Origin of the sequence: Janthinobacterium sp. 78, assembly GCF_003096775.1 — a bacterium.
Lineage (GTDB): Bacteria > Pseudomonadota > Gammaproteobacteria > Burkholderiales > Burkholderiaceae_D > Janthinobacterium > Janthinobacterium tructae.
The window spans coordinates 689,265-804,607 of sequence record NZ_QENT01000001.1 but is presented as its reverse complement, the minus strand read 5'-3'; the positions used below and the strand labels follow the sequence as shown (position 1 = coordinate 804,607).

The window sequence follows — 115,343 nt, the reverse complement described above, 5'->3', positions numbered from 1 at the left end:
CACGTCGGCGCCGATCAGGTAAGACTCGTACCAGCGCACCAGCATGCCCGTCAGGCCCAGCACCACGCCGGCCCAGCACAGCAGGGAACCGACCGACGAGCCGAATTCCGAGCGCGCCACCAGGCCGATCCAGTAGAACAGGGTCGACAGCACGAAAAGCGTGCCCATCCACAGAATGGCGGACTGGCTCGACAAGATGTATTTGAGGAAGAATTTCTGGTTCGCCATCTCAAGGTGGCCCGCGTACAGCTCGATGGCGAACAGCGACAGCACGGCCGCCACGGGGATCAGCCAGCGCACGGGCTTCCAGTACCAGCCCAGCCACGCGAACGTGGGCGCCGCTGCCAGCAGGATAGCCTTTTCATAGATATCCATGAAGGCGCCAAAGCGCATCAGGCCGAACAGGGAGGCGGCCAGCAAGCCGGCGCCATACAGCCAATCGATCAGGCTCAGGCGCTTGAAAAATCCTGGTTCCTGCGTATATATTTGCTTGTTTGCCAATTCCATCATTTTCTCCATTCCCGGCGACGCGCAAGCGTCCCGAAACTCAACCAATCCAACTCAGCGCAGCTTACGCCGATTGCGGCAGCTTTGCCTTCAAAGTCTCAAATTCTTTTTCAAAATCCAAGGTCTTGCGCTGCGTGCTCATGGCCATCAGCGCTTCGCTGCCGCCTTCGCCATCCTTGATCCACACCCACAGGCGGCGCTCGCGGATATAAAACATGGAAAACACGCCGATCACGAGGAACAGGCAACCGAGGTACACCACGCTCTTGCCCGGCGAACGCGTCACCTGCAGCACGGACGCCTTGATCTCCGTGAACTCGTCGAGCTGCAGATACACGGGCGCGCCATAGAAGAAGCTGTCGGACAGCGCATTCGTGGCCAGTTGCAGGAAGCGGCCGTGCTTGTCATCGGCCTCGATGGCTTTCAAGCCATCCTGGGCGCGCGCAGCCTGCCACAAGTCCCACAGGCTGCCGTTGAGAATTTTCATGAAGATATCGGCCGCTTTTTCTTGCTCGGCCGCAGGAACTTTTTCCAGGAAACGCGAAATGGCGAGGAAACCACCCTCTTGCCCATTGCCGGCAAAGATGCCCAGGCTTTTCGCCGCCGATTCCTGCAACTGGCCGCGCAGGGCTTCCGCGTTCGCCTGCGGCATGGCGCGCGCCGCATAGCGCGCGGCAGCCTGCTGGCGCAGCGCCGGATCTTGCAGCGCGGCACGCAAACGCATCCATTCCGTCACGCTGTAATTGTCATCGACGGGAATGCGCAGATAGCTGAACGGGTCGCTGGGGTTGACGCGCATGCCGGCCAGAAACACCGTCGTGCCATCCACGGTGACGGGCTGCATGTAATTCTGGTACTCGCGCGCCTGGCCCGTCTTGTCGCGCAATTTGTATTGCACCGAGGGGCCCACATTCTTGAGATCCTTGTTGTTCGCATTTTTCGCGGCCGAACCGAGGCGCTTGTCGAGGCCGACGGCAAATTTATCGTTGAAACTTTCCGCCTTGCTGACAGCGCGCACATCCTGGCCGGCGCTGAGGTTTTCCACGTTGAAGGGGCGGAAACCCGACCATTCCACCGTGTAGGAATTGCCATCGCTGCGCTCGAGCGGCGTGCTGCCGCCCACTTCGCCGCCGATATCGAAGCGTTTCGTCGTCTTGCCCGTCATGGGAAAACCCGTCAACTTGAGCTTGCTGCCGCCATCCTCAAAGCTGGACTGGTACAGGGCCAGGCCCTTGTACAGCAGCGGCTGGTTGACTTTGATGGTTGCCGGGAAACTTTCACCCGTGACATGGTCGGTGATGACGACATCGCTGGCAAACAGCTTGGGCATGCCGGTGCTGTAGAAATCGATGTGGAATTTTTTCAGCAAAATCGTGATCGGCAGATCCTGGATCAGCACGCCATCGGCCTGGGGAATGATGGCCGTGTTGCTCGACGAGCCTTCCGGGATCATGGTGTTGCCACGGAAAGTAGGATTTGACAGGCTCAAACGGTGCTGGGCGGGAATGTCGGCAATCACGCCGCTGCCGGAAAATGGCGTCTTGCCAAAAAACCATTGCTGTACGCGGATCGGCATTTCCGAGTCGAGCAAGCCGCCCACGCAGATGATGACGATGGCGCCGTGGGCAAAGATATAGCCCCATTTATTGGCCGCGCCGCGCTTGGCCGCCACCAGGGTGGCGTTGTCCTTCTCGACCACCTTGGCCGCATAGCCGCTGTCTTTCAGGCGCATCACCATCTGCTGCGCCAGCACGGCGCGCGGCAGCGGCGCCTGCCATTCCATCTTGTGATGGAAATTGCGCAACGATTGCTCGCGCACATTGTCGCGCCAGCTGCGCATATCCTTGAGCATCTTCGGCGCATTGCGCACGATGCACAGCGAGGTCGAGGCGACGAGGAAACCCATGATCACCAGGAACCACCAGGCCGAATACACGGAATACAGGCTCAGCTTGTCGAAGACGGCGAACCAGAACGGACCGAACTGGTTCACATAATTGGGCATGGGCTCGTTCTGCTTGAGCACGGTGCCGATGATGGACGCGACGGCGATCAGGGTCAGCAGGCTGATGGCAAAGCGCATCGACGAGACCAGCTCGACGAATTCAGCCAGGCTGCGGCGTTGGGTCTTTAACTCGATTCCGGTCGTGCCTGTGCTCATACGTGGATACTCATACGGGATATGCAATCTTCAAGAAAATGTGGCATGGAGCAGAGTGTTTCTGCGCGCAAGGCGGCAGCATACTCCAGTTTTGGCCCCTGCCATAAAAAAGGGCAGCCTGTTGAGACGGCCGCCCTAGTTCATGCGCGATGGTACGCCTGGCAATCTCTTGCCACTATGAAAACTTACTTCAGGCCGGCGATGTAATCGGCCACGGCGGCAATCTCGTCATCCGACATGCGGGCGGCGATGGTGTGCATTTGCGCGCTGTTCTTGCGGGCATCAGCCTTGGTGCTGCGGAACATCGTCAGCTGGGCCACCGTGTAGTCCTGGTGCTGGCCGGCGATGCGCGGATACTGGACGGGCATGCCATTGCCCGTCGCGCCATGACAGCTGGCACAGGCAGCAACTTGCTTGGAAGCAATACCGCCACGGTAAATTTTCTTGCCCAGGTCAATCGTATCCTTGTTTTTCGCGGCGCCCGGCTTGGACAGCTGCGCGCCCAGGTAGGCGGCGATATTCTTCTTGTCGGCGTCGCTGAGCATCTTCGCGTACGTCGTCATGACGGGCTGGTTGCGCTCCGGCGTGGTGAAGTCAACCAATTGCTTGTAGATATAGCTTTCATGCTGGCCGGCCAGCTTCGGGTTGACCGTGATGGTCGAGTTGCCGGCCGCACCATGGCAGGACACGCAGGCAGGCAAGCCGCGCGCCGCATCGCCATCGGCGTACAGGGTAGCGCCCTTGGCGGCATCGGCCTTGACGGCCGGTTTCGGTGCTTCGACCGCGGAAGCAGTTGCCGATACAGCCAGCAAAGCGAGCAGCATGGATTTGAACAACGGTGAAAACGCACGATTCATTCAGGCACCCTGAGACAGTGAGAAATTAGTGGTGGACATTGCCGCGCTCCTGAGATTTTTGATTTATTTTCAGGGCCGCAAGCCGCATCGCTGCTACGCCGGCAACAATTAACAATCCCTTATTGTACAATAGCTTCTTGGCGTTATCGCTCCCTTATCGCTCCATTTTGTTGCTTTACTACTCCCATGTCAAAACTCTGGCAAGCCCGCTTCTTTACGACCGTCAACCAATTGCGTGACCTGCCCGATACCACGGTGCCGGAAATCGCTTTTGCCGGCCGCTCCAATGCCGGTAAATCGACCGCCATCAACATCTTGTGTAATCAGAAAGGCTTGGCGTTCGCCTCCAAGACACCTGGCCGTACCCAGCACATCAACTACTTCTCCATCGGCGGCGCCCACGTGGCGCAGCACCGCAAGGATGCCACCATCGTCGAAGAGATCGAATGCCTGCTGGTCGACTTGCCCGGCTACGGCTACGCGGAAGTGTCGGGCTCGGCCAAACTGCACTGGCAACGCCTGCTGGGCGACTACGTGCAGCGCCGCGAGCAATTGGCGGGCCTGGTCCTGATCATGGATTCGCGCCGTCCGTTCACCGACCTGGACGTCCAGATGCTGGAATGGTTCGCCCCGACGGGTAAACCAATTCACTGCATCCTGACCAAAGTCGATAAGCTGAACCGCAATGAATCCGTGAATGCCTTGCGTCAGGCGAAAGCCAAGCTCGACAGCTATGTGGACGAAGACGGCATCGGCTTCCCGTTCACCGTGCAACTGTTCTCGGCCTTGAAACGTGTCGGCATCGACGAAGCCAATGACAAGATCATGGAACTGGCCGGCATCAGCGAAGATGGCGCGGCCCAGATGGTCGAGCTGATCGAGATGGAAGACGACGTGGAAGCGGCGCCGGGCACCGAGTCGGATAAACCGGCCTGAGCATCATCAGCGCCGTATGACAAAAAGGCTGCCCGGTCACACCGCGCAGCCTTTTTAATTTTTAGCGCCGTCCCGGGCGCTTCTCGGAAAAGAATTCCTGGCGCAGGAAGGCAGTCAGCTCAGCCGTGTCTTCCACGCGGGCGCTGAGGTTGACGTTACGCCCCAGGCGCCGCGATTCCCACACGAAGTCGCCCGGCTTTTCGGCACGGATCAACTGGATCATCTTCTTGATGATGGCCGATTCGATATCGGGTTCATTGCCCAGTTCCACTTTTTCCTGCTTCAGCCAATTGCGCTTGAAGTTGCCATTCCAGCCCTTGAACTTGACTTCGGCACTGAACGAAGTCTGGTTGACGATGGAAAACACGCCGCCCGAATCCTCGCGGTCGCTGCCCGAATTGCGCCCCTGTGCGCCGGCGATATTCGCCTTGGCCACGCGCATGGCGCGGTCGTTCTCGCTTTCTTCGGCCGGCGGCGTGGGGTTCTGCGCCTGACGCTGCTTGCGGCGCTGCTCGATCATCGAGCTCATGTCTTCAGCTGGCGGCGGCGGCAACGGCACTTTCGATACCAGCGGCGGCGTGAAGGTTTCCAGTTTCGGCTTGTCGCGCGGCACGTCCTTGGTCACCACGCGCTTGCTCGGCGCCGGCGGCGGTTTCACCTTGGCCACTTTCGTGTCCTTCGGCTTGGGCGTGGGTTTCGGTTGCGGCTTCGGTTGCGGCTTGTCCTTCAGGGGCGCGATGTAGACCATCGCGCTTTCCTTCTTCGGCGGCGGGATCTTTTCGATCGTGTCGCTGCGCAACAGGACATACGCCGCCAGCAGCACGTGCAGCAAGACGGACACGCCGAGCACAACCTTGCGCGTGGTGCTGGTCCTGGACCCGTAGGCCGGCAGTGGCTGGATCACTTGCCCGCAGGTGGGGCAAACATCGGAATCGGCAGCCAGCAAATGGGTCGTGTCATGCAAAATGAATCGTGCTTTCTGTGTAGCGAAGAAATAACATTACAGGGCAGCCATAGTGCCAGAGTCCCTTGCTTTTGGGAACACTTCCTCGGCCTTTCCAACCCGAAGCGTACAGGATAGCGACATTCCTTGCAGCGCTGACCAGAGTACCCGAGCCGTCCCTTGATGGTTGTTACCGTATGTATCACGGCCCATACAAAACCGGCGCCCCATTCACGCAGGAATGGGGCGCCGGTCACGGGTCAACGGCTCAAAGGGCAACGGGCAACGCAAGCGCTCAAGCCTTGTTGTCGAGTGCCACCAGTTGCTCGTCCGTCACCGGCCCCGTGCCGCTGTACTTGTCCAGGAACAAATAGATGACGGGGGTGATGAACAGGGTAATCACTTGCGAAAACAGCAATCCACCGACCACGGCCAGGCCCAGCGGCTGGCGCAGCTCGGCGCCGGCGCCCAGGCCCAGGGCGATGGGCAAGGCGCCCATCAGGGCCGCCGCCGATGTCATCATGATGGGGCGGAAACGCAGGATGCACGCCTGGCGGATGGCTTCAGGCGGGCTCATGCCCTCATTGCGCTGCGCATGCAGGGCAAAGTCGATCATCATGATGGCGTTTTTCTTGACGATACCGATCAGCATCAAGATGCCGATGATGGCGATCATCGTCAGGTCCATGCCGAACAGGCGCAGGGTCAACAGCGCGCCCACGGCTGCCGACGGCAAGCCGGCCAGGATGGTCAGCGGGTGGATATAGCTTTCATACAGCACGCCGAGCAGCACATAGATCACGGCCAGCGCGGCGATGATGAGGATGATCTGGCTGGACTGCGAATCCTGGAACACGGCCGCATCGCCACCGTAGCGCGTGATGATGGAGGCCGGCAAGCTCATGTCCTTGCCCATCACGTCGATCTTGCCCGTGGCGACACCCAGCGGCACGTCCGGCGCCAGGTTGAAGGAGATCGTTACGGCCTGCAACTGCCCCTGGTGATTCACGGACGTGGGGCCAATCGTGCGTTCCACGTAGGCAATACTCGACAGCTTCACCAGTTCGCCCGACTTGCTGCGCACGGACACGCGCGTGAGCGCATCGTCATACTGGCGATCCGCCGTGGCCGCTTCCAGGATCACGTAATAGCTCGCTGCCGAAGAATAGATAGTCGACACTTGCCGCTCGCCAAAGGCGCTGTACAGGGCCGTGCGGATATCGGACATTTGCACGCCCAGCAGATTGGCCTTGTCGCGGTCGATCCGCAGGGACGCCTGCAAGCCCTTGATCTGCGAATCGCTGGTGACGTCGCGGAACGCGGGATCGGTGCGCATGCCAGCAATAAACTTCTCCGCCCAGTCATTCAAGGCATCGGGACTGACGCTTTGCAAGGTGTACTGGTAGCGGCTCTTGCTCTGGCGTCCGCCCAGTTGCAAGTTTTGCACGGGACGGAAATACACGGCCATGCCGGGCACGGTACTCGTCGCGCGGCGCAGGTTTTCCAGCACCACCGGCATCTTCGGCCGTTCGCTGCGCGGTTTCAGCACCATGAACATGCGGCCCGTGTTGCCGCCACCGACGAACGAGGTCACATCCTGCACGCTGGGGTCCGCCTTGAGCACGGCCGCCACGCGCGCTTGCAAGTCCTGCAATGCCGCCGAAGAAATATCCTCCGACGCTTCCGTATTCACCTGGATCTGGCCCAGGTCTTCCTCGGGGAAGAAACCCTTCGGAATGGTCGCGTACAGCAGCACCGTCAGCGCAAAGGTACACACGGCAACAAACAGCACCACGTTGCGGTGCGCCAGGGCCTTGTCGAGCAGATGCACATAGCCGTTGCGCAACTTCGTGAACCCCGCCTCGAAGTGGCGGCCGATGAAGGACTTTTCGCCATGCGTGGGATCGCTGTCATTGTGTTCGCGCGAGTCGGCCGGCAGGAAGCGGCTGGCCAGCATCGGCACCAGGGTCAGCGACACGATGGCCGAGACGAGGATGGACAGCGAGACGACGACGGCAAACTCATGGAACAGCAAGCCGATCACGCCCGGCATGAAGAAGATGGGGATGAACACGGCCACCAGCGAGACAGAAATCGAAATAATGGTGAAACCCATTTCCTTGGCGCCCACGAGGGCCGCCTGGATCGGTTTCTTGCCCATCTCGATATGGCGCACGATGTTTTCCAGCACCACGATGGCATCGTCGACCACCAGGCCCACGGCCAGGGTGATGCCCAGCAGGGAGATATTGTCGAGGCTGTAGCCAAGCCAGTACAGCAGTGCCAGCGCACCGAGCAGGGAAATCGGCATGGTGACGGCGGGAATGAAAGTGGCGGCCGCGCGGTGCAGGAACAAAAAGATCACCAGCACCACCAGGATCACCGTCAGGGCCAGGGTCAGATTGACGTCGTGGATCGCTTCGCGGATCGAGACGGAACGGTCATTGACCAGGCTGATCTGAATGGAAGCAGGCAATTGCGCCTTGAAACCGGGCAAGAGTTTGCGCACGGCATCGACCACTTGCACCGTGTTCGCATCCGGTTGGCGCTGCACCAGCAAGGTGATCGAGCGCTCGCCATTGAAACTGCCGGCCGTCTTGGTTGACTGGAAACTGTCTTCCACTTCGGCCACTTCCTTCAGCCGCACGGGCTGGCCATTGCGCGTGGCGACGATGAGTTCGGCAAAATCGGCCGCCTTCATCATCTGCGGGTTGCCCTGGATGGTCAAGGTCTGGCTGGGGCCGTCGAGGATGCCCAGCGGCGAATTCGTGTTCGAAGCGCGCAGGGCCTGGGCCAGCTCGTCCATCGTCAGGTTGCGCGCATTCATCAGGTCGGCACGGGCACGCACGCGCACGGCGAAGCGTTTCTGTCCATTCACGCTGACCTGGGCCACGCCGGGCAAGGTCGACAGGCTGGGCGCAATCAGGTTTTCCGCATAATCATTCAGATCCGACAAGTTCAGCGATGGCGACGTCATCTGGATGAACAGCACGGGCGCATCGGCCGGATTGACTTTGCGGTAGGACGGCAAGTCCGTCATTTCCGTCGGCAACTGGCGCTGCGCGCGCAGCAGTGCCGCCTGCACATCGACGGCGGCCTCGTTGACATTGATGCTGGCGTCAAACTCCAGGGTCAGCGACGTACTGCCCAGGGTACTCGTCGAGGTGATCAGGCTCAGGCCGGCAATCGTGGAAAACTGCTTTTCCAGCGGCAAGGCCACGGAAGACGCCATGGTCTCGGGGCTGGCGCCGGCCAGGTCGGCGCTGACGTTGATGACGGGCGTGTTATAGCTCGGCAAGGCCGCCACGGGAATGTGGCCATACGCCAGCACGCCGGCCAGGATAATGGAGAGGGACAACAGCACCACCATGACGGGGCGGCGGATGCTCAGTTCGGACAGGTTCATGCTGGCTTGCCCTGCGCTGCGGCGGCGCCATCGGCGGCCTTGTGTTTTTCCGCCAGGCGCACCTTGCCACCCGGACGCAGGTTCTGCTTGCCGTCGACGATGACTTTTTCGTCGCCGGTCAATCCGGTGACGACGGCATTCGGGCCGAACGCATACACGCGGGCAATCTTGCGCACCTTGGCCGTATGATCGGCTTCCATCGAATACACGAAGATGCCCGTGGTATTGGTGATGATGGCGTTTTGCGGGATGACCAGCGCATCTTTCAAGGTGCGCACCGTCAGCTGCGTATTCACATACTGGCCAGGCCACAGGTCGGTAGCGCCATTATTGAAACGGGCCTTGACCTTGATCACGCCCGTGGCGGGATCGACGGCATTGTCGATGAAACTCAGTTTGCCGTCGAGCTGCTTGCCGCCCGCATCGGCCAGCAGCGCCTTGACCGCCACCTCGCCCGCCTTCTGCGCCGCCAGCAAGCCCGACAGACTGCTTTCCGGCAAGGTGAAGACCACATCGATCGGGTCGAGCTGGGTGATGCTGGTGAGCGAAGTAGTCGGCTGCACCAGGCTGCCCGCGTACACATTGATGGCGCCCACGCGGCCCCCCTGCGGCGCGCGCAGGACGGTGTAGCTGGAATCGACCTGGGCGGCGCGCAAGGCTGCCTGGTCGGCGGCCAGCAAGGCGCGTGCCGCGTCGAGCTGGCTTTGCAGGGTATCCACGGCGCCCTGGGCGATGAAGTTCTTGCTCAGCAAATCCTGGCTGCGCTTGAGCTGGCGTTCGAGGTCCAGCACCGAGGCGCGGTCACGCAATACTTGCGCCTGCGCCTTGTCGACATTCGCGTGCTCGCTGCGCGCGTCCAGCGTAAACATCAGTTCGCCCTGTTTGACGAACTGGCCCTCGCGGATGTGCACCTTGGTGATCGTACTGGTCGTCTGCGGATGCAGGTCGACGCTGCTGATGGGCGTCACGCTGCCATTGGCTTGCAGCAGCATCGGCACATCCTGTCGCAGCGGCGCGACCACGCTCACCGTGGTCGGCCCCTGTCCGCCCTTGCCCCCTTTGCTATCCTGCCCACCGGCCGCTTTGCCCGACTGATGATTGAAATACCAGATGCCGCCACCGATACACAGGGCCGCACCCACGAGGATTGCCAGGCTAGTCTTTTTCATTGTTCTGTCACGCTGTTGCAGCGCAGGGCCGCAGGTTGAATGTAGTTGCCAGGGGGCATAAAGCACAATATTGTCGCACGGAAATGCTCACTTTCCAGCGTAATACTCTGGCACGATCAGGGTGACTTCCAGTCCACCGTCGACATGATTGAGCAGTGAAACCGTGGCGCCATGCTGCTCGGCGATGTTGCGCGCGATGGTCAGGCCCAGGCCCGTACCACCCGATTCGCGCGAACGCGAGGTCTCGATACGATAAAACGGTTCGAACACTTTGGCCAGCTGATCTGGCGCAATACCCGGCCCGCCGTCGCGGATGCGGATGCGCGCCGCGCCAGCGATGCGCTCGACCGTCACCTGCGCGTACTGGCCATATTTGACGGCATTGTCGATCAAGTTCACCAGGCAACGCCGCATGGCGATGGGCCGGGCCATCAAGGCCATGCTGGCCTGCCCGGCCAGGGTCACGTTCTGACCGGCATCGGCCGCATCCGAGCAGACGCTATCTAACAGGGAATCGAGATCGAGCGCCTGCATCGCTTCCGTGCTATCCATCGAACGGGCCAGGTCCAGCCCTTCCTTGACCATGCTCTGCATGGCCGACAGGTCGCCCACCAGGCGCTCATACAATTCCGTATCGGCCACCTTTTCCAGGCGCAGGCGCAGGCGCGTCAGCGGCGTTTGCAAGTCGTGCGTGATGGCCGCCAGCATTTGTGTACGCTGGGAAATATGCTGGCGTATGCGCGCCTGCATGGCATTGAAGGCGGCGCTGGCCTGGCGGATTTCGCTGGCCCCGGACAGGGTCAGCGGCGGATGGTTGATGTCGTTGCCCAGGTCTTTCGCCGCCTGCGCCAGCTGCTTGAGCGGACGCATGGTCATGCGCGTGACCAGGTAAGCGAGGATGGCGATGCTGATCAGGAAAGGCAGCAGAGTCATCCAGTCATTATGTTCATTGAACGGTGGCTGCTGGCGCGGCGGCAAGACCATCAGGCGCAGCACGTGGCCATCCTGCATGCGCACGTCGAGGTTTTCGCAGGTGCCGCCCCAAGGCTTGGCGCCGAACATGCCCGGCGACTGGCGTGGCTTGACGCAGGCTTCCGGGCGGTCGGCCAGCGCGCTGACCTTGAAACCCTCGCCCAGCTTGGCTTGCAGGGCGCTGGAAAATTCCGTCGGCGTACCGGGCTTATGCTCCGTATCGGGGCGCAGTTCCAGGCGCACGCTGCCCTTGTTGGCGACCTTCAGGTAGGCGGCGCGCGAGGCCAGCGGCACCACGTCGGCCGCCATCACCAGCTGCTCGGCCCGCTCGACGGCGTGGTAGTCGCGGTATTGCTCGATGGCGCGCTGGCGTTCGCCCACGGCCAGCCACTGCGTCAGTGCAGCCGAAGCGACGATGCCGATCAGCAGAAACATGAAGACTCTGCCCGTCATCGACCCCAGGAAGGCCTTCACGCGTGCGGCTCCACGTTGACTTGCCCGGCCAGCACGTAGCCGCCGTTGCGCACGGTCTTGATGATTTGCGGCAAACGGGCATCTTCACCGAGTTTTTGCCGCAGGCGGCTGATCTGGATATCGATCGAGCGGTCGAACGGGTCGGCGTCGCGCCCCTGCGTCAGGTTCAGCAACTGGTCGCGGTTGAGCACGCGGTTCGGGTGTTCCAGGAACACGCGCAGCAAGCGGAACTCGGCGCCCGACAGCATGATCACCAGGCCCGTGGGATTGAGCAGGTGGCGCGCCGTGAGGTCCAGGGTCCAGCCGGAAAAACGGATTTGCTGCGCCTTGTCAGACGGCACGTTCGACGGCATGGCATGGCTGCGGCGCAGCACGCTGCGTATGCGCGCCAGCAATTCACGGGGTTCGAACGGTTTCGGCAAATAATCGTCGGCGCCCATTTCCAGGCCCAGGATACGGTCCAGCGGCTCATTGCGCGCCGTCAACATGATTACCGGCACGGTCGATTGGGCACGCAGCTTGCGGCACAAGGTCAGGCCGTCGTCGCCAGGCAGGTTCAAATCGAGCACGATCAGGTCGGGCCGCGTTTCATCGAGAATCTTCCACATGGCCGTGCCATCTGCCGCACCCAGGGTGCGGTAGGCGTTCGTTTCCAGGTAGTCCGCCAGCAAGCTGCGGATGTCGCGGTCATCGTCGACGATGAGAATTGTAGAAGTGGGTTCCATGGTACGAATTATCCCCACTTCCCCCGCCCTTGCACAGCGCATTTGTATCGTCTTGTATATAGGAGACCCGAAGAAACATATAGATACAAACTGTCTGGCAGCGGACACTTCGGGGAAACATGGAGCGTCCACCATGGATTCATGTGCAGCAACATGTACATCCCTCATCTTTTACAAAGGAATCCAGATGAACGCCTCAATGACAACCTTGCGCAAGAATTTGATCATCGCCATGAGCGTACTCGGCATGGGTGCGGCATCGCTGACCGTCCACGCCCAGGAAGCGGCCGCCAGCGCGCCTGCCGCCAGCACCAAGATGCAACATGATGGCCAGCGCGGCCAGCACCGCGCAGGCAACCCGGCCGAGCGCATGGCCAAGTACCAGGCCCGCCTGCACGACAAGCTGAAGCTGACAGCCGCGCAGGAACCTGCCTGGACCACCTTCACGGCCGCCAATGCGCCGAAAAAACCGATGGGCGACTGGAAAGCCAGGCATGCAGCGATGGCCAAGCTGTCGGCGCCGGAACGCATGGAACAATGGATCGCCATGTCGAAGGAACGCATCGCCAGCCAGGAAAGTCGCCTTGCCTCGCTGAAAACCTTCTATGCCGTGCTGACGCCGGAGCAAAAGAAAGTGTTTGATGACAGCGTGCCTGGCGGCAAAGATGGAGAAATGCGCGGCCACCACCGTGGTCATGGCGCGCACCATAAAGCAGGCTGAACGTAGGTCGGATTAGCGGCGGAACGCCGCGTAATCCGACAACATTGTTGGCGCTGAACGTGGTGGTGTCGGATTACGGCCCGAAGGGCCTAATCCGACCTACTCGTCAAGCTTGCGCAGAGAGGTCAGGAAAGTGGCAGCATTCTGGAAACCGATCACGCGCGACTGGGCGATCTCCTGCCCCTGTGGGTTGAACATGATGATGCCAGGCGGGCCGAACAGCTGAAAACGTTTCAGCATGGCTTTGTCGTCCGCATCATTGGCCGTGACATCCACTTGCAGCAGCACGGCTTGCCCCATTTTCTCGCGCACGGCAGGGTCGACGAAGGTCAGCTTTTCCATCTCGATGCACGACACGCACCAGTCGGCATAAAAGTCCAGCAAGGCCGGCTTGCCACCCAGCTGAGCCAGCGCCGCATCGAGCTGCGCCACGGTCTTTACGCGCGTAAATGGTTGCGCGTGCACCTGGCCACCGCCTAGGTGCGCCAGCGGCGCCAGCGGGTCGCGGCCACCGCTGGCCACGCCCACCAGTTGCATCGCACCCAGCACGGCAAACACCAGGCCGAAGGCCTTGGCCACCCAGGCGTTCTTCGCGCCGCTTTTACCCACCAGCAAATACATGCCGTAACCGACGAACAGCACCGTCCAGCCCAGCATCTGCACGGCGCCCGGCAGCACGGGCGAGACCAGCCACCAGGCCACACCCAGCTGCAGCATGCCAAAGAAGCGCTTGACGGCATCCATCCAGGCGCCGGCGCGCGGCAGCAAGGTGCCGGCCGAGACACCGACCAACAGCAACGGCACGCTCATGCCCACCGCCATGGCAAATAAAGCGCTGCCGCCGATGACGACGTCGCGCGTCTGGCTGATATACAGCAAGGCGCCGGCCAGCGGCGCGGCCACGCATGGCCCCACGATCAGGGCGGAAATGGCGCCCATGACGAAGACCCCCGCCAGGCGGCCCGACGATTGCTGGTTCGACACGGACGTCAGCTTGCCTTGCAGGAAAGCCGGCACTTGCAGCTCATAAAAACCGAACATCGACAGCGCCAGGCCCGCCATCAGCAAGGCGAAAACGCCCAGCACCCACGGATTTTGCAGCTTGGCCGCCAGGCCTTCGCCCGCCAGGCCCGCCGCCACGCCCAGCGCCGTGTAGACGATGGCCATGCCCAGCGCGTACGTCAGCGACAGCAGCAAGCCACGCGAGCGGCTGACCTTGGCACCATCGCCAATGATGATCGACGACAAAATCGGCACCATCGGCAGCACGCACGGGGTGAACGCCAGCCCCAGGCCCAGCAACATGAACAGGGGCACGATGACGAGCAGCTTGCCGCCCTTCAGCGCCGATTCGATCTTGCCCAGCTCGTTTTGCGCGGGCGCCGGGCTTGCTGCCACAGGAACCGCCGCTACCGGCTCGGGCGTGGCAGTGATTTCGGGATTGGCGATGCTCAGCACGGACACGCCAGGCGACGCTTGCGCCTGTGGCCCGTTGACGGCTGCCGTGTCGACTGCCGGCGCGCCCGGCAGGGCGAATTTCGACGGCAGGCCCGTGCCGGGCGCCACGCTCTGGCCGCCGCCACCGCCCACCAGCTGGGCCATGGCATCCTGCGGCGCATAGCACAGGCCCTTGTCGGAGCAGCCCTGCCCCGTCGCTTTCAGGGTGAACGCGCCAGCGGCCTGCACGGGAATCGTGATGGTGAGCGTCTTGCGGAACGTTTCCACGTTCTTCTGGAAAGTGTCGTCAAACTTGACCTTGCCAGCCGGATACACGGGCGTGCCCAGCTTGGCGCCCACGGCGTCGAACTTGAAGCGCTCGTGATACATATAGTAACCATCGGCAATCACATAGGTGACGGCGATGGTAGACGGGTCCTGCATGCGGGCGGAAAATTTGAAAGCCAGCTCGGGATCGAGGAACTCATCGTCAGCACGGGCATGGTCGGCGCCAAAAACGGCGATCAACAGGAAGCAACAGGCAGCAAACCAGGTGAGCAAAGGATGGCGTGGCGCGGCGCGCGCAGTGGCGCTGGAGAGGAAACGGGACATGAACTACCTTTTCGACCATTCGACAGAGGACGCGCGGAGCAGGCAGCGCATGTGCCGGGCCGGCGCGAAAGGAGAATAGTACACTGCGGTAAGAATGACTGCAGCAGAAAACAAAAAAGCCAGGCTAGGCCTGGCTTTCTCAGATACAACCGGCGGGATTACTCGCCAGCGATTTCAACTGCTTCGGTCGTGTCTGGACGATCCATCAGTTCGACGAACGCCATAGGAGCGTTATCGCCTACGCGGAAACCCATTTTCAGGATGCGCACATAGCCGCCGTTACGGTTGGCGTAACGTGGGCCCAGTTCAGCGAACAGCTTCAGGACCATTTCACGATCGCGCAGGCGGTTGAAGGCCAGACGCTTGTTTGCCAGGCAGTCAGTTTTGCCCAAGGTCAGAATTGGCTCGACAACGCGGCGCAGTTCTTTTGCTTTTGGCAGGGTGGTTTTGATCGCTTCGTGACGCAGCAGCGATACTGTCATGTTGCGCAGCATTGCCAGACGGTGGGACGAGGTACGATTCAGTTTACGGAGGCCGTGACCGTGACGCATGATAAATCCTTTCGGTGAGTGTTTAAATTCCAGCTCTTCGATCGATGAAGCTAGTGCAACATCGCGGGCCGGTTTGGTGCTTCAAAATAAAAGCCTGGGACACCTGTCCCAGGCAGTTTGCTACAACTACGAATTACTTTTCCAGGCCTGCAGGCGGCCAGTTTTCCAGCTTCATGCCCAAGGTCAAGCCGCGCGATGCCAGCACTTCCTTGATTTCGTTCAGGGACTTGCGGCCCAGATTTGGCGTTTTCAGCAGTTCGTTTTCCGAACGTTGGATCAGGTCGCCGATGTAGTAGATGTTTTCCGCTTTCAGGCAGTTCGCCGAACGCACGGTCAACTCCAGGTCGTCGACTGGACGCAACAGGATAGGATCGACCAGCGGAGCGCGCGATGGCGCTTCGGCGGCAGCTTCCGTGCCTTCCAGGGCAGCGAACACATTCAACTGGTCCACCAGGACGCGGGCCGACTGGCGGATCGCTTCTTCCGGCGAGATCACGCCGTTGGTTTCGATGTTGATGATCAGCTTGTCCAGGTCGGTACGCTGTTCAACGCGAGCCGATTCAACGAAGTACGATACACGGCGCACTGGCGAGAACGACGCATCGAGAATGATGCGGCCGATGGTCTTGTTCGTGTCTTCCGACAGGCGACGCACGTTACCAGGAACGTAGCCGCGGCCTTTTTCAACCTTGATCTGCATGTCCAGCTTGCCACCAGCGGTCAGGTGGGCGATCACGTGGTCAGGGTTGATCAGTTCGACGTCATGCGGCAGGTCGATGTCGGAGGCCAGGATCGCGCCTTCGCCTTCTTTTTTCAGGGTCAGGGTTACCGAATCGCGGTTGTGGACTTTGAAAACCACACCCTTCAAGTTCAGCAACAGATCGACGACGTCTTCTTGCACGCCATCGAGGGAGGAATATTCGTGGACGACGCCGGCGATCGTCACTTCGGTCGGCGCGTAGCCTACCATCGACGACAGCAGAACGCGGCGCAACGCGTTACCCAATGTGTGGCCATAGCCGCGCTCGAACGGTTCCATCACGACTTTGGCGTGACCTGCACCGAGAGCTTCAACATCGATAATACGTGGCTTCAACAAACTGTTTTGCATGAAATGTCCTTTTCAATACCCTCGGCTCATTACACCGATAAGGCTGATGGCATTAGTGAAACGCCCACTTCACAAAAGCAAAGTGGGCGGAGATCTTGCTACTGACTACTATTAACGCGAGTACAGCTCGACGATCAGCGATTCGTTGACGTCGTTAGCGATTTCGTTACGCTCTGGCAGGGACTTGAAGGTACCTTCCATTTTCTTGGCATCAACCGAAACCCAGCTAGGCATACCAACTTGTTCAGCCAGCGACAGTGCTTCAACGATACGCACTTGCTTTTTCGATTTTTCACGAACAGCAACGATGTCGCCAACTTTGACTGCGTACGAAGCGATGTTCACAACGATACCGTTCACGGTGAACGCTTTGTGGCTGACCAATTGACGCGCTTCAGCGCGGGTCGAACCAAAGCCCATGCGGTAGCAAACGTTGTCCAGACGCGTTTCCAGCAACTTCAACAGCGTTTCGCCGGTGTTGCCTTTACGACGGTCTGCTTCAGCGAAGTAGCGGCGGAATTGACGTTCCAGCACGCCGTACATGCGTTTTACTTTTTGCTTTTCGCGCAGTTGGTTACCGTAGTCCGAGGTGCGGGCGCCGGATTTGACACCGTGCTGGCCTGGTTTGACGTCCAGTTTGCACTTGCTGTCGAGCGAGCGACGTGCGCTCTTCAGGAACAGGTCAGTACCTTCACGGCGGGAGAGTTTTGCTTTAGGTCCGATATAACGTGCCACGATGCTTCCTTTTATTAATGATAACGCCCCAGCCACATGCATGATCAAACACGCTGCTGCGGTTAGGCGCTAGTCTGACTCAGCTTCAATCAGACGGTGGCTGAAAACGAAAAACCCGCCAAATGGAATTTGACAGGCAAGAACAGCCGGGCAGTATAACCGTTTCCGGCTCCCTGCTCCAGCAATTTCACACAACTGTACTAATACAACAGATAGAAAAGCAGCTGGCGCCGAAGCGCCCTCTGCAACACTATCTTAGATACGACGGCGTTTCGGTGGACGGCAACCGTTGTGCGGTACCGGCGTCACGTCCTGGATCTCGGTGATCTTGATGCCCAGGTTGTTCAGCGCGCGAACGGCGGATTCACGACCAGGACCTGGGCCCTTGATACGTACTTCCAGGTTCTTGACGCCACACTCAACAGCCACTTTACCAGCGGCTTCCGCGGCGACCTGCGCTGCGAACGGGGTCGATTTACGCGAACCCTTGAAGCCTGCACCGCCGGAGGTAGCCCACGACAAGGCATTGCCTTGACGATCGGTGATGGTAATGATGGTGTTATTGAACGAAGCGTGGACATGTGCAATGCCTTCAGCGACGTTCTTTTTAACCTTTTTACGCACGCGTGCTGATGCGGCGTTATTTTGCGACTTAGCCATAATTATTCCCTAGCGGATTATTTTTTCAGCGATTGAGCGGCTTTACGCGGTCCCTTGCGGGTACGTGCGTTCGTACGCGTACGCTGGCCACGGCAAGGCAGACCCTTACGATGACGCATGCCGCGGTAGCAACCCAGATCCATCAAACGCTTGATGTTCATGGACAGTTCACGACGCAGATCGCCTTCGACGATGAATTTACCTACTTCATCGCGCAGTTTTTCCAGTTCGCTGTCATCCAGATCTTTGATCTTTTTGTTGGTTGCTACACCGGTCGATGCACAGATTTTCTCTGCGCGTGGACGGCCCACACCGTAGATGGCTGTCAGGCCGATAACGGTATGCTGATGATTTGGGATATTAACCCCTGCAATACGTGCCATTTGTTATTCCTCGATTAACCTTGACGCTGCTTGTGACGTGGTTCCACGCAGATTACGCGGACTACGCCTTTGCGCTTGATGATCTTGCAGTTGCGGCAGATCCGCTTGACTGATGCGAGAACTTTCATTTTTGGGCTCTTTCTTTCGCTTCTTTGGTTTGATTCAGTGTGTTACTTGGTACGGAACACAATGCGGGCTCGGCTCAAGTCGTACGGCGTTAACTCCACCGTCACCTTGTCTCCAGGGAGAATGCGAATATAGTTCATCCGCATTTTACCTGAAATATGCCCGAGCACCACGTGTCCGTTCTCCAGCTTCACTCGAAATGTTGCATTTGGGAGATTCTCAAGAATCTCGCCCTGCATCTGTATGACGTCGTCTTTTGCCATTCGGTATGTTTACCGCGCTTAACGCGTCGGAATTCCGCCCTTGAAATTTGCTTTGCGCAGCAGCGAATCATATTGCTGCGACATCACGTAGTTCTGTACTTGCGCCATGAAATCCATGGTGACAACTACAATAATCAATAAAGAAGTACCGCCGAAATAGAATGGTACTTTCCACTGGGCTTGCATAAATTCCGGCAATAAACACACCAGGGTGATGTAGACTGCGCCGGCAAGTGTCAAGCGTGTCAGGATCTTGTCGATGTAACGGGCTGTCTGCTCGCCTGGACGAATCCCGGGAATGAACGCACCGCTTTTCTTCAAGTTATCTGCTGTTTCCTTGCTGTTAAACACCAGCGCTGTATAGAAGAAACAGAAAAACACGATCGCCACTGCGTACAACAGCGCATGGATAGGCTCACCAGGCCCCATCGATGCTGCCAAATCTTTCAAGAACCGCACCGCAGGGTTAGCGTTGTCGGCGCCCTTTGAAAACCAGTCCACGATAGTGGCCGGAAACAAGATGATCGAAGAAGCAAAGATCGGCGGGATCACGCCGGCCATGTTCAGCTTCAACGGCAAATGGCTGGTTTGACCGCCATAAATCTTGTTGCCTACCTGGCGCTTCGCGTAATTGACCAATATTTTGCGCTGACCACGTTCGACGAATACAACGAAGTACGTTACCAGTGCTACCAGGATCACGATGAAAATCGCGCTGAAGCTGCCGATCGAACCATTCGACACCTGAGTGAACAAGCCACCCAACGCCGACGGCAGACCTGCTGCAATCCCGGCAAAAATGATGATCGAGATGCCATTCCCCAAGCCGCGCTCGGTAATTTGCTCACCCAACCACATCAAAAACATTGTTCCGGTCAACAAAGTGACGACCGTCACGAAGCGGAATGCAAGACCAGGTTCCAACACCAGACCAGCTTGCGACTCCAGTGCGACTGCAATGCCTAACGCTTGAAACAGTGCCAGGGCAACCGTGAAATACCGGGTGTACTGGGTGATCTTGCGACGACCTGCTTCGCCTTCTTTTTTCAACGCTTCCATCTGCGGTGACACGATCGACAGCAATTGCATGATGATCGAGGCCGAGATATAAGGCATGATACCCAGCGCAAACACTGTAAAACGAGACAAGGCACCGCCCGAGAACATGTTGAACATGCCCAGGACGCCGCCTTCGTGCTCCTTGAACAGCGAGGCTAATTGTGTCGGGTCAATCCCGGGAACCGGGACGTGAGCACCGATACGATAAACCACCAATGCGCCAAGCAAAAACCAGAGCCGTCCCCAAGGGAAACCGGCCGCTGCACTTTTAGCAAGTTGTGGATTAGTCGCCAATTTTCGCTCCGATCAAGCTGTTAGCGGTCAACTCAGGCTACCGAGCCGCCGGCTGCTTCGATGGCGGCTTTCGCGCCAGCGGACACTTTCAAGCCCTTCAAATTCACCGCTTTGGTGATTTCGCCGGACAAGATCACGCGCACGTCACGGGCCAACACGCCCAGAACGCCAGCTTGCTTCAAGACCAGAATGTCGACATCGCCAACAGCCAGGTTGTTCAGATCGGACAGGCGCACTTCAGCTTTGAAGGTTGCGTGCATCGATTTGAAACCGCGCTTAGGCAGACGGCGTTGCAGAGGCATCTGACCGCCTTCGAAACCGACTTTATGAAAGCCGCCCGAACGCGATTTTTGACCTTTGTGACCACGACCCGAGGTTTTACCCAGGCCGGAGCCGATACCGCGACCGACGCGACGCTTGTAGTGCTTAGCGCCTTCGGCTGGTGCAATAGTATTCAATTCCATGATTTGCTCCGTTCGTGTAAGCCCGAAGGCTTACCCGACAACTTTAACGAGATACGATACTTTATTGATCATGCCGCGTACGGATGGGGTGTCTTGCAATTCGGAAACCGAATTTACACGACGCAGACCCAGACCGCGCACGGTAGCGCGATGCGATTCGCGCGTACCGATCAAGCCCTTGACCAATTGCACTTTGACTGTGTTTGTCATTTTGTCCACCTTAAGCCAGAATGTCTTCAACCGACTTGCCGCGTTTGGCAGCGATATCGGAAGCAGTGCTCATTTTCGACAGGCCGTCCAGCGTAGCGCGTACCAGGTTGTATGGGTTGTTCGAACCGGTGGATTTCGCCACCACGTCCGTCACGCCCATCACTTCGAAGATAGCGCGCATGGCGCCACCAGCGATCACGCCAGTACCAGGCTTAGCTGGGTTCATCAGGACCTTGGAGGCGCCGTGACGACCAACAACCGTGTGATGCAAGGTACCGTTTTTGAGCGGTACTTTGATCAGGTTGCGACGGGCTTCTTCCATTGCCTTCTGCACGCCAACTGGCACTTCTTTCGATTTGCCCTTGCCCATGCCGACGCGGCCATCGCCATCACCAACTACGGTCAGCGCGGCGAAACCCATGATACGACCACCCTTGACCACTTTGGTCACGCGGTTGATCGCGATCATTTTTTCGCGCATGCCATCATCCGGCTTGTCGCTTTGCATTTTTGCTTGCATTTTTGCCATGATTGATCCTTAGAACTTCAGACCGGCTTCGCGTGCGGCTTCTGCCAACGCTTTCACACGGCCGTGGTAACGGAAACCGGAGCGGTCAAACGCAACTTCGGTAATCCCTGCTTTCAACGCTTTTTCAGCGACGCGCTTGCCGATCAAGGCTGCAGCAGCGGCATTGCCGCCTTTGCCGGATTGGCCTGCCAGTTCAGCGCGAACTTCCGCTTCAGCCGTCGAGGCCGAAACCAGGATTTTTGCATCCGGGCTGATCAGGTTGGCGTAAATGTGCAGGTTGGTGCGATGCACCGACAAGCGATTTACTTTCAATTCCGCAATCTTGATGCGGGTTTGGCGTCCGCGGCGAAGCCGTGATTCTTTCTTATCCATCGTCAGCCCCTAATTACTTCTTCTTGGTTTCTTTAAGCTTAACCACTTCGTCCGCATAGCGAACGCCCTTGCCTTTATAAGGCTCAGGAGCGCGGTAAGCACGAACTTCAGCGGCTACCTGGCCAACCTGTTGACGGTCGATACCTTTAATCAGGATCTCGGTCGGGGTTGGTGTTGCGCAGGTAACGCCAGCTGGCATGTCATGCACTACAGGGTGCGAGAAACCCAGGGACAGATTCAACTTGTCGCCTTGAGCTTGCGCCTTGTAACCCACGCCTACCAGGTTCAGCTTTTTCTCGAAACCCTTGGTGACGCCAACAACCATGTTGTTGACCAGTGCGCGCAGCGTGCCGGACATGGCATTGGCTTCGCGGCTGTCGTTCGCCACGTCGAAACTCAGGGTTCCTGCATTGTTTTCCACTTTGACCTGGCCGGTGAGGGCCTGGGAAAGTACGCCCAGCGGGCCTTTTACGGTGATCGCTTGTGCGGAGATGGCGACTTCTGCGCCAGCTGGCACTACGATAGGCATTTTAGCTACTCGAGACATGTGTAACTCCTTAAGCCACGTAGCAAATAACTTCGCCGCCGACACCGGTAGCGCGTGCTTTGCGGTCAGTCATGACGCCTTGCGGAGTCGACACGATCGCCACACCCAAGCCATTCATCACAACAGGGATCTCGTCTTTACCCTTGTAGACGCGCAGACCCGGACGGGACACGCGCTCCAAGCGCTCAATAACGGGACGGCCAACATAATACTTCAAACCGATTTTCAGTTCCGCTTTGCCACCAGCTTCGGTAACAGCGAAATCTTCAATGTAACCCTCGTCCTTCAGGACGCTGGCAATCGCAATTTTGACTTTCGACGATGGCATGGCCACGGTCGTCTTTTGCACGCCTTGTGCATTGCGAATGCGGGTCAGCATATCGGCGATAGGATCGCTCATACTCATTGCATATTCTCCTATTACCAGCTTGCTTTTGTCATACCCGGAATTTCACCACGCATGGCGAATTCACGGAGCTTGATACGACCCAGACCGAATTTACGGAATGTGCCGCGCGGACGACCAGTGATGGCGCAACGGTTACGTTGACGCGTCGGGTTCGAGTTACGTGGCAGCGCCTGCAATTTCAGGCGAGCTTCGTAGCGCTCTTCTTCCGATTTCGATTGGTCATCGACGATGGCCTTGAGAGCTTCGCGCTTAGGGGCGAATTTCGCCACCAGGTCAGCACGCTTGATCTCACGATTAATCAGTGACAGTTTGGCCATGATCAGTTCCTGAAAGGGAATTTAAAGGCGGCGAGCAAAGCTTTGGCTTCGTCATCGGTCTTAGCGGTTGTCGTGATGCTGATATTCATACCGCGCAACGCGTCAATCTTGTCGTATTCGATTTCAGGGAAAATGATCTGTTCCTTGACACCGATGTTGTAGTTACCACGACCATCAAATGCACGGCCGTTCACACCACGGAAATCGCGTACGCGCGGCAGAGCCACGGTAATGAAGCGATCCAGGAACTCGTACATGCGAGCGCCGCGCAGGGTGACCATCGTACCGATCGGGTAACCTTCACGGATTTTGAAGCCTGCGATCGCTTTGCGGGACTTGGTGGTCACTGGCTTCTGGCCGGCGATCTTGGTCAAGTCAGCAACTGCGTGCTCGAGAACTTTTTTATCCGCGATAGCCTCACCAACACCCATGTTCAGGGTGATCTTGGTCAGGCGTGGAACTTCCATTACCGACTTGTAACCAAACTTGCTGGTCAGGTCGGCAACGACTTTTTCTTTATAGAATTCTTGGAGACGTGCCATGATTTCTTAAGCCTTCACTACTTCGCCGGAGGATTTAAAGATGCGAACTTTCTTGCCGTCCACTTCTTTGAAACCCACGCGATCTGCCTTGCCAGTCGCTGCATTAAACAATGCAACGTTGGACACGTGAATTGGCATGGTCTTATCGACGATACCACCAGTTACGCCAGTCATCGGGTTTGGCTTAGTCGCTTTTTTAGCGATGTTAATGCCGTCAACCACGATATGTTCAGCATCGATACGCTGCTGTACCACACCACGTTTGCCCTTGTCTTTCCCGGTCAGAACGATGACTTCGTCGTTTTTACGAATCTTATCCATTACGACTCCTTACAGGACTTCCGGTGCCAGGGACACGATTTTCATGAACTTCTCAGTACGCAGTTCGCGTGTGACAGGTCCAAAAATACGGGTACCGATCGGTTCCAGCTTGGCGTTCAACAGAACGGCGGCATTGCCGTCGAACTTCACCAGGGAACCGTCTTGGCGGCGAACACCTTTAGCGGTGCGCACAACCACGGCGTTATAAATTTCACCTTTTTTGACACGGCCACGTGGCGCAGCAACCTTAACGGTTACCTTGATCACATCGCCAATGCCAGCATAACGGCGCTTGGAGCCGCCCAATACCTTGATGCACATTACTTCTTTGGCACCGGTATTGTCAGCCACTTCGAGCCGGCTTTCAGTTTGAATCATAGTATTCTCTTTCCCAACTTAAGCCGAAGAATCCACACAATGTAGACCCACGGTCAGTCTTGGTCCCGCCAGAGCCGCCCTGCTGGGCTTCACTGTTTGGGTGCATGACCTTCATACATTAACTGACCGCGAATGCTACTGTCTGTGACCAGACACTTTGCGGCGTTACATGAACGAAGCCCGCAAGTATTACATACAATTTGCGGGCCTGCAAGTACTAATTAAAAGCCACCGCCGAAACGGTGGTTTTTATTTAAACGGTTGGTGCGGCTTGAACCACACGTGTCACCGTCCATGCCTTCGTTTTGGAGATCGGGCGACCTTCCTGGATCTCGACCGTATCACCGGCCTTGACTTGGTTGGTCTCGTCATGCGCGTGATACTTGTTCGAGCGCATGATGATCTTGCCATACAAAGGATGTTTTACGTGGCGCTCGATCAGAACGGTAACGGTCTTGTCCATCTTGTCCGAAACCACTTTACCGATCAGCGTGCGCTTGAGCGACTGTTTCACTGGTTCGTTCATTTGGCTTCCTTCAGATTCATTACCGTCTTCACACGCGCGATATCGCGGCGTACCTTCTTGAGCTGCGAAGTGTTGCTCAGCTGCTGCGTAGCGATTTGCATACGCAGGCCGAACTGTGCCTTCAACAAGTCATTCAGCTCTTTTTGCAGAGCTGGCTGGTCTTTGCCGCGGAGTTCAGATGCTTTCATATACAACTCCAATTATTGGCCGACTTGGCGGATGACAAACGTCGTCGCCAGTGGCAGTTTAGAGGCGGCAAGACGGAAAGCTTCCCGTGCCAGCGCTTCATCAACGCCATCCATTTCGTACAGTACTTTACCTGGCTGAATTTCAGCGACGTAGTACTCAGGATTACCCTTACCGTTACCCATACGGACTTCAGCCGGTTTGTTCGAAATCGGTTTGTCCGGGAAAATACGGATCCAGATACGGCCACCGCGCTTGATGTGACGCGTCATTGCACGACGCGCCGCTTCAATTTGACGCGCAGTGATACGACCGCGCGCAACTGCCTTCAGACCGAATTCGCCAAACGACACGGCGGTGCCGCGGCTGTGCGAAATACCGGTATTACGGCCTTTCTGCTCTTTACGATACTTTCTGCGTGCTGGTTGCAGCATGATTATTCTCCTGCTTTCTCAGCTGGTGCTGCTGCGGCGGCCGGTTTAGCGGCGGTACGCACACGTGCACCTGGTGCTGTGGATGGTTTCGCACCGGCACCGGCTGGACGTGGACGGCCAGCTGGCTTGCCATCGTCACGGCGTGGGCCGCGGCTTTTCTTCTCGTCAGCTGGGGTATCGATGACTGGTGCATCGCCGTTAGGCGCGCGGTCACCTTTGTATACCCACACCTTGACACCGATGATGCCGTAGGTGGTCGACGCTTCGCTGGTACCGTAGTCGATATCGGCGCGCAGGGTATGCAGAGGCACGCGGCCTTCGCGGTACCACTCTTTACGCGCGATTTCGATACCGTTCAGACGGCCGGACGACATGATCTTGATACCGAGAGCACCCAGGCGCATTGCATTTTGCATTGCACGCTTCATAGCGCGGCGGAACATGATCCGTTTTTCCAGCTGCTGAGCGATCGAATCGGCGATCAGTTGCGAGTCGATTTCTGGCTTGCGAATTTCTTCGATGTTCACGTGAACAGGTACGCCCATGATCTTGGTCAGCGCGGACTTCAGTACTTCGATGTCTTCGCCTTTTTTACCAATGACCACGCCTGGACGCGAGCTGTAGATCGTGAAGCGCGCGTTCTTGGCTGGGCGCTCGATAACGATGCGACCAACGGATGCGTTCTTCAGTTTCTTTTTCAGGTAAGCACGTGCTTTCAAGTCTTCGTTCAGCATGGCAGCGAAATTACCGTTGCCTGCATACCAGCGCGAAGCCCAGTTACGGGTGACCGCCAGACGGAAACCGGTTGGATGAATTTTCTGACCCATCGTGGCTCCTTAGTTACCGACAGTCACGTAAACGTGACAGGATTGTTTCGAAATACGGTCGCCACGGCCTTTTGCACGCGCGGTGAAGCGCTTCAGGACGGGGCCCTTTTCGACGTAGATCGTTTTCACGAACAATTCGTCGATGTCCGCACCATCATTGTGCTCGGCATTCGCAATAGCGGATTCCAGAACACGTTTGATGATCGCAGCACCTTTTTTCGGGCTGAATTGCAAGATGTTGAGTGCAGCGTCAACTTTCTTGCCACGGATCAGGTCAGCAACCAGGCGGCCCTTTTGGTCCGACAGGCGCACACCTTTGAGGATAGCTTTAGTTTCCATTATTTCTTAGCCTTTTTGTCAGCTGCATGGCCCTTGAACGTACGGGTCAGTGCGAATTCGCCGAGCTTGTGACCAACCATGTTTTCGGAAACATAAACCGGCACGTGCAGCTTGCCGTTATGAACCGCGATCGTCAGGCCGATAAAGTCAGGCATGATTGTCGAACGACGCGACCAGGTTTTGATTGGCTTTTTGTCTTTGGCTGCTTGCGCGGCTTCAACTTTTTTCACCAGGTGGGCGTCACAGAACGGCCCTTTTTTCAATGAACGTGTCATGTGCTACCCCTTATTTCTTGCCGCGGCGCGAGACGATCATGGAAGTCGTACGCTTGTTGCTGCGTGTTTTCTTACCCTTGGTCTGTTGGCCCCATGGCGAAACTGGATGACGACCAGCTGCTGTTTTACCTTCACCACCACCGTGCGGGTGATCGACCGGGTTCATGACCACACCGCGAACGGTAGGACGAACACCGCGCCAGCGCATCGCGCCAGCTTTACCGATTTTACGCAGGCTGTGCTCGGCATTACCGACTTCACCAACCGTTGCACGGCACTCGATGTGCACGCGACGTACTTCACCCGAGCGCAGACGCACTTGAGCATAGGTACCTTCACGTGCCATCAGCACAACGCCAGCGCCAGCGGTACGTGCCATTTGGGCACCTTTACCTGGCAGCATTTCGACGCAATGCATCACGGTACCGACTGGGATGTTACGGATTGGCAAGCAGTTACCCGATTTGATCGGTGCTTCCGAACCGTTCATCACGCTGTCGCCAACGGCCATGCCTTTGGTTGCGATGATGTAGTGACGTTCGCCGTCGGCGTAGCACAACAGAGCGATATTCGCGGTGCGGTTTGGATCGTATTCGATACGTTCCACTTTCGCTGGAATACCATCTTTGGTGCGCTTGAAGTCGATCAAGCGATAGTGTTGCTTATGACCACCACCGATATGACGGGTGGTGATGTGACCGTTGTTGTTACGACCAGCGGTCTTGGATTTCTTTTCAACCAGGGCAGCGAACGGACGACCTTTGTACAGGTCTGGGTTCACCACCTTTACCATGCCGCGACGGCCTGGCGAGGTTGGTTTCATCTTAACGAGTGCCATTATGCAGCCTCCTCGGAGAAGTTGATTTCCTGGCCAGGCTTCAGGCACACGAAAGCACGCTTGGTATGGTTACGACGACCGTTGAACTTGCCGGTGCGTTTCTGCTTACCTTCGCGGTTTGCAGTTTGCACGGACAGGACTTCAACCTTGAACAGCAGTTCGACCGCTGCCTTGATTTCAGGCTTGGTTGCATCCGGCAGTACGCGGAATACAATTTGCTCGTTCTTTTCCGCGACCATGGTGGCCTTTTCGGAAATCACGGGCGCCAACAGCACCTTCATCAAGCGTTCTTCGCTATGTTTCAAAATCGCGCTCATGCCAGCATCTCCTCAATCTTGGCCAATGCAGCTTTGGTGACCAGGATCTTCTTGTAGAACACCAGGGACATCGGGTCTGCGTGACGTGGCTCAACGACGAGTACGTTAGGCAGGTTGCGCGATGCCAGTTCCAGGTTTTCGTTCAGAACGTCGGTGATGATCAGAACCGAATCAAAGCCCAGGCCGTTCAATTTTTGCGACAACAGCTTGGTCTTTGGCGCGTCGATCGTCAGATCGTCGATGACGATCAGGCGCTCTTCGCGAGCCAGCTGCGACAGAATCGAGCAGATACCTGCGCGATACATCTTTTTATTCACTTTGTGGGTGAAGTTTTCGTCAGGCGAGTTCGGGAAAATCCGACCACCGCCGCGCCACAGTGGCGAGGACGACATACCAGCACGAGCGCGGCCGGTACCTTTTTGGCGCCATGGCTTTTTCGTCGTGTGGTGAACTTCTTCACGGTCTTTTTGCTTGCGGTTACCACTACGTGCATTCGCTTGATACGCGATGACGACTTGGTGGATCAGCGCTTCATTGTAGTCACGGCCGAAAATCGTATCGGCTGCAGCAACGTTCGAGGCGGCTTGACCTTGCGCATTCAGAAGCTTGAGTTCCATCGTTTAAGCTCCCTTCTTGGCTTTGGTTTTGATGGCTGGCGAGACAACTACCTGGCCATTTTTCGCACCTGGAATCGCGCCTTTGACCAGCAACAGCTGACGGTCGGCATCGATACGGGCGATCACGAGGTTCTGGATCGTACGGTTAACGTCACCCAGATGACCGGTCATGCGCTTACCAGGGAAAACGCGACCTGGATCTTGTGCCATACCGATGGAACCTGGAACGTTGTGCGAACGCGAGTTACCGTGCGTTGCACGGCCAGAAGAGAAGTGATAACGTTTGATAACGCCTGCATAGCCTTTACCAATGGTAACGCCTTGCACGTCGATCTTTTGACCGACTTCGAACAGGGAAGCAGCGACAACATCGCCAGCTTTCAGTTCAGCGGCTTTAGCAGCATCGACACGGAACTCTTTCAACAGAGTACCGGCTTCAACGCCAGCTTTAGCGTGATGACCAGCAACAGCTTTGGTCACGCGGGAAGCGCGACGTTGACCGAATGCGACCTGAACAGCGGAGTAGCCATCTGTTTCAGGGGTTTTGATTTGCGCAACACGGTTGTTCGATACGTCCAACACGGTGACCGGGATCGAATCCCCTTCATCCGTGAAAATGCGCATCATACCAACCTTGCGACCGAGAAGGCCTAGGCTCATTTTTTCTCCATTCCCACCTGCGATTGGGCGGGGCTTGTTTAACTACAAAGTAACGTAGGATCCAAAAAAGACGAATCCATACCGAAGCCGGCTAGTATATAGCACAAAAACCCTTGACGCAACAAGTTAACACGAGGTATGTCAAAGTGTTGCGCGATGCCCCTGCGACAGTTGTCAGGGGCGCTGCAAAGGTCGGCTAATGTAGCACACATCGCCTATTCATGCGGCTCTGCAGCGGGTGCCACTGCGCCCTTGCCCACTTGATACCAGTCAACTTTGCGTGTCGCCACCATGATGGCGGCCAGCACGGCGAACAACAGGATGCTGCCCATCACCAGCGCATTGTTTTCCGAGCTCAGCAAGCCATACAGGGCGCCATACAGCGCCGTCAGCGCCATGCCGAAGCCGATGCCGCGCCAGGCATTGTGCAGCACGTGCGCCAGGTAAAAGCTGGTCAGCGCGATACAGGCGGCGCTGGCGATCAGGTAGGCGGCGAGGAAGGCGATGTGCTCGGCCAGGCCCACCAGCAGCAGGAAGAAGATCACCAGCGACAGGCCCACCAGCAAGTACTGCACCGGGTGGATCGGCAGGCTTTTCAGGATTTCAAAGATGAAGAAGGCGGCAAAGGTCAGTGCCACGAACAGCAAGCCATACTTGGTGGCACGGTCCGATTGCGAATACACGTTCACCGGCTCGATGAAGCCCACGCTGAAGCGGTCCACCTGGCCCAGCGGCGCACTGTCGGGCACCTTGAATTCCCCCTCGATCGTGCTCAGCTGCGTTTGCGCATTGGTCGCCAGCGAGGAGATGCTCCACTCGACCTGAAAGCCATCGGCGTTGATCTGGCGGTGTTTCGGCGACGGCAGGAAGCGCCCGCCAAACTGCGGATGGGGCCAGTTCGACTTGATGCTGATCTGGCTGTTTTTCGCCACCGGCACGAAATGCTGGCGTTCGATGCCGTCCAGGCCCAGGTCAAAGCTGAATTTCACCTGCTGCGCTTGCGCCAGCGGCATGGCGCCCAGCGGCGCGTGCAGGCCGCTGCGGAAGGCAAACAGGTCGGTGCCCTGCTCGAACTCGATCTTCTGGCCGCCCCAGTCGATTTTCGGGATATTGCGGATGCCGCGCACGTCCTCGATGGATAGCGCGACGAAAGGCGTGCCCAGGGTCACGCGCGAGTCCGGCGACTTGCGCGGCAACTGCGTGCTGGCCGGTACCGTAAAATCTCCCTTGAAGGCATGCTGACCGCTGTACACCAGCACCTGGTGGATACCACGGTAGCGGCGGTCAGTCTCGATGGTGCCCTCCTGCAGCAAAAAGTTCGGGTACACCAGCAAGCGGCGCTGCACCGTGCGGTGCAGCAACTCCGTGCGCACAGGCGCTTTCGCTTCCCTGTCATCGCCTTTGGCCACTTCCACGCGCTCTTCATATTGCTCCGTGTAGGGGATCACCAGGATAGGACCGATGATGGTTTGTTCGCGCACCGAATCGGCGGCGATGCTATTGACGGCTTCCTGGCGGAATTCCATCCGCTCCTTGATCGTTTCCTGAATCATCAGCAGAGGCAGGCCGATCAGCAACATCAGGCCGAACACGATCAACGCTTTGACTAACAGAGTTTTTTGCATGGCGCATCCTTGAAGTAAGGCGGCCAGTGTAGAAAAAACATGTGCGCTGATGATGCGTTGCGTGTGAAGTCAAAAAATACACTCAGGCCAGCGGCAGGCACAGGCGGGCGCAGGCGCCGCCATCGGGATGATTGAGCACTTCGGCCGTGCCGCCATGCAGGGAAGCGACCTCGCGCACGAAGGGCAGGCCCAGGCCCGTGCTCTTGCCAGCAGTCGGGCGCGGCAGGGAATAGAAGCGCTCAAAGACGCGTTCCAGCGCATACGCGGGGATGCCCTCGCCCCGGTCGCGCACGGCGATTTCCACCTGGCTGCCGTGGCGCTGCGCCGTCAGCTCGATGCAGCTGCCCGGTGGCGCGAAGCCGGCCGCGTTGTCGAGCAGGTTGCCCAGCGCCTGGCGCAGCAGCAGGGCGTCGCCCGCCACACTCCCCTCTTCCGCCTGCACCTGCAGGCGCACGCCGCGCGCCGCCAGGGTGGCCGCGCCATCCTGCGCCACTTGCGCCAGCAGCGGCCCCAGCGCGATGCGCTCGGGCTTATCCAAGCGCTGCTGCTTTTCCACGCGCACCAGGGCCAGCAGCTTGTCGATCAGCTGCCGCTGGCGCGCATTCTGTTCCAGGATACTGGCGAGGAACTGGCGCCGCTCGGCCGGCGGCATGTCTTCCTGCAGCAGCTCGGCCGATGCCTGGATGGCGGCGATCGGGCTTTTCAATTCATGCGCCAGGGTGTGCATCAGCTGCTCCACGTATTCCTTGCCTTCCAGGCGCGTGCGCATCGCCTCCAGCGCCCGCCCCAGGGTGCCGATCTCGTTGTTGCCCAGCGCCGGCAGCGCCACCTTGCGCCCTGCTTCCACGTCGCCGATGTAATGCATCAGCTTGCCCAGCGCATGGTGCAGCCACCAGGCGAATGCCAGACCGATCAGCAACGACAGCAGCAACAGGATGGCGCCGCGCTGCAATATCTTGCGCTGGCTGCGCTCGACAAAGGCTTGCACGCTGGCATTCGGTTTGGCCACCGTCAGCACGCCGATCACTGCATTGCCGTCGCGGATCGGTGCGGCCACGTGCATCACCGTCGACATCTCGTCGTCGGGCCGGCTGCGCGTGCTGCGCGCGCCATACTTGCCCTGCAAGGTGAGATATACGTCATTCCAGCGCGAATAGTCGCGCCCCACGTCGCGGCCGCTGGAATCGAACAGCACGATGCCGTGCCGGTCCGTGATGGTGATACGGTAGTCGAGCGTGCGCTTGCGCACGCCATTGATATTGACGTCCACGCCATGGCGCGCATAGTCCTGCATGCGCTCGGCCACGGGCGACTGTGCCAGCGTGCCCGCCTTCAAGTCGGGCGCCACCAGGCCGGCCAGCAGTTGCGAGGTATCGACCAAGGTGTCTTCCAGGGTTGAGCGCACACCCGGCTTGACCTGCTCCATGAAGACGTTCAGCAAGAACCACGCGGCCAGGCCGACGATCAGGAAGTAGCCGAGCAGGATGCGCAGGCCGATCTTCATGCGCCGGCCAGGCTGTAGCCGAGGCCACGGTGGGTGTGGATGGGGTCGGCCTGCGCATCGATGGCGCGCAGCTTGGCACGCAGCGATTTGACGTGCGCGTCGACGGTACGCTCGAGCGTGTCGGGCGCTGCGCTCCACACACGCGCCATCAGTTGCGCGCGCGACAGCACGTGGCCGGGATGCTCGAGCAGGGTTTTCAACAACAGGTATTCATAGCGGGTCAGGTCCAGCGGCTGGCCGTGAAACAGTACTCTCGCCTCCAGCGCGCGCAATTCGAAGCGCGCCGGCGCCGGCGCTGGCGCGGCGCCTGCGCCTGCGCCTGCGCGGCGCAGGATGACGCGGATGCGCGCCACCAGTTCGCGCGGCGAGAACGGCTTGGTGACGTAATCATCGGCGCCGATTTCCAGGCCGACGATACGGTCGATTTCATCGCTGCGGGCCGTCAGGAAAATCACCGGCACCTCGGAAAACTGGCGCAGCCGGCGGCATACTTCCAGCCCGCTCATGTCGGGCAAGCCGATATCGAGCACCACCAGTTGCGGTGCGGCCTCACTGCGCAGCACGGCAAGCGCCTGCTCACCCAAGGTCACATGGCGCGGCGTAAAGCCGTCCGTGCGCAAGGCATAGGCGATGCTGTCGGCGATCGCCTGTTCATCTTCCACGATCAGAACAGTCTTGGACATGGCGGCGGCACACATTAATGGACAAGTCCGGAGTATCCCTGAAGCGGGCAAGCGGCGTCAATCGCGCGCCTTGTCGTGCGCGGGCAAAAAGCCGCCCGAGCTAAGGCTGGGCGACGTGGATGCTGGCCTTGATGTGCTTGAGGTGGGCCACGATAGTGAACGTCATCACCACCAGCAGCGACCATGAACTCCATTTGCTGACATGCACCACCGACCAGGCGCCAAGCTGGTTCGGATAACGCCACACGCCCCAGAAAGTGCTGATGTTTTCGGCCAGCCAGATAAAGAAGCCGACCAGCACAAAACCGAGCAGCAAGGGCATGCTGCGGTCGCGGTCGAGCGGACGGAACACCACGCTGGTGCGCGCGTACAAGCCCAGCGCACAGGCGGCCAGATACCAGCGGTAGTCGCCGATGTAGTGATAGGTGAAGAAGTTGGCGTAGATGAGCAGCGCGATCAGCACCGCCATCCAGTACGGCGGATGGTGGCGGATCCGCATGTCGAGCAGGCGCCAGGTCTGGATGATGTAGCTGCCGACGGCCGCATACATGAAGCCGGAAAACAGGGGCACGCCGAACACCTTGGTATAGGCGAAGTCGGGATAGCTCCAGGACTGGATCGTCCCCGAAACCTTGAACACTTCCAGCGCGAAGCCGACCGCATGAAACAGGCAGATGGCTTTCAACTCATCCCACGTTTCCAGCCCGCTCCATACCATTGCAACCTGGATCGCCAGCGCGACCAGCAGCAGCACGTCATAGCGCGGCAAGCCGAACAGGCCGGCGCGCGGCACCAGGAACACGGCAGCAAAAAACAGCCCGACGAACAGGCACGCCCTCGCCTCCTTGATGCCGAAATACAGGAATTCGGTCAGGAAGCGCGACCAGCCGCGCAAGCGCAGACGTGGAGTCGCATTTAACAGGTGGGTATCGAGGGCATTGAGCATGCGGCAACTTTATCGTCCAGCCTCAGCACTGTAAAGCGATATCCCCCCATGCATCGATGGCAGGGCAAAAAAAAACCAGGCACGAGGCCTGGTTTTTGACACGCCCGGCATTGGCACCGGGCGGTGGGGTATCAACTGACGATGATCAGAGGAAGGTGTAGCTGGCCGTTACGCCGATACGACGCATCTGGAACGATTCAGCGTAGCCTCTGCGCCATTGCACCGGTCCAGCCTTGTCGAACAGATTGTCAATGAACAGGCTCAGACGCGTGTTCTTGATGCCGCCGTACGACAGGTTGTAGTCGACCGTGGTGTTGCTGCCGACGCGCGAGCAAACACCCATGTTCTCAGCCGAAACCTTGTTGGTGACGCAGTAGGTCGGCGAAGTCTGATTGTCGTTGCTAAAACCGCTGGCGTAGTTCAGGGTCATGCCGTGGTCGAACGAGCCGGCCTTCAGGCTGGCGCGCAACTTGGTTTTCAGACGCGAACCCAGGTCATAGTTACCTGCCAGGTTGGTGTCATAGGCATTGTCGGTCACGCTGAACTCCTGGTATTTCCACAGGTAGCTACCTTCCAGTTTCAGGCGAACCTGGCCGATACTGGTGTTGAAACGGCCACCCGCATCAAAGTCGAAGCCCGAAGCACGGGTCTTGCCGCTGTTGACGTATGGGTTGTACAGCAGGCCGATCACGCCAACGCCGCCGAAGTTGGTCGTATTGCCTGGTGCGTACTTCTTCACCAGTGCCAGGAATTGCGCATCGGAAGCCGAGTTATCAACACGCACCAGCTGTCCGGCTGGCAGACCAGCTTCGCCGCGCAGAATGTCAGCCACGCCACGGGTACCGATTTCGTCCTTGCGTTCGATATGGTAGTAGTCCAGTGCCACGGTCCAGTTCTTGACCGGCTCAAAGACGAAACCAGCGGTGATCGAACGCGAGGTTTCCGGTTTCAAGTCCTTGTTCGCCGACACGAAGCTAGGAACGCCGCCTTTGCAATCACTGTTCTGGAAGGTGTTGCCCTGCGCTTTGTCAGCGGGGGTGACGGCTGGATTGTCTTGTACCAGTTTGTTCAAGGCACTGGCGGTTGCGCAGCGGCGTGGATCGCTGACATCGGTGGCAAACGAGCTGCGGCCCAGACCGTTACCGGTTTCAACGATGTTAGGCGCGCGGAAGCCGCCAGCGGCCGTGGCACGCAGCAACAGGGTATCGGTCGCGTTGACGCGCAAGCCCAGCTTCGGCGAGAAGTGCACATCGCTGTTGGTGGACTTGTCGGCACGTACCGCGGCGCTCACTTCCACACGCTTGACCACCGGAATGGTCGCTTCCGCGAACAACGCGTAGTGATCCATGGTGTCCTTGACCTGCAGGCCGGCGATGCCGACCAGGTCACCACGCAGCACATTGTCCGAGCTGGCCATCTCATACTTTTCGCGGCGGATATCGGTACCGAATGCCACGCTCAAAGGACCGGCAGGCAGTTGCGCCACTTCACCGGACACGGTTGCGTCGACGAAGGTGATTTTCGACTCGCCCTTGGTGGTACGTACAGGGAACATCGATTCCAGCAGCGCGGTATCGTTTTGCTGGCCGAACTTGTAAGTGCCGTTGACGATGGCATTGTTGTAGCCGGTGGCGCTCACGGCACGGGTGGCCTTGGTGGCTTTCGAGTTCATGTAACCGACTGCGGATTTCCAGTCGAAATTGCCGATATCGCCGTTCAGGCTCAGCATGACGCGCGTCTGGTCGGACTCGGTGCGGTTGAAGTTGAAGCCGTTGCCGGTGTCCATCATGCGGGCACGGTATTCCACCGGTACGCCGTAAGGGTTGTTGGCGTGGCCAACTGGCAATTTTGGATAGAAGTACGGACCGACCATCTTGCCGTTGATCGCGTCGTACCAGGTGCTCGACGACGTGGTGGCGCTACCGTTGCTGACGTTGAATGGCGTGACGATGTAGTCGTTGCTGGCGCCAGCATTGGTGATCTCGAAGTTGGCATCGATGCTCTTGCCGATACGGAAGTGCGTGTTGCTGGCCAGCGCATAGCGCTTGGCATTGGTAGTCAGGCCGCTATACGGCAGAATATCCATCTTGCACAGCTTGTCTTTCGGGTCGATCTTGTCGGCCGGGCAGCCTGGCGCAGCAACGATGTTCGTGCTGTTCAGGAAGTAATTGCCGGTTGGCGAGAACGCGCTTGGGGCATCCCAGGTCGAACGGCCCGGGGTCTGGCGGTGCCAGTCCGGATAGTGGCTGCTCAGGTCGTCGACGGTGTAGCCGTCGTTTTTGTAGGCTTCGTATGTCAGGTAGGTGTTGAAACCATCCTTGTCGATATCGCCGTAACCGATGATGCCGGAAACATTGCGGCTGCGCTGGTCTTTGAAACCGTCGGTTTCCTTGTAGTTGCCGGTGATCTTGGCGCCTTCAAAGTTTTTCAGCAGAATGATGTTGATTACGCCAGCAATGGCGTCGGAACCGTAGATTGCCGAAGCACCGTCTTTCAGGATCTCGATGCGCTCGATGGCGGCAGCCGGGATCGCGTCCAGGTTGGTGAAGTTCTGTTGTGCGCCATCGGCGAGGCCGTATTGTGCAATGCGGCGGCCATTGACCAGCACCAGGGTAGCGACCTTGCCCAGGCCACGCATGCCCACGCCCGAGGAACCCGTGGCAAAGCTGCCGGAGCTGTTGCTCGACGAGTCGATTGAGGTGCTGATGGCGGCGGAGGAATTCAGGATGCCCAGCGCCGTGGTCTGGCCGGTGCGCTCGATGTCGTCGCGGGTCAGAACCTGCAGCGAGCCGGCTGTTTCAGCTTCGGTACGCTTGATACTACTACCGGTGACTTCGACGCGCTGCAGTTTTTCTACAGGCTCGGCAGTTGTTTGTGCTGTGGCGTATTGAGAGAAGGCTAATGTCAATGCAATTGCAAGCGTGCTTTTCTTCAACCGTGGTGTATTGTTATTTACCGTACTTTTCAAGACTACTCCTCAAATATTATTTTCGTTTTGTAAATCGATACGTCTTGTTGACCGTTTTTGTAAAAAAGTCATACATTCCCGCCGTATATTACAAATTTCTCACATTGAGGCCACGCAAGGAAGGGGAAAATTAACAATTGTTGTTTTAATCCGACTTTATCCGCCAACTTGTTGTTTTCCGGGATCAATTTGGCCTGTGCCGGCCTGCTCCGCCAGTTTGGATAACGAGAGAAAAAGAAAGTAAAGCGGAGAAAGAGAACGGGAGGGTGAAAGATGTACGGCGTAAACACAATACTGCGGGCCAATAGCAATGGGGCCGGGCGCACTCACGCTTGTGAGCAGGCCCGGCCCCATCATCAGGCAGCGGGACACCCCGCCGGCCTGGAACAGCTGTCAATACCTGGTGCTACGGTATTGTCAGCCGCCCTTGAAACTCTTATTGCAGTTTGATTTCAACATCAACACCAGCTGGCAGGTCCAGCTTCATCAGCGCGTCAACGGTTTTGTCCGTTGGGTCAACGATGTCCATCAGGCGTTGGTGCGTACGGATCTCGAACTGATCGCGCGAAGTTTTGTTGACGTGCGGGGAACGCAGCACATCGAAACGCTGAATACGGGTAGGCAGTGGTACTGGGCCTTTGACGACAGCGCCGGTGCGCTTCGCGGTTTCAACGATTTCCAGAGCGGACTGGTCGATCAGTTTGTAATCGAAAGCCTTCAGGCGGATACGGATTTTTTGGTTTGGTGCCGACATGATATTTCCTTAAAAGAACGAACCGCGCGGTCTGCACGGCAATGAGGTCATACTGGAATTTCTGACGCAACAACCGTCAGGGTCGACATGATAGCACCAAAATGCTTGCCAACCCCGCCAGTTGAATAAAAAGAAGGGCGCCGGGCGACGACGCGTCTTCTTTTATGCAGGCTTAAGAATTAAGCCAGGATTTTTGCAACAACACCAGCGCCGACGGTACGACCGCCTTCGCGGATAGCGAAGCGCAGGCCTTCTTCCATCGCGATCGGGTTGATCAGCTTGACGGTGATCGACACGTTATCGCCTGGCATAACCATTTCTTTGTCTGCTGGCAACTCGATCGAACCAGTCACGTCCGTTGTGCGGAAGTAGAACTGTGGACGATAGTTGTTGAAGAATGGCGTATGACGGCCGCCTTCGTCTTTCGACAGAACATAGATCTCGCCGGTGAAGTGCGCATGCGGCTTGATCGAGCCTGGCTTGGCCAGAACTTGACCACGTTGCACGTCTTCACGCTTGGTGCCGCGCAGCAGCAAACCAACGTTGTCGCCTGCTTGACCTTGGTCCAGCAGTTTGCGGAACATTTCCACGCCGGTGCAAGTCGTTTTGACGGTATCGATAATACCAACGATTTCGATCTCTTCGCCGACTTTAACAATGCCGCGCTCGATACGACCGGTCACAACGGTACCGCGACCCGAGATCGAGAATACGTCTTCCACTGGCATCAGGAAAGCACCGTCAACAGCGCGCTCTGGCGTTGGGATGTACGAATCGAGGGCATCGGCCAGACGCAACACTGCATCCACGCCCATTTCGCCTTCTTTGCCTTCCAGCGCCATACGGGCCGAACCTTTGATGATAGGCACGTCGTCGCCAGGGAACTCATACTTCGACAACAGCTCGCGCACTTCCATTTCAACCAGTTCCAGCAGCTCTGCGTCGTCGACCAGGTCGCACTTGTTCAGGAACACGATGATGTATGGAACGCCAACTTGGCGAGCCAGCAGGATGTGTTCGCGGGTCTGTGGCATTGGGCCGTCAGCTGCGGAGCATACCAGGATCGCGCCGTCCATCTGCGCAGCACCGGTAATCATGTTTTTGATGTAATCGGCGTGGCCTGGGCAGTCAACGTGCGCGTAGTGACGCGCTGCCGTTTCGTACTCGACGTGGGCGGTGTTAATCGTGATACCGCGCGCTTTTTCTTCTGGTGCTGCATCGATCTGGTCGTATGCTTTAGCTTCGCCGCCGAATTTCTTCGACAGAACCGTTGCGATTGCAGCGGTCAGCGTGGTTTTACCGTGGTCGACGTGGCCGATGGTGCCGACGTTGACGTGCGGCTTGGTCCGTTCGAATTTACCTTTTGCCATTTTATTCTTCCTTAGAACAATGATTTAAATGTAGGGACCGGCATTCTCGTGAAAGCCGGCCCGGAACTTCTATTACTTAGCTTTCGAGCTTACGATCGCTTCAGTCACATGCTTAGGTGCTTCAGCATAGTGCTTGAATTCCATCGTGTAAGTCGCACGACCTTGGGTCGACGAACGCAACGATGTGGCGTAACCGAACATTTCCGACAGAGGCACTTCGGCCTTGATGATCTTGCCGCCACCACCAGCAATTTCATCCATGCCTTGCACCATACCGCGACGCGACGACAGATCGCCCATCACGGTACCGGCGTAGTCTTCCGGCGTTTCCACTTCCACGGCCATCATCGGCTCCAGGATGACAGGCGATGCTTTGCGGCAGCCATCTTTGAATGCCATCGAAGCGGCCATGCGGAATGCATTTTCGTTCGAGTCAACATCATGGTACGAACCGAAGAACAGCGTGACTTTAACGTCAACAACTGGATAACCAGCCATCACGCCCGAAGTCAGCGTGTCGCGCACACCTTTTTCAACTGCAGGGATGTATTCGCGAGGAACGGTACCGCCCTTGATCGCGTCAACGAATTCGAAGCCCTTGCCCGGCTCTTGCGGTTCGATCTTCAGAACCACGTGACCGTATTGACCACGACCACCCGATTGCTTGACGAATTTGCCTTCCGACTCTTCGCACACTTTACGGATCGTTTCGCGGTAAGCCACTTGTGGCTTGCCGACGGTCGCTTCAACGTTGAATTCGCGCTTCATGCGGTCAACGATGATGTCCAGATGCAACTCGCCCATACCGGCGATGATGGTCTGGCCCGATTCTTCATCGGTACGCACGCGGAACGATGGATCTTCTGCTGCCAGGCGGTTCAGCGCCAGGCCCATTTTTTCCTGGTCGGCCTTGGTTTTTGGCTCGACTGCCTGCGAAATCACCGGCTCAGGGAAGACCATGCGCTCCAGAACGACGCTTGCCTTTTCGTCGCAAAGCGTATCGCCAGTGGTGGTGTCTTTCAGACCCACGACGGCAGCGATGTCGCCAGCGCGCATTTCCTTGATTTCTTCGCGCTCATTGGCTTGCATCTGCACGATACGGCCAATACGCTCACGCTTCTGCTTCACGGAGTTCAGGACCGAATCGCCCGAATTCAACGTGCCCGAATAGCAGCGGATGAAGCACAACTGACCGACGAACGGATCGGTTGCGATCTTGAACGCCAATGCCGAGAATTTCTCATTGTCGTCAGCAGCACGTTCAACTGGCTGCTCGTCCTCGTCCAGACCTGGGACAGGTGGAATGTCGATTGGCGATGGCAGGTACTCGATGACCGCGTCCAACATGGCTTGTACGCCCTTGTTTTTAAAGGCGGTACCGCACAGCATTGGAACGATTTCGCTGGCGATGGTACGCTGACGCAGAGCAGCCTTGATCTCGGCTTCCGTCAGGTCGCCTTCTTCCAGGTACTTGTTCATCAGTTCTTCGGACGCTTCAGCAGCGGCCTCAACCATGTTTTCGCGCCACTTGGCAGCTTCAGCCGCCAGATTCGCTGGAATTTCGCCGTATTCAAACTTCATGCCTTGCGAAGCGTCATCCCAGATGACCGCTTTCATCTTGACCAGATCGATAACACCGGTAAAGAGGTCTTCAGCGCCGATAGGCATCTGAATTGGCACTGGGTTGGCCTTCAGACGCGAACGCATCTGATCGTAGACCTTGAAGAAGTTGGCGCCGGTACGGTCCATCTTGTTCACGAAGGCCAGACGTGGCACTTTGTATTTGTTAGCCTGGCGCCAAACCGTTTCCGATTGTGGCTGCACGCCGCCGACTGCACAGTAAACCATGCAGGCGCCATCCAACACGCGCATCGAACGTTCTACTTCAATGGTGAAGTCAACGTGGCCTGGGGTGTCGATGATGTTGATGTGATGCGGAGGGAAATTGTTTGCCATGCCCTTCCAGAAGCACGTAACAGCAGCCGAGGTAATCGTGATGCCGCGCTCTTGCTCTTGCGCCATCCAGTCGGTGGTGGCAGCGCCATCATGGACTTCGCCCAGCTTGTGGTTCACGCCCGTGTAGAACAGGACGCGCTCGGTGGTGGTCGTCTTACCTGCATCGATGTGAGCGGAGATACCGATATTGCGGTAGCGCTCAATGGGGGTCTTGCGGGCCATAATTAATCCTAAATGAATGGACAAAACCGAGCAGCATTTTTTTGCAAAAATGAGCCCGGCCTCGAACAACAGATGCTTGACAGCCGCCTTGCGGTAGCTGGCTTTATATTAGAAGCGGAAATGCGAGAACGCTTTGTTCGCTTCAGCCATACGATGGACTTCGTCGCGTTTTTTCATCGCGCCGCCACGGCTTTCAGCCGCTTCCATCAGCTCACCGCCGAGGCGTTGTGGCATCGATTTTTCGCTGCGCTTGTTAGCAGCTTCACGCAACCAACGCATGGACAGAGCCATACGACGGACTGGGCGAACTTCGACCGGCACCTGGTAGTTTGCACCACCGACGCGACGGGATTTCACCTCAACCAGCGGCTTGGCGTTGTTGATTGCGGTAACAAAAACTTCGAGCGGATCTTTGCCCGATTTTGCTGCGATGTGCTCGAAAGCACCGTAGATGATGTTTTCTGCAACCGATTTCTTACCGGACAGCATCAGCACGTTTACAAATTTAGCGACATCAGTGTTGCCGAATTTTGGATCTGGCAAAATTTCGCGCTTGGGTACTTCACGACGACGTGGCATATCAATTCCTTTCAATCTTCAGTTGAGCGCGCGTTCTTCGCACACTCGCGGACGACCATCATAGTCTTCCACTTACTCGACCAGATGCGGTCGACTACATTCACTTAGCTAGTTGCCACTGAGCGAAACTTGGGTTTGCTGCGTACAACTTATTACTTCTTGCCTGCTTTAGCGCGCTTGGTACCGTACTTCGAACGCGATTGCTTACGGTCTTTAACGCCTTGGGTATCCAGAGCACCGCGAACCATGTGGTAACGCACACCCGGCAAATCCTTGACGCGACCGCCGCGCAACAGCACAACACTATGCTCTTGCAGGTTATGGCCTTCACCGCCAATGTACGAAATGACTTCGAAACCATTGGTCAGGCGAACTTTAGCGACTTTACGCAGAGCCGAGTTAGGCTTCTTTGGAGTCGTGGTGTAAACACGTGTGCAAACGCCACGTTTTTGCGGGCTGTTTTCCAGCGCCGGCGATTTGCTCTTCACGGTCAAAGCGACGCGTGGATTGCGAATCAATTGATTGATGGTTGGCATCGTTATAAATCCAACAAAAAACTACGATTAATAACCCGGGCAAGATGCCCGGCGACTAAAACCTCGTCCCACTTTCATCTACTGCGCACCGGAGGCGCCCGCAGCCACTCGTTAAGGAGCGGCCATGAAATGCCAAGTAATGCGTAAACGATGAGCAGAATAAAATCGAGAACTCGCTAGTTTAGACCTTGTGTTACAGGGGGTCAATCAGTTTACCGCTTTTTGCTATAAAAAAAGGCAAAAAAGAGGCGCTTTTGTGGCATTTTGACTAATCTTTGGCTGCGGTGCGCAGACGCCGGCACCTTGTGGTGCTTGATGATTTGGCACTCTTTCTCTGCAACCAAGCATCTGGCACGCGTATTCTTGTACGACCGCAAGACAACAAAAGGATTGATAATAGCGGACATTTTTCGCTGCCCTCCCGCCCTCCCTTATGCGCTTCCTGCTTCGCCCTGCCACTGTGTTCCTGCTCCTGACGTATGCCTTGCTGACGGCCGTGCCCTTCGTCCCCGCGCTGCTGGGGCGTGCGCCCGAGCATCCCTGGCAGATGCTCACCTTCGAGCTGCTGGCCTGGCTGGCTGTCTGGAGCGTGTTCAAGCGCCCCGCCTGGTTCCACTGGCTGCTGGTGCCCGCCTTCCTGGCCCTGCCGACGGAAATCTACCTGTTCATCTTCTATGGCCAGGGCATTTCCACGCACCACCTGGGCATCATCTTCGAAACCAGCCCCAAGGAAGCGATGGAATTCCTCGGGCAAAAAGTGTGGCTGATGGGCGCCGTCATGCTGGGCGTGATCGCCTGGTGCGGTCTGGCTTGGTATGCCGCCACGCGCACGCGCGACCTCGACTGGCGCGGCAAGACGCGCCCGGCCGCCTTCGTGCTGCTGACACTGCTGGGCGGTTTCTGGTGGTATGGCTACGAATTCGGTTTCGAGGCCAAGGTTCTGCATGGCGCGCCAGCATCGGCCAAGGCCAGCCATCCGGCGGCCAGCGGCAAGGCGGGCGCCTCCGGCTTCGGCGACGCCAGCTCGGCCGAAGACGACACGGCCGAGGAAGACGAGGAAAGCAGCAAGCCGGAGAATGCCAGCATCGCCGGCGCCGACGAAACGGGCTTGGGCTGGCCCAGCCTGCCCCACTGGGCACGCCTGCCCTACGCCTTCGACACCATCAGCAATTCCTGGCCATTCGGCCTGGCCGCGCGCGGCTTCGATTTCTACAAGGAACGCAAGTACCTGGCCGAGCTGGGACAGAAAAGCAGCAACTTCCGTTTCGGCGCGCACCAGCAACAGCCCGATGCCCATCCGGAAGTGGTGGTCATGGTGATCGGCGAATCGTCGCGCTACGACCGCTGGAGCCTGAATGGCTACGAACGCGACACCAATCCCCTGCTGAAACAGGAGCGCAACCTGGTGCCGCTGGCCGACGTCATCACGGCCGTGTCCGCCACGCGCCTGTCCGTGCCCGTCATCATCTCGCGCAAGCCGGCCACGCAAAGCCTCAAGGATGGCTTCTCGGAAAAATCCTTCCTCACCGCCTACAAGGAAGCGGGCTTCAAGACTTACTGGCTGTCGAACCAGATCTCGTTCGGCCAGTTCGATACGCCCGTGTCCGTGTTTGCCAAGGAAGCGGACGTGGTGCAATTTTTAAACCTGGGCGGCTTTACCAACAATTCGAACTTCGACCAGATCCTGTTCGACCCGTTCAAGAACGCGCTGGCCGATCCGGCGCCGAAAAAACTCATCGTGCTGCACACGCTGGGCAGCCACTGGAACTACAGCCAGCGCTATCCGAAGCAATTCGACAAGTGGCAGCCATCGCTGTTCGGCGTCAACAAGCCCGTCTACACGGACACGGCCATCAAGCCGCAGCTTAACAACAGCTACGACAGTTCCATCCTGTACACGGACTGGTTCCTGTCGAACGTGATCGGCATGCTGAAGGACGATGGCCAGCGCACCGCCCTGCGCAGCTCGCTCGTCTACGTGGCCGACCATGGCCAGACCCTGTACGACGGCACCTGCCGCCTGGCCTTCCATGGCCACAACACGCAATTCGAATTTCACGTGCCCGCCTTCGTCTGGTATTCGCCGCAATTCCAGCAGCACTATCCGGACAAGGTGACGCAGCTGCAGCGCCATCAGAAGGCGCGCCTGTCGACGGAAAACATGTTCCACACCCTGCTCGACCTGGGCGACATCCGCTTTGCCGGCGAACAGCCCGAATGGAGCATCGCCAGCCCCCGCTTCAAGCAGCACAAGCGCTACGTCGATAGCTACGGCTGGACCAACTACGACAACGCCATCATCCGTGGCGATTGCCGCGAAGTGATCGACAAGAGCACGCCGGAAAAGCAGGACAAGTAAGGGCGGCCATCAGGCCCGTTCGAGCACGCCGCCGCAATCGGCCGGCTGCGCCATGTGCGTGCTGAGCCAGTCGAAGACGCGGCCCGCCTTGTCCGCGATGCCGGCGTCGAAATCGCGCTGCGCCAGCAGGGCGATGCCATTTGTTGCTTGCAGCACGCCGGGTGCCAGCAGCAGCGCGCCCCCTTCATCGCGGCGCACGCACCACGGCGCCAGGCAGTCTTCCAGCAGCGGCCCCAGCACCAGGTTGTGCGACGAGACGATCACCAGGTGGCGCGCGGCCAGGGGATGCAGCACGGCGGCCGCGGCCGCCACCGATTCGAGGTGGTTGGTGCCGCGGAAAATCTCGTCGATCAGGAACAAGGCCGGCACCCCCGCTTCGGCCAGCGCCAGCAATTCGCGCGCGCGCCGCAATTCGGCGATATAGAGACTTTCGCCACCATCGAACGAATCTTCATTCTGCATGCTCGAATACAGGGGCAGCATGGGTACCCGGGCCGTCTGCGCATAGCAAAAGCCGAAGGCGCGCGCACTGATCAGATTGAGGCCCACGGCGCGCAGCAAGGTACTCTTGCCGATGGCATTCTGGCCCGAGATGAAGGCGCCGCGACCATCGAGCTGCAGCGACAGCGGCATGGCGCCGTCCAGCAGCGGATGCACCATGGCATCGAGCGACAACTGCCGCGCATCGGCTTGCTGCGCCCAGCAAAACTGTGCGCGACCGCGCAGGTGGCGCGCCAGAGCCAGGTCCGCCTCCAGGTCGGCCAGCAGCAGGAAACTCTGGCGCAAGAAGGCGCGTTCGCGCCGCACCACGCGCAGGCTGTGAAAGTAGCGCCGGATATTGCCCAGCATGAGCCAGTCATCATATTCGCTCAGCATAGGAATCATCTTGATCCAGCGTACCGGCGTGATCTGGCGGTTGATCACGCCGGCAGCCCGCCCACCTTCGCGCAGGTCCACCGTGAACGCCATATCGAGCGCGCCCAGGCGGCCATGCACCAGCAGTATCTGCTGCAAGGTAAAGACGCTGCGCTCCCACGGTTTGCAACGCTCATAAAAACGCATCTGCAACGCCATCAGCGAGAGCCAGACGGGCACCGCGACGGCCCATGCCAGCGGCGCAAACAGCCACGCGGCCAGCAGCGACACCAACAGCGCCAGGGTCGGCAGCAGCAGCCAGCGGCTCCACCACGGTGGTGCTGGCGGCGCAGCGCCGCACAGCAGCGCTGCCACTTCCCTGTCTGCCGTGCGCAGCGGCTGCATGGCTTGCTCGATCACCGCCATCTGTGCCGGCGCGGCCAGCAAGGCCGCGATACGCGCCCGCGAGGCGGCGCCCGCCATGCCGCTGGCCAGGCGCTGATGCAATCGCTGTTGGCCAAGAATGCTGGTCTGCGTGGCCAGTTGCGCATGGTAGGCGTCCAGCAGCATTTCATCCCAGGTCTGTTCATCGAGCTGGACCGGGCCAGCTTCGACCTGCTGCAACACGGCAATGTCGCTGCGGGCAAACGGGTAATCGAATTCCGCCGGTTCAGGCAGGCTGGCAAACTGGCGCAGCCAGGGACGCAGGCGGGCAAAAAGGGAGGGCGAAGGCGACATCATGCTCCAAAGTAGAGGACCAGCATGGCGCCGCACGCCATCACTGCATGGGCCGCAGATCAGGTCGATTGCCAGAATATCAAGATTCATGCGCACACGCCGCGACACTTCCGCGCACGCGGACACCGCCTGGACAGCGCGGACACGGCGGACAGCCGGACGCCAAAAAATTTTCCGATTCAAATCAACGACTTAATAACTGGCACGGATCGTGCACTAGAAAAATCATTCTCCACGAGACCTGACCATGATTCGCGATACTTCCTCCCAAGACGCCGTGCTGTCCGCCCCACCGGGCCAGCGCCACAAGCAACGTGCCCTGCTGCTGGCCGGCGCCGTCATCGTCATCGGCGGCGCCATCGCTGCCGTTGCCGGCTGGCGCAACAGCGAGCATTCCGTCAACAGCAGCCGCCTGCGCATCGCCGAGGTCACGCGCGGCACCCTGATTCGCGACGCCGCCGTGAATGGCCGCGTGGTGGCCGCCATCAGTCCCACCCTGTACTCGACCACGGTAGCGACCGTAACCCTGAAGGCCAAGGCCGGCGACACGGTGAAAAAGGGCGACATCCTGGCCGTGCTGGAATCGCCTGACCTGTCCGACGCCTTGAAGCGCGAGCAATCGAGCGTGCAGCAACTGGAAGCCGAGGTAGCGCGCCAGCAGATCCTGGCAAAAAAACAGAAGCTGCTGGCGCGGCGCGAAGCCGATACGGCGGAAATCGAACGCCTGTCCGCGCAGCGTACGCTGGAACGCTATGAAAGCGTGGCGCAGGTGGGCATCATCGCCAAGATCGATTACCAGAAGGCCAAGGATGCCTTGAATTCTGCCGACATCCGCAGCAAGCACGCTTCGCAGGCGGCAGGCCTGGAAAGCGAAGACGTGACCCTGGCCTTGAAAACCAAGGCGAATGAACTGGAACGCCAGCGCCTGAGCCGTGACAACGCCCAGCGCCGGGTCGACGAACTGACCGTGCGCGCCCCCGTCAACGGCTTCATCGGCACCCTGTCGGTCGCCAACCGCAGCGTGGTGCAAGCCAATACCGCCCTGATGACCCTGGTCGACCTGTCGCAGCTGGAAGTGGAGCTGGAAGTGCCGGAAACGTATGTGGCCGACATGGGCCTGGGCATGCGCGCGGAAATCGAAACGGGCGCCATCAAGGCGACAGGGAAACTGTCGGCGCTGTCGCCCGAAGTGGTCAAAAACCAGGTACTGGCGCGCGTGCGTTTCGATGGCCAGCAGCCAGCTGGCCTGCGCCAGAACCAGCGCGTCACGGCACGCCTGCTGATCGATGAAAAACCGAATGTGCTGATGCTGGCGCGCGGCTCCTTCGTCGAAGCCGAAGGCGGCCGTTTCGCCTACGTCGTGCGCGACGGCGTGGCGATGCGCACGCCGATCAAACTGGGCGCGACCAGCGTCACGGCAGTGGAAATCCGCGATGGCTTGAAACTGGGCGACAAGGTGGTCGTCGCCGGCACGGAAAACTTCGCGAACGCCGCGCGCGTCTCGCTCAACTGAATCTCCTTCATCTCACTCTACAAGAGGCCCCTCCATGCTGCGCATGCAAAACCTGAGCAAAGTCTACCGTACCCACATGATCGAAACCCACGCGCTGCGCGGCTTCGACATCCATGTGCAACAAGGTGAATTCGTCACCGTCACGGGACCGTCCGGCTCGGGCAAGACGAGCTTTCTGAACATCGCCGGCCTGCTGGAAGAATTCACCGACGGCGAATACATCCTCGACGGCGTCAACGTCAGGGGCATGGACGACAATGCCCGCTCGCGCCTGCGCAATGAAAAACTCGGCTTCATCTTCCAGGGTTTTAATCTGATCCCCGACCTGTCGCTGTTCGACAACGTCGACGTGCCGCTGCGCTACCGGGGTTTCAACCGCGCCGAACGCAAGGAGCGCATCGAGGAAGCGCTGGCCAAGGTGGGCCTGGCATCGCGCATGAAACACTATCCGGCCGAACTGTCGGGCGGCCAGCAGCAGCGCGTGGCGATCGCGCGCGCGCTGGCCGGCTCGCCCAAGCTGCTGCTGGCCGATGAACCGACCGGCAACCTGGACACGCAAATGGCGCGCGGTGTGATGGAACTGCTGGAAGACATCAACGCGCAAGGCACCACCATCCTGATGGTCACGCATGATCCGGAACTGGCGCTGCGCAGCCAGCGCAATGTGCACATCATCGACGGCCAGGTGTCGGACCTGGTGCAACACAGTGCCACGTTGTCGGCCAGGCCGCAGCACCCCGTGACCGCGTAAGGAGAGAACATGTTCCGCTACTATTTCACACTGGGCCTGCGCAGCCTGCGCCGCAACCGCGCCCTGACCGCATTGATGATACTGACCCTTGCCGTCGGCGTCGCCGCCAGCGTATCCACCGTCACCATCCTGCACGCCATGTCGGGCGATCCGCTGCCGCACAAGAGCGACCGCCTGTTCGTGCCGTTGATCGACATCCTGCCCGTGAAAGGCTATGTACCCGGCGAAAAACCGGGCTTTTCACAGATGCAGATGAGCTATATCGATGCGCAGAACTTCATGCGCAGCAAAATGGGCGTGCGCCGCACCGTGATGTATGGCGTGGCCGGCCAGGTAGAACCGGCGCGCAAGGATATCGGTTCCTTCTTCGCCCAGGGCATGGCGCCCACGCGCGACTTCTTCACCATGTTCGAACCACCTTTTTTGCATGGCCAGCCATGGAGCGAAGCCGATGACGCCAGCGGCGCCGACGTGATCGTGCTCAGTCGCGCCCTGGCCGAAAAACTGGTGGGGACCAGCAATCCGGTAGGCCAGCGCGTGACGGTGCTGGGCCGCCCCTACATGGTGACGGGCGTGCTGAAGACCTGGGAGGTGGTGCCGCGCGCGCATCACATTATCGGCAGCAAGGGAGCGTTCGGCCCGGAGGACGAATTCTTCATTCCGTTTGCCAGCGCGATCCGCCACGAGACCGTGCACGATGGCGGCATGAGCTGCAACGGCGACAATGTCGCGCCCGGCTACCAGGGCATGCTGGCGTCAGGCTGCACCTGGCTGCAGTTCTGGTTCGAGATGGCCAGCAGCAGCGAGCGTGGCCAGCTGCAGCAATACCTGGACGCCTACGCAGGCGAGCAGCGCAAGCTGGGACGCATGATGCGCAACGCACCTAACCACCTGTACGACCTGAAAGAGTGGATGGCTTACCTGCAGGTAGTCGACAACGACAACCGGCTGGCTGCCTGGCTGGCCTTTGGTTTCCTGCTGCTGTGCCTGGTCAACACCATCGGCCTGCTGCTGGCGAAGTTTTCGGTGCGCGCCTCCGAAGTGGGCATCCGCCGCGCACTGGGCGCCACACGGCGCGACATCTTCCGCCAGTTCCTGATCGAGACGGGCGTGATCGGCCTGGCCGGCGGCGTATTGGGCCTGCTGCTGGCGTTTGGCGCGCTGGCCGTGGTCAGCCAGCAATCGGAAGAGCTGGGCACCGTGGCGCACATGGACTTACCGATGCTGTTGCTGACGTTTGCCATGTCGGTTGCCGCCGCCCTGCTGGCCGGCCTGCTGCCCACCTGGCGCGCCTGCCAGGTCACGCCGGCGATTCAGCTCAAGTCCCAATGAAGCCGATCACACACACTTACCCACTATGAGGTCCAGCATGGAAATCCGTCCCATCCTGTCGGCGCTGATGCGCAGCAAAACCGGCGCCATCCTGGTGGCCGTGCAAGTGGCCATCAGCCTGGCCATCCTGGCCAACGCCCTGTATATCGTCAACGTGCGCCAGGCCGTGGCCGCGCGGCCCACCGGCGTGGCCGCTGAAAACGATATTTTCTATGTCAATGTGCAGAACATGGACCGCGGCGGCCACCAGCGCCAGCTGGCCGAACAGAAACGCCAGGCTGCCCTGCTGCGCGCTTTGCCGGGCGCGATGTCGGTGGCGCAAACATCACAGGCCGTGCTGTCACGTTCCGGCAACATCACCAGCGTGTCGGCCAAGCGCGGCCAGGCCACGCCCAGCGCCGAAGTGTCAACCTACTTTAGCCCCGATTCACTGTTGAAGACCTATGGCTTGCAACTGGTCGAAGGACGCGACTTCCGGCCCGACGAGGTGCCAGAGATCGACGACGATGTCGAGGACACCTATCCCAAGGTGCTGATCCTGACGCGCCTGGCGGCGCAGAAAATCTGGCCCGGCGAGACCAGTTTTGTTGGCAAGACATTGTACAAGGGCACCGGCGATAACGACCCGGAACTGCGCGTGGTCGGCATCGTCGAACGGCTGCAGACCCAGGGTGCCCAGGTCAAGCCCAGAGGCGAATATTCGGCCCTGCTACCGGCGCGCCTGACGGGTGGGCGCGATTCGCTGATGTATGCCGTGCGCGCCGAACCGGGCCAGCGCGACCGCCTGATGCAGGAGGCGGCCCAGGCGATCCGCACCTCCACCACGGATCGCATCCTGGTGCGTATCGACACACTGGAGCAGCACCGCCAGGAACGCTACCGGGCCGACCGCGGCCTGTCATGGATGCTGATCACCGTCTCGACCCTGCTGCTGCTGGTGACGGCCAGCGGCATCGTCGGCATCGCCAGCCTGTGGGTGACGCAGCGCAGGAAGCAGATCGGCGTGCGGCGCGCCCTGGGCGCGCGCCGCGTCGACATCCTGCGCTACTTCCTGACCGAAAATTTCATGATCACCAGCGTCGGCGTGGCTGCCGGCGTACTGCTGGCCCTGGGCTTGAACCAGCTGCTGGTGAGCCAGCTGGAAATGGCGCGCCTGCCTCTGCCCTACTTGCTGGGTGGCGCGGCCGTCTTCTGGCTGCTGGGCCTGGGCGCGGTGTACGGCCCGGCATGGCGCGCAGCCAGCATTTCGCCAGCCACGGCCACCCGCAGTACCTGAGCCGGCACCTGAGTGATATGCTGCGCGCATGCCTACCGTACTGATTATTGACGACAATGCCGCCGTGGCCATCGCGCTCGACGTGCTGTTCTCCCTGCACGAGATCGACGCCGTGCGCGCCGCCTCGCCCGAGGAGGGCCTGCACCTGCTCGAGCGCCACGCCATCGACCTGGTGGTGCAGGACATGAACTTCACGGCCGACACCACCTCGGGCGAAGAAGGCAGCGCGCTGTTCCACGCCATCCGCGCGCGCTACCCTGACCTGCCCGTGATCCTGCTGACGGCATGGACCCAGCTCGACGCCGCCGTCGACCTGATCAAGTCCGGCGCAGCCGACTACCTGGCCAAGCCATGGGATGACCGGCGCCTGATCGCTTCCGTGCAGAACCTGCTGGAACTGGGGCAGGCCAACCGCGCGCTGCGCCAGCGCGTGGTGGCCGAGCGGCGCCAGCGCCACGCGCTGGAACACGACTTCGATTTGCGCGGCATGGTGTGGCAAGACCCGGCCACCGAAAGAGTGGTGCACCTGGCGTGCCAGGTGGCGCGCGCAGACGTGCCCGTGCTCATTTCGGGGCCGAACGGCAGCGGCAAGGAACGCATCGCCGCCATCGTGCAAGCCAATTCGCAGGTCGCCAGCGGCCCCTTCATCGTGCTCAATTGCGGCGCCGTGCCGGTCGAGCTGATCGAAGCGGAACTGTTCGGCGCCGAGGCGGGTGCCTATACCGGCATCACGCGCGCGCGCGACGGCAAGTTCGACGCGGCCGACGGCGGCACCCTGTTCCTCGACGAAATCGGCAACCTGCCGCTGGCCGGACAAATGAAACTGCTGCGCGTACTGGAAACGGGACGCTTCGAGCGCCTCGGCTCGAACCGCGAGCGGCAAGTGAAAGTGCGCGTCATCAGCGCCAGCAACGCCGACCTGCCGGCGATGATCAAGGCCGGCACGTTTCGCGAAGACCTGTTCTACCGCCTGAACGTGATCGAACTGCGCCTGCCGCCGCTGGCGCAGCGCCCGTTGGATATCCTGGTACTGGCGCGGCATTTCCTGGGCAGCGAAAAAACCCTGGACGCGCAGGCGCAGGCGACCCTGCTGGCGCACGGCTGGCCGGGCAATGTGCGCGAACTGAAAAATGTGATGCAGCGCGCCAGCCTGCTGACGGCAGGCCCGGTGATCGGTGCGCAGGAAACGGGCTTGCCGCTGGCGGATGTCGCCTCGCCGCGCGCACCGCAGGATGGCGCCGCGACGGAACCGGACCGCGACAGCGTCACTGCGGCGCTCACGCGCGCACACGGCGTGGTGGCGCAGGCGGCGCAGGAACTGGGGCTGTCGCGCCAGGCGCTGTACCGGCGCATGGAACGCCTGGGCATCGCGCGCGGCTGATGGCCTACCGTCCCATGCGCCTCTCCCTGCTCACGCGCTGGACGGCGCTGATCGTTACCTTGCTGGTGCTGGGCATCGTCATCGCCCTGCTGCTCGCGCATTTTTTGCCAGATCAGCCGCTGCTGGTGCTGGCCGGCACCCTGCTATGCGTGCTGCCGGTGGCCGTCATTACCATCCGCGCGCAGCTGCAAGCGATGCTGTCGCTGTTTCGCGCCTTGAGCGGTACGGTCGCCAGCTACCAGGACGGCGACTTCGGCTTCAGCTTGCGCTGGCCGCAGAACGATGAACTGGCCGACCTGGTGGCGGCCCACAATGCGCTGGGCGACGTGCTGCGCAAGCAGCGCCTGGACCTGGTGCAGCGCGAACTGCTGCTCGACACCATGGTGCAAAACACGCCGGTGGCCATGCTGCTGGTGGCCGAGGGTAGCGCCATCGTCTACGCCAACCTGGCCGCGCGCCAGTTGCTGCACCACGGCCGCCGGCTCGAAGGACGCCACCTGGCCGACATCGTGCGCGAGGCCGCGCCGGCCCTGGCCGAGGCGCTGGCGCGCCGCAACGACGGCTTGTTTACCAGCGGCGAGGGCGAGCAGGAAGAGGTATACCACCTGGCGCGGCGCAGCTTCAGCCTGAACGGGCGCAAGCATGAACTGCTGCTGCTGCGCCAGCTGACGCTGGAACTGCGGCGCCAGGAAGTGCAAACCTGGAAAAAGGTCATCCGCGTCATCAGCCATGAGCTCAACAACTCACTGGCGCCACTGGCCTCGCTGGCCCATTCCGGCGCCGAGCTGGTACGCCGCGGCCAGACCGAACGCCTGCCGCAAATCCTCGCCACCATCGAAGAGCGCACGCGTCACCTGGAAACCTTCATCCTCGGCTATGCGCGCTTTGCCAAGCTGCCCGCGCCGCGCCTGGCGCCATGCGAGTGGCAACCCTTCCTCGACAGCCTGGCTTCGCAAGCGGCCTTCACGCTCGACGGCCCGCCGCCGGCGCAGGCAGCCGTGTTCGATGCGGCGCAAATGCAGCAGGCGCTGCTGAACCTGCTCAAGAATGCGCTGGAGTCCGGCTCCAAGCTCCAGCATATCGGCCTGCACGTCAGCCAGGCGCATGGGCAGCTGCGCATCGAAGTGCGCGACCGGGGGCCGGGCATGAATGGCGCCGTGCTGGAAAATGCGCTGGTGCCGTTTTACTCTACCAAACGCAGCGGTACGGGACTGGGCCTGGCACTGGCGCGCGAGATCGCCGAAGCGCATGGCGGACGCATCACCCTGGCCAACCGCGAAGGCGGCGGACTGGCGGTGACATTGATTCTTCCCTTTTGAACCTGGTTCCGGTTGCCGAGCCGGAAACGTATGCCATGCTGCTGGCCGGCCTGGGCATACTCGGCTTCCTGGCGCGGCGCCGCAAGCAATCTTGAGCTCCCCTCCCAAAAGACGCTGCAGCGTCTTTTTTTCAGTCGGCTGCTACACTGACGCCATGACGACCGACTTTACCTCCACCAGCCATACCGCCTTCAGCCACCCGGGCCACCCGCCGGCCACCACCACAGAACACCGCGGCATCCGCTACCTGCACCTGGGTACCAAGTGGGTGCAGGGCGCCATGCGCCTGGACAAACCCGATGCCATCGAGCTCGAATACGTGCAGATGATGATGATGTGGATGCTGTTCAAGACGCAGCCAAAACGCATCGTGCAGCTGGGACTTGGCAGCGCCGCGCTGACCAAATTCAGCTACCGCCGCTTCCCCGACGCCACGGTCACGGCCATCGAACTCAATCCGAACGTGATCGCCATCTGCGGCGCCCAGTTTGCGCTGCCGCCGAACGATGCGCGTCTCGACGTGCGTGAAATGAATGCGCTCGACTTCGTGCTCGATCCTGCCAACCATGGCACCGTCGATGCGCTGCAAGTGGACCTGTACGACGAAGACGCGCGCGGCCCCGTGCTCGACACGCCCGAGTTCTACCAGGCTTGCCACGACTGCCTGACGGACGACGGCATCATGTGCACGAATGTCTTCGGTGACTTCCCCAACTACGACAAGAACTTGCAGGCGATGGAACTGGTCTTCGACGCCGTCGTCTGGGTGCCGGAAACGGAAGATGAAAACATCGTCGTGCTGGCCTTCAAAAAATCGCCATCGCTCGACTTCAGCGACTTGTACGAACGTGCCGCCACCATCAAGAAGCAATTCAACCTGCCCGCCAAGAACTGGGTCAACGGCTTGAAGCAGTGGATGCAGGACCAGCAGTAAGGCAGTAGCGCCGCATCACACCGGCAGCAGCGCGCCCAGGCGGCGCGCCAGGCCGTCCATGTTTTCGGCCGGCACCTGCGCATAACCGAGCAGGAAACCGTTCCAGCCGGCGCCCTCGCCCCTCCTCTCGCCCGTGCCATGCGCCGACAGCGCCAGCGCCACGATGCCGTCCTGCGCGGCGCGGCGGCTCAACGCCAGGTCATCCCACTGGACGTCTTGAAAACGCAGCGCCAGGTGCATGCCGGCCGTGCCGCCATGGATGACCGCGCCCGCACACGCATGGCGCTGCAATGCCTCGCTCAAGGCGTCGCGGCGCTGGCAATACAGGCGGCGCATGCGGCGCACATGGCGCGCAAACAGGCCGCTGCGCAGGAACTCGGCCAGCGCCAGCTGTTCGGCCACGCGCCCCCGTGTGGCGCCCTGCGCCTGCATCTGCGCGAAAGCCCCGGCCAGCCCTGCCGGCACGACAATAAAGGCCAGCCGCAAGGCGGGAAACATGGTCTTGCTGAAGGTACCCAGATACACGACGGGCGCATCGCTCACCAGTCCCTGCATGGCCGCCAGGGGCGGACCGCCATGGCGAAATTCGCTGTCGTAATCATCTTCGATGATCAGGGCGCCGGCGGCGCGGGCACGTTCGAGCAGCACCATGCGGCGTGCGGGACTGAGCACGCTGCCCGTCGGATACTGGTGCGACGGCGTGGTGTAGATCAGGCGCGGCGGCGCCGCGCTCCAGTCGTCATCCGTCGGTGCGATGCCATCCATGTCGACGGCGATGCCCGTCACCTGCAGGCCGGCGCCACGGCCCGCCGCCAGCGCGCCGCCATAGCCAGGGTGCTCGATCCACAAGGTGTCGCCCTGGTCGGCAAAGGCGCGCAGGCACACATCAAGGCTGCTCTGCGTGCCGTCCGTGATGAACACCTGGCCCGCATCGCAGACGACGCCGCGCGCGGCGCGCAAATGGTCGGCGATGGCCATGCGCAGCTGCGGCTCACCGGCAGGGTCGCCGTAATTGAGCTGGCGCGGCGTCAGCGCGCGCCACGCGCGGTCCAGCATGCGCCGCCACTGCGCCAGCGGGAATTCGTCGAGCGCCGGCACGCCAGGCGCGAACGCCCCCATCGCGTCGGCGGGAAACACCACCGTCGCATTCCTGTCCTGTCCCGCCACGCCGCGCAAATGTTGTGCGCGGCGCGACAAGCCATCCTTGCTGCCAGCCGGCGGCGCCACCACCGGCCGGCCGACGTTGCCGGCGACCACGGTGCCGCGCCGGTCCGGCAAGACAAAACCTTCGCTGGCCAGCTGCTCGTAGGCGTACAGCACGGTATTGCGCGCCAGTCCCAGTTCGGCCGCCAGCACGCGCGTGGCGGCCAGACGCGTACCTGGCGCCAGCTGGCCACCGCGGATCGCCGCGCGCAGGCATTCATGCAGCAGGCGCTGGCGCGGCCAGCCCCGCTCGCGGTGCGTACGTTCGAAAGCGTTCAGCAGCAATGCATAATCCATGCGACCCCCTTTGTGGCTCCAAATTATTTCTAACTTCTGGATCTTTTTTCAGGGCCAGATGCCGATTATAGTGCGGCCTGCTTCCTCAACCAACCGGATTTTCGCCATGACCGCTGTCGCCCTCCCTCCCAGCCCCCGTACCCGCGTGCGCCGCGTCGCCGAACTGGCCAGCTACGAGCAAGCCACCGTGTATGCCATCGTCGATGCCGCCTTCCTGTGCCATATCGCCTTCCGCGACGACAAGGGCAGCCATTGCATCCCGACCGCCTGCTGGCGCATCGACGGCCACCTGTACATCCATGGCTCGAACGGCAGCCGCATGCTCAAGCAACTCGTCAACGATACCGACGTGTGCGTGACCATCACCCATCTCGACGGCCTGGTGCTGGCGCGCTCGGCCTTCAATCACACCATGAACTACCGCTCGGCGATGGTCTACGGACGGTTTGACAAGGTGAGCGACATCGGCCAGCAGCATGCGGCCATGGATGCGCTGATGGAAAAGCTGGCGCCGGGACGCCTGGCGCAAGTGCGCGGCGGCAGCGCCAAGGAATACGCGGCCACCACCGTGCTGCGCATCGCGCTCGACGAATGCGCCGTCAAGCAGCGCAAGGGTGGCCCGCTCGACGATGCGGGTGACATGGCACACGTCGTCTGGACGGGCGAATTGCCTTTTACGCACGGCCGTGGCGCGGCCATCGCCGATGCACTCAACACCAGCGCGCTGCCCGCGTATGCCGCCGCATGGGGTACGGAATCCGCTTGACCGGCCAGCGTGCTTGCCCGATGATCGGCGTTGATGGCGATAGCCACCAATCGACCCACTCATGAATGGAGCAGATGATGATGAAGCGAGTATCCCTGGCCGCGGCCCTGACGGTCATGCTGGCCTGCGGCGGCAGCGGTGCGGCACTGGCGGCCGACAGCAGCGACGCAGCCTTGAAGGCGGCTATCGCCGGCAGTGCACGCACGCCGGCCAACGCGCTGCGCGACAGCGCCCGGCACCCGTATGAAACACTGACGTTCTTCGGCATCAAGCCGGGCATGACGGTGGTGGAGCTGGCGCCTGGCGGCGGCTGGTACACGGAGATCCTGGCGCCCTACCTGCGCGATAACGGCAAGCTGATCGCCGCCGGCAACGACCCGCAGTCAAGCAGCGAAGGCGCACGCCGTGGCGCGGCGCGCTTCCAGCAAAAACTCGACGCCAATCCGGCCGCTTTCGGCAAGGTGGAACTCGGCGCCTTCGCACCGCCCACCACCTACCGCATCGCGCCCAAGGGCACGGCCGACATGGTGCTCACCTTCCGCAATATCCACAACTGGATACCCATCGGCGAAGCAGGCATGCAGACCCTGTTCAAGGAAGTGTATGACAGCCTGAAGCCGGGCGGCGTGTTCGGCGTCGTCGAGCACCGCCTGCCGGCCAGCAAGGCGCAAGATGCCACGGCCAGCAGCGGCTACATGCACGAAGCGTATGTGATCAAGCTGGCGGAAAACGCGGGCTTCAAGCTGGCAGCCAGGTCCGAGATCAACGCCAATCCGAAAGACCATGCCGACCACCAGGGCGGCGTGTGGGCGTTGCCGCCCACCTACGCCAACAAGGATGTCGAGCGGGCCAAATACACGGCCATCGGCGAGAGCGACCGCATGACCCTGAAGTTCGTCAAGCCATAAAGTGAGCGTGTCGGGTTACGCGCTGCGCGCTAACCCGACCTACCGGTTTATTTCTTCGCTTCCTTCGGTTTCACCGGCGCCAGGCTCAGGTCCTGGAAGTCGTAGCTGAAATCCGTCTCGGCCGACACGGGCGCCATTTTTACCCTGTCGATGCTGCCATCGGGATTGAGCGAGAACGTCACGTAGGCATCGGCGTTGAAGTTGCGCTCTTTCCAGCGCACGATGAAGGTGTCGTGCTGCCAGTGTTCCAGTTCACCCGTCAGGTCCGGCGTGCGCGTGAAGCTGAGGATATGCTTTTTCCCCTCCGGCTTGATGACGACCTTGCCATACCAGGCGTCTTCATACTCGCCGTCATACGCGGCCAGCGGCAGCGATGGCTGCGATTTGGCCGCGCGCGCGCTCGATGCCTTGCCCTGCTTTTTCACCTCTTCGGCATGCTGGTCCTGCTCCACCTTGGCCACCAGCGCCAGCCAGTCCGACGGTACCGCCTGCAGGTAATGGTCGAGAATGCGCCATTGCAGTGCCGTCATGGAACCGCCATTTTCTGCATTGGTGAGAATGGCCACGCCCAGCTTTGCTTCCGGCACCATCACCACGCGCGAATAAAAGCCCTGCAGCGCGCCGCCGTGCATGGCCACTTTCATGCCCTTGTAGTCGCGCAGCTGAAAGCCCAGGCCATACGCGCTGAAGTTCGGTTTCGTTGCGGCCAGTGCCGGCTTAGGCTCGGCAATCTTGATCGGCGTTTGCGCCGTCCACATCTCGCGGCCCTGCTTTTCGCTGAACAGGCGCGCGTCCTTGCCATCCTTGTCTTTCACGCCGGCGATCTTGCCCTCGTCGAGCAGCACCATCATCCACTTGGCGATATCTTCCGCATTCGTGTTGATGCCGACGGCGCCCACAGCGTTCGGCACGGGCATGGATTTGACGGCGGCGATCTTGCCGTCGATCTTGCTGTGCGCATTGGCGACGTCGGGATTACCCACGTTTTCCGCCAGACTGGTGGTGGTGCCCGTCATGCCCAGCGGCGCCAGGATGCGCTCATGCATGGCCTCGCCCCAGCTCTTGCCCGCCTTGTCGGCGATGATCTTGCCGGCCACGATGTACAGCAGGTTATCGTAAGCATAGCTGTTGCGAAAACTCGTGGCCGGACGGATGTAGCGCAGCTTCTCGATGATTTCGTCCGTGCTGAAGGTGGTGGTGGGCCACCACAGCAAGTCGCCCGCACCCAGGCCCAGGCCACTGCGGTGCGTCAGCAAGTCGCGGATGGTCATGGCGCCCGTCACGTAGGAATCGTGCATCTGGAAGCCGGGCAAATGTTTGGTGACGGGATCTTCCCAAGCCAGCTTGCCTTCGTCCACCAGCATGGCCAGCGCGGCGGCCGTGAAACCCTTCGAGTTCGATGCCACTTCGAACAGCGTCTTGGCGTCGACAGATGCCGGTTCGCCCAGCTTGCGTACGCCAAAGCCCCTGGCGGTGATGACCTTGCCATCCTTGACGATGGCGATCGCCATGCCCGGCACGTCGAACACTTTCAGGGCGGTGGCGACGTCGCGCTCGAGATCGAAGGCCGGCGCGGGGGCAGGCGCAGCGGCAACGACGGGTGCGGCGTCAGAGGCCAGCGCCGGCACCGTGATGCCGGAAAAAGCCAGCACGATGGCGGCGGCGAGACGGTTCATGGTATGCATGGTCAGGATGTCCAAAGAAGGTTCAATGCGCTTGCGCGGCCATCAATTTATCGACGCTTTCCTGCGTCACCGGGTGGTAGCGTTCACGCGCCTGCGCATACACGTCCTTGGCCCAGGCGTGGCCCTGCGGCGTCTTCATCAAGGCGCTATACAGGGGCACGACGAACTTCTGGCGGCCCACGCTCATCAGGAATGCCTGCAAGGGCTGCTGCACGTCGTAGCCGGCATTCACGGAGGCCAGGTAGAAGCGGTAAGCGACTTCATTATTGCCGCTCTTGCCCACGCCGTAGACCTGGTCCAGTTCGCGCAATTGCGCCGCGCTGGCCTTGTTGTTGATGTCGTTCAGGAAGTGCATCGATTCGATGGCAATCCACTTGTCCATGCCCAGGTCCTTGGTGGACAGCTCGCCCTTGAGCCAGGCGTCGCGGTGCTGGTCGAGCAGCGCCAGGCGCGGCGAGACGACGCGCTGCGCGCTGGCCGGCACGCCGGTGCCATACAGCCATTCATCGAGTTCCGCGTCCGGCATCACGTCCGGATGCTGCGCCAGCAGGTTCTTGCGCAGGTAGGCGATGAACTGCTCCGTCGTCACGCTCTGGAACGCATGCTGGTCGAACCAGCCGCGCAGGAAAGGGTCGAACACGGCACGGCCGGCGCGGCGTTCCATGGTGGCCAGGAACCAGGCGCCTTTCGGGTAGATGATGCCGTCATCCGTATACGTTTCGGCAGGATTGGCGTCCGCATCGCGCGTGATCAGCGCCGTTTTCGCCGCCGGCAGTTCCTTGATCGAGGCGGCCAGTTCTTCCTGGTCGACCTGCACGCCCATCTGCGCCACGTCGCTGCCATACAGCTGCTCGACGATGCGCGTGGTGACGTAGGTGGTGAAGCCTTCGTTGAGCCACATGTGCTTCCACGACGCGTTGGTGACCAGGTTGCCCGACCACGAGTGGGCCAGTTCATGCGCGATCAGGTCGACCAGGCTGCGGTCGCCCGCGATCATGGTCGGCGTGAGGAAGGTCAGGCGCGGGTTTTCCATGCCGCCGTAGGGGAACGATGGCGGCAGCACGATCATGTCGTAGCGTCCCCATCCATACGGACCATACAGCGCTTCGGCTGCCTGTATCATCTTTTCCGTGTCGGCCAGCTCGTATTCGGCCGCCTTGATGCGCGGCGGTTCGGCATACACGGCGGAGCGGGGACCGAGTTTGCGCACTTCCAGTTCGCCGATGGCGATGGCCAGCAGGTACGATGGAATCGGCTGCGGCATCCTGAATTTCCAGCCGCCCTTGCCCGTCGCCTTGTCGTCATTCTCGGCGCTCATCACGACGCGCATGCCACTCGGCGCCTCGATACGCGCGCTGTAGGTAAAACGCACGGCCGGCGTATCCTGCGACGGCACCCACGAGCGGGCGTTGATGCTTTGCGACTGGCTGAACATGAAAGGCAGCTTGCCCGACATGGTCTGCTGCGGCGTGAGCCACTGCAGCGCAATGGCGTTCGGCGCCGTGTGATAGTAGACGCGCACCTTGCCCGGCTGGCCCGTGGTGGTGATGCGCAGCGCCTGGCCCTTTTCCGGGTCGGCCTTGTCCAGCTGATACGGCGCCATCTGCCATGCGCCGCGCTTGTCCTGTACCTGCACTTTCGCGATCGACAGATCGCGCGTATCGAGCACCAGGGTACGCGCCGCCGGGTCGATCCAGTTCAAGGACAGCTCGGCATAGCCGGAGAGCGTCTTTTGCTTGAAATCGGCTTTCAGGTCCAGCTGCAGGTCGCGCGTGCGCACCTGGTCGTAACGCGCGTAGCTGAGGGGGTCGGCGTGTGCTGCCAGGGTTACCTGGCAAAGTAGCGCACAGCCCAGCGCGCGCAGGAAGGTCAAAGTTTGCATGGTCGTCTTTTGAATGATTTGCGAAAGCCCCGGTCCGTGTGCGCCGGGGCGTCGCGCAGAATAGCACTTCCGGCGCAGGCCGGCAGAAAAAAGCGCCGGGCTGGCCGGCGCTTTTTTCCTATTTCGTATCTGGCTGGACTTCGGGCTTGGCCTCGGGTGCCTTCAGCGGCGTATTAAAATCTTTCATCAGGTTGTTCTTGTCACGGTCCAGCTTGAACAATTCCAGGCGCGATGGCGTGATTTTTCGCGGCCAGGCGTTGTTGCTGGTGTCGATATCGGCCGTCTCCCAGTACGGGTCTTGCACCAGCCCCACCATCGGCTCGTCCGTGACGATGACCTTGCTGATCTTGTGCGGCGCATAGCGCCACACTTCGGCCGGCACGCGTTCGATGATCTTCTTGCCGCTTTTCAGTTCGATTTCCAGGATCAGCGGCATCACCAGGCCGCCAATATTCGAAAAGTCGACCAGGTACAGATGCTTGCCCAGGTTATGCTGCTCCAGCAGCTTTCGCTCCCACGGCTCCAGCGCCTCCTGCTCTTCCGCATAGCTGTTGCGGTCCTTGTTGGTGACCGTGAATTCATCATGCCGGTTATAGAAATCCTTCAGCGCGGGGTCCAGCTCCACCTTCTTCGGCAGCGTCTTGTTGCGCTGGTCCGAGATCGAAATCGGCTGCGCGGCCTTCTGCGCCTTCTTCCACGCTTTTTCGACCTCCGGATTCTTCGTGCTCACGCCATATTCGCTGATGCCGTCGATGCTGATGTCGACCGCGTCGGTGGTATAAAACCAGCCGCGCCAGAACCAGTCCAGGTCCGTGCCGGAAGCGTCTTCCATCGTGCGGAAAAAGTCGGCCGGCGTCGGGCGCTTGAACTTCCAGCGCAGGGCGTACTGCTTGAAGGCGAAGTCGAACAGCTCGCGCCCTAAGATGGTTTCACGCAAGATGTTGAGCGCCGTGGCCGGCTTGTCGTAGGCGTTCGCCGTGAACTGCAGCAAGGACTCGGAATTGGTCATGATGGGCACCTGGTTCTGGCTGCGCATGTAGTCGACGATCTTGCGCGGCTCGCCATTCCAGGATGGGAAATGCTCTTCCCACGCCTGCTCGGCCAGGTACTGCAGGAAGGAATTGAGGCCCTCGTCCATCCACGTCCACTGGCGCTCGTCCGAGTTGACGATCATGGGAAAATAATTGTGCCCCACTTCATGGATGATCACGCCGATCAGGTCATATTTCGCCGTCTTCGAATACGTGAGTTCACCCGTCTTCTTGTCCTTCACGGGACGCCCGCCATTGAACGCAATCATCGGATACTCCATGCCGCCCACGGCGCCGTTGACGGAGATCGCATTCGGATACGGATAGTCGAAACTGTATTTGTTGTACTGCTCGATCGCGTGCACGACGGCGCGCGTGCTGTACTGCTGCCACAGCGGGTTGCCCTCGTTCGGGTAATACGACATGGCCATCACGCGCTTGCCGCCGCTGTCCAGCCCCTGCGCATCCCAGATGAACTTGCGGCTCGAGGCCCACGCCACGTCGCGCACATTGGCCGCCTTGAAATGCCAGGTTTTCATCCCCGCCGCGCGGCCCTTTTCCGCCGCCAGCGCTTCGGCGGGTGTGATCACCAGCAGCGGCGTATTGCTGTTTTTCGCCCGCGCAAGCCGCTCGCGCTGTGCCGCGCTCAACACGGCCGCAGGATTTTGCAGTTCGCCCGTGGCGGCCACCACGTGGTCGCCCGGCACCGTCAGATACAGTTCGTAGTCGCCAAATTCCAGCGTGAATTCACCGGAGCCGAGGAATTGCTTGTGCTGCCAGCCGACGGCATCGTAATACGCGGCCATGCGCGGGAACCATTGGGCGATCTGGAAAATCGTGTTCTTGTCCTCTTCAAAATATTCATAGCCGGAGCGCTCGACCAGCACCTTCTGGTCATTGATTTTGTAGGACCAGTCGATGCCAAAGCTGATGCTCTGGCCGGGCGCCAGCGCCACCGGCAAATCGATGCGCAGCATGGTCTGGTTGACCACATACGGCAGCGGCTTGCCGCTGGCCGCTTTCACGGCGGTGAGCTTGAAGCCGCCGTCAAATTCCCGCCCCGCATGGAGGGCGCGCAAGTCTTCGAATTTCAGCGCTTCCTCTTCGGTGCCGCTGAGCCAGGCCTGGCGCGACGGCGCGCTCAATACGCGGCGCTGGTCCGCATCCTGGCGCAAGCCATTCTGGTCCAGTTGCAGCCACAGATACGCGAGGCTGTCCGGCGAGCGGTTGTGATAGGTGATCTGCTCGCTGGCCGTGATTTCGCGGCGCGCTTCGTCCAAGGTGGCGCGGATCACGTAATCGGCGCGCTGCTGCCAGTAGGCGTGGCCCGGCGCACCAGATGCGGTGCGGTAGTTATTCGGCGTGGGCAGCAATTCTTCCAGTTGGCGGAACTTGTCGTCGAAGGGCGCGGCGGCGCACAGGCCGGGCAAGGGAGCAAACAAGGTCAAACACAAGGCAAGCAAGCGGACAAGGACCGGCATGGCGCATTCCATCTGGAAGTGGTGGACAGACTGCATTCTAAGTCGAGTCTGTTTGCAAAGCGCTCATTGTTGTGGAAGTCCCACACACCAGGCAGTGCCATGCCCCGGCAGCACTGGCGCCGGCACGGGCATTGGCGTATGATGCGCCTCGAACATTGGGGAGTAGTCGTCTCGCGGTCTTGCCGCGGGAACCTGTATCAACATAATTGGCCCGCAGGCCATGGTGCAGGTGGTTGCAGAACTTGACGAGACCATTGATCCAGGGCGGCCGCATGGGCCGGAGTCGCCCATGGATCATTGGTTAATTCGTCCGGCCCGCGTACCTCTTGCAATCTCATGGAAGCATTCCTCATCTCCACCGGCATCGTCGGTCTCGCTGAAATCGGCGACAAAACCCAACTCCTGGCCTTTTTGCTGGCCGCCAAATTCCGCAAGCCTTTGCCCATCGTGCTGGCGATTTTCGTCGCCACCGTCGCCAACCACGCGTTTGCCGCCGCCGTCGGCGCCTGGATCACCAGCATGCTGGGGCCCGACGTGCTGCGCTGGGTACTCGGCGTATCGTTCCTGGCGATGGCCGCCTGGACCCTGATCCCCGACAAGCTCGATGAAGACGAAACGAAGCTGGCCAAGTATGGCGTCTTCCTGACCACCCTGATCACCTTCTTCATGGCGGAAATGGGAGATAAAACGCAGGTGGCCACGGTGGCGCTGGCAGCGCGCTACCACGACATTGTTTCCGTCGTGCTGGGCACCACCTTCGGCATGATGCTGGCCAACGTGCCGGCCGTGTACCTGGGCGACAAGATCGCCAACCGCGTGTCGCTGCGCCTGGTGCACGGCATCGCGGCGCTGGTGTTTGCCGTGCTGGGCGTGGCAACCCTGCTGGGCGCGGGCGCGGCTCTGGGCTTCTGACCAATCTCGGCGACATGCATACCGGCGCGCTGATCCTGAACGGTCAGCGCGCTTTCTTGAGACGTGGGCAAGACTACACCAGCAATAGCACCGCATACTCGCGGCCGTCGTCACGCAGGGCGATGCTGTTGCCCTCCTGCGCCACGCCATCGAGCGACAATCCTGCGGGCCGCCCCTGTGCCTTTTCCACCGTGATGGCATAGCTGCTGGCGCCGAAGCGGTAATGCAGCTTGAAGCTGTCCCATTCGGCCGGCATGGTCGGCAGCAGGCGCAGCACGTTCGCTTCGCGCGTCAAGCCCAGCAGCGATTCGACGATCAGCCGGTACAGCCAGCCCGACGATCCCGTGTACCAGCTCCAGCCGCCGCGCCCCACATGCGGCGCCACGGCATACACGTCGGCCGTCACCACATACGGCTCGACCTTGTAGCGTTGCACCGCCTGCGCATCGGCGCCATGGCGTACGGGATTGATCATGCGCAGCAGTTCCCACGCCTTTTCGCCATCGCCCATGCGGGCAAACGCCATCGCCGTCCAGATGGCCGCATGCGTGTACTGACCGCCGTTCTCGCGCACGCCCGGCACATAGCCGCGGATATAGCCGGGATTGAGATCGGATTTGTCGAACGGCGGATCGAGCAGCTGGATCACGCCGGAATCTCGGCGCACCAGGCGCGCATCGACCTGGCGCATGGCGCCGGTCACGCGCTCCTGGTTGGCCGCGCCCGACAGCACGCCCCAGCTTTGCGAAATCGAATCGATCTGGCATTCCTCGTTGGTGTGCGAACCCAAGGGGGTGCCGTCGTCGAAGTAGGCACGCCGGTACCACTCGCCATCCCACGCATGCTCCTCGACATTGGCCGCCAGTTTCACGGCTTCGTCGCGGCAGAACTGGGCGAATGCGGCGTCGCCGCGCAGCACGGCCACCTCGGCGAAGCGCTGCAGCACTTCGTACAGGAAGAAGGCCAGCCACACGCTCTCGCCCTTGCCGTGTTCGCCCACCTTGTCCATGCCGTCATTCCAGTCGCAGGAGCCCATCAGGGGCAAGCCGTGCACGCCCAGGCGCAAGCCGTGGCGGATGGCGCGCACGCAGTGCTCGTACAGGTCGGCCGACTCGCCCGAACGCACGGGCAAGTCGTAATAGGAATCCTCTTCCGGCTTGACAGCGCGTCCCTCGATGAAGGGCGCCACTTCGGACAGCACGTTGACATCGCCCGTGGCAATCACATAGCGGCAGGCGGCCAGCGGCAGCCACAGGTAATCATCGGAGCAGTGCGTGCGCACGCCCCGGTCCGACGGCGGATGCCACCAATGCTGTACGTCGCCTTCGACAAACTGGTGCGCCGCGCACAGCAGCAAGTGATTGCGCAGCAGTTGCGGCGCCGTGTGGATCATGGCCATCGCATCTTGCAACTGGTCGCGGAAGCCATACGCGCCGCCCGACTGGTAATAGCCGCTGCGCGCCCACAGGCGGCAGGCGATGGTCTGGTACATCAGCCAGCCATTGGCGATCACGTCCAGCGATGGATCGGGCGTTTCGATGCGCACGGCGCCCAGCGTGCTTTCCCAGTGTGCGCGCACGGCGTCGAGCGCCATGCGGGCCGCATCCTTGCCCGCATGGCGCTGTACCATGGTACTGGCGTCGGCATTGCGGCGCCCGCCCACGCCGAGGAGGAAGACGATTTCGCGCTCCTGCCCCGGCTGCAGTTCAAACGGCACCTGGATCGCTGCGCAAGGATCCAGCCCCGTGCCCGCCTTGCCGGACAGGCGCACGCGCCGTAGCGCCGCCGGCTGCGCCAGACTGCCGTTACGGCCGATGAATTCATTGCGGTCGCAGGTAATCGAACGGATGCTGGCGTCGGTATTGAAAAAGCCGACACGGCCTGAAAACTCCGTGTTGTAGTTATTGCGCGCAAACAGCGCACCGCTGATGGTGTCGACTTCGGTGGCCACGTGCATGCAGGACTTGGCGCGCAGGTCGGCCAGCACCCATTCCACGTAGCCGGTGACGGACAGGCGGCGCGGCACGCCGCTGTCGTTGCGCACCTTGATCACCGAATATTTGACGGCCGCGTCCAGCGCCACATAGGTGCACAGTTCGGTGGCGATACCGCCCTCGATGTGTTCAAAAATGCTGTAGCCAAAGCCGTGGCGCGTCACGTAGTCGCCGCTGCCGCGCGCCGGCAGGGCCGATGGCGACCAGAACTGGCCGGTTTGCTCGTCGCGCACATAAAACGCTTCGCCGGACAGGTCAGAAACGGGGTCGTTCTGCCATGGCGTGAGGCGGAATTCATGCGCATTCTCGCTCCACGTATACGCCTGGCCGCCTTCCGACACCACGGTGCCGAATTGCGCATTGGCCAGCACGTTCGACCAGGGCGCCGGTGTCTGTGTGCCTTCGCCTGTGGTGATCACGTATTCGCGCCCATCGGGTGTAAAACCACCGAGGCCATTTTCCAGGATCAGTTCGCGCGGTGCGGCGCGGTGCGGCACGCTGCCCTGTTCGCGGGCAGTATCCTGCAGCAGCGGCGGCATGCGCAGCACAGGGCTGGGCGGGCGCTTGACCTGCTCGGCCAGGGTGCCGCGCAAGTCGCTGATGATGGCGCGCGCCACCGATTGCAGCAAGATGCGGTCTTCGTTGGCAATCTGCTCGGCCAGGCGCACGAAAATGCCGCCCGGGCGGTCGATCGCCTGCGCATCGATGCCCGAGGCGATCAGGCCCATGATCTGGTCATGCAGCAGCTGGCGGTAGCCCGACTGTTCCTCGTACCAGATCACCAGGTCGACGATCAATCCTTTCAGGCGCCAGTAGGCATGCGCCTGCACCATCTGGCGCGCCAGTTCGATATTGGCCGCGTCGCGTATCTGCAGCAGCACGATGGGCAGGTCGCCGGAAATGGCATACGCCCACAGGCCGGACTGGCCGCGCTGGTTCTTGATCAGGATGCCGGCCTCGGCGCGCAGGGCCGCATTCGGGTAGATCACGGCATTGGCCAGGCGTGCATACAACTGCGCGTCCGCTTCGCTGGCATTCAACTGGCGCAGCACCACCTGGCTGTGCGTCCAGGCCAGTTCGAACACGCGGTCGGCCAGATGGCGATCCTGATATTTGTCGATCAGGTGCAGCGCCGCCTCGCGCTGTTCCACCATGCCGGTCACGCTATCGACCGTGACCGCCTGGTCCGGTTCGAGCGTGATGACGTAGCGGATGGCCACGATGGGGTCGAGCACGGAACCGTGGCCGCCACCGAGCGGACCGCTGTCCTGCAGCGCCTGCGGCAGCTGCGCCGTGTTGCCGCGGCCGATGAAGCGCGCGCGGTCCGTCTCGAACGACACGGCATAGTGTTCGATATCGTGCACCGTCATCACATGCAGCAGCCACGGCATCGGCTCGTCTTTCGAGCGGGGCCGGCGCGTGCATAAAATCGCATTTTCATGCGCCAGGATTTCCGTCTGCACGAACAGCTTGCTGAACGCGGGATGCGCCGCATCGGCTGCCGCCGGCGCCATCACCACTTCGGCAAAACTGGTGATCTCGATGCGCCGCTGGCGGTTCGAATTATTGCTGATGCGCGTGCGGCGGATTTCGATGTCGTCCTCGGGCGAGACGACGATTTCCGTGTACAGGTCCAGGCCATGGTCGGCACGGCGAAATTCCGCGCGCCCCTCGGAGAAAATCACTTCGTACTTCTTCGGTTCGACCAGGGTCGGCTGGTACATGGTGGACCAGACGGCACCGTCGTCGAGGTCGCGCAAATAACAGAAATTGCCCCAGTTATCGCGCGTGCTGTCCTCGCGCCAGCGCGTCACGGACAAGTCTTTCCAGCGGCTGTAGCTGCCGCCCGCATTGCTCACCATGACGTGGTAGCGGCCATTCGACAGCAGCTGCGTTTCGGGCACGGCGCTGTTGGCCTGCGTGAGGATGCGCATCGGCATGGACTGCTCGGACGCGCCGCTGCGCAGCACCGCCAGTTCGGCCGTGTTCGAATAAAACGCCCCGGCTTGCGGCGTACGCTCCTGCAGCACCAGCAAGGCCGATTGCAGCAGCGGATCGGACTCGAAGCGACGCTGCATGGGGCGGTCGTGCAGCAGGTAGCTGAGGGCCAAAAAGCCCATGCCCTGGTGATGCACCATGAACGAGCGGATGACGGCGCTAACCTGTCCGCGCGGCAGGCGCGCGGTGGTGAAATCGATGGCTTCAAAGAAGCCGTAGCGGCCCATGTAGCCGGCCGCCTGCATGCGCTGCAGGTTCTGGCACGACGCTTCCGGCTGCACCATCAGCCCCATCATGCTGGCGTATGGCGCCACCACCAGGTCGTCGGCCAGGCCCCGCTTCAGGCCCAGCCCCGGCACGCCAAAGGCGCGGTACTGGTAATTCAAGCTGGCGTCGACCGTGTTGTAGCCGGATTCGGAAATCCCCCACGGCACGTCGCGCTGGCGGCCATAGTCGATCTGCGCCTCGATGACGGAGTGGTAGGTCTGGTCGAGCAGGGTGTTCGGATAATTCGGCATCACCAGCAGCGGCATCAGATACTCGAACATCGAGCCGCTCCACGACAGCAGCACGGGCTGGCCCGCCACCATGCACAGCTGGCGGCCCAGCGCGAACCAGTGCTCCTGCGGCAACTGGCCCTGGGCGATGGCGATGAAGCTGGCCAGGCGCACTTCGGAAGCCAATAAATCGTAGTAGCTGGGGTCGAGGCGCCGTTCGCTGACGTTGTAGCCGATGGCCAGCAGTTTGGTCGACGGGTTGTACAGAAACGCGTATTCGATCTGTGCGAAATCGCGTGCCTGGCCGGCCGCGTGGGCGATGTCGCGCATGTGGCGGCCCGCCTGTTCGCGGCCTTGCGCCAGCCATGCGGCCAGCTCGGAAGGCAAGCCTTCCGGCGTCTCCAGATTGGCCAGTTCGCGCAGGGTCGGCACGCGCAGCCACGCCGTATCGAGGCCTGCCTGTGCCGCCCATGGCGCCAGTTGCAGCAACTCGGCCAGCGCCGCGCGGCACTGGCGCGCCAGCGCTCCGCTCCACATGGCCAGCTCGCCATCGTCGCTTTGCAGGGTCAGCGACAACAGCGCGTCGGCCGCGCCATTCGCGGCACTCAGGTAGGCATGCCATTCGGGCAGGCTGGCTGGCGCGGCCGGCATCTGCAGCAGCGCCAGCGACGCGCGCACCGCCTTGTCTTCGCCTTCCGCGGCAATGAATTCCTGCAGTACCTGCGCCGTCGTGCGGATGCCGTCCACGATCTGTGGCCCCATGATGGGCGCGTCATACAGTTCCACCAGGCCGGGCTGCAAGGTCAGCAGATGGCCGGCCAGATTGCCGCTGTCGACCGTCGAGATGTACATGGGCTGCAGCGCCTTGAGCGTTTGCGTGTCGTACCAGTTGTAGAAATGCCCCTGGAAGCGCTCCAGCTCCCCCATGCTGTGCAAGGTGGCGCGGCTGCGCTCGATCAACTGGCCCATGGTGACATAGCCGAAATCGTAGGCCGTCAGGTTGGCCAGCAGGGCCAGGCCGATATTCGTCGGCGAGGTGCGGTGCGCCACCACCAGGTTCGGATGTTCCTGCATGTTATCGGGCGGCAGCCAGTGGTCGTCCGGTCCGACGAAGGTCTCGAAATAGGCCCAGGTCTTGCGCGCCACGCCATGCAGGAAACGTCCCTGCTCGGCCGACAGGCGCGCCACGGCCCGTTCGATGGGGCGGCTGATCCACCAGGCGATGGCAGGTGCGGCCAGCCAGAGCAGCAGCACCACGGCGGCAGCCGGCAACGCTGCCGGGCGCCAGTGCAGCAAGGCGGCAAAGGTGGCCAGCGCCAGCGCGGGCGAGCACCACATGGCGCGCCAGCTGTCTGCCTGCGAGCCGGAAGACGTATGCAGGTTCGAGGCACGCCAGTCGAGCAAATGCTTGTGCGACACGCCCAGACGCCACAGGGTGCGGGCGATGGCATCGAGGCTGATCCACGCTTCGTACGGCAGGAAGACGAGGGTCAGCATGGCATGCGAAAACTGCACGCCGCAGCGCCGCTCGAACGCGGCCAGATGCTGGCGCCACAGGGTGTCGCGCGGTTTGCGCAGCAGATCGTACAGGGCCGAAAAAACGGGCGGCAGGAAGATGATGGCCAGCACCGCCACGCTCCAGAAAACCACGTGCGGCAAGAAACCCCACACCAGCAGCAGCGACACGGTGGTGGCCGGCGCCACGATGCTGCGGCGCAGGTTGTCGAACAGCTTCCAGCGCGACAGCATCGACAGGGGATTGCGTTCGCGCTTGCCGGCGCGGCCCGGCACGCGGCCCAGCAACCAGCCGATCAGCTGCCAGTCGCCGCGTATCCAGCGCTGGCGGCGGCTCACGTCGGCGTCGTAGCGGGCCGGGTATTCCTCATACAGCTGCGAGTCGCTGAGCAAGCCGGCGCGCAGGTAGCAGCCTTCGAGCAGGTCGTGGCTGAGGATTTTATTGTCGGGCAGGCGCTGGCCCAGCACGCGCTCGAACATGTCGAGGTCGTAGATGCCCTTGCCGATGAAGGAGCCCTCGTAAAATACGTCCTGGTACAGGTCGGAGACGGTGCGCGTGTAGGGATCGATGCCCGGCTCGCCACCGCACAGCAGTTCGTAGCGCGAGGCATTCGCGCTGGGCAGCGCCACGGCCACGCGCGGCTGCAGGATGCCGTAGCCGGCCACCACGCGCGTGCCGGCCGCGTCCAGCACGGGACGGTTCAGCGGGTGCATCATGGTGGCGATGAATTCGCGCGCCGCGTCGCGCGGCAGCTGCGTATCGGTGTCGAGCGTGATCACGTATCTGATGGTGCGCAGGCCGCGCAGCTCGCCTTCCACCAGTGAGAATTTGTCGCGTGCCCCGCCGCGCAAAAACGCGTGCAGGTCGGACAATTTTCCGCGCTTGCGCTCCTGCCCCATCCACGCATTCTGCTGCGAATTCCACAGGCGCGGACGGTGCAGCAGCAGGAACGGCCCCACCTGGCCCAGTTCTTCGGGGTCGGCCGGTTCGCCATTGTCCTTGCACTCGGCGCCTTCCACGCGGTACTTGTCGTTCAAGCCACGGATGGTGTCCTGCGCCTGGCGCAGCAAGGCTTCGTCGTCCGGCATCGTTTGCGCGGACGCATCGACAAAATCCGTCAGCAGGCAGAAACGCAGGTTCGGATCGCGGTTGGCGAGATAACGCACTTCCAGCGCCTCGCACAGGGCCGCCACGTTGTCCGCGCTGTAGATCAGGGTCGGCACCACCACGATGCCGCGCCCGTCCGACGGAATGCCAGCCTGGCAATCCATGCGCGGCAGCGGATGGGGCGACGTCATCAGGGTCGCCAGCCAGTTCACCACGGCCACGGCCAGCTGGCTGCTGCCCAGCAGCGCCAGCACGCCCAGTGCCGCCAGGGGCCAGCCCTGCACGCCATGGCGCACGGCGCGCTCGAGCAACAATGCGCTCGTCGCCAGGGTCAGGAACGAGATGGCCCCAAGGTAGACGGCCAGCGGCGCGGCGCGCGCCGTATGCTGCAGCGCTTCGATGAAAGGCAGCTTCGCGCCGGCCAGCTTTTCCAGCACCAGCACGCCGCGTCCCACCAGGTAAAAGCCGATGTGGCCACGGCGCGCGTCATTGCCGTTGCCGTGCGTATGCGCCAGCTGCACCACCATCTCGGCGACGTCCACTTCGCTGCGCGCGCTGCGCCTGGCGATGCGTTCAATGGCGTGGCGGTAGCTGTCGCGCGTGGCGAAATCCATCAAGCCATACGTGCCGGCCGGGTCCAGGCGCAAGGTTTGCTCGACGACGCTCATGGTCTCGACGAATTCCTGCCAATCCATGGTACCGAGAAAACGCAGGCTGCCGATGCTGTTGGCGATCGACACCTGGTCGGCCGCCTGCTGCCCGATCTCGGACTGGATCTGCTGCTCGATGGTGAGGCCCGACTCGGCCAGCTTGTGCGTCAGCCACGACAGGGCCAGGGTCAGCGAGGAACTTTGTCCCTGCAGGCGGCGCGACAATTCGGCCACGAAGGCGCTGGTCAACGGCGGATTCGAACGGGCCATGTCGGCTACCAGCAGGATCAAGCCGCTGGGATTGCGCTCGGCGATGTCCATCATCTGGTCGGCCCAGGTATTGGCCAGGTCGCGCTGCATGCGGTCGTCGGCCACGCGCGCAGCGACGCGGCGCAGGTTTTCGATCAGGGCCAGGCGCAGCATGATGGGAACGGCCCACAGTTCACCCAGCGTGAGCGTGGCGACGTCCTGGTAAGCCTCGACGAAGTGACACAGGTTTTCCAGGTCGACCCGGCCATCGCCATGCGAGATGATTTCCAGCGCAATTTTATACACGCGCGGGCAGCCCGCGTCCACGCCCGACGTCAGTCGTGGCAGCTCCTTGCTGTAGTTCTTCGGCAGGTGGCGCCGCGTGGTGCGGATCTGCTCTTCGATCAGGTAAAAATTATCCAGCAGCCATTCCGAGGCGGGCGTAACCTGGCGTCCGCTTTTCACCGTGGCCGTCAGCTCGTTGACGGTGGCCGTGATCAGGGCCGCATTATCGGCCAGGCGCGCCAGCAGGCGGTCGCGGCCATGGTGCTTGCCCACCGCGTGGCCGGCGGCCACGTGCTTGCCGTGGGCGGCCATCTGCATGGCACTGAATAACTCGGACCGCAGGGGCAAGGCATCGTCGCGCGCAGCGTCGAAACTGTCCGGTGCAAGGGGATGGTCGCGGAAGATTTCCTTGAATTTGGAAAGCTGTTCCTTGATCTGCTGCGTGACGACTGCGGTGTACTCTTTCAACTTGGCCTCGCTAGGTGCGCGCAGGCAGCCAGCGGCCACCGTCACGCTGGCCAAGTCTGGAAGAACACGATCGGACACTGGCGAAGACGGAAAGCGAAGCGCCGGAGCGTTGCGACGAATCTCAGGGTATAGGGAGATTTTCTGAACTTCATCGTAGGTGCGCCCTGCGCGCAAGACCGTGCGCTAGCGTACATAGCCGACGCATTGGCAGCGTGTCGGCAAAGAAATTTGCGGACTGGACAGCAAAAAAATGCCGTTAGGAAACGAATAGCTTGCACCGTGCCGGTGATGGCACGGTGCAATATTCCAGAGGAGAAATTTCAGCCCCGTCAAGCCGCGATGGCCAGCGGGTGGCGCGTCGCTTCCGCCATCGCCATGCCGCCGTTGAGCTGCCATGCAGCAGCATGGCCCAGGCGGCGCAGACAGGCGCTAGCGCGCGCGCTGCGGTTACCGCTGCGGCAGAAAAAGATCAGCGGGCATTGAGGCTGCTGCAGCCATGCGGCCACCTGCCCCGCCAGGCGACTCAGCGGTACGCTGTGCACGGCGCAGCCCTCGAACACGGTTCCGGCGCAAGCCGCGTGTTCATACGCTTCGCGCACGTCGACGAGGATGGCGTCGGGATGCTGGCGCAGGAAGGCGGGCAAGCTGGCCGCATCGAGCTGCAACTCACTCGTAGGGGCTGCGCCTGCGCGTACGGCGCGCACGGTGCAGCAGATGCTGCCATCGTCGCGTGCGCCGCACAGCACGGTGTCCGGCGTCAGCAGCGCCGCATCCAGCAAAGGCGTCAGCGCCTCGGGCGCCAGGGTGCCGATGAAGGCGAAGCGCTGCCCCAGCAGATACACATGGTTTTCGCCGCACTCGACGCGGCGCAAACGCTGCTGGCCCAGTGCCAGCTCACCGTCGATATCGACGTGACCGACTTGTTCGATAGCGAGTTCCTGCAGCAAGGCCAGGCGCGCCACGCCATGGTCGGCTGGCGCCGTCGTGTGCACGATGGCGCGCAAGGCCAGGTGCTGGCAACGGATGAAGGCGGCCAGGCGCGGCACGAGCGCGGCGACGGGATCGATGACGACGCAACTGGCGCTGGCAGCGTCGCTGAGCAGCCAGGTGCACTGGCCATCGACGCTGAGCTGGATTACGCCGTCCTGCACGCCGTCCTGCGGCGATGGCGCCAGCGCCGATGGCAACAGGCAACTGCCGCGCAGCGCTTCACCACAGCGCTCGATGCGCGCGCAGGCGGCGGTAATGGTCGCCGCATCGATCTGGGGGCCGAACGACAAACGGATGGCCGAGCTGGCGCGCCATTGCGGCACGTGCATCGCTTCGAGCACATAACTGGGCAGCGCCTTGGCAGCGGAACAGGCGCTGCCCGAGCTGACGCGCACGCGCGCCGCGTCGAACAGGTCCAGCAGCTCTTTCGAGGACAGGCCCGGCACGGAAAAATTGAGCGTGGTCGGCAGCGACAAGTCAAACGGCATATTGAACACGATGCCGGGGAAAGCGCGCTCCAGGCTGGTCATCAGCTGCGCGCGGAAAGCGACCAGCTCCGCGTGGCTGCGGAAGGTCTTGCCATCATCGAGCGCAGCCAGCACGGCGCCCAGGGCGGCAATGCCGGCCATGTTCTCCGTGCCCGAGCGCAGGCCCGCTTCCTGGCCGCCGCCCATCATCAACGGTGTAAATGGCGCGCCGGCGCGCACATACAGCATGCCGATGCCCTTCGGCGCATACAGCTTGTGGCCGGAAAATGGCGCGTAATCGATGCGCGTGGCGGCCAGGTTGAGTTTCAACTTGCCCAGCGCCTGCACGCAATCGACCATCCAGTAGGCATCGGCACCGCGATGCTGCAGCAGTTGCGCGATGGCGGACAGGTCGCTGATGACGCCCGTTTCATTATTCGCCGCCATCGTGCACAGCATGGCCGTGTCGCCGATCAGCGCGTCGAGCGCCTGCAGATCGTGGCGCCCCTCTGCATCGACGGGCAGCTTGCGCACTTCCAGGTTCAGACCCAATAGCCGGTTCCAGTGCGCCAGGCTTTCTGGCACGGCCTTGTGCTCGGTCGCGCCATACAGCAGCAGGCTGCCGATGCGCTTGCCCGCAGCGCGCCGTTCGCGCAGCGCGCACAGGGCCGACAGCACGGCCGTCTGGATGCCTTCGGTGGCGCCGCTGTTAAACATCAAGCGGCCGTCGCCCACGCCCAGCAAGCCGCTGGCGCGCTGGCGTACCCCATCCAGCATGGCCTTGGCCTGCAATCCCGTGGCGTGAGTGCTGCTGGGATTGCCATAGCCCTGCTCCATCGCTTGTCTGGCCGCGGCAACGGCGGCGGGCAGCACGCAAGTGGTGGCATTGCTGTCGAGGTAGATTTCTTTCATGATGGCGATCTGAGTATTCTCTAAAAAGGGTGCAGCGCAAGTAGCTGGAACGTATGGATAGTTTACCGGCACGCTGCCGTGAAGATATGCCAAAAGACACTGCAACTACGCTACTATGCAGCATGTTCATGCTATAAAAACTGGAATGGTAAAATGAATTCACCAAACACCTCGCTCGACAAATTCGACTGCGCCATCCTGGCCGCCCTGCAGCAGGACGGCACCCTGTCGATCGCCGCCCTCAGCGAGAAGATCGGTCTGTCCAGCACGCCCTGCTGGAAGCGCGTCAAGCGCCTGGAGGAAGAGGGCTATATCGAGAGCCGCGTGGCCATCGTCAACCGGCAAAAAGTGGGCTTGCCCGTCACGGTTTTCGTCAGCGTGCGCACGGGACAGCACGATGAAAAATGGCTGCGCCGCTTCGCCGCCGCCGTCATCGTCTTGCCCGAGGTGCAGGAATTTCACCGCATGAGCGGTGACATCGACTACCTGCTGAAAGTCGTCACCACCGACATCAAGGGCTACGATACCTTCTATAAAAAGCTCATCAAGGCCGTACAACTGACGGGCGTGTCGTCCGCCTTTTCCATGGAACAAATCAAATGCAGTACGGAATTGCCGCTGGAATTGATCGCCCACGGCTTGCCTGCCTGAACGTTTTTCCTCGTCGTATGAACGCACATGAAAATCACGCATGTTGACATCCTGAGATCGTTGCCACACAGCAACGGCTATCAATTAAATACCCTATTTCCCCCATATCGCCCCCCTATCGGTCGCTATACTGCGCACTTGCCTGTGCATGTCCGGCAACCTCTGCCGGTCGCGCGGGCCCATTCCCAGGGTCGTCCATGCATCTGCTTCGTCACCTCTCCATCCAGAAAAAACTGATGTTCAGCATGGGCTTATGCCTGCTGCTGTTCATGGGCATTTCCTCTTTCCTCAGCGTGCGCATGAGCAGCGACTATGTGCGCGAGCGCGTCGTCGGCCAGGAACTGCCAGCCCAGGTGGGCGAAATCCGCAACGACGTGCTGCGCCAGATCAACCAACCGCTGTCGGTCGTGCAAACGATGGCCAACGATGTCTTTTTGCACGACTGGGAAGACGCGGACCTGGCGGACAGCGGCTTGCCGACCTTCCAGCGCTACGCGAAGATGCTCAAGGAAAAAAACAAGGCAGCCGTCGTCAGCTGGAGTTCGCAAACTGCGTCCAGGTACATGACCGATGCGGGCCTGATCCGCACACTGGACAAGCAACAGCCAGCCGATCATTGGTTCTTCAGCATGCTCGACGAAAACAAACAGCACACGGTCAATCTGGACCGCGATCCAGCCTCGGGCAGTTTCATGCTGTTCCTGAATGCGCGGGGCCAGACGGCCGGTGGCAAGGCCGTCATTGCAGGCATGGGCTTGAGCGTCGATGCCATGGCCGACACCATCCGCAGCTACAAGATCGGCCAGACCGGCCATGTCTACCTGGTGCGCGCCGACGGCAAGCTGCTGATCCACCGCGATCCGGCCCTGGCCGACGGCAAGCATCAGTTGAAGGACTTGCCCGGCTTCAATGAAGCATTGAGCAAGACTCTGCTGACCGGCAACAAATACACCTATGCCAGTTATGCGGCGCCGGCCGGCAAGCAGCTCGTCGCCGCCTCCTTCGTGCCGGAATTGAATCTGTATGTGATGGCCGAAGTGCCGGAAGCGGAAGTGCTGGGCAATGTCACGCGGTCGGCCCTGATCGCCGCACTGATCGCCGCACTGGTCGGTGGCGGCATCGCCCTGTGCATCATTTATGTCATCAGCCGCGCCATCGCCGCCCCCGTCGCCCGCGCAGCGGACATGCTCAGCGAGATCGCCAGCGGAAACGGCGACCTGAGCCGCCGCATGCCCGTCGAATCGGAAGACGAGGTCGGCGCACTGGCCGCCGCCTTCAACCGTTTCGTCGCCTCACTGAACGTGACGATACGCGAAGTTCGCGACAGTACCGGGGCCATTGCGAGCGCATCGAGCCAGATCGCGTCGGGCAACCTGGACCTGTCGGCGCGCACGGAAGCCCAGGCATCGAGCCTGGAAGAGACGGCGGCGGCCATGGAAGAACTGACGTCGACCGTAAAACAGAATGCGGACAATGCGCGCCAGGCGAACCAGCTGGTGGTATCGGCTTCAAGCCACGCCGTCAAGGGCGGTGAAGTGGTCGGACAAGTCGTGCAGACGATGGGTGCGATTACAGAAAGTTCGCGCAAGATCGCGGACATTATCGGCGTGATCGACGGCATTGCCTTTCAAACCAATATCCTCGCCCTGAACGCGGCGGTCGAGGCGGCGCGCGCGGGCGAACAGGGCCGCGGCTTTGCCGTAGTGGCGACAGAAGTGCGCAACCTGGCGCAACGCTCGGCAGCGGCGGCGAAGGAAATCAAGGACTTGATCGTCGACTCGGGCAGCAAGGTGGAGGCCGGCAGCAAGCTGGTCGACTCCGCCGGCGCCACCATGCAGGATATCGTCGTGTCGGTCCAGAGGGTCGCCGACCTGATGGGAGAAATCGCTTCGGCCAGCCAAGAGCAAAGCCAGGGCATCGCGCAAGTCAATGCCACCGTCACGCAGATGGATGACGCCACCCAGCAAAACGCGGCCCTGGTGGAAGAGGCGGCGGCGGCGGCCCAATCCTTGCAAGACCAGGCAGGCCGGCTGGCGCAGGTGGTCAGCGTCTTCAAGCTGGAAGAAACGGGGCATGCAGTACTGCAACAACCGGCCCGCAAGCCCGTGCAGCCCAAGCCGGCGCGCATGCTAACGGCAAAAGCGGCGATCCCCGCCGCGCGCCCGACAGCACCGGCCAGCGATGCGTGGGAAGAGTTTTAAAGGGGATTACATCGCCGGCGCTTTCACGCTCGCCGCTTGCTTGAAGAAATCATAAATGCCGCTTTCACTCATGCGGCGCGCATTCGCCAATTCGCCGCCCTTGGTGGCGTACAGCACCTGGTTGTTGTCGCTCGATACGAGCACGGCAGCCGGGATGCCTTTCTTGAGCGGATTGCCATAGGCGTGCGCCACGTCCAGGTTATGGTCGAAGTTGCCCACATCGACCTTGACGACCTTGAACTGCTGTTGCATCAACTCGGCGTTCTTGCCTTCCTTCAATGCCTTGTCGAGCGCACGGCAATCCTCGCACCAGTTGGCGCCAAAGATCAGCAAGACAGGCACGTGCGCCGCCTTGGCGTCGGCCAGCGCGCGGGCCACGTCGGCTTTGGCGTCGGCCGCCGCGTTGTACGGCAAGTGCGGCGTGGCGACCGGGTTGCTTGGCGTCGGGGCGGCGGCAATGGCGGTGCCGGCAAGCAGCAGGCTGGCAAGAAGAATGGAAAGGCGCATGCAGGGCTCCTGAAAGAAATCGTGAGGCCAGCTGAACAGTTGCCAGCGGGCGTGATTGTCTAGAATATGCCTGCTTGTGGGAAATTTCCACCATTTAATTGCACTGTGCTTATGCGGAAAACGTATAAGCGCGTATCAGCACCACCATGGAGAAGCTGCTTGAGCACGCCAGATACCTTGCCCCCGACTTTGTCCGGCGCCGCGCGCATGCTGCGCAGCGCCTATCCCGGCGGCATGCCAGACACGGCGTATGTCCCCGTGCTGGCCCTGCTGTACGAACACTTTTCCGACCGCAACCTGGCCGAGCTGATGGCCGCTGTCACACACAAGAATGCGGCGACGGTCCTCAATGACATCTATGCCTGCGCCAGCAGCAAGCCGGCGCCGTCCGCCGTGGCAGCTGCCAGGAGCTTGCTGGAACAACACGGCTTGCATGCCGTCTGCGCCGAGGATTAATGCCCGCCGGCAGCGAAATGCAACGCATGGGATAATCTCGGGCTCACACTGAGCAACGCGGCCCGAACGCGCCCTCCCCCATGACGACTTCTTTCCTGGCACGCTGGCTGCCGCAACCGAACAACGGCAGCCGCCGCGAACAATTGCGCGCCTGCGCGGGCGCCATCTGCGGCTTGCTGCTCACTGGCCTGATCTGCCATTTCCTGCTGGCCCCCGACAGCGCCAGCGTCTACCTGATCGCGCCCATGGGCGCCTCGGCCGTGCTGCTGTTCTGCCTGCCAGCGAGCCCGCTGGCGCAACCGTGGTCGGTGGTGGGCGGCAACGTCGTCTCCGGCCTGGTCGGCATGGCCTGCGTCAAATGGTTAGGGTCCAGCGTGGGCGTGGCGGCGCTGGCGGCCTGCCTGGCCATCAGCGCCATGTTTGCCCTGCGCTGCTTGCATCCGCCGGGCGGCGCCGTGGCGCTCACCACCGTCGTCGGTGGCGCCAGCGTGCATGCGGCCGGCTTTGAATTCGTCTTCATTACCGTGCTGTTCAATTCCGCCGTGCTGGTCGCCTGCGCCGTGCTGTACAACAACCTGACGGGACGCCGCTACCCGCACATCCAGCAACTGGTCGCGCCGCATCCGCACGCCACCAGGGATGACGTGCCCAGCAACCGCCTCGGCTTTTCGCCGGACGACCTCGATGCCGTCTTGCGCCAGCACAGCGAAGTGCTCGACATCAGCCGCGACGATTTGCAAGCGATCTTCCTGCAAACGGAAATGCGCGCCTACCAGCGCCGCTTCGGCGTCGTCACCTGCGCCGAAATCATGTCGAAGGATGTGCTCAGCGTGGAATTCGGCACGCCGCTCGATGTGGCCTGGCGCACCATGCGCGAGCACGATGTGGGCGCCCTGCCCGTGCTGAACCGGGCACGCCGCGTCATCGGCATCATCACGCAGACGGATTTCCTGCGCCATGGCGGCCTCGACGATTATCAGGGCATGCGCCAGCGCCTGCGCGGCTTGCTGCAGCGCAGCGGGCTGTCCCACAGCGACAAGCCCGAGGTGGTGGGCCAGCTGATGACGTCGTCGCCGCACACGGCCCGCCTGGGCACGCCCATCATCGATCTGGTGCCCCTGATGGCCGACGCCGGCTACCACCATATTCCCATCCTCGACGATGATGAGCGCCTGGCCGGTATCATCAGCCAGTCCGACCTGATGGCGGCCTTGTATGAAAGCCGCTTTGCCGAGGCGGCCGCATGACGCCATTCCAGGCACTGCTGACCGGTCCCGAGGGCGGCGCCGCCGGCACACCCGTCGGCGCGCATTTTTTCGGCCGGCAGCTGGCCATCGACGCACCCGGCCATAACGTGGATGTGGCGCAGCTGGTCGTCAGCGTAGGCGGTGTCGATGGGCCGGAACTGTTCCTGAACTGGCTCGACGCACAAGGGCGGCAAGCCTCGCTCAAGCCGCTGACAGCGAGCGACATCGCCATCGTCTTGCGCGAAGCGCCAGCCGCGCTGCAGCCGCAACTGCAGCGCCTGTGGGGCGAGCGCCAGCGCAACCGGCGGCAAGTGTCGGGCTGGCTGGCCGGCTTGACGGGCGCGGCCGTCGTCGCCTCTGCCCTGCTGTGGTGGCAGGGCAGCCATGCCATCGGCGCGCTGGCCGGATGGATCCCCTTGTCGACGGAAAAGCAGCTGGGCGAACTGGCCCTGGCGCAAGTGCGCGCGCAGGGCGGCATCAGCGAGCACGGCGTGGCGCAGCAGACAGTGCAGGAGATCGGCCGCAAGCTGACAGCGGGGTCGCGCTACCAGTACCGCTGGCTGGTCAAGCAGGATGACACGGTCAACGCGTTTGCCATGCCGGGCGGCATCATCGTCGTGCATACGGGCTTGCTGCGCCAGGCGGGCGATCCGGGCGAGCTGGCCGGCGTGCTCGCGCATGAAGTACAGCATGTGGAACAGCGCCATTCGCTGCGGCAAATGATCAGCAGCCTGGGCTGGGGCGCCCTGGTGGGCGTGACCATCGGCGACATCAGCGCCGTGGCCGCCATGCTGGCGCACCAGGCCGGCACCCTGTATTTCAGCCGCGATATGGAAGAGGAAGCGGACCGTCTGGGTTTGCTCGCCTTGCAGCGCGCACACATCCGTCCCGACGGCATGCTGCGCTTTTTCCAGAAGCTCGATGACAAAGACAAGGCCAGTGTGCCGGGATGGATTTCTTCGCACCCGCAAACGGCGGCGCGCGCGCAGCAGATCGAGAGCCTGATCGCCGCCACGCCCTGCCCCGCCTGCATCCCATTGACCAGCCAGCACTGGCAGGCGATGAAAGCGGCCCTGCCGCCTACAGCGAAATAGCAACATTCCCTCCCTACAATTTGTCCAAACGCACTGGGCAATGGCGTATGCTTACGCCCCGGCTGTTCCTTCTCGACCGGCCACCCCGACCCTACTACGCCTCCGTTCATTCCCTCCTTACAAAGGACATCGCGCATGAAGCATCGTTTTGCCGCCGGCACCCTCGGCACCCTGGCCATTTCCCTGTTGCTCGCCCACGCGCCCATGGCGCAAGCAGTCCAGCCCATTGCCAAAAGCGTGGCCGTCAGTGCGCCGAAAGCCAGGCAGCAGTTGCAAGTGCTGGCCGACCAGTACTACGATGCGCAGGCCCGTTTCGAGCCGATCAATGCCACCGAGAGCGGCGACAACCGTTTTGACGACCAGCTCGGTTCAGCCATCGTTCCCGCCGCGCGCGCAAAACAGTTTGCCCTGTACCGCCAGTACCAGAAGACCCTGCGCAGCATTGCCCGCGCGCAGCTGTCACACCACGACCAGATCAACTACGATATCCTCGACTATGAACTGGCGACGGCGCTGAGCTTCGAGCGCTTCCCCGAATACCTGCTGCCACTGAACCAGATGGACAGCATGCCCGTCACCCTGGCCAATTACGCGGGCGGCGAAGCATCGCAACCGTTGACCACGGTCAAGCAGTATGACGCTTACCTGAGCCGTATCGGCCAGTTGCCGGGCTGGATAGACCAGGCCATCGCCAACATGAAGGTCGGCATGCAAAAGGGCATCGTGCTGCCGAAGGCGCTGACGGAGTCGGCCCTGCCGCAATTCAAAAAGCTCGTCAGCGCCACGCCACAAGACAGCGTCTATTACACGCCCATCAAGAACTTGCCGGCCAGCTTTTCCGACGCGGACAAGGCGCGCCTGACGCAAACGTACACCGTCATCATCGGGGCCAAGCTGATGCCAGCGCTGCAGCGCCTGTCCACCTTCATGGAGCGCGATTACCTGCCGGCCGGCCGCACGAGCAGCGGCTGGAGCGCCCTGCCCGATGGCGCTGCCTGGTACCAGGCGCGCGTGGCCAGCAGCACCACCACGGACTTGAAGCCGGAGCAGATCCACGCCATCGGCTTGAAGGAAGTGGCGCGCATCCAGGAACAGTATGCGATCGTGGGCCCGAAGATGGGCTACACCGGCCCGGCCGCCGGCTTGCCCGTGTGGGTCTCGGAACAGGCAAAATACCGCCCGTTCAAGACGGAGCAGGAAGTGCTCGATGTCTACCGCAAGCTGAACGTGCTGCTCGACAGCAAATTGCCCGCGCTGTTCACCCTGGTGCCGAAAGCGCCGCTGGACTTGCGCCTGGAGCCTGAACTGAGCCGCGACACGGCTGCCGACCACTACACGGCCCCGGCCGCCGACGGTTCGCGCCCCGGCGTGTTCTGGTCCGTCGTCACCGATCCGAAACAGTATGGCGACACGGGCATGACCACCTTGTTCTTGCATGAAGGTAAACCGGGCCACCATTTCCACCTGGCGCTGGTGCAAGAGATGGACTTGCCGAACTTCCGCCGTTTCGGCGGCAACAATGCCTTCACCGAAGGCTGGGCCCTGTACGCGGAAACCCTGGGCAAGGAAATGGGTCTGTTCGAGGATCCGGCCCAGTACTTCGGCCACTTGAACGACGAGATGCTGCGCGCCGTGCGCCTGGTGGTCGACACGGGCTTGCATACCAAGGGCTGGACACGCGAGCAGACCATCAAGTACATGCGCGACACCCTCGGCTATGACGCCGTGGCGAAAAGCGAAACGGAACGCTACATGGCCTGGCCGGGCCAGGCGCTGGGCTACAAGATCGGTTCGCTGAAGATCGTCGAACTGCGCCAGCGCGCGCAAGCTGCCCTGGGCGACAAGTTCAGCCTGCCGAAATTCCATGAGGTGGTGCTGGGCGACGGTACCCTGCCTTTGAAACTGCTGGAAGCCAAGGTCGACCTGTGGATCGCGCAGCAGAAGTAAAACGCTTGGCCTGAAGACAAAACGGCAGCGCCTCGATGGCGCTGCCGTTTTTTTTGCCGCTGGCGTTTTCCGTTACACCAGCAACGCCGCACTCATCGAGCGTACTTCCTCGGTCGATTCGGCCAGGATGCTTTGCAGGGTTTCGTTATCAATAATGAAATCGATGACGGAATCGGAAGGCGTGAGCATTTCCACATACGTCGCTTGCAACGGCGACGGTACGGGCGAGAGTTGCTTGGCCAACAATAAAGTATCGAGCAGGGAATCGGGCGGAATGGACAGCAAGCCATCGCGCAAGCCTTCGATGGCGTCGCTCACGGCCAGCGGAATCAAGAGCTTCTTCATGACTTCGCGGGAAATGATTTCTTCGGCGGACTCCATCCAGTGATCCGCATCGTCGTCGAGCAGGCCAGGAAATTCATCGGCACGCGACAGCAGGTAAAAACCGCCCACTTCATGCACGATGCCGGCGAACAGCGCCGTGTCCGCATCGACGTGCGTCACGCGGCGGGCCAGCACATGCGCCAGTGCCGCCACGTGCGCCGTGTGCTCCCACAGCTGTGTCGCCTTCTGGCGCAGCACGGGGTCGATGATCTTGCTGCCGAACTGGCGCACCACCATGGCCGCCACCAGCGCATACAGATTGCGATAACCCATGCGCATCACGGCGGCGCGCACGCTGGTCACGGGCGCCGCATCGCCGCGGCTGTACACGGCCGAATTGGCCAGGGCCACCGTGCGCGCCGCCAGCAAGGGCTCGGCCAGCACCAGCTTGATGGCATGATCGATATGGCAGTCCGGTTCGGCCAGGGCCAATTGCAATTGCAGCGCTGAATTAACACTCGTGGGAAACGTTAATTCACCGCGCACCGCCTGGGAAACAATTAAACCGAAAGCCTGTAGTTTATTCATCATACGATCAATCCGCCTCAGAGTTTTTGCTAGCTAACAATTTCATGCAGCAGAAATTGAATGCCAGACCCGGCCTTTAGAATACAGATGGCAAGTCATTCACTTGCAAGGAAGCGTCGGGCAATGCCAGCGCCTGCAATAGCGATTCATCGCCGATGACAAACAACTTCGGCTGCTGCAATACCTGCAGCAGAAATGGCTGACCTTCACGCAGACGCCGACGATAATCGGCCAGCGTATATAAGTTGGGATTGATTTTACGCCTTAAGGTTCGCTCGGCCGGGGCCAATCCTGTCAACAGATCGCCATAATTGGCGTCCTCGCCCACCAGCAGCAAGTCGATGGCGCTACCGGGCATGTCCTGCCCCTTCGCGGTGGCACCAGACACGAAGGCCAGGTGCAACTGGGCACGCAAGGGCGCCAGGGTCGCGCTGAGCACGCCGACGATGCCGAAGGTTTTCTGCACCAGTCCGCTCAACTCGGGATACACGAGGCTTTCCTTGTTGGGCCAGAAGCGCCGCACATTGCCAATCCGCTCCGAAGTGATCAGGCCGGAATCATGCAGGCGGCGCAGTTCGCGCTGCGCCGACGCGCTGCCCAGGCCCGTCAAGCGCATGATCTCGTTCAAGTGAAAGCCTTCATTCACGCGGACAAAGAGCAAGCCCAGCAGTTTCTGCTGGGCGGGAGTAAACAGGGCTTGGGCAATCATGCGCCAAATCTTAGCATGAATAAACTGAAAACTGGCGTGGCGAAGGCAATACTGCGTGATGGCACCACAACGCCGTGATACGCGATCTGCAGCAGTTGGGCGAACACATGCGGGCGACGTAGCGTTTGCCAACTGCGGCTAGCCAGTCATCAGTCATCCTTGTGAGCGCTCACTTCGGATCCGTTGACACCAACCGCCTCACCTGGATTTGCCGATCAATTCAACCATGTCCATGCAAGAGTAACTCGCCATATTGATTCAAAACCAAATGAAATAAATACAGGCATATAGCTTTGATTCCAATCCCCGTTATGAATAACAGCGTGACTTTCATTACATCATGCATTTTCCACTTACCCATGCGAGCAATATTTCAATGCGCCATATACATGACGTTTTGCGGTAGTGAGAATACTGGATATACATGCCGGAATAAATGGGCCGCCATAATCTATCGCACACCACGCTATTTTGTGTGCGTGCATAGGCGAATCACGCAGGCATAAAAAAACGGCACCCGAAGGTGCCGTTCTTGTCAGCTGACAGCGTAGATTACGCTTCGTCGCCGTGGTGTTGCTGGCTTTCGATAGCCAGCAAATCTTCGGTGGCTTCACTGGCCAGGGTGGCCTTATCGACCTGCAGCAGGGCTTGAGACTGCTCCACTTCCCACGCTGCCTTCTGCTTGCGTGTGCGGTGGAAATGCGCCGTACGGACAAAAAAACGGCACCCGAAGGTGCCGTTCTTGTCAGCTAACAGCGTAGATTACGCTTCGTCGCCGTGGTGTTGCTGGCTTTCGATGTCCTGCAACGCTTCGGCAGCTTCGCCAGCCATCGAGGCTTTCTCGGCCAGCAGCAGTGCTTGACGCTCTTCCACTTCCCACGCTTCTTTTTCTTTGCGTGCGCGGTGGAAGGCCAGGCCCGTACCGCCAGGAATCAGGCGGCCGACGATGACGTTCTCTTTCAGGCCGCGCAAACCATCGCGCTTGCCCATGATCGCCGCTTCGGTCAGCACGCGGGTGGTTTCCTGGAACGATGCGGCCGAGATGAACGAATCGGTCGACAACGAAGCCTTGGTAATACCCAGCAGAACGTTTTCGTAGGTCGCAGGAATTTTGTTTCCGGCTTCCATCAGGTCGTTCTGATCCAGCAGTTCCGAACGCTCTACCTGCTCGCCAACGATGTAGTTGGTGTCGCCGGCATTGACGATCTGTACGCGGCGCAGCATCTGACGCACGATCACTTCGATGTGCTTGTCATTGATCTTCACGCCTTGCAGACGGTACACGTCTTGCACTTCGTCGACGATGTAACGTGCCAGTGCTTCGATACCCAGCAGGCGCAGGATGTCTTGCGGATCGGCCGGGCCGTCCACGATCATCTCGCCCTTGTTCACGACTTGGCCGTCATGCACCAGCACTTGTTTGTCCTTGGTGATCAAGAACTCATGCTTGTTGCCGTCCATGTCCGTGATTTCCAGACGCTGCTTGCCCTTGGTTTCTTTACCGAACGCAACCGTACCCGTGACTTCCGCCAGCATACCGGCATCTTTCGGCGAGCGCGCTTCGAACAGTTCCGCAACGCGTGGCAGACCACCGGTAATATCGCGCGTTTTTTGCGATTCGGTAGGAATACGTGCCAGCACTTCACCAACCGATACCTGTTGACCGTCTTTGACCATGATCAGCGCGCCGACCTGGAAGCCGATCGCCACCGAGTGTTCGGTGCCGGCGATCTTGACTTCTTCGTTCGCTTCGTTGATCAGCTTGACTTGCGGACGCAACGTTTTCGTCAACGAACCGCGACGTTTCGCATCGATCGCCACCAGGGTGGACAGACCGGTCACTTCGTCGACCTGACGGGCGACGGTGACGCCTTCTTCGACGTTCTCGAAACGCACTTGACCGGCGTATTCGGTAATGATCGGACGGGTCAGCGGATCCCACGTTGCCAGGGCCGTACCGGCCTTGATGACCAGACCGTCCTTGACGATCAGGGTCGCGCCATACGGTACTTTATGACGCTCACGCTCACGGCCGTGGTCGTCGGTGATCAGCACTTCGCCGGAACGGGAAATGACGATTTGCGCGCCCTTGCCGTTCGTCACGTAACGCATGGTTGCCGTGAAGCGGATGGTACCGTTCGACTTGGCTTCCACCGACGATGCCACTGCCGCACGCGATGCCGCACCACCAATGTGGAACGTACGCATGGTCAGCTGGGTACCCGGCTCACCAATCGACTGCGCTGCCACCACACCGACGGCTTCGCCGGCGTTGACCAGCATGCCGCGGCCCAGGTCGCGGCCATAGCACTTGGCGCACAGGCCGAAGCGCGTGTCGCAAGTCAGTGGCGTACGCACCTTGACTTCATCGATGGACAGACGCTCGATCTCTTCGACCATGTCTTCGTCCAGCAGCGAACCGGCTTCGTACAGCGTTTCCTGGGTTTCAGGATGGACGACATCGTGCACGGTAACGCGGCCGAGGATACGGTCGCGCAGCGCTTCGATGACTTCACCACCTTCGACCAGCGCCTTCATCAGCGCGCCGTTCATGGTGCCGCAATCGTCCTCGATCACCACCAAGTCTTGCGTCACGTCAACCAGACGACGCGTCAGGTAACCGGAGTTCGCCGTTTTCAGCGCCGTATCGGCCAGACCTTTACGCGCACCGTGGGTCGAAATGAAGTACTGCAAAACGTTCAGACCTTCGCGGAAGTTCGCGGTAATCGGCGTTTCGATAATCGAGCCATCCGGTTTGGCCATCAGACCACGCATACCGGCCAACTGACGAATCTGGGCTGCGGAACCGCGCGCGCCGGAGTCGGCCATCATGTAAATGGCGTTGAACGATTCTTGCGTCGACTTGGTGCCGTCGCGGCGGATCACGTCTTCGACTTTGAGCTGGTCCATCATGGCCTTGCCGACTTCATCCGAGGTTTTGCCCCAGATATCGACTACCTTGTTGTAACGCTCGCCGGCGGTCACGAGACCCGAGGCGTATTGCTGTTCGATCTGCTTGACTTCCGATTCGGCCGCCGCGATCAGGGTGACTTTTTGCGGCGGTACCAGCATGTCGTCGACGCAGATCGAGATACCGGCGCGTGTCGCCAGGCGGAAACCCGATTGCATCAGTTTGTCTGCGAACACCACGGTGGCGCGCAGGCCGCACTTGCGGAACGACGTGTTGATCAGCTTGGAAATTTCTTTCTTTTTCAGCGCGCGGTTCAGGACGGAGAACGGCAAGCCTTTAGGCAGAATTTCCGACAGGATCGCACGGCCGATCGTCGTTTCGTAGCGGGTAATCGTTTTCTCGAATTCGCCCGTTTCGGCGTTTTTCGGGTATTCGGTAATACGCACGGTCACGCGGGTCGTCAGTTCGACTTCCTTGTTGTCGTAGGCGCGGATCACTTCCGAAACGTCAGGGAACATCATCCCTTCGTTCTTCGCATTGATCGCTTCACGCGTCGCGTAGTACAGACCCAGCACGATATCCTGCGACGGCACGATCGACGGTTCGCCGTTCGATGGGAACAGGATGTTGTTCGATGCCAGCATCAAAGTGCGTGCTTCCATCTGCGCTTCGATCGACAGAGGAACGTGGACCGCCATTTGGTCACCGTCAAAGTCGGCGTTGAATGCGGCGCAGACGAGTGGGTGCAACTGGATAGCCTTGCCTTCAATCAGGACTGGCTCGAAAGCCTGGATACCCAGACGGTGCAGCGTAGGTGCGCGGTTCAACATGATCGGATGTTCGCGAATCACGTCTTCCAAGATGTCCCACACGACCGGCTCTTGAATCTCGACCAGCTTTTTCGCTGCCTTGATCGTGGTCGCCAGACCCATCAGTTCCAGTTTATTGAAAATGAATGGTTTGAACAGTTCCAGCGCCATCAGTTTCGGCAAGCCGCACTGATGCAGTTTCAATTGCGGGCCCACGACGATGACCGAACGACCGGAGTAATCGACGCGTTTGCCCAGCAAGTTTTGACGGAAACGGCCGCCCTTGCCCTTGATCATCTCGGCCAGGGATTTCAGCGGACGCTTGTTGGCGCCGGTCATCGCTTTGCCGCGACGGCCGTTGTCCAGCAGCGAATCGACCGCTTCTTGCAGCATGCGCTTTTCGTTGCGCGTGATGATCTCTGGAGCGCGCAGCTCCATCAGGCGTTTCAGACGGTTGTTACGGTTGATGACGCGGCGATACAGATCGTTCAGATCCGAGGTCGCGAAACGGCCACCATCCAGCGGTACCAGCGGACGCAGTTCCGGCGGCAGCACTGGCAGCACTTCCATGATCATCCAGTCAGGCTTGATGCCCGAACGTTGGAACGCTTCCAGCACTTTCAGGCGCTTGGCGTATTTCTTGATCTTGGCTTCGGATTTCGATTCCTTCAGTTCCACGCGCAGCGTTTCGGCATCGCGGTGGATGTCGATCGAGCGCAGCAGTTCACGGATACCTTCGGCGCCCATGAAGGCGGTGAAGTCGTCGCCGTACTCTTCGTACTTGGCGGCGTAGTCGTCTTCCGACATGATCTGGCACTTCTTCAGCGGGGTCATGCCTGGATCGGTCACGACGTATGCTTCAAAGTACAGCACGCGTTCGATGTCCCGCAGCGTCATGTCCAGGACCATGCCCAGACGCGACGGCAGCGATTTCAGGAACCAGATGTGCGCGGTCGGCGAGGCCAGCTCGATGTGGCCCATGCGCTCGCGGCGCACCTTGGCCAGCGTGACTTCAACGCCGCACTTTTCGCAGATCACGCCGCGGTGTTTCAGGCGCTTGTACTTGCCGCACAGGCATTCGTAATCCTTGATCGGGCCAAAGATCTTGGCGCAGAACAGGCCATCGCGCTCAGGCTTGAAGGTACGGTAGTTGATGGTTTCCGGCTTTTTGACTTCGCCGTAGGACCACGAACGGATTTTCTCAGGCGAAGCGAGACCGATCTTGATTGCATCGAAGGTCTCGTTGGTCTGTACTTGCTTGAATAGATCGAGCAGTGCTTTCATGTATCACTCCAGAGGTGATTAAATTTCTATATTCCTGAGACTACATTGCCCGGCGTGGTTTCCCAGCCGGGCTTTGTGTTTCCCAAACCAAATGACAGGTAGCTGTCTTTTAGTTGCGTTCGAGGTCGATATCGATACCCAGCGAACGGATTTCCTTGACCAGCACGTTGAACGATTCCGGCATGCCGGCGTCGATCACGTGGTCGCCCTTGACCAGGTTCTCGTACACTTTGGTACGGCCATTCACGTCATCGGACTTGACGGTCAACATCTCTTGCAAGACATACGACGCGCCATACGCTTCCAGTGCCCAGACTTCCATCTCACCGAAACGCTGACCACCGAACTGGGCTTTACCACCCAGCGGCTGTTGCGTCACCAGCGAGTAAGGACCGGTCGAACGCGCATGCATCTTGTCATCAACCAAGTGATGCAGTTTCAGCATGTGCATGACGCCGACAGTGACCTTGCGTTCGAACGCTTCACCGGTGCGACCGTCATACATGGTCACCTGGTTCTTCGACGGGGTCATGCCCAGGTTCTTGGCGATGTCGTCCGGATACGCCAGGTCCAGCATGCGGCGGATCTCTTCTTCGTTCGCACCGTCAAACACTGGCGTGGCGAATGGCACACCTTTTTTCAGATTCTCGGCCAGTTTCATGATCTCTTCATCATCAAACTTGTCCAGATCTTCCGCGCGGCCATTGTCGTTGTAGATCGTCGTCAGATACTTGCGCATTTGCTCGACCTTGGTTTGCGCCTTCAGCATTTCGCCGATGCGGATACCCAGACCCTTGGCAGCCCAGCCCAAGTGAGTCTCGAGAATCTGACCGACGTTCATCCGTGAAGGAACACCCAGCGGGTTCAGCACAACGTCGGCTGGCGTGCCGTCGGCCATGTATGGCATGTCTTCCACAGGAACAATACGGGAAACCACACCCTTGTTACCGTGGCGACCTGCCATCTTGTCGCCCGACTGCAGGCGGCGTTTCACGGCCAGGTACACCTTGACCATTTTTTGCACGCCTGGTTGCAGCTCATCGCCTTGCGTCAGTTTCTTGCGCTTCTCTTCGAAGGCCAGATCGAACTGGTGACGCTTCTCGTTGATCGATTCCTTGATCGCTTCCAGCGCTACCGCTGCATCGTCGTCCGCAGGGCGGATGTCGAACCAGTGGTATTTATCCAGATCGGCCAGGTATTCCTTGGTGATCTTGGCGCCTTTGGCCAGCTTTTTAGGGCCGCCGTTGACAACTTTGCCGATCAGCATTTTTTCCAGACGCTGGAAGGCATCGCCTTCAACGATACGCATCTGATCGTTCAGATCCAGACGGAAGCGTTTCAGTTCGTCATCGATAATTTGCTGAGCGCGCTTGTCGCGCACGATGCCTTCACGCGTGAAGACTTGCACGTCGATCACGGTACCGATCATGCCCGAAGGCACGCGCAGCGACGTATCTTTTACGTCCGAAGCTTTTTCGCCGAAAATCGCGCGCAGCAGCTTCTCTTCCGGGGTCAGCTGGGTTTCGCCTTTCGGCGTCACTTTACCGACCAGGGTGTCGCCGGCCTGGACTTCAGCGCCGATGTAGACGATACCGGACTCATCCAGACGTGCCAGCTGATTTTCAGCCAGGTTCGAGATGTCGCGCGTAATTTCTTCCGCGCCCAGTTTCGTGTCACGCGCAACGACCGACAACTCTTCGATGTGAATCGAGGTGTAGCGGTCGTCCTTGACGACGTTTTCCGAGATCAGGATCGAATCTTCGAAGTTCAGACCATTCCATGGCATGAACGCCACGGTCATGTTCTGGCCCAGTGCCAATTCACCCAGGTCGGTCGATGCGCCATCGGCGATCACGTCGCGCTTGGCAACACGGTCGCCCACTTGCACGATAGGACGCTGGTTGATGTTGGTGTTCTGGTTCGAACGGGTGTACTTGATCAGGTTGTAGATGTCGACGCCCACTTCACCAGCGGTGGCTTCGTCATCGTTGACGCGAATCACGACACGGCCCGCATCGATGTAATCGACGATACCGCCACGCAAGGCTTGCACGGTGGTGCCCGAGTCGACCGCAACGGTGCGTTCGATACCGGTACCGACCAGCGCTTTTTCAGGACGCAAGCAAGGCACAGCCTGGCGTTGCATGTTGGCGCCCATCAATGCACGGTTTGCATCATCGTGTTCGAGGAACGGAATCAGCGAGGCAGCGACGGAAACGATCTGGCCTGGCGCCACGTCCATGTACTGGATGCGCTCCGGGGAGACCAGGATGGTTTCGCCGGCTTCACGGGCCGAGACCAGTTCATCGGACAGCGTACCTTCATCGCTGATGGTCGCATTCGCCTGAGCGATGATGTAGCGGCCTTCTTCGATGGCCGACAGGTAGTCGATCTGATCGGTAATCTTGGAACCTTCGACCTTGCGGTACGGGGTTTCCAGGAAGCCGTATTCATTCAGGCGGGCATACAGAGCCAGCGAGTTGATCAGACCAATGTTCGGACCTTCCGGTGTCTCGATCGGGCAGACGCGGCCGTAGTGGGTCGGATGCACGTCGCGCACTTCAAAGCCGGCGCGTTCGCGTGTCAGACCGCCGGGTCCCAGAGCCGATACACGGCGCTTGTGGGTAATTTCCGACAGAGGATTGGTTTGGTCCATAAACTGCGACAGCTGGGACGAACCGAAGAACTCGCGAATCGCAGCCGAAATCGGCTTCGAGTTGATCAGGTCGTGCGGCATCAGGTTGTCCGCTTCGGCTTGGCCGAGGCGTTCCTTGACGGCGCGTTCAACACGCACCAGGCCGGCGCGGAATTGATTCTCGGCCAGTTCGCCCACGCAACGTACGCGACGGTTACCCAGGTGATCGATATCGTCGACTTCGCCGCGGCCATTGCGCAGTTCCACCAGGATCTTGATCACGGCCAGCACGTCTTCGTTCGACAGGGTCATGGCGCCGGTCAGTTCATCGCGGCCAATGCGGCGATTGAACTTCATGCGGCCCACGGCCGACAGGTCGTAGCGGTCCGAGTTGTAGAACAGGCCATTGAACAGCGCTTCAACGGAGTCTTCCGTTGGCGGTTCGCCTGGACGCATCATGCGGTAGATCGCCACTTTCGCAGCCATCTGGTCGGCGGTGTCGTCGATACGCAGGGTTTGCGAGATGTAGGCGCCCTGATCCAGGTCGTTGGTGTACAAGGTCTGGATTTCGGAAATGCTGGCATCGCGCAGGCGACCCAGCAAGTCTTCCGTCAGCTCATCGTTCGCGGAAGCGACGACTTCACCGGTGTCGCCATCGACGATGTTCTTCGCCAATACGCGGCCCAGCAGGTAGTCTTCCGGTACGGAAATGTGCTTGATGCCGGCAGCTTCGATATCACGCACGTGCTTGGCGTTGATGCGCTTGTCTTTCAGCACCAGGGTCTTGCCCGACTTGTCGACGATGTCAAAGCGCGCCACTTCGCCGCGCAGACGTTCGGCGACGAATTCCATTTCTGCGCCTTCGGAGCGCAGGTTGAAATTGTCGAAGACAAAGAAATTGGCCAGGATTTGCTCATGCGACATGCCGATGGCTTTGAGCAGGATCGTCACTGGCATCTTGCGGCGGCGGTCGACGCGGAAGAACAGGATGTCTTTCGGGTCGAACTCGAAGTCCAGCCACGAACCGCGGTAAGGAATGATACGCGCGGAGAACAGCAGTTTACCGGACGAGTGAGTCTTGCCGCGGTCGTGCTCGAAGAACACGCCAGGCGAACGGTGCAGCTGGGAAACGATAACCCGCTCCGTGCCGTTGATGACGAACGAACCGGTGGTCGTCATGAGCGGCAATTCGCCCATGTAGACTTCCTGTTCCTTCATCTCTTTGACGACAGGCTTGGTTGGCGATTCCTTGTCCAGGATCACCAGACGCACTTTCGCGCGCAGCGGCGACGCGAACGTCAGGCCACGTTGTTGACATTCTTTGACGTCAAAGGCAGGATCGCCCAGAACGTACGACAAGAATTCGAGACGCGCAAAACCATTGTGCGACACGATAGGGAAAATCGAAGTGAAAGCCGACTGCAGGCCATCATTCTTGCGGCCGGACGGTGCTATGTCCTCTTGCAAGAAGCTATGATAAGACTCGAGCTGGGTCGCCAGCAGGAACGGAACGTGGTGAACGTTGGCGCGCTTCGCGAATGATTTGCGAATGCGTTTCTTCTCAGTAAATGAGTAGTGCATGGACACTCCGTGAGTGACAGAAAGGATAGAAAATTCAGGTTTTGCAAGTGTTCGTTTGCACCGCTGCGTGTGACACAGACGAAACCTCAAGGCTCTGCTTTCCGGCTTGAATCGAATAAAAACTGCTGCTGCAACTACATGACAAATACGATGCAGACGACAAAGGAGCCAAAGTCGGATTTCCCCCCTTGCGAGGGGAAACCTCAGACTTTGACTCGGGCGCTAACTGCCGCCGGTACAGATATTACTTGATCGAAGCGGTTGCGCCGGCTTCTACCAGTTTCTTCTGTGCTGCTTCAGCGTCAGCTTTCGACACTGCTTCTTTCACAGTTTTTGGTGCGCCATCGACCAGGTCTTTAGCTTCTTTCAAGCCCAGGCCGGTGATTTCGCGAACTGCTTTAATGACGCCAACTTTGTTTGCGCCGAAGCTGTCCAGAATGACGTTGAATTCGGTTTGTTCTTCAGCAGCTGCTGCTGGGCCTGCTGCAGGACCGGCCGAAGCCATTGCTGCTGCGGACACGCCGAATTTTTCTTCGAATGCTTTAACCAGGTCGTTCAGGTCCATTACGGACATGGCGCTAACTGCTTCCAGGATATCGTCTTTGCTAATTGCCATTTTGAAACTCCTAAATTTATTACGTTAGTTACATCAGATTGGTACTGAGAGAAAAAAGCGCGCGCAATTAAGCGGCTGCTGGGGCTTCTTCTGCTGCTGCTTCTTCTGCAGGAGCTTCGGCGCCTTCGCCTTTTTTCGCTGCCAGGGCAGCCAGACCACGTGCAAAGCCCGAAACCGGAGCCAGCATAACGCCCAACAACTGCGCAATGAGGACTTCACGGCTAGGAATGCTCGCCAACGCGGTGACAGCAGCTGTATCCAGCGGCTTGCCTGCGTAGTTACCTGCTTTGATGACCAGTTTGTCGTTGGTTTTAGCGAAGTCAGCGATGACTTTAGCTGCTGCAACGGCATCGGCCGAGATCGAGTAGATCAACGGGCCGGTCATGGCATCTGCCAGGCTGGCGAATGCGGTACCTTCAACGGAGCGACGAGCCAGAGTGTTTTTCAACACACGCAGGTACACGCCTTGGGCACGCGCTTTAGCACGCAGTTGCGTCAAGTGACCAACCTGGATGCCACGATATTCGGCCACGACGATCGTTTGCGCATTTGCTACTTGTGCGGAAACTTCGGCGACGACGGCCTTTTTGTCATTCAGATTGAGACTCACGGTCAACCTCCTTAAATGATGTTCGGCAATCACAACCGAGTGGTTGAGCGCCTTGCATCGGTTCGAACACGGCGTCCGAAGTCAAGAAGTACTAAACTGAGCGGATGGATTCACGCAGCATGAGGACTACAAAACTTGTTCGGGTACACCATCTGCGTTGGGCACTTGCCGTTGCCAGCAAGCCTATTAACCTTCTGCATGTGCGATCACAGTCGGCCCAACGGTCTTTGATTGTCTGCCTGCCTGGTGCGAACACCGGACAGACAGCCCAAAGATGCGCCCGCAGCGCCCGCAGGCGCCACAGGACTTGATTCTTTACTTAAGCTGCCAGGCTAGTCTGGTCAACACGGACGCCAGCGCCCATGGTCGACGACAGCGAAACTTTGCGCAGGTACACGCCTTTGCTCGATGCTGGCTTGGCTTTGTTCAGTGCGTCGATCAGTGCGACCAGATTCGATTTCAGATCTGCGTCAGCGAACGATTTACGGCCGATGGTAGCGTGGATGATACCGGATTTGTCGGTACGGTACTGAACTTGACCGGCTTTCGCGTTTTTCACGGCGGTAGCGACGTCAGGAGTAACAGTGCCAACTTTCGGGTTAGGCATCATGCCGCGTGGGCCCAGGATCTGACCCAGGGTACCAACGATACGCATGGTATCTGGCGAAGCGATAACGATATCGAAAGGCATGTCGCCGGCTTTGATACGCTCAGCCAGGTCTTCCATACCAACGATGTCGGCGCCAGCTGCTTTAGCAGCTTCTGCTTTTTCGCCCGACGCGAAGACTGCCACGCGTACGGTTTTGCCGGTACCAGCTGGCAGCACGACGGAGCCGCGCACCACTTGGTCGGATTTCTTAGGATCAACACCCAGTTGTACCGATACGTCGATCGATTCATTGAACTTGGCCGTTGCGCACTCTTTGATCAGAGCGACAGCGTTGTCGAAAGCGTACACTTTGGTACGGTCGACTTTGGCTTTCAAAGCCTTGATACGTTTGGATAACTTAGCCATTATACAACACCTTCCACCGTGATACCAATCGAACGAGCGGAACCAGCGATGGTGCGTACAGCAGCATCCATGTCGGCAGCGGTCAGATCAGGGGTTTTCAATTTAGCGATTTCTTCAGCTTGTGCGCGGGTCAGCGTACCGACTTTGTCGGTATGTGGCTTCGGCGAACCTTTGGTGATCGCAGCAGCTTTTTTGATCAGGTAGGTTGCTGGAGGCGTCTTCATCACGAACGTGAAGGACTTGTCCGCAAACGCGGTGATCACGACTGGAATCGGCATGCCTGCTTCCAGACCTTGGGTCTGTGCATTGAAGGCTTTGCAGAATTCCATGATGTTCAGACCACGTTGACCCAGAGCTGGACCGATTGGTGGGGATGGGTTTGCTTTACCAGCTGGTACTTGCAGCTTGATAAAACCAATGATTTTCTTTGCCATGATGGCTCCTATCTTGGATTGAGTAGTAGCGCCCCGCCGATCCTACCCTGGCGGGGCTCCTCTGACCGGATTTCACTGAGACTGCTGTGACGCTCCTGGTGGCGCTTGATAATACTTAAACTTTTTCGACCTGGCCGAATTCGAGCTCTACCGGGGTAGCGCGGCCGAAGATGGTGACCGAGACGCGTACTTTGGATTTCTCGTAATTGACTTCTTCGACATTGCCGTTGAAATCGGTGAACGGACCATCTTTGATACGCACTTGCTCGCCCACCTCGTACAAGGTTTTTGGACGGGGCTTTTCAACACCTTCCTGCATCTGCTTCATGATGCCGTCGATTTCGCGCGCGGAGATCGGCGTCGGCTTGTTCGACTTGCCACCAATGAAACCGGTAACCTTGCTGGTGTTCTTGACCAAGTGCCAGCTCTCGTCCGTCATTTCCATTTCAACCAGCACATAGCCAGGATAGAAACGACGTTCGGTGACGGACTTCACACCATTCTTGACTTCGACCACTTCTTCGATCGGCACCAGGATCTGGCCGAACTGGTCTTGCATGCCCGCGCGCTCGATGCGCTCGGTCAGTGCGCGCATGACGCTTTTTTCCATGCCGGAATAAGCATGCACGACATACCAGCGCTTGCTGCTGACTGGCACGCTCAGCGCTGCACCAGTGTCCGCTACCGGAGCGTCGCCCGGAACGGACTCGTCCGCTGCTTCATCATGCACATTTTCGCTCATTATTTTTTCCAACCCAGAATTACGTCATACAACAAAAACTCGAGCAATTTATCCGTGCCCCACAGGAAAATCGCCATGACCAGCACAAAGGCAAACACGATCGCAGTAATCTGCGTGGCTTCTTTGCGGGTAGGCCAAACGACTTTCTTGGTTTCGCGCACAGCTTCTTTGGCGAAATTGAGAAATTCACGGCCGGTCGTCGAGACATACAAGAGCGCAACAGCAATAACCAAACCAGCCACAAGCGCGCTTGCACGCACCAGAGCTGGTTGGCCTGCCAGGTAATAAAACCCGACTACTCCTGCAATCGCAGCCACTATTGCCAGCGCGACTTTTATCTTGTCACTCGACGTGCTAACGGTTTGCACGGATTGATTTGACATTTTTCTACTTTCGGTGCCCTGCACCTTGACGGTGGCAGGGACGGAGGGCATCGAACCCCCAACCTTCGGTTTTGGAGACCGACGCTCTGCCAATTGAGCTACGTCCCTACGTAAAACTTTCGAGGAGTGCTATTCTACCACCCAGGACGCCCCAGGTGGAAGCATAACATTTCCTTATGCGAGGATTTTTGCAACCACGCCGGCGCCGACGGTACGACCGCCTTCACGGATAGCGAAGCGCAGACCTTCTTCCATTGCGATCGGGTTGATCAGCTTGACGGTGATCGACACGTTATCGCCTGGCATAACCATTTCTTTGTCTGCTGGCAACTCGATCGAACCAGTCACGTCCGTTGTGCGGAAGTAGAACTGTGGACGATAGTTGTTGAAGAATGGCGTATGACGGCCGCCTTCGTCTTTCGACAGAACATAGATCTCGCCGGTGAAGTGCGCATGCGGCTTGATCGAGCCTGGCTTAGCCAGAACTTGACCACGTTGCACGTCTTCACGCTTGGTGCCGCGCAGCAGCAGACCAACGTTGTCGCCTGCTTGACCTTGATCCAGCAGTTTGCGGAACATTTCCACGCCGGTGCAAGTCGTTTTGACGGTATCGATAATACCAACGATTTCGATCTCTTCGCCGACTTTAACAATGCCGCGCTCGATACGACCGGTCACAACGGTACCGCGACCCGAGATCGAGAACACGTCTTCCACTGGCATCAGGAAAGCACCGTCAACAGCGCGCTCTGGCGTTGGGATGTACGAATCGAGGGCATCGGCCAGACGCAACACTGCATCCACGCCCATTTCGCCTTCTTTGCCTTCCAGCGCCATACGTGCCGAACCTTTGATGATAGGTACGTCGTCGCCAGGGAACTCATACTTCGACAACAGCTCGCGCACTTCCATTTCAACCAGTTCCAGCAGCTCTGCGTCGTCGACCAGGTCGCACTTGTTCAGGAACACGATGATGTATGGAACGCCAACTTGGCGGGCCAGCAGGATGTGTTCGCGGGTCTGTGGCATTGGGCCGTCAGCTGCGGAGCATACCAGGATCGCGCCGTCCATCTGCGCGGCACCGGTAATCATGTTTTTGATGTAATCGGCGTGGCCTGGGCAGTCAACGTGCGCGTAGTGACGCGCTGCCGTTTCGTACTCGACGTGGGCGGTGTTAATCGTGATACCGCGCGCTTTTTCTTCTGGTGCTGCATCGATCTGGTCGTATGCTTTAGCTTCGCCGCCGAATTTCTTCGACAGAACCGTTGCGATTGCAGCGGTCAGCGTGGTTTTACCGTGGTCGACGTGGCCGATGGTGCCGACGTTGACGTGCGGCTTGGTCCGTTCGAATTTACCTTTTGCCATTTTGAACTCCTAATGATTTGATTAGATTGCTCAGGCACACGCCCGACGGTCTGGTTTGAATTGCTTCTGTGCTGCCTGCTGCGAATTCTGGTGCCCTTGACGTGGATCGAACACGTGGCCTCTCCCTTACCAAGGGAGTGCTCTACCACTGAGCTACAAGGGCTGTAATTTGTTGCATGCGATGCATCAAGCATCTGAACGGAAACTGGAGCGGGTGAAGGGAATCGAACCCTCGTCGTAAGCTTGGAAGGCTTCTGCTCTACCATTGAGCTACACCCGCGAGGTATCGTTCACTTTTCTTCACTTACTTGCTATTACTTTGCTACTACCCAGTTTTCCTTGCAAAAACTTGGTGGAGGGGGCTGGATTCGAACCAGCGTACTCATAGAGAACAGATTTACAGTCTGTCGCCTTTAACCACTCGGCCACCCCTCCGCGGGAACCGCAGAGTATGAAGCATCTACTCACAACTGTCAACCTTATTTACTGATGCCTGACTGCTGCATTTGCGTATAAAGAAGAAGTTGGCTGCTTCGGGGCGTGATTATAAGCTCCCGATTTGAGAATGTGCAAGGGTTGGCGCGAAAAAGTCGACTTTTTTTCGCATTTTTTTATCATCCCCGGCTGCAAGCCGCATGTTTCCGTCATTCGCCCCGTATTTATCCCTGTCACCGGGCGTCAGGCGGATGCATCCAGGAGTTGCCAAGGGGCTTATATTTACGCAACAACTGCTGATGCAAGCCCGATAGCACGGGCAATTTGGGGTTGCGTGGGTCCAGACGGCGCACACCGGCAATAAACGTCAGCGCCTGCTGCCCCATGCGCTCATCCCAGCCTTCGTGTTCCAGGCATTTCAGTACCGCCACGGCCGCATTGAACACCACTTGCGGATTGTCGGGCAGGCGCGTGACGGCTTCGCCCATCAGATTGACGGCGCCGCGGAAATCGCCTTCTCCCGCCCTGGCGGCGCCCGCGGCCACCATATCGGCCACTTCCTGGCGGCTTTGCCGCGCCAGCGCCTTGGCCAACTCCTCGCGCCCCGCCAGCTCGAACACGGCCATGGCGCGCGTCATGGCCGCGCTGTCGGGCGCATTGCGCATGACTTCACGCATCACCTCGGCCGCGCCGTCTTCGCGCCCGTGCGCCAGGCAGTGGCGCGCCAGTTCCGTTTTCAGCGTATTCGAGCTGCCCACGCTATGCCGGTTGGCGGCCAGGGCGGTGTCGAGCGATTGCTGCAGGCGTTCGGCGTTGCCCGTATGCGCATGCAGCATGGCGCTGCACAGAGCGCTGCACAGCTCCGCATTCTTTTGTCCGCCCATCGACTTGTCGAGGTCGCGGATCACGGCGCCCACCTGTAGCGGGTCGCCCTTGCGCACCAGGGTCTGCACCAGGCGCACATGGTCTTCCGGGTCGCGGAACTCCGAATACTTGGCCTTGCTGACCACCAGCTTCAGGGCTTTTTCCGCCATCTCGATATCGTCGGCCGCCAGGGCCGCCTCGCCCAGCCGGCGCAAGCGGCGCACGGCATGCGGCGACAGGGCCACCGCCTCGCTCAGGGCAGCCTGCGCCAGTTCCGGCTTGCCTTGCGCCAAGTGCGTGCGCGCCAACCAGTCATACGCGTCGAGAAAACGCTTATTGTTTTCCAGCAACCCTTCCAGCGTACCCTGCGCCGCTGCGTACTCGCCCAGCAGGAATTGCGTCTTGGCCTGCCCCAGGCGCGCCCAGCCGATGGACTTGGCTTGGTACAGGGCTGCGTAGATCGGCTCGGCGTCGGCGGCCTCGCCCAGCAGCAAATGCAATTCCGCGCGCAGGCGCAGGAAATCGGTGGCGTAGCGGGGATACAGGCTGGCGCCCTCGGCGCAGGCGGCAATCGCCGCGCGCTCATTGCCCACATCGATCAGTGCATACACGGGCACGAAGGCATTGCGCTTGTCGAGCGCGCGGCCGATGCGCTCGAGCATGTTCTCAGCGGTGAAGGGCTTGAGGATGTAATCGGTGGGTAGCAGCTCGACGGCGCTGACTACCTTGGCAAAGCTGCCTTCGCCCGTGACCATGAAGAACATGGTCGACGCATGCATCAATTTGTGATGGCGCAAGTCTTCCAGCATCTGCTGGCCATCCTGCCCGCCGTCGAGGTCGTATTCGCACAGGATCAAATCATACGCTTTGCTGCCCAGCATGCGGATCGCCTGGCCCGAGCTGGCCGCGTCATCGATCTTCGCCAGGCCGCACAGGTTGAGCATATTGTGCAGGCTGGCGCGCATGCCCGGATGCGGCTCGATGATCAGTGCGCTGAGGCCCTTGAGTTCTTTCATGTCGTAATGTCCGAAAACTCCGCGGCGCGCCACACTGGTGCGTGGCGCCAGCCAGCATGAGGCAGCCGAGTATATGACGGCGCCGCGCGCAAGGGAATGGTGTGCTGCCGAAAAACGCCAACTCAGGTGGTGGCGCGCTCCGGATGCCACAGTTGCGGCTCGTGGTCGATCAGATCCAGCAGCGCCGTCACCACTTCCGGATCGAACTGGCTGCCGCTGCGCTGTTCGATGTATTCGCGCACCTGCGGATACGGCCACGGCTCCTTGTAGGGCCGCTCGTGCAGCAAGGCATCGAAGACATCGACCACGGCAACGATGCGCGCGGCCACGGGAATATCGCGTCCCACAAGGCCATTCGGGTAGCCGGCACCATCGAAGTGTTCGTGGTGGCCGCCGGCGATCTGCGCGCCATACGTGAGGTAGCTGACGCCGTCGACCATGTTGGCGGCCCGCTCGAGGATGGTGCGCCCGACGCTGGCATGCAGCTGCATTTGTGTGCGTTCCTCGTCCGTATGCTTGCCCGGCTTGAGCAGCACGGCGTCCGGCGTGGCCACCTTGCCCACGTCGTGCAAGATGCTGGCCAGGCCGATCATGTCGAGCAACTGCGGCGTCAGCTCATCCGGGTACACGGCGCGCTGCTGCATGCGCCGCGCGATCGCCTCGGACAGCAGCTGCACGCGCCGCACATGGCCGCCCGTGTCGCTGTCGCGAAACTCGGCCAGGTCGGCCAGCGCCACCACGGTCGCTTCCTGCGCCTTGCGCAGCTGGCCGAACATGTACAGGTTGTCGAAGGCGGCGGCGATGCGCTGGCAAAATACTTCCAGCAAGTCGCGCTGGATCTGCGCCAGCGGCCACGGCGGCGTGACGGAGATGGCCAGCTCGCGGTTGCCTTCCGTGTGGATGAACAGCACATTGGCCGGATGCTCGAACTGGCTGCGCTTTTCCGCAAACGCCTTGGCGATGGTGGCGGTGAGCGCATGCTCGGCCGGCATGGCTTCCGACTCGGCCAGCATGGCATAGGTGCCCGTGGCGGCGACCACCTCGGGCCGCCCGGCGCCGCCCTGCATCAGACACAGCACGCCGTCGGCCCCCACGTCGAGGATGGCGCTGACCTGGTTGAGCACGCCGGAAGCGAATTCGCGCAGCGAATGGATCTGGTACAGATTGGTGGCGCCGGCGAGGATCTTGCCCAGGCCGATGCGGCTGCGCTCGAGCATCATCAGGCTCTCGTAGGCACGCAGGGCCGAGATGACGGTGGTAAACAGCTTCTGCGTCGTCAGTTCCGTCTTGGCCTTGTAATCGTTGATGTCGTATTCGATGATGACGCGCTGCTCGGGCGCCTGGCCCGGCTGGCCGGTGCGCAGCACGACGCGCACGATGGCGTTGTTCAGGTCGGCGCGGATGCGCTTGGCGAGGATCAGGCCGGCATCATCCGTTTCCATCACCACGTCGAGCAGCACCAGCGCGATATCGGGCGTGTCGCGCAAGATGTCATACGCTTCGCGGCCGCTGTAGGCGGAGAACAGCTCCAGTTCGCGGCCCTTGAAACTGACATTGCGCAGCGCCAGCCGCGTGACCGCATGCACATCGACATCATCATCGACGATCAGGACACGCCACAGGCGCTGGTCGGGCGCGGCCAGCCCGGCAGGACTGGCCACCGGCTCATCTTCGTCGAGCAGCCAGTTATCATCTGCATCGGCTGTGAGGTCGGTCATGAATACTCCTAATGGATAAGGTCGATGTGGACGCTGCGTTGACGCATATCAAGCATAATCAGATTAGATGCTGCTTACAACAGGATTCTTCGCGCTCTCTTCGCCAACGGCCGGCGCCGGCGCCGATGCACCGCCACGCGTGCTGCCGCCACAATGGTCCTGGCCCGGCCCGACTGCCTGGTAGCGCACTTCATACTTGCCAGCGCTGAGCTGTTCCACCAGCAGTTTGTCGTTCGCGAGGATGTACAGATAGCGCACGTTCGAGCGCCGCTCCGTGTCATACAGTTTGACGAACATGGGCGCGGCATTGTGGCTGTTGTCGATGCTGATGACCAGGTCTTCGCCCTTGTTGCCGATCAGGAATCCATCGACATAGCCGGAATGCGTCGGCCAGGGCTCGCCATTCGGCGCCACCAGCGCTGCCGACTCGGCCTTGCCTGTGCCATCGCAGGCGGGCTGGATGGCTTTCAAGCTCAGCTGGGAAACGGCCAGCACGCGGATCTCGGGCGTCTTCGCTTCCGGGGGTTCCGGTGCATACGGCTTGCCCACGGCCCAGCTGTCGACTGCCACGGCCTCGCCTTTCGATGACGGCGGCGCGGCGCTGGCCGCTGGCGCATGGGGCGAGGCGCCATCGCGGGCCAGCCCGCTCCAGGCCGTTGCCAGCGCGGCCGGTACGGGCTGGGAGGTATCGAGCATCAGCAAGGCACCCAACCAGCCCAGCAACAGGCAGACAAGCAGACTCAGCCACCAGCGCCAGTTGCGCCAGACGGGCTGCAGGCCCCGCCGTGCCTTGCCCTTCGGCGGCGGCACATCTTGCGCCCAGGCGTGCTCATGCGACTGGGCATGGCCTTTCGCGCGGCCATCGCGGCCCTTGCCTTCTTCGTGATGGGTGCTTTCCAGCCATTCGATTTCCCACTCCTCGGCAGCGATCCACTCGTCGTGTTCCCTGCGGCGTTGCGGATCGGACAAGGTGCCATAGGCGCTGTTGAGGATCGCCATGATGCGGGCGGCCTTTTCGTCGCCGGGATTCTTGTCCGGGTGGTATTTCTGGCTGAGGGCTTTGTACGCGGCACGTATGACTTCCTGCGGCGCCAGGCGCGCCACCTTCAGGTTGTCATAGTGTGTATGTATCTTTCCCATCGTTCTATCTTGAAATCGGTGCGCGGCGACGGGTTCTTGCAGGATGGAACCGTGCTGTGTCGGTCATCATAAACGATATGACAAGATAATAACCACCGGCGGACAGGAAATTACAGGGCGACACTACCCTGCCTTGATATTGCAGCGCTTACAGGCGATGACTGCGGTCAGCGGACAACAGGGCTTCCGGCAACTCCACACGGTGCCCCACCGCCAGCACCTTGAACAATTCCCCCATCTCGGCCGGCGAGACCAGCTTGTGCACGGCGCTGGCCTGCGGCAAGTATGTTTTGACCTGTTCAGGATCGGTGCGCAGCAGCAAGTCGCCAATGCCAGCGCCCAGCAGGAAGGATGCCTGGTTCATGTACGCGAGCACATCGAGGCCAGCGTCCTGCGCCGCCACCGCCATGGCCGTGAAGTCGACATGGGCCGTGATGTCTTGCAAGCCGGGCAGATAAAACGGTTCCGCATGGGCGTGGTGGCGGTAATGGCACATCAGGGTGCCCGTGGCGCGCAAGTCCAGGTAATACTCGTGCGCCGGAAAGCCATAGTCGAACAGCACGGCAGCGCCGCCCTTGCCATTGGTCAGCATGCGCGCCAGCGAACGCATGAAGCCGCAGGCCACGCCGTGGATTTCGCTGACATAGCCGACCGGCAAGGCATCGGCCTCGGGCACCTGGGCGGCGATCTGCGCGGCCACGTCGGCACCGGCCGGGCGTTCGACAAACACGAACTGGCCATCGGCGATGCTGACATCGAGTTCGCACCAGCCGGCGGGGGTCTTGCTGATCAGGTTGACGGGCATGGCGTCCAGCACTTCATTGCCGAACACGGCGCCCTCGAAACTGTCGGGAAAACCGTCGAACCACACCACTTGCGGAAAGGCGGCCAGCGCCAGCTCCTGGCGCGCGCGCAATTCGCCGGATAATTCGACGATCGCATACTGTTCCACATGGATGCCGGCGCTGGCCGCTTCCGTCAGGATGTCGCAGGCCAGCTTGCCCGTGCCGGCGCCGAATTCGAGGATGCGCGGGGCCGTTTGCGCCATAATAGCGGCTGCCACATGGGCCAGGGTGGCGCCGAACAGGGGAGAGATCTCCGGCGCGGTTGTAAAATCGCCATCTTTCCCCAGCTTGGCGGCGCCGCCGCTGTAATAGCCGAGGTCAGGCGCATACAGCGCCAGCTCCATGAAGCGGGCAAAGGGAATGGCGCCATCATTGCGCGCGATTTCGGCGGCAATCTGGTGCTGCAAGGCATGGGACGCGGCCAGCGCGTCGCTATCGGGTACGGGAAGAGACATACCCGCATTGTAGCGAATCGACGGCGCATGCCGCCAGTGTGGCATCCACCGAATATCTCAACCATAGCAAAGACATGACAGAAGCAACGACAACGCCATTCGACAGCACTCCCCGCGTCGCCCTCGTCACAGGCGCGGCGCGCCGCATCGGCCGCGCCATCGCGCTGGGCCTGGCGCGCGACGGCTGGGATATCGCCGTCCATTATCGCCACTCGCGCGAGGAAGCCCTCAGCCTGGTGGCGGAAATCGCCGCGCTGGGCCGCCGCGCGCAAGCGTTCCCCTGCGACCTGGCGCAGGAAGACGCCGTGCGCCAGCTATTGCCGCAGGCGCAGGCGGCCCTGGGGCCGGTTACTTGCGTGGTCAACAACGCATCGTTGTTTGAATACGACAATGCGGGCGATTTTTCCGTCGCTGCGCTCGACGCCCACATGCACGCCAACCTGGCCGCCCCCATCCTGCTGGCGCAGGCACTGTACCAGGCCACCCCGGCAGGCGAGCAAGCCGTGGTCATCAACTTGCTCGATCAAAAACTGTACAATCTCAATCCTGATTTTTTGTCGTACACCCTGTCCAAGGCGGCGCTGCTGTCGGCGACCACCATGCTGGCCCAGGCGCTGGCGCCAAAAGTGCGCGTGGTGGGCATTGCCCCCGGCATCACCATGGTCTCCGGCGAGCAGACGGCAGCGAACTTTGCCAAGGCGCATGAAAACACGCCGCTGGGACGCTCCAGCACGCCCGAGGATGTGGCCGACTGCGTCTGTTACGTGGCCGGCGCGCGCGCGCTGACGGGCACGACCCTGCTGGTCGATGGCGGCCAGCATTTGATCGGTTTGCCGCGCGACGTCATGTTTTTGACCAAATAATCAGCAGCAATACCAAACAACCAGCATTCCAGCATCCCCTAAAAGGTAAAACTATGTCGTCCGCCCTGTACCACCCTCGCCTGGCCGATTGCCGCCGCCTGTTCCTGCGCAATTACGAAATCCTCATCAACATCGGCGTCTACGACTTCGAGAAAAAGGGCGAGCAGCGCGTCCTCATCAACGTAGACCTGTACATTCCCCTGGCCCTGTCGACGCCCAAGGATGACCAACTGGAAGAAGTGGTCGACTACGACTTCATGCGCGAAACCATCGCCAAGCGCATGGCGCAAGGCCACGTGCAGCTGCAGGAAAGCCTGGTCGACGACGTGCTCGCCGCCATGCTGGCGCACCCGCGCGTGCGCGCCGCGCGCGTGTCGAGCATGAAACCGGACGTGTATCCCGACTGCGAAGGCGTGGGCGTGGAAGTATTCAAGATCAAGGATGAAGCATGAACAACATGAGCAATGCCGCAGTGATGGAACCGACGACCACGGCCGTGGAATTCCCGGCCAATGTGGAAGCGCAGAAACTGGCGCGCAAGAAGGCGGAAAAGATCGCCCTGGAAAACAACAAGCTGCACAAACGCTTGTGCCGCCTGGTGGGGCAAGCCATCGGCGACTTCAATATGATCGAAGACGGCGACAAGGTGATGGTGTGCCTGTCCGGCGGCAAGGATAGCTACGCGCTGCTGGACATCCTGATGACCTTGCGCGAACGCGCGCCGATTCATTTTGATATCGTCGCCGTCAACCTCGACCAGAAGCAGCCGAATTTTCCGCCGGAAATCTTGCCCGCCTATCTGACGGAACTGGGCGTGGCCTTCCACATCGAAAACCAGGATACCTACAGCATCGTCAAGCGCCTGATCCCGGAAGGCAAGACCACCTGCTCGCTGTGCTCGCGCCTGCGCCGCGGCATCCTGTACCGCGTGGCCGACGAGCTGGGCGCCAACAAGATCGCCCTGGGCCACCATCGCGATGACATCCTGGAAACGTTCTTCCTGAATATGTTCTTCGGTGGAAAACTGAAGGGCATGCCGGCCAAGCTGCAATCGGACGACGGCAAGCACATCGTCATCCGCCCGATGGCGTACGTGAAGGAAGAAGACACGCAGCGCTATGCGGAAGTCAAAGGCTTCCCCATCATCCCATGCGACCTGTGCGGTTCGCAGGAAAACCTGCAGCGCAAGCAGATCAAGGGCCTGATGCGCGAATGGGACAAGAAATTCCCCGGCCGCGTGGAAAGCATCTTCTCGGCGCTGTCGAACGTGGCGCCGTCGCACCTGATGGACCCGAAACTGTTCGGCTTCAAGGACTTGAAGGCCGATGGCGTGGCCAGTCCCATGGGCGACATCGCCTTCGACGAAGAGCCGTGCTCGACGCCGACCACGTTCGGCACGATCCCGCTGCAAGCGCTGTAAGCCGCTGTTGTAAGCCCGTGTTGTTTTCGCCGCCACCGCCCAGGTGGCGGCATCCCTCCTCTTTCCCCCTGCGTCCATTTGATGTACCGTAGTCAGCTCTGCCGGTACGCGATGTGTCACGCGCGCATTCCTGCCCGGCGGTCAGCACGCATTCTTCCGACAACCTCACTGGAATGAACCATGACGCCATCCGCGCTCAAGCGCCCCCTGCTGTTCTCCCTGCTGGCCCTTGGCCTCGCCGCCTCTGCCGCTCCTACCGACCGCCAGGCCGACCGCTGGGACCTGACGGCGCTGTATCAAAACGATGCCGCCTTCGATGCCGATGCGAAAAAGCTGTCGGCCCAGCTGCAGCAACTGGGCGCCTGCAAGGGGCAGTTGAAAGCCTCGCCGGCCCGCCTGAAAAGCTGCCTGGACCTGGTCGCCGAGGCGCGCAAACGCGTCAACACGCTGACCACCTATGCGGCGCAGTACTACGACCAGGACACGGGCGACAGCAAGGGTAACCAGCTGAACCAGCGCGCCGCCCTGCTGGGCAACGACTTCACCCAGGCGACGACCTTTTTGCAGCCGGAAATCCTCGCCCTGGGCGCCAAACGCATCGATGCCATGCTGGCCAAGGACAAGGGCTTGCAGCTGTACCGTTTTCAATTGAGTAACATGCTGCGCAGCGCGCCGCACACGCTCGACGCGGCCGGCGAACAGCTGGTGGCGCAGTTCGGCCTGGCGACAAGCTCGGCCGCCAGCGTCTACCGCACCCTGGCCAATGCGGAAATCGCGTGGCCGACCGTCCAATTATCGGACGGCACGCAAGTACGGCTCGACCAGGCGGCGTACACCAAATACCGCGGCGACGACCGGCGCGCCGACCGCAAGCTGGTGTTCGACGCCTTCTTCGGCAAATGGAAAGAGTATGAACGCACGTTCGGCGAAACCCTGTACGGCCAGCTCAAAACAGATGCCGCGTATGCGAAGGTGCGCCGCTATGCCGACTCGCAAAGCGCCGCGCTGGACGCCGACCATTTGCCGCCGGCCGTCTACCAGACCCTGATCGCGCAAACCAATGCCAACCTGCCCACTTTGCACCGCTACTTCAAGCTGCGCGCGCGCATGCTGGGCGTCAAGGACCTCGCTTACTACGACATCTATGCGCCGCTGCTGAAAAGCGAGCGCACGTTCCCGCTAGCCGAGGGCAAGCAGATGATGCTAGCCTCCGCCGCGCCGCTGGGTCCCGACTACGTCAAGGCGCTCACCGCCGCCGTGGAGGCGCGCTGGATGGATGTGTACCCGCGCCCGCGCAAGGTGGCGGGCGCCTACATGAATGGCGACGCGTATGACGTCCACCCGTTCGTGCTGCTCAACTACACGGACAATTACGAAGCCGTCAGCACCCTGACGCACGAATGGGGCCACGCCATGCACTCGGTGATGGCCAACAAGGCGCAGCCATCGATCTATGCGCCGTACAGCATCTTTGTCGCGGAAATCGCCTCGACGACGAACGAAGCGCTGCTGCTCGACGCGCGCCTGAAACAGGCCAGGGATGACGACGAGCGCCTGCTGTACCTGGGTGCGGCGCTGGAAAACCTGCGCGGCACCTTCTTCCGCCAGGCCATGTTTGCCGAATTCGAAGCGGCCATCCACGGCAAGGTGGATCAAGGAGAATCGCTGACGGGCGAAGAGATCACGGCCATCTATGCCGGCATCCTCAAGCGCTACCACGGCGAAGCGCAGGGCGTCATGACCATCGACCCCGCCTACGCGCTGGAATGGGCGTATGTGCCGCATTTCTATCACGGCTTCTACGTGTTCCAGTACGCCACCTCGATCGCCGCGGCGCAGGATTTCGCGCAGCGCATCCTCGACAAGGAACCGGGCGCGCTGGCCGCCTACCTGAAAATGCTCAGCGCGGGCGGCTCGGCCTACCCGTATGAGCTGGTGAAGGCGGCCGGCGTCGACCTGGCCTCGCCGAAACCGTACCAGGCACTGGTGGTGCGCATGAACGGCATCATGGACCAGATCGAGGCGATTGAAGCGAAGCGGGGGAAATAAGCCGTAGGTCGGCTTAGCGCAAAGCGCGTAAGCCGACACCACCACGTTCAGCGCCAACAATGTTGTCGGATTACGCGCTTGCGCGCTAATCCGACCTACCATTCTCTACTTCCGCGGCCGCAAACGCCGCCGCATCGCTCTCGAACATGTCTTCCAGCTCTTCGCGCGCCTGGCGCGTGAGGGACATGACTTTTTGCTGGTCCTGGAAGTGCGGCGCCACTTCCAGCAGGGTCTTGAGGTTATGCGCACGGAAGATGCCGGCCGCGCGCTGCGCGCGTTCCGCGCTGAAGCCCACCTGCTGCAAGGTCTGCTCGCCCAGCAGCAGGGCTGCGGCAAAGGTTTCGCGCTCGATGATGCTCACGCCGCGCTTCATCAATTCATAGTAATGCGTGACGTTGCGCGCGCGCGCCAGGATCGTCAGTTCGGGCAGGCGCAGGCGCACGGCGTCGACCAGGGCCAGGCTGTCGTCCACATTGTCGATGGCGATCACCAGCGCCCTCGCCTTCTCGATGCCGGCCGCCACCAATAAATCCACGCGCGTGGCGTCGCCATAAAATACCTTGAAGCCGAACTTGCGCAGCAGCTCGATCTGGTCCGGGTCGTGGTCAAGCACCGTCACGCCGATTTTATTGGCCGCCAGCAGGCGGCCGATGATCTGGCCGAAACGGCCAAAGCCGGCGATGACGATGGGGTTGTCCTGCGCCTCGATATGGTCGTCGGGACGGCGCTTCTTCTCGCCTTGCAGGCGCGGCGCGACGAACTTGTCATGCGCCAGCAGCAGCAAGGGCGTGGCCACCATCGACAGGGTCACCACCACGACCAGCAGCGCGGCCGTCTGCGGCGCAAACACGTGCGCGGCTTCGGCGGCGGCAAACACGACGAAGGCGAATTCGCCCCCTTGCGACAGCAGCAGCGCAAAGAACAGCTGCTGGCCGCGGGGAATGTCGACAAACTTCGACAACATATATAGTAAGGCGATTTTCACCGCCAGCAGGCCCGCCACCAGGGCCAGGATCAGCAAGGGCTGGGCGCGCAGCACACCAAAATCGACGGACATGCCCACGGCGATGAAAAACAGGCCCAATAACAGCCCCTTGAACGGCTCCAGGTCGGAAATGAGCTCATGGCGGTATTCGGAATCGGCCAGCAGCACGCCCGCCATGAAGGTGCCCAGTGCCATCGACAGGCCCACCGATTCCATCAGCACGCAGATGGCGATCACCAGCAGCAGGGCAAACGCCGTGAAGATTTCGCGCAAGTCCGTCTTGGCGATGAAGCGCAGGATGGGGTTGACGAGGAAGCGCCCGCCGATCACCAGCGCCGCCAGCACGGCGGCCAGCTTGGCCACGCGCAGCCAGCCCGGCTCACCGCTGTGCGTGACCAGGCCACCGAGCAGCGGCACCAGCGCGATCATGGGAATGGCGGCGATATCCTGGAACAGCAAGATGGAAAAGCCGGCGGAACCGGCCGGCGTGCTCATCAATTTTCGTTCGCCCAGGGTGGCCAGCACGATGGCCGTCGACGACAGCGACAGTCCCAGCGCACCGACCAGCGCCGTGCGCCAGTCCACGCCAAAGGCCATGGCCACGGCGCACAGCCCCGCGCTGACCACACCCACCTGTGCCCCGCCCCAGCCGAAAATCGGGCGGCGCAACAGCCACAAACGCTTCGGCTCGAGCTCCAGGCCGATCAAAAACAGCAGCAGCACCACGCCGAATTCGGAAAAGCTGAGGATCACCTCGACATTCTTGATCAGGCCCAGGCCCCACGGACCGATGACGACGCCGGCCACCAGGTAGCCCAGCACGGCGCCCATGCCCAGGCGCTTGGCCAGCGGCACCATGATGATAGCCGCCACCAGGTAAAACAGTATGTTAATGAGAAAGCTGTGGTGTTCCATGCGGATTCCGGAAAAACGTGATTGGAATCGCAATCATGCCTGAAGTGGCGCGCCGGCGGGGGTCAAGGCTGCGGAGAGTCGATGCGCGCGCGCAGTTCGTCGAGATTCACGCGCGACAGATAGCGTTCGATGTTTTTCCACACGGCGTGGTAGCCGTAACCGCCATTTTTCAGCTCATCGATCGCCTTCTCGCGCGGCCAGCCCTGGTACAGCATGCGATACATGGCGGCCATCATGCCCGTGCGGTCGGCGCCGTGCAGGCAGTGCAGCAGCACGGGCCCATCCTGCCCGGCGGCGCGGATGGCACGCATGGTCTCTATCACATGCCGGTCGCCGATGGCCCAGGTATTGATGGGAATGCGGATGGCGCGGATGCCGCTGCCATCGAGCACTTGCGTATCGGAGTGGAAGGAGCGCAGGCTGATCACGGTCTTCACACCCAGCGCCTGCAGCTGGGCCACGTCGGCACTGTCAAGCATGGCGCTGCGGTACAGGACGGGCGTGATCTGGTACAGGTTCGACACCTGCGGCAGCGGCGCCGCCCAGTCCGGATGACGTGGCGGCGATGGTTGTGCCCCGGCCGGCGCGGCGGCCAGCCCCAGGGCGAGGGTCAGTAGTACTGCATGCAACATCATGGCTTCCTTGTTATTGAAGAACGGCGCCAGCGCGGCCATCGTCCAGCACCAGCGCCAGCACGTCCAAAGCGGCGCGCGGGCGGCCCAGGGCCAGCGCCTTTGCGCGCATCGCTTGCAACTGTTCAGGGTGCTCAAGCAACAGGCGCACCCGGTATTCCAGGGTCACGCCATCGAACGCTTTCAATGCCACGCCCTGCTCCAGAAGATAGTCGGCATTGCGCTCTTCCTGGCCGGGAATCGGCGCGTTGACAATCATGGGCAAGCCCAGCGCCAGGCATTCCGAGGTGGTCAGCCCGCCCGGCTTGGTGATCACCAGGTCGGCGCACGCCATCAGGCGCTCCACTTCGCTGGTAAAGCCTTGCGCCAGCAGGCGGCCAGGATACTGGCCGGCCAGGTCCTGCAGCGCCGCCAGCGCGGCGGCGTTTTTCCCCGCCAGCACGATCAGCTGGAAATCGCCTGGTAGCGCCAGCAGGCGCGCGGCGACGGTATCGAGGCTGCCCAGCCCTGCCCCGCCGCCCATCAACAGTATCGTCGTGCGCTGCGGATCGAGGCCGAATGCCTGCGCGCACTGCACGCGCTCAGGCACCTGCGCAAACGCGGGCATGATGGGGATGCCCGTCACGTGGATGCGCTCGGCGGGGATGCCTTCGTGGCGCATGCGGAACGCCACCTCGTCGGTGGCAGCAAAATAACCGTGCATCCGTTCGTGCACCCACATGCGGTGCAAATCGAAGTCGGTGACCTGTACCCACACGGGGCAGGCCAGCTGTTCCTGGCGCAGCGCGCGCGACAACAGTTCGGCCGGCAAGAAATGCGTGCAGATGATGGCGTCGGGCTGGAAGGCGGCGATCTGCGCCATCAGGGCGCGCGTGTTGAGGCGTTCGATGCCACGGCGCAAACGCTGCATCGAGCTGTCGCGCGGCGCATCGTGGGTGGCGTGATACAGATAGCCCCACAGCGCGGGCGCCTTGTTGACCAGCTTGATGTAAAAATCCGTGTACAGCTTGCGGAACGCGGGCGTGACGAAATCCATCACATCGAGGTGGCTGGCGATGGCGGCACTCCCCTCGCCGTCATCCTGCGTGGCATACGCCTCGATGGCTTGCGCCGCGCGCAGATGGCCGGCGCCGGCCGAGACGCTCAACAGGAGAATTCTTTTCTGCTTTTTTTCTGTCATGGGAAACCGATACATGGAACAGGTGGGCGCTGACGCGGAGGATAGAAAGAATAGCATTTCCGCGTCACGCTCATCATGAGCCTTGTCAATCCATGAAACTGGCGGGCGCCACGTCGACGCGCATGACCGGGTACAGGTTCAAGCGCTCATCCCACGAGGCGTGGCGGCGGGCGAAAAACTCCAGGCGCGCATGCGGATTCTTGGCAAACGCGGGTTCGTCGGCCAGCTTCTGCCGGAATTGCGCCGCCAGCGCCGGGTCGGCCGCCAGCTGCGCGCGCGCCACATCCTCGGCCACATAGTCCTCCATGTATTCCTTGCGCTCGAACGCCGTGTTGAAGCTGCCCCAGGCCAGCAGCGAGTCGGGTGCGCGCGGCTCGAGCAGCGCCATCACCATGCGCGCCTTCGGCTGGTTGACGGGCACGTACAGCACGCCCGCATCGACCAGGCGCTCTTCCTTCTGCCATTCGCCCTGTACCGCCGCCGTCTGGCGTCCTTCGAACGACTGCGCGCCAAACTTCACCTGCGTGGCGCGGAAGATTTCCACCTTCTGCCTGGCGACGATACTGCGCATTTCCTGGTAGACGATGCCGTGCTGGCGCAGTTTGGCG

98 protein-coding genes, 4 tRNA genes and 1 riboswitch (2 of these 103 cut by a window edge) are annotated in these 115,343 nt (G+C 60.6%); of the genes, 24 read left to right on the top strand and 78 right to left on the bottom strand.

What is annotated here, in order from left to right; genetic code table 11:
• The 3 genes from ccsB to C8C92_RS03510 all read right to left on the bottom strand — a co-directional run.
• A protein-coding gene (gene ccsB, locus C8C92_RS03520) for a c-type cytochrome biogenesis protein CcsB (protein WP_034753239.1) crosses the window boundary here: on the bottom strand, positions 1–507 show its 5' portion. Its footprint begins 645 nt before the window's first position; the window shows 507 of its 1,152 coding nt (coding positions 1–507); it begins with the start codon at positions 505–507; its stop codon lies off the left edge, out of view.
• A 64-nt stretch (positions 508–571) separates the two neighbouring features.
• Positions 572–2,668 (bottom strand): cytochrome c biogenesis protein ResB, encoded by a 2,097-nt coding sequence (locus C8C92_RS03515; RefSeq protein WP_099760923.1) that lies wholly within the window; start codon positions 2,666–2,668, stop codon positions 572–574.
• 185 nt (positions 2,669–2,853) lie between these two features.
• Positions 2,854–3,525: a c-type cytochrome gene (locus tag C8C92_RS03510; RefSeq protein WP_099760924.1), complete on the bottom strand. Its 672-nt coding sequence runs from the start codon at positions 3,523–3,525 to the stop codon at positions 2,854–2,856.
• A gap of 186 nt (positions 3,526–3,711) precedes the next feature.
• On the opposite strand from C8C92_RS03510, the gene yihA reads away from it, so the two are divergent.
• Positions 3,712–4,461: a ribosome biogenesis GTP-binding protein YihA/YsxC gene (yihA, locus tag C8C92_RS03505; RefSeq protein ID WP_099760925.1), complete on the top strand. Its 750-nt coding sequence runs from the start codon at positions 3,712–3,714 to the stop codon at positions 4,459–4,461.
• 61 nt (positions 4,462–4,522) lie between these two features.
• On the opposite strand, the gene C8C92_RS03500 is transcribed toward yihA, so the two are convergent.
• From C8C92_RS03500 to C8C92_RS03480, 5 genes are all read right to left on the bottom strand, one after another.
• Positions 4,523–5,425: a hypothetical protein gene (locus C8C92_RS03500; RefSeq protein WP_243420101.1), complete on the bottom strand. Its 903-nt coding sequence runs from the start codon at positions 5,423–5,425 to the stop codon at positions 4,523–4,525.
• Between the two features lie 274 nt (positions 5,426–5,699).
• Positions 5,700–8,810, bottom strand: a complete 3,111-nt coding sequence (locus C8C92_RS03495) for an efflux RND transporter permease subunit (RefSeq protein WP_116743017.1) — start codon at positions 8,808–8,810, stop codon at positions 5,700–5,702.
• Entirely contained in the window at positions 8,807–9,979 is a 1,173-nt protein-coding gene (locus tag C8C92_RS03490) for an efflux RND transporter periplasmic adaptor subunit (RefSeq protein WP_116743016.1), read from the bottom strand. The genes C8C92_RS03495 and C8C92_RS03490 overlap by 4 nt, the downstream gene beginning before the upstream one ends.
• A gap of 87 nt (positions 9,980–10,066) precedes the next feature.
• The gene (locus C8C92_RS03485; protein WP_099760928.1) at positions 10,067–11,425 is read right to left on the bottom strand and encodes an ATP-binding protein; all 1,359 of its coding nucleotides are present in this window, start codon (positions 11,423–11,425) and stop codon (positions 10,067–10,069) included.
• A complete protein-coding gene (locus C8C92_RS03480) occupies positions 11,422–12,150 on the bottom strand; it encodes a response regulator (RefSeq protein ID WP_035824023.1) in 729 nt (242 codons plus the stop codon). The genes C8C92_RS03485 and C8C92_RS03480 overlap by 4 nt, the downstream gene beginning before the upstream one ends.
• Positions 12,151–12,337: 187 nt before the next feature.
• On the opposite strand from C8C92_RS03480, the gene C8C92_RS03475 reads away from it, so the two are divergent.
• Positions 12,338–12,871: a Spy/CpxP family protein refolding chaperone gene (locus C8C92_RS03475; RefSeq protein WP_243420100.1), complete on the top strand. Its 534-nt coding sequence runs from the start codon at positions 12,338–12,340 to the stop codon at positions 12,869–12,871.
• Positions 12,872–12,970: 99 nt separating this feature from the next.
• Here the strand turns inward: C8C92_RS03475 and dsbD are convergent, their stop codons facing one another.
• The 39 genes from dsbD to rpsL form a co-directional block, all read right to left on the bottom strand.
• Entirely contained in the window at positions 12,971–14,920 is a 1,950-nt protein-coding gene (dsbD, locus tag C8C92_RS03470) for a protein-disulfide reductase DsbD (protein ID WP_116743015.1), read from the bottom strand.
• Positions 14,921–15,078: 158 nt separating this feature from the next.
• A complete protein-coding gene (rplQ, locus tag C8C92_RS03465; RefSeq protein ID WP_010394482.1) occupies positions 15,079–15,471 on the bottom strand; it encodes a 50S ribosomal protein L17 in 393 nt (130 codons plus the stop codon).
• A gap of 133 nt (positions 15,472–15,604) precedes the next feature.
• Entirely contained in the window at positions 15,605–16,582 is a 978-nt protein-coding gene (gene rpoA / locus C8C92_RS03460) for a DNA-directed RNA polymerase subunit alpha (protein WP_008444343.1), read from the bottom strand.
• A 111-nt stretch (positions 16,583–16,693) separates the two neighbouring features.
• Positions 16,694–17,317: a 30S ribosomal protein S4 gene (rpsD, locus tag C8C92_RS03455; protein ID WP_010394478.1), complete on the bottom strand. Its 624-nt coding sequence runs from the start codon at positions 17,315–17,317 to the stop codon at positions 16,694–16,696.
• A 255-nt stretch (positions 17,318–17,572) separates the two neighbouring features.
• Positions 17,573–17,977, bottom strand: a complete 405-nt coding sequence (gene rpsK, locus C8C92_RS03450) for a 30S ribosomal protein S11 (protein ID WP_010394475.1) — start codon at positions 17,975–17,977, stop codon at positions 17,573–17,575.
• 17 nt (positions 17,978–17,994) lie between these two features.
• Positions 17,995–18,360, bottom strand: coding sequence for a 30S ribosomal protein S13 (rpsM, locus tag C8C92_RS03445; RefSeq protein ID WP_046681666.1), 366 nt, complete (start codon positions 18,358–18,360; stop codon positions 17,995–17,997).
• Positions 18,361–18,374: 14 nt separating this feature from the next.
• Positions 18,375–18,488 carry a 50S ribosomal protein L36 gene (gene rpmJ, locus C8C92_RS03440; RefSeq protein WP_010394471.1) on the bottom strand — a complete coding sequence of 38 codons (114 nt, stop codon included), beginning with the start codon at positions 18,486–18,488 and terminating at the stop codon, positions 18,375–18,377.
• Positions 18,489–18,530: 42 nt separating this feature from the next.
• The gene (gene infA, locus C8C92_RS03435) at positions 18,531–18,749 is read right to left on the bottom strand and encodes a translation initiation factor IF-1 (protein WP_005663428.1); all 219 of its coding nucleotides are present in this window, start codon (positions 18,747–18,749) and stop codon (positions 18,531–18,533) included.
• Between the two features lie 18 nt (positions 18,750–18,767).
• Positions 18,768–20,102 (bottom strand): preprotein translocase subunit SecY, encoded by a 1,335-nt coding sequence (gene secY, locus C8C92_RS03430; RefSeq protein WP_010394438.1) that lies wholly within the window; start codon positions 20,100–20,102, stop codon positions 18,768–18,770.
• Between the two features lie 32 nt (positions 20,103–20,134).
• Positions 20,135–20,566: a 50S ribosomal protein L15 gene (rplO, locus tag C8C92_RS03425; protein ID WP_034753211.1), complete on the bottom strand. Its 432-nt coding sequence runs from the start codon at positions 20,564–20,566 to the stop codon at positions 20,135–20,137.
• A gap of 30 nt (positions 20,567–20,596) precedes the next feature.
• Positions 20,597–20,776: a 50S ribosomal protein L30 gene (gene rpmD, locus C8C92_RS03420; RefSeq protein ID WP_010394435.1), complete on the bottom strand. Its 180-nt coding sequence runs from the start codon at positions 20,774–20,776 to the stop codon at positions 20,597–20,599.
• 10 nt (positions 20,777–20,786) lie between these two features.
• Positions 20,787–21,305, bottom strand: a complete 519-nt coding sequence (gene rpsE / locus C8C92_RS03415; protein ID WP_010394433.1) for a 30S ribosomal protein S5 — start codon at positions 21,303–21,305, stop codon at positions 20,787–20,789.
• 9 nt (positions 21,306–21,314) lie between these two features.
• Entirely contained in the window at positions 21,315–21,677 is a 363-nt protein-coding gene (rplR, locus tag C8C92_RS03410) for a 50S ribosomal protein L18 (protein ID WP_071079767.1), read from the bottom strand.
• Positions 21,678–21,690: 13 nt separating this feature from the next.
• On the bottom strand, positions 21,691–22,224 hold the full coding sequence (gene rplF / locus C8C92_RS03405; RefSeq protein ID WP_034778281.1) for a 50S ribosomal protein L6: 534 nt from the start codon (positions 22,222–22,224) through the stop codon (positions 21,691–21,693).
• Positions 22,225–22,234: 10 nt separating this feature from the next.
• Positions 22,235–22,630 carry a 30S ribosomal protein S8 gene (gene rpsH, locus C8C92_RS03400; protein ID WP_010394425.1) on the bottom strand — a complete coding sequence of 132 codons (396 nt, stop codon included), beginning with the start codon at positions 22,628–22,630 and terminating at the stop codon, positions 22,235–22,237.
• Between the two features lie 14 nt (positions 22,631–22,644).
• Positions 22,645–22,950 (bottom strand): 30S ribosomal protein S14, encoded by a 306-nt coding sequence (rpsN, locus tag C8C92_RS03395; RefSeq protein WP_010394423.1) that lies wholly within the window; start codon positions 22,948–22,950, stop codon positions 22,645–22,647.
• 2 nt (positions 22,951–22,952) lie between these two features.
• Positions 22,953–23,492: a 50S ribosomal protein L5 gene (rplE, locus tag C8C92_RS03390; protein WP_010394421.1), complete on the bottom strand. Its 540-nt coding sequence runs from the start codon at positions 23,490–23,492 to the stop codon at positions 22,953–22,955.
• Between the two features lie 6 nt (positions 23,493–23,498).
• Entirely contained in the window at positions 23,499–23,813 is a 315-nt protein-coding gene (gene rplX, locus C8C92_RS03385) for a 50S ribosomal protein L24 (RefSeq protein ID WP_034753204.1), read from the bottom strand.
• Positions 23,814–23,822: 9 nt separating this feature from the next.
• Positions 23,823–24,191, bottom strand: a complete 369-nt coding sequence (rplN, locus tag C8C92_RS03380) for a 50S ribosomal protein L14 (protein ID WP_008444317.1) — start codon at positions 24,189–24,191, stop codon at positions 23,823–23,825.
• Positions 24,192–24,444: 253 nt separating this feature from the next.
• Entirely contained in the window at positions 24,445–24,717 is a 273-nt protein-coding gene (gene rpsQ, locus C8C92_RS03375; RefSeq protein ID WP_010394415.1) for a 30S ribosomal protein S17, read from the bottom strand.
• Positions 24,714–24,905 (bottom strand): 50S ribosomal protein L29, encoded by a 192-nt coding sequence (gene rpmC, locus C8C92_RS03370; protein WP_010394412.1) that lies wholly within the window; start codon positions 24,903–24,905, stop codon positions 24,714–24,716. Before rpmC ends, rpsQ begins: the two co-directional genes overlap by 4 nt.
• A 12-nt stretch (positions 24,906–24,917) precedes the next feature.
• Positions 24,918–25,337, bottom strand: a complete 420-nt coding sequence (gene rplP / locus C8C92_RS03365; RefSeq protein WP_010394411.1) for a 50S ribosomal protein L16 — start codon at positions 25,335–25,337, stop codon at positions 24,918–24,920.
• 2 nt (positions 25,338–25,339) lie between these two features.
• Positions 25,340–26,164 carry a 30S ribosomal protein S3 gene (gene rpsC, locus C8C92_RS03360; RefSeq protein WP_034753199.1) on the bottom strand — a complete coding sequence of 275 codons (825 nt, stop codon included), beginning with the start codon at positions 26,162–26,164 and terminating at the stop codon, positions 25,340–25,342.
• 9 nt (positions 26,165–26,173) lie between these two features.
• Positions 26,174–26,506, bottom strand: coding sequence for a 50S ribosomal protein L22 (gene rplV / locus C8C92_RS03355; protein WP_170840583.1), 333 nt, complete (start codon positions 26,504–26,506; stop codon positions 26,174–26,176).
• Complete coding sequence (rpsS, locus tag C8C92_RS03350) at positions 26,503–26,778, bottom strand: 30S ribosomal protein S19 (RefSeq protein WP_008444295.1); 276 nt, start codon at positions 26,776–26,778, stop codon at positions 26,503–26,505. The genes rplV and rpsS overlap by 4 nt, the downstream gene beginning before the upstream one ends.
• A 10-nt stretch (positions 26,779–26,788) precedes the next feature.
• Positions 26,789–27,616, bottom strand: coding sequence for a 50S ribosomal protein L2 (rplB, locus tag C8C92_RS03345; protein WP_010394400.1), 828 nt, complete (start codon positions 27,614–27,616; stop codon positions 26,789–26,791).
• Positions 27,616–27,933: a 50S ribosomal protein L23 gene (gene rplW / locus C8C92_RS03340; protein ID WP_010394398.1), complete on the bottom strand. Its 318-nt coding sequence runs from the start codon at positions 27,931–27,933 to the stop codon at positions 27,616–27,618. The genes rplB and rplW overlap by 1 nt, the downstream gene beginning before the upstream one ends.
• A complete protein-coding gene (gene rplD, locus C8C92_RS03335; protein ID WP_034753197.1) occupies positions 27,930–28,550 on the bottom strand; it encodes a 50S ribosomal protein L4 in 621 nt (206 codons plus the stop codon). Before rplD ends, rplW begins: the two co-directional genes overlap by 4 nt.
• Before the next feature lie 3 nt (positions 28,551–28,553).
• Positions 28,554–29,210: a 50S ribosomal protein L3 gene (rplC, locus tag C8C92_RS03330; protein WP_071079769.1), complete on the bottom strand. Its 657-nt coding sequence runs from the start codon at positions 29,208–29,210 to the stop codon at positions 28,554–28,556.
• Between the two features lie 215 nt (positions 29,211–29,425).
• Positions 29,426–30,835, bottom strand: a complete 1,410-nt coding sequence (gene creD, locus C8C92_RS03325) for a cell envelope integrity protein CreD (RefSeq protein ID WP_116743014.1) — start codon at positions 30,833–30,835, stop codon at positions 29,426–29,428.
• A gap of 82 nt (positions 30,836–30,917) precedes the next feature.
• Complete coding sequence (gene creC, locus C8C92_RS03320; RefSeq protein WP_116743013.1) at positions 30,918–32,339, bottom strand: two-component system sensor histidine kinase CreC; 1,422 nt, start codon at positions 32,337–32,339, stop codon at positions 30,918–30,920.
• Positions 32,336–33,022: a two-component system response regulator CreB gene (creB, locus tag C8C92_RS03315; RefSeq protein WP_116745832.1), complete on the bottom strand. Its 687-nt coding sequence runs from the start codon at positions 33,020–33,022 to the stop codon at positions 32,336–32,338. Before creB ends, creC begins: the two co-directional genes overlap by 4 nt.
• 100 nt (positions 33,023–33,122) lie before the next feature.
• On the bottom strand, positions 33,123–33,968 hold the full coding sequence (locus C8C92_RS03310) for a DUF817 domain-containing protein (RefSeq protein ID WP_116743012.1): 846 nt from the start codon (positions 33,966–33,968) through the stop codon (positions 33,123–33,125).
• 145 nt (positions 33,969–34,113) lie between these two features.
• Positions 34,114–36,876 (bottom strand): TonB-dependent receptor, encoded by a 2,763-nt coding sequence (locus C8C92_RS03305; protein ID WP_243420099.1) that lies wholly within the window; start codon positions 36,874–36,876, stop codon positions 34,114–34,116.
• Between the two features lie 496 nt (positions 36,877–37,372).
• Positions 37,373–37,690: a 30S ribosomal protein S10 gene (rpsJ, locus tag C8C92_RS03300; protein ID WP_010394389.1), complete on the bottom strand. Its 318-nt coding sequence runs from the start codon at positions 37,688–37,690 to the stop codon at positions 37,373–37,375.
• Between the two features lie 179 nt (positions 37,691–37,869).
• On the bottom strand, positions 37,870–39,060 hold the full coding sequence (gene tuf, locus C8C92_RS03295) for an elongation factor Tu (protein WP_096233366.1): 1,191 nt from the start codon (positions 39,058–39,060) through the stop codon (positions 37,870–37,872).
• Positions 39,061–39,132: 72 nt separating this feature from the next.
• On the bottom strand, positions 39,133–41,238 hold the full coding sequence (fusA, locus tag C8C92_RS03290; RefSeq protein WP_099760934.1) for an elongation factor G: 2,106 nt from the start codon (positions 41,236–41,238) through the stop codon (positions 39,133–39,135).
• A 108-nt stretch (positions 41,239–41,346) separates the two neighbouring features.
• Positions 41,347–41,817 carry a 30S ribosomal protein S7 gene (gene rpsG, locus C8C92_RS03285; protein ID WP_065310159.1) on the bottom strand — a complete coding sequence of 157 codons (471 nt, stop codon included), beginning with the start codon at positions 41,815–41,817 and terminating at the stop codon, positions 41,347–41,349.
• 152 nt (positions 41,818–41,969) lie between these two features.
• The gene (gene rpsL / locus C8C92_RS03280; protein WP_010394376.1) at positions 41,970–42,353 is read right to left on the bottom strand and encodes a 30S ribosomal protein S12; all 384 of its coding nucleotides are present in this window, start codon (positions 42,351–42,353) and stop codon (positions 41,970–41,972) included.
• Positions 42,354–42,786: 433 nt separating this feature from the next.
• On the opposite strand from rpsL, the gene C8C92_RS03275 reads away from it, so the two are divergent.
• Positions 42,787–44,712, top strand: a complete 1,926-nt coding sequence (locus C8C92_RS03275; RefSeq protein WP_116743010.1) for a phosphoethanolamine transferase — start codon at positions 42,787–42,789, stop codon at positions 44,710–44,712.
• A gap of 9 nt (positions 44,713–44,721) precedes the next feature.
• On the opposite strand, the gene C8C92_RS03270 is transcribed toward C8C92_RS03275, so the two are convergent.
• Positions 44,722–46,305, bottom strand: coding sequence for a DNA mismatch repair protein MutS (locus C8C92_RS03270; protein ID WP_116743009.1), 1,584 nt, complete (start codon positions 46,303–46,305; stop codon positions 44,722–44,724).
• Positions 46,306–46,552: 247 nt separating this feature from the next.
• Between C8C92_RS03270 and C8C92_RS03265 the strand changes: the two genes are divergently transcribed.
• The 8 genes from C8C92_RS03265 to C8C92_RS03230 are packed head-to-tail and all read left to right on the top strand — an operon-like array spanning position 46,553 to position 54,811.
• Positions 46,553–47,818: an efflux RND transporter periplasmic adaptor subunit gene (locus C8C92_RS03265; RefSeq protein ID WP_099760936.1), complete on the top strand. Its 1,266-nt coding sequence runs from the start codon at positions 46,553–46,555 to the stop codon at positions 47,816–47,818.
• A 34-nt stretch (positions 47,819–47,852) separates the two neighbouring features.
• Positions 47,853–48,569, top strand: a complete 717-nt coding sequence (locus C8C92_RS03260; RefSeq protein WP_099760937.1) for an ABC transporter ATP-binding protein — start codon at positions 47,853–47,855, stop codon at positions 48,567–48,569.
• Positions 48,570–48,578: 9 nt separating this feature from the next.
• The gene (locus C8C92_RS03255; RefSeq protein ID WP_099760938.1) at positions 48,579–49,901 is read left to right on the top strand and encodes an ABC transporter permease; all 1,323 of its coding nucleotides are present in this window, start codon (positions 48,579–48,581) and stop codon (positions 49,899–49,901) included.
• A gap of 37 nt (positions 49,902–49,938) precedes the next feature.
• Positions 49,939–51,177, top strand: a complete 1,239-nt coding sequence (locus C8C92_RS03250; RefSeq protein WP_099760939.1) for an FtsX-like permease family protein — start codon at positions 49,939–49,941, stop codon at positions 51,175–51,177.
• Between the two features lie 28 nt (positions 51,178–51,205).
• A complete protein-coding gene (locus C8C92_RS03245; RefSeq protein WP_099760940.1) occupies positions 51,206–52,558 on the top strand; it encodes a sigma-54 dependent transcriptional regulator in 1,353 nt (450 codons plus the stop codon).
• Entirely contained in the window at positions 52,558–53,877 is a 1,320-nt protein-coding gene (locus C8C92_RS03240; protein WP_099760941.1) for an ATP-binding protein, read from the top strand. Before C8C92_RS03245 ends, C8C92_RS03240 begins: the two co-directional genes overlap by 1 nt.
• Entirely contained in the window at positions 53,874–53,972 is a 99-nt protein-coding gene (locus C8C92_RS03235) for a PEP-CTERM sorting domain-containing protein (protein WP_306594714.1), read from the top strand. The genes C8C92_RS03240 and C8C92_RS03235 overlap by 4 nt, the downstream gene beginning before the upstream one ends.
• Before the next feature lie 59 nt (positions 53,973–54,031).
• Entirely contained in the window at positions 54,032–54,811 is a 780-nt protein-coding gene (locus C8C92_RS03230; protein ID WP_099760942.1) for a spermidine synthase, read from the top strand.
• A gap of 15 nt (positions 54,812–54,826) precedes the next feature.
• Here C8C92_RS03230 and C8C92_RS03225 read toward each other — a convergent pair whose 3' ends face one another.
• Complete coding sequence (locus C8C92_RS03225) at positions 54,827–56,311, bottom strand: PLP-dependent aminotransferase family protein (protein WP_116743008.1); 1,485 nt, start codon at positions 56,309–56,311, stop codon at positions 54,827–54,829.
• A 106-nt stretch (positions 56,312–56,417) separates the two neighbouring features.
• Between C8C92_RS03225 and C8C92_RS03220 the strand changes: the two genes are divergently transcribed.
• Together C8C92_RS03220 and C8C92_RS03215 are read left to right on the top strand one after the other, a co-directional pair.
• On the top strand, positions 56,418–57,077 hold the full coding sequence (locus tag C8C92_RS03220; RefSeq protein WP_116743007.1) for a pyridoxamine 5'-phosphate oxidase family protein: 660 nt from the start codon (positions 56,418–56,420) through the stop codon (positions 57,075–57,077).
• 80 nt (positions 57,078–57,157) lie between these two features.
• Positions 57,158–57,985: a class I SAM-dependent methyltransferase gene (locus C8C92_RS03215; RefSeq protein WP_165829255.1), complete on the top strand. Its 828-nt coding sequence runs from the start codon at positions 57,158–57,160 to the stop codon at positions 57,983–57,985.
• A 47-nt stretch (positions 57,986–58,032) separates the two neighbouring features.
• On the opposite strand, the gene C8C92_RS03210 is transcribed toward C8C92_RS03215, so the two are convergent.
• From C8C92_RS03210 to C8C92_RS03200, 3 genes are all read right to left on the bottom strand, one after another.
• Positions 58,033–59,670: a serine hydrolase gene (locus tag C8C92_RS03210; protein ID WP_116745830.1), complete on the bottom strand. Its 1,638-nt coding sequence runs from the start codon at positions 59,668–59,670 to the stop codon at positions 58,033–58,035.
• A gap of 22 nt (positions 59,671–59,692) precedes the next feature.
• Complete coding sequence (locus tag C8C92_RS03205; RefSeq protein WP_116743006.1) at positions 59,693–61,552, bottom strand: M1 family metallopeptidase; 1,860 nt, start codon at positions 61,550–61,552, stop codon at positions 59,693–59,695.
• A 118-nt stretch (positions 61,553–61,670) separates the two neighbouring features.
• Positions 61,671–64,064 carry a M1 family aminopeptidase gene (locus C8C92_RS03200; RefSeq protein WP_099760946.1) on the bottom strand — a complete coding sequence of 798 codons (2,394 nt, stop codon included), beginning with the start codon at positions 64,062–64,064 and terminating at the stop codon, positions 61,671–61,673.
• A 145-nt stretch (positions 64,065–64,209) separates the two neighbouring features.
• Positions 64,210–64,391, top strand: a riboswitch (yybP-ykoY riboswitch).
• 9 nt (positions 64,392–64,400) lie between these two features.
• Between C8C92_RS03200 and C8C92_RS03195 the strand changes: the two genes are divergently transcribed.
• Complete coding sequence (locus C8C92_RS03195) at positions 64,401–64,976, top strand: TMEM165/GDT1 family protein (protein ID WP_116743005.1); 576 nt, start codon at positions 64,401–64,403, stop codon at positions 64,974–64,976.
• 73 nt (positions 64,977–65,049) lie between these two features.
• Here the strand turns inward: C8C92_RS03195 and C8C92_RS03190 are convergent, their stop codons facing one another.
• Both C8C92_RS03190 and C8C92_RS03185 read right to left on the bottom strand, forming a co-directional pair.
• Entirely contained in the window at positions 65,050–73,584 is an 8,535-nt protein-coding gene (locus tag C8C92_RS03190; RefSeq protein WP_243420387.1) for a glucoamylase family protein, read from the bottom strand.
• A 485-nt stretch (positions 73,585–74,069) separates the two neighbouring features.
• On the bottom strand, positions 74,070–76,109 hold the full coding sequence (locus C8C92_RS03185) for an aminotransferase class V-fold PLP-dependent enzyme (RefSeq protein WP_116743004.1): 2,040 nt from the start codon (positions 76,107–76,109) through the stop codon (positions 74,070–74,072).
• A gap of 153 nt (positions 76,110–76,262) precedes the next feature.
• Between C8C92_RS03185 and C8C92_RS03180 the strand changes: the two genes are divergently transcribed.
• Together C8C92_RS03180 and C8C92_RS03175 are read left to right on the top strand one after the other, a co-directional pair.
• A complete protein-coding gene (locus C8C92_RS03180) occupies positions 76,263–76,760 on the top strand; it encodes an Lrp/AsnC family transcriptional regulator (RefSeq protein WP_034783259.1) in 498 nt (165 codons plus the stop codon).
• A 197-nt stretch (positions 76,761–76,957) separates the two neighbouring features.
• Complete coding sequence (locus C8C92_RS03175) at positions 76,958–78,961, top strand: methyl-accepting chemotaxis protein (RefSeq protein ID WP_243420098.1); 2,004 nt, start codon at positions 76,958–76,960, stop codon at positions 78,959–78,961.
• 6 nt (positions 78,962–78,967) lie between these two features.
• On the opposite strand, the gene C8C92_RS03170 is transcribed toward C8C92_RS03175, so the two are convergent.
• Positions 78,968–79,468, bottom strand: coding sequence for a thioredoxin family protein (locus C8C92_RS03170; RefSeq protein ID WP_099760951.1), 501 nt, complete (start codon positions 79,466–79,468; stop codon positions 78,968–78,970).
• 159 nt (positions 79,469–79,627) lie between these two features.
• Here C8C92_RS03170 and C8C92_RS03165 point away from each other — a divergent pair, with 159 nt between their 5' ends.
• The 4 genes from C8C92_RS03165 (at position 79,628) to C8C92_RS03150 (ending at position 84,212) form a co-directional block, all read left to right on the top strand.
• The gene (locus C8C92_RS03165; protein WP_165829253.1) at positions 79,628–79,924 is read left to right on the top strand and encodes a DUF3349 domain-containing protein; all 297 of its coding nucleotides are present in this window, start codon (positions 79,628–79,630) and stop codon (positions 79,922–79,924) included.
• 80 nt (positions 79,925–80,004) lie between these two features.
• The gene (locus C8C92_RS03160) at positions 80,005–81,171 is read left to right on the top strand and encodes an HPP family protein (protein ID WP_116743001.1); all 1,167 of its coding nucleotides are present in this window, start codon (positions 80,005–80,007) and stop codon (positions 81,169–81,171) included.
• Positions 81,168–82,265: a M48 family metallopeptidase gene (locus tag C8C92_RS03155; RefSeq protein ID WP_116743000.1), complete on the top strand. Its 1,098-nt coding sequence runs from the start codon at positions 81,168–81,170 to the stop codon at positions 82,263–82,265. Before C8C92_RS03160 ends, C8C92_RS03155 begins: the two co-directional genes overlap by 4 nt.
• 135 nt (positions 82,266–82,400) lie before the next feature.
• A complete protein-coding gene (locus tag C8C92_RS03150; RefSeq protein WP_116742999.1) occupies positions 82,401–84,212 on the top strand; it encodes a DUF885 domain-containing protein in 1,812 nt (603 codons plus the stop codon).
• Between the two features lie 72 nt (positions 84,213–84,284).
• Here the strand turns inward: C8C92_RS03150 and C8C92_RS03145 are convergent, their stop codons facing one another.
• The 19 genes from C8C92_RS03145 to C8C92_RS03055 all read right to left on the bottom strand — a co-directional run bounded on the left by C8C92_RS03145 (position 84,285) and on the right by C8C92_RS03055 (position 106,691).
• Positions 84,285–85,124, bottom strand: a complete 840-nt coding sequence (locus C8C92_RS03145) for an HDOD domain-containing protein (RefSeq protein WP_099764326.1) — start codon at positions 85,122–85,124, stop codon at positions 84,285–84,287.
• A 76-nt stretch (positions 85,125–85,200) separates the two neighbouring features.
• Entirely contained in the window at positions 85,201–85,833 is a 633-nt protein-coding gene (locus C8C92_RS03140) for a transcriptional regulator (RefSeq protein WP_096233374.1), read from the bottom strand.
• 762 nt (positions 85,834–86,595) lie between these two features.
• Positions 86,596–90,837 carry a DNA-directed RNA polymerase subunit beta' gene (rpoC, locus tag C8C92_RS03135; RefSeq protein WP_099760957.1) on the bottom strand — a complete coding sequence of 1,414 codons (4,242 nt, stop codon included), beginning with the start codon at positions 90,835–90,837 and terminating at the stop codon, positions 86,596–86,598.
• A gap of 109 nt (positions 90,838–90,946) precedes the next feature.
• The gene (gene rpoB, locus C8C92_RS03130) at positions 90,947–95,053 is read right to left on the bottom strand and encodes a DNA-directed RNA polymerase subunit beta (protein ID WP_071079795.1); all 4,107 of its coding nucleotides are present in this window, start codon (positions 95,051–95,053) and stop codon (positions 90,947–90,949) included.
• A gap of 244 nt (positions 95,054–95,297) precedes the next feature.
• Positions 95,298–95,669, bottom strand: coding sequence for a 50S ribosomal protein L7/L12 (gene rplL, locus C8C92_RS03125; RefSeq protein WP_010394320.1), 372 nt, complete (start codon positions 95,667–95,669; stop codon positions 95,298–95,300).
• 67 nt (positions 95,670–95,736) lie between these two features.
• Positions 95,737–96,279, bottom strand: a complete 543-nt coding sequence (gene rplJ, locus C8C92_RS03120; RefSeq protein ID WP_071079796.1) for a 50S ribosomal protein L10 — start codon at positions 96,277–96,279, stop codon at positions 95,737–95,739.
• Between the two features lie 319 nt (positions 96,280–96,598).
• Positions 96,599–97,294, bottom strand: a complete 696-nt coding sequence (gene rplA / locus C8C92_RS03115; protein WP_071079797.1) for a 50S ribosomal protein L1 — start codon at positions 97,292–97,294, stop codon at positions 96,599–96,601.
• The gene (gene rplK / locus C8C92_RS03110) at positions 97,294–97,728 is read right to left on the bottom strand and encodes a 50S ribosomal protein L11 (RefSeq protein ID WP_010394312.1); all 435 of its coding nucleotides are present in this window, start codon (positions 97,726–97,728) and stop codon (positions 97,294–97,296) included. Before rplK ends, rplA begins: the two co-directional genes overlap by 1 nt.
• Before the next feature lie 115 nt (positions 97,729–97,843).
• Positions 97,844–98,470: a transcription termination/antitermination protein NusG gene (gene nusG, locus C8C92_RS03105; RefSeq protein WP_034753130.1), complete on the bottom strand. Its 627-nt coding sequence runs from the start codon at positions 98,468–98,470 to the stop codon at positions 97,844–97,846.
• A complete protein-coding gene (gene secE / locus C8C92_RS03100; RefSeq protein WP_010394308.1) occupies positions 98,470–98,853 on the bottom strand; it encodes a preprotein translocase subunit SecE in 384 nt (127 codons plus the stop codon). The genes nusG and secE overlap by 1 nt, the downstream gene beginning before the upstream one ends.
• Positions 98,854–98,885: 32 nt before the next feature.
• Positions 98,886–98,961: transfer RNA gene (locus C8C92_RS03095), tRNA-Trp, on the bottom strand.
• Between the two features lie 66 nt (positions 98,962–99,027).
• Positions 99,028–100,218: an elongation factor Tu gene (gene tuf, locus C8C92_RS03090; RefSeq protein WP_096233366.1), complete on the bottom strand. Its 1,191-nt coding sequence runs from the start codon at positions 100,216–100,218 to the stop codon at positions 99,028–99,030.
• A gap of 88 nt (positions 100,219–100,306) precedes the next feature.
• Positions 100,307–100,381: transfer RNA gene (locus C8C92_RS03085), tRNA-Thr, on the bottom strand.
• A gap of 43 nt (positions 100,382–100,424) precedes the next feature.
• Positions 100,425–100,498, bottom strand: a tRNA-Gly gene (locus C8C92_RS03080).
• 70 nt (positions 100,499–100,568) lie between these two features.
• Positions 100,569–100,653, bottom strand: a tRNA-Tyr gene (locus C8C92_RS03075).
• 233 nt (positions 100,654–100,886) lie between these two features.
• Positions 100,887–102,533, bottom strand: coding sequence for a tetratricopeptide repeat-containing response regulator (locus tag C8C92_RS03070; protein WP_116742998.1), 1,647 nt, complete (start codon positions 102,531–102,533; stop codon positions 100,887–100,889).
• Positions 102,534–102,655: 122 nt separating this feature from the next.
• A complete protein-coding gene (locus tag C8C92_RS03065) occupies positions 102,656–104,251 on the bottom strand; it encodes a DUF3369 domain-containing protein (protein WP_099760960.1) in 1,596 nt (531 codons plus the stop codon).
• 63 nt (positions 104,252–104,314) lie between these two features.
• The gene (locus C8C92_RS03060; protein ID WP_116742997.1) at positions 104,315–105,391 is read right to left on the bottom strand and encodes a J domain-containing protein; all 1,077 of its coding nucleotides are present in this window, start codon (positions 105,389–105,391) and stop codon (positions 104,315–104,317) included.
• Positions 105,392–105,539: 148 nt separating this feature from the next.
• The gene (locus C8C92_RS03055; RefSeq protein ID WP_116745828.1) at positions 105,540–106,691 is read right to left on the bottom strand and encodes an SAM-dependent methyltransferase; all 1,152 of its coding nucleotides are present in this window, start codon (positions 106,689–106,691) and stop codon (positions 105,540–105,542) included.
• A 74-nt stretch (positions 106,692–106,765) separates the two neighbouring features.
• Between C8C92_RS03055 and C8C92_RS03050 the strand changes: the two genes are divergently transcribed.
• The 4 genes from C8C92_RS03050 (at position 106,766) to pepF (ending at position 111,023) form a co-directional block, all read left to right on the top strand.
• Complete coding sequence (locus tag C8C92_RS03050; protein WP_116742996.1) at positions 106,766–107,554, top strand: SDR family oxidoreductase; 789 nt, start codon at positions 106,766–106,768, stop codon at positions 107,552–107,554.
• A 53-nt stretch (positions 107,555–107,607) separates the two neighbouring features.
• Positions 107,608–108,006 carry a dihydroneopterin aldolase gene (locus C8C92_RS03045; RefSeq protein WP_099760963.1) on the top strand — a complete coding sequence of 133 codons (399 nt, stop codon included), beginning with the start codon at positions 107,608–107,610 and terminating at the stop codon, positions 108,004–108,006.
• A gap of 23 nt (positions 108,007–108,029) precedes the next feature.
• The gene (ttcA, locus tag C8C92_RS03040) at positions 108,030–108,974 is read left to right on the top strand and encodes a tRNA 2-thiocytidine(32) synthetase TtcA (protein WP_165829567.1); all 945 of its coding nucleotides are present in this window, start codon (positions 108,030–108,032) and stop codon (positions 108,972–108,974) included.
• 180 nt (positions 108,975–109,154) lie between these two features.
• Positions 109,155–111,023 (top strand): oligoendopeptidase F, encoded by a 1,869-nt coding sequence (gene pepF, locus C8C92_RS03035; RefSeq protein WP_116742995.1) that lies wholly within the window; start codon positions 109,155–109,157, stop codon positions 111,021–111,023.
• Positions 111,024–111,108: 85 nt separating this feature from the next.
• Here pepF and kefC read toward each other — a convergent pair whose 3' ends face one another.
• From kefC to C8C92_RS03015, 4 genes are all read right to left on the bottom strand, one after another.
• Positions 111,109–112,923: a glutathione-regulated potassium-efflux system protein KefC gene (kefC, locus tag C8C92_RS03030; protein WP_116742994.1), complete on the bottom strand. Its 1,815-nt coding sequence runs from the start codon at positions 112,921–112,923 to the stop codon at positions 111,109–111,111.
• A gap of 62 nt (positions 112,924–112,985) precedes the next feature.
• Entirely contained in the window at positions 112,986–113,555 is a 570-nt protein-coding gene (locus C8C92_RS03025) for a dual specificity protein phosphatase family protein (RefSeq protein WP_116745826.1), read from the bottom strand.
• A gap of 13 nt (positions 113,556–113,568) precedes the next feature.
• On the bottom strand, positions 113,569–114,735 hold the full coding sequence (locus C8C92_RS03020; RefSeq protein WP_207780964.1) for a glycosyltransferase: 1,167 nt from the start codon (positions 114,733–114,735) through the stop codon (positions 113,569–113,571).
• Positions 114,736–114,820: 85 nt separating this feature from the next.
• On the bottom strand, positions 114,821–115,343 hold the 3' end of the coding sequence (locus C8C92_RS03015) for a M14 family metallopeptidase (RefSeq protein ID WP_116742992.1). Its footprint extends 1,274 nt past the window's final position; the window shows 523 of its 1,797 coding nt (coding positions 1,275–1,797); the start codon falls outside the window, past its right edge — the gene reads right to left on this strand; the stop codon is at positions 114,821–114,823.

Coding starts and splice junctions, on each gene's coding strand:
- C8C92_RS03515 (WP_099760923.1), bottom strand. CDS start 2,668: ATGAGCACAGGCACGACCGGAATCGAGTTAAAGACCCAACGCCGCAGC.
- C8C92_RS03510 (WP_099760924.1), bottom strand. CDS start 3,525: ATGAATCGTGCGTTTTCACCGTTGTTCAAATCCATGCTGCTCGCTTTG.
- yihA (WP_099760925.1), top strand. CDS start 3,712: ATGTCAAAACTCTGGCAAGCCCGCTTCTTTACGACCGTCAACCAATTG.
- C8C92_RS03495 (WP_116743017.1), bottom strand. CDS start 8,810: ATGAACCTGTCCGAACTGAGCATCCGCCGCCCCGTCATGGTGGTGCTG.
- C8C92_RS03490 (WP_116743016.1), bottom strand. CDS start 9,979: ATGAAAAAGACTAGCCTGGCAATCCTCGTGGGTGCGGCCCTGTGTATC.
- C8C92_RS03480 (WP_035824023.1), bottom strand. CDS start 12,150: ATGGAACCCACTTCTACAATTCTCATCGTCGACGATGACCGCGACATC.
- C8C92_RS03475 (WP_243420100.1), top strand. CDS start 12,338: ATGAACGCCTCAATGACAACCTTGCGCAAGAATTTGATCATCGCCATG.
- dsbD (WP_116743015.1), bottom strand. CDS start 14,920: ATGTCCCGTTTCCTCTCCAGCGCCACTGCGCGCGCCGCGCCACGCCAT.
- rplQ (WP_010394482.1), bottom strand. CDS start 15,471: ATGCGTCACGGTCACGGCCTCCGTAAACTGAATCGTACCTCGTCCCAC.
- rpoA (WP_008444343.1), bottom strand. CDS start 16,582: ATGCAAAACAGTTTGTTGAAGCCACGTATTATCGATGTTGAAGCTCTC.
- rpsK (WP_010394475.1), bottom strand. CDS start 17,977: ATGGCTAAGTCGCAAAATAACGCCGCATCAGCACGCGTGCGTAAAAAG.
- rpsM (WP_046681666.1), bottom strand. CDS start 18,360: ATGGCACGTATTGCAGGGGTTAATATCCCAAATCATCAGCATACCGTT.
- rpmJ (WP_010394471.1), bottom strand. CDS start 18,488: ATGAAAGTTCTCGCATCAGTCAAGCGGATCTGCCGCAACTGCAAGATC.
- infA (WP_005663428.1), bottom strand. CDS start 18,749: ATGGCAAAAGACGACGTCATACAGATGCAGGGCGAGATTCTTGAGAAT.
- rplO (WP_034753211.1), bottom strand. CDS start 20,566: ATGGAATTGAATACTATTGCACCAGCCGAAGGCGCTAAGCACTACAAG.
- rpmD (WP_010394435.1), bottom strand. CDS start 20,776: ATGACAAACACAGTCAAAGTGCAATTGGTCAAGGGCTTGATCGGTACG.
- rpsE (WP_010394433.1), bottom strand. CDS start 21,305: ATGGCAAAAATGCAAGCAAAAATGCAAAGCGACAAGCCGGATGATGGC.
- rplR (WP_071079767.1), bottom strand. CDS start 21,677: ATGGATAAGAAAGAATCACGGCTTCGCCGCGGACGCCAAACCCGCATC.
- rplF (WP_034778281.1), bottom strand. CDS start 22,224: ATGTCTCGAGTAGCTAAAATGCCTATCGTAGTGCCAGCTGGCGCAGAA.
- rpsH (WP_010394425.1), bottom strand. CDS start 22,630: ATGAGTATGAGCGATCCTATCGCCGATATGCTGACCCGCATTCGCAAT.
- rpsN (WP_010394423.1), bottom strand. CDS start 22,950: ATGGCCAAACTGTCACTGATTAATCGTGAGATCAAGCGTGCTGACCTG.
- rplE (WP_010394421.1), bottom strand. CDS start 23,492: ATGGCACGTCTCCAAGAATTCTATAAAGAAAAAGTCGTTGCCGACCTG.
- rplX (WP_034753204.1), bottom strand. CDS start 23,813: ATGGATAAGATTCGTAAAAACGACGAAGTCATCGTTCTGACCGGGAAA.
- rplN (WP_008444317.1), bottom strand. CDS start 24,191: ATGATTCAAACTGAAAGCCGGCTCGAAGTGGCTGACAATACCGGTGCC.
- rpsQ (WP_010394415.1), bottom strand. CDS start 24,717: ATGAACGAACCAGTGAAACAGTCGCTCAAGCGCACGCTGATCGGTAAA.
- rpmC (WP_010394412.1), bottom strand. CDS start 24,905: ATGAAAGCATCTGAACTCCGCGGCAAAGACCAGCCAGCTCTGCAAAAA.
- rplP (WP_010394411.1), bottom strand. CDS start 25,337: ATGCTGCAACCAGCACGCAGAAAGTATCGTAAAGAGCAGAAAGGCCGT.
- rpsC (WP_034753199.1), bottom strand. CDS start 26,164: ATGGGTCAGAAAATTCATCCAACCGGTTTCCGTCTGGCGGTCACCCGT.
- rpsS (WP_008444295.1), bottom strand. CDS start 26,778: ATGACACGTTCATTGAAAAAAGGGCCGTTCTGTGACGCCCACCTGGTG.
- rplB (WP_010394400.1), bottom strand. CDS start 27,616: ATGGCACTCGTTAAGATGAAACCAACCTCGCCAGGCCGTCGCGGCATG.
- rplW (WP_010394398.1), bottom strand. CDS start 27,933: ATGAGCGCGATTTTGAAACATAGCGAAGAACGCTTGATGAAGGTGCTG.
- rplD (WP_034753197.1), bottom strand. CDS start 28,550: ATGGAACTCAAGCTTCTGAATGCGCAAGGTCAAGCCGCCTCGAACGTT.
- rplC (WP_071079769.1), bottom strand. CDS start 29,210: ATGAGCCTAGGCCTTCTCGGTCGCAAGGTTGGTATGATGCGCATTTTC.
- creD (WP_116743014.1), bottom strand. CDS start 30,835: ATGCAAAAAACTCTGTTAGTCAAAGCGTTGATCGTGTTCGGCCTGATG.
- creC (WP_116743013.1), bottom strand. CDS start 32,339: ATGAAGATCGGCCTGCGCATCCTGCTCGGCTACTTCCTGATCGTCGGC.
- creB (WP_116745832.1), bottom strand. CDS start 33,022: ATGTCCAAGACTGTTCTGATCGTGGAAGATGAACAGGCGATCGCCGAC.
- C8C92_RS03310 (WP_116743012.1), bottom strand. CDS start 33,968: ATGCTCAATGCCCTCGATACCCACCTGTTAAATGCGACTCCACGTCTG.
- rpsJ (WP_010394389.1), bottom strand. CDS start 37,690: ATGTCGGCACCAAACCAAAAAATCCGTATCCGCCTGAAGGCTTTCGAT.
- tuf (WP_096233366.1), bottom strand. CDS start 39,060: ATGGCAAAAGGTAAATTCGAACGGACCAAGCCGCACGTCAACGTCGGC.
- fusA (WP_099760934.1), bottom strand. CDS start 41,238: ATGGCCCGCAAGACCCCCATTGAGCGCTACCGCAATATCGGTATCTCC.
- rpsG (WP_065310159.1), bottom strand. CDS start 41,817: ATGCCACGTCGTCGTGAAGTACCCAAGCGCGAAATTTTGCCAGATCCA.
- rpsL (WP_010394376.1), bottom strand. CDS start 42,353: ATGCCAACCATCAATCAATTGATTCGCAATCCACGCGTCGCTTTGACC.
- C8C92_RS03275 (WP_116743010.1), top strand. CDS start 42,787: ATGCGCTTCCTGCTTCGCCCTGCCACTGTGTTCCTGCTCCTGACGTAT.
- C8C92_RS03270 (WP_116743009.1), bottom strand. CDS start 46,305: ATGTCGCCTTCGCCCTCCCTTTTTGCCCGCCTGCGTCCCTGGCTGCGC.
- C8C92_RS03265 (WP_099760936.1), top strand. CDS start 46,553: ATGATTCGCGATACTTCCTCCCAAGACGCCGTGCTGTCCGCCCCACCG.
- C8C92_RS03260 (WP_099760937.1), top strand. CDS start 47,853: ATGCTGCGCATGCAAAACCTGAGCAAAGTCTACCGTACCCACATGATC.
- C8C92_RS03255 (WP_099760938.1), top strand. CDS start 48,579: ATGTTCCGCTACTATTTCACACTGGGCCTGCGCAGCCTGCGCCGCAAC.
- C8C92_RS03250 (WP_099760939.1), top strand. CDS start 49,939: ATGGAAATCCGTCCCATCCTGTCGGCGCTGATGCGCAGCAAAACCGGC.
- C8C92_RS03245 (WP_099760940.1), top strand. CDS start 51,206: ATGCCTACCGTACTGATTATTGACGACAATGCCGCCGTGGCCATCGCG.
- C8C92_RS03240 (WP_099760941.1), top strand. CDS start 52,558: ATGGCCTACCGTCCCATGCGCCTCTCCCTGCTCACGCGCTGGACGGCG.
- C8C92_RS03230 (WP_099760942.1), top strand. CDS start 54,032: ATGACGACCGACTTTACCTCCACCAGCCATACCGCCTTCAGCCACCCG.
- C8C92_RS03225 (WP_116743008.1), bottom strand. CDS start 56,311: ATGGATTATGCATTGCTGCTGAACGCTTTCGAACGTACGCACCGCGAG.
- C8C92_RS03220 (WP_116743007.1), top strand. CDS start 56,418: ATGACCGCTGTCGCCCTCCCTCCCAGCCCCCGTACCCGCGTGCGCCGC.
- C8C92_RS03215 (WP_165829255.1), top strand. CDS start 57,158: ATGAAGCGAGTATCCCTGGCCGCGGCCCTGACGGTCATGCTGGCCTGC.
- C8C92_RS03210 (WP_116745830.1), bottom strand. CDS start 59,670: ATGCATACCATGAACCGTCTCGCCGCCGCCATCGTGCTGGCTTTTTCC.
- C8C92_RS03205 (WP_116743006.1), bottom strand. CDS start 61,552: ATGCAAACTTTGACCTTCCTGCGCGCGCTGGGCTGTGCGCTACTTTGC.
- C8C92_RS03200 (WP_099760946.1), bottom strand. CDS start 64,064: ATGCCGGTCCTTGTCCGCTTGCTTGCCTTGTGTTTGACCTTGTTTGCT.
- C8C92_RS03195 (WP_116743005.1), top strand. CDS start 64,401: ATGGAAGCATTCCTCATCTCCACCGGCATCGTCGGTCTCGCTGAAATC.
- C8C92_RS03190 (WP_243420387.1), bottom strand. CDS start 73,584: ATGGCCGCCCACGGCAAGCACGTGGCCGCCGGCCACGCGGTGGGCAAG.
- C8C92_RS03185 (WP_116743004.1), bottom strand. CDS start 76,109: ATGAAAGAAATCTACCTCGACAGCAATGCCACCACTTGCGTGCTGCCC.
- C8C92_RS03180 (WP_034783259.1), top strand. CDS start 76,263: ATGAATTCACCAAACACCTCGCTCGACAAATTCGACTGCGCCATCCTG.
- C8C92_RS03175 (WP_243420098.1), top strand. CDS start 76,958: ATGCATCTGCTTCGTCACCTCTCCATCCAGAAAAAACTGATGTTCAGC.
- C8C92_RS03170 (WP_099760951.1), bottom strand. CDS start 79,468: ATGCGCCTTTCCATTCTTCTTGCCAGCCTGCTGCTTGCCGGCACCGCC.
- C8C92_RS03160 (WP_116743001.1), top strand. CDS start 80,005: ATGACGACTTCTTTCCTGGCACGCTGGCTGCCGCAACCGAACAACGGC.
- C8C92_RS03155 (WP_116743000.1), top strand. CDS start 81,168: ATGACGCCATTCCAGGCACTGCTGACCGGTCCCGAGGGCGGCGCCGCC.
- C8C92_RS03150 (WP_116742999.1), top strand. CDS start 82,401: ATGAAGCATCGTTTTGCCGCCGGCACCCTCGGCACCCTGGCCATTTCC.
- C8C92_RS03145 (WP_099764326.1), bottom strand. CDS start 85,124: ATGAATAAACTACAGGCTTTCGGTTTAATTGTTTCCCAGGCGGTGCGC.
- C8C92_RS03140 (WP_096233374.1), bottom strand. CDS start 85,833: ATGATTGCCCAAGCCCTGTTTACTCCCGCCCAGCAGAAACTGCTGGGC.
- rpoC (WP_099760957.1), bottom strand. CDS start 90,837: ATGAAAGCACTGCTCGATCTATTCAAGCAAGTACAGACCAACGAGACC.
- rpoB (WP_071079795.1), bottom strand. CDS start 95,053: ATGCACTACTCATTTACTGAGAAGAAACGCATTCGCAAATCATTCGCG.
- rplL (WP_010394320.1), bottom strand. CDS start 95,669: ATGGCAATTAGCAAAGACGATATCCTGGAAGCAGTTAGCGCCATGTCC.
- rplA (WP_071079797.1), bottom strand. CDS start 97,294: ATGGCTAAGTTATCCAAACGTATCAAGGCTTTGAAAGCCAAAGTCGAC.
- rplK (WP_010394312.1), bottom strand. CDS start 97,728: ATGGCAAAGAAAATCATTGGTTTTATCAAGCTGCAAGTACCAGCTGGT.
- nusG (WP_034753130.1), bottom strand. CDS start 98,470: ATGAGCGAAAATGTGCATGATGAAGCAGCGGACGAGTCCGTTCCGGGC.
- secE (WP_010394308.1), bottom strand. CDS start 98,853: ATGTCAAATCAATCCGTGCAAACCGTTAGCACGTCGAGTGACAAGATA.
- tuf (WP_096233366.1), bottom strand. CDS start 100,218: ATGGCAAAAGGTAAATTCGAACGGACCAAGCCGCACGTCAACGTCGGC.
- C8C92_RS03070 (WP_116742998.1), bottom strand. CDS start 102,533: ATGAAAGAACTCAAGGGCCTCAGCGCACTGATCATCGAGCCGCATCCG.
- C8C92_RS03065 (WP_099760960.1), bottom strand. CDS start 104,251: ATGACCGACCTCACAGCCGATGCAGATGATAACTGGCTGCTCGACGAA.
- C8C92_RS03060 (WP_116742997.1), bottom strand. CDS start 105,391: ATGGGAAAGATACATACACACTATGACAACCTGAAGGTGGCGCGCCTG.
- C8C92_RS03055 (WP_116745828.1), bottom strand. CDS start 106,691: ATGTCTCTTCCCGTACCCGATAGCGACGCGCTGGCCGCGTCCCATGCC.
- C8C92_RS03050 (WP_116742996.1), top strand. CDS start 106,766: ATGACAGAAGCAACGACAACGCCATTCGACAGCACTCCCCGCGTCGCC.
- C8C92_RS03045 (WP_099760963.1), top strand. CDS start 107,608: ATGTCGTCCGCCCTGTACCACCCTCGCCTGGCCGATTGCCGCCGCCTG.
- ttcA (WP_165829567.1), top strand. CDS start 108,030: ATGGAACCGACGACCACGGCCGTGGAATTCCCGGCCAATGTGGAAGCG.
- pepF (WP_116742995.1), top strand. CDS start 109,155: ATGACGCCATCCGCGCTCAAGCGCCCCCTGCTGTTCTCCCTGCTGGCC.
- kefC (WP_116742994.1), bottom strand. CDS start 112,923: ATGGAACACCACAGCTTTCTCATTAACATACTGTTTTACCTGGTGGCG.
- C8C92_RS03025 (WP_116745826.1), bottom strand. CDS start 113,555: ATGTTGCATGCAGTACTACTGACCCTCGCCCTGGGGCTGGCCGCCGCG.
- C8C92_RS03020 (WP_207780964.1), bottom strand. CDS start 114,735: ATGACAGAAAAAAAGCAGAAAAGAATTCTCCTGTTGAGCGTCTCGGCC.